This window comes from Sphingomonas phyllosphaerae FA2 (assembly GCF_000427645.1).
Taxonomy (GTDB): domain Bacteria; phylum Pseudomonadota; class Alphaproteobacteria; order Sphingomonadales; family Sphingomonadaceae; genus Sphingomonas; species Sphingomonas phyllosphaerae.
The window spans coordinates 1,951,950-2,064,409 of the sequence record NZ_KE386571.1; the positions used below are offsets into that span (position 1 = coordinate 1,951,950).

Below are 112,460 nucleotides of genomic sequence, written 5' to 3' on the forward strand. Positions count from 1 at the left end.
TGCAGGAGGCGCAGGCGCGCAAGCTGTTCGAGCGTGAGGGGCTGGACTTCGACGCGCTCGCCGCCGCCGCCGCGCGCAAGGGCTTCCGCGCGCGCCCGCTGAACGGCGTCCGCGCCTCGGTGTCGTTCGACGAAAACGTCCGCCGTCACCAGTCGCGCAACGTGATCGGCATCCTGCCCGGCACCACGCGGCCGAACGATTATGTGCTGTATTCCGCGCATTGGGATCACCTCGGCCATTGCGAGGCGGCGCCCGACGGCGACGACATCTGCAACGGCGCGATCGACAATGCGACCGGCACCGCCGCGCTGGTCGCGCTCGCCGAAGCCAACGTGAAGGCCGGCCCGACCCCGCGCAGCCAGGTGTTCGTCGCGGTCACCGGCGAGGAAAGCGGGCTGCTCGGCTCCGAATATTACGCCGCCAACCCGGTCTATCCGCTGAGCCAGACGGTCGGCGGCGTCAACATGGACGCATTGTCGATGGCCGGCCCGGCGAAGAACGTCGTGGTGGTCGGCAAGGGCAAGTCGGAGCTGGACGCCTATCTGACCGCCGCGCTCAAGACGCAGAACCGCGTCGCCAGCGCCGAGCCGACGCCCGAGAAGGGCTTCTATTATCGCTCCGATCACTTCAGCCTCGCCAAGCGCGGCGTGCCGATGATCTATTTCGACGCCGGCGATGATCTGGTCGCGGGCGGCAAGGTCGCGGGCGCGGCGGCGGCGAAGGACTATGAGGAGCATCGCTACCACGGCCCCAAGGACGAGTACGATCCGAACTGGGATTGGGCGGGCACGGTGAAGGACGTGCAGCTGTATTACGGGATCGGCCGCGCGCTGGCGGAAAGCAGCGCCTGGCCCAATTGGGTCGCGGGCGACGAATTCCGCGCGATTCGCGACAAGAGCCGCGCCACGGCTGCCAAGTAAGAGGGACGACGATGACCAAGACTCCGCCGCCCGAATGGGCTCCGCACGCCGCCGTCTGGATCGGTTATCCCAGCCATCCCGAATTGTGGCAGGACGATCTCGACGAGGCACGCGCCGAAGTGACCGCGTTCGCGCGTGCCGTCCATGCCGACGGGCGCGGCGAACAGGTGTTGCTGGTCGCCGCCGATGAGGAAGCCGCCAGCGACGCGCGGGAACGCGCCCCGTTCGCGGAGGTGGTGATCGAGCCGTTCGGCGACATCTGGTTGCGCGATACCGCCCCGATCCTCGGCGGCGACGGCAAGGCGCGCGACTTCGGCTTCAACGGCTGGGGCGGCAAGTACGAGCTGGAGGGCGATGACGACATCGGCGCGCGGCTCGGGCGCGCGCGCGGGCTGACGGTGGTGCCGTGCGACTGGATCCTCGAAGGCGGCGCGATCGACGGCGACGGCACCGGGCTGGTGGTGACGACCGAGCAATGCCTGCTCAACCCGAACCGCAATCCGCGAATGTCGAAGGAGCAGATCGAGGAGCGGCTGGCGGCCGACCTCGGGCTGACGCGCGTGCTGTGGCTGGGCAACGGCCTGCTCAACGACCATACCGACGGGCATGTCGACAATCTCGCGCGGTTCGTCGCGCCCAACCGGCTGGCGCTGCCACGCGCGGAGGAGAACGATCCGAACTGGCAGGTCTTCCAGGATGCCGCGATCCGCGCGCGTGCGATGGGGATCGAGGTCGCCGAGGTGCCATCACCGGGCCGCGTGCTGCGCGACGAACAGGTCGTGCCGGCCAGCTATATGAACTTCTACATCGGCAACGTCGCGGTGATCGTGCCGATCTACGGCAGCGAATATGACGACGCCGGGGTCGACGCAATCCGCGCGCTGTTCCCCGACCGCGAGGTGGTGGGGCTGCGCGCCGATGCGATCCTGACCGGCGGCGGCAGCTTCCACTGCATCAGCCAGCAAATCCCGGCCTAGCCGCGCGAGCGGCGATGCGCGGGCAATAGCCCGCGCAAGGCCGGGATCGGCCGGCGAGCGGCGAAGTCGCTCGTTCGACGTGAGGCGGCGGCTTTGCCGTCGGCCCGGCCGTGAGGTGTGATCCCTTCAAGCTGAAGCGTCACCCCGGCAAAGGCCGGGGCCCAGTTGGGGGACGCTGATGATGGGTGTCGCGCCTTATCTCGTTGGCCTTCCCAACTGGGCCCCGGCTTTCGCCGGGGTGACGACGGAAGACGGGTGGATCGAACTCAAGTGCGGGAAGGTGCCAGAAGGGCTCGTCATTGCGAGCGCAGCGAAGCAATCCAAAGCCGGACCAGGACGCCCTGGATTGCTTCCCCCGGCCTTCGCCGGGGTCGCAATGACGGCGGAAGTAACGTCAACGCGGTGAAAGAAAGCGGGGCCCCGGATCAAGTACGGGGCGACGATCGAGATATAATCCGCTCGGACCATCCCCACCGTTCGTGCCGAGCTTGTCGAAGCACGTACCCCACGCACCGTTCGACCGTCTCGGCCCGAGCCTCACCGATACATCGCCGCCGCATCCGCCTTGAACGAGGCGCCGCTATCCGTGCGGCTGTAGAACATGTGGCCGCCGGGGTAGACGCGCAGCTGCACGCGCTCCTGAACGCCGAACGCCGGCATCTGGTCGACGATCAGCCGCGACGCGAAGAACGGGCAGGACAGGTCGTCCCAGCCGTGCACGATCATCACGCGCATCTTGGGATCGTTGGCGATCGCCTTGCGCAGATCGCTGACCGGCGTGTCGGCGGGCTGGCCGCGATCCCACGCCGCATTCACCGCATAGGACAGCGCGTTGTAGCGCGCGTCGGTCTTCCAGCCGACCTCGCGCGTCACGAAATCGACCATCGCGCTGGTGGTCGGCGCGATCAGTGAATCGAGCAGCGGATCGTTCGATTCCTGCCGCGGCGACCACGGGAAGGGATCGAAGGCGGTGACGTTCGAATCATAGATGCTGCCGATCGTCGCATCGTTGCGATGCACTTCACGCAGGAACGTCCGGCTGTCGACGCGCCCGCCCATCCGCTGCACCAGCGCCGGATCGAGCCCGGTCAGCCGCGTGACGTTGCTGACGACGCGCTGCACCGCCTCGGTGTTCGCACGCCCCAGCAACAGGTCGCGCGCGAAATCGCCGCGCGTATAGGCCTCGACCTCGGCCATTGCGGTGGGGGTCAGCTGCCCCTTGCGCTCCAGATTGGCGGCGGCCATCGACGGCAGGTCGATCATCCACGGCAGCGGCGACAGTGCGGTCGCGCCGTCGCCCGATGCGGGATCGAGATAGGGCGACACCATGATGAGCCCGTTGATCCCGACGCCGATCTGCGACTGCAGCTCATAGGCGATGCGCGGCGCACGATAGCCGCCATAGCTTTCGCCCATCACGTACTTGGGCGAGCGCAGCCGGCCTTCCTTGACCAGCCAGTCGTACACGACCTTCGACAGATATTTGATGTCGGGATCGTTGGCGTAGAACGCCTTCTTGGTCGCATCGGCATCCACCAGGCTGCGGCTGAACCCGGTGCCGATCGGATCGATGAAGACCAGATCGGTCATGTCGAGCCAGCTATTGGGATTGTCGCGCGCGATCGGGGCGTCGGACGGCGCGTCGCCCTGCGCGCCGAATTGCACGCGCTTCGGGCCGACCGCGCCCATGTTAAGATACACTGACGCCGCGCCCGGCCCGCCATTGAAGGCGAAGGTGACGGGGCGCGCGGCATCGCTGCCGGGGACGGTGTAGGCGGTATAAACCACCTGCCCGATCTCCTTGCCCTTCTCGTCGCGCACCGGGATCGTGCCGACCGTCGCCTTGTAGGTGATCGCGCGACCGCCGATCCGCGCGGTTTGCGTGATCGTCTTGTCAGCGGGCAGCGGCGGTTGCTGCTGCTTGTCGTCCTCCTGCTTCTTCTCGACGGTGGTGGTGGTCTTGTCGGTCTGCGCCAGCGCAGGCGCGGTGGTGGAAAGCAGCAGGGCGGCGAGCGACAGCGTGCGAACGATCATCGGCAGGGTGACATCCGATTGGAGACGCCCCGGCGGGGTGCCGGTGGCTGATCGCACCATGCTACACCCTCGACCAGCGCGCGCAATCCGCCCAGTGGCCGGATCGCCGTTGGTGGGTCGCTTCCTCGACCGTCCTCCCGGACTTGATCCGGCGTCCCGCTTCGTTCTTATGTAACGAAGAAGCGAGGCTCCGGATCAAGTCCGGGGCGACGAAGTCAGGATCCTCCCGTCCTGTTCGCCGCGCACCGTCGCACGATAGGTCGTAACCTCATAGGTCGCACGGCGGCACTCGGCGACGACGCGCTCCTCGGCGAGCCGGAAACGCGCACCGTCCCACACGAACTCGCGCCGCACCCCGCAATCGCGCCCCGGCGTGGCGGGCAGCAGTACCGCGTAGCGATGCCGCCCCGGCTCCCACGCGCCGGCCGCCGGCAGATCGACGGCAGGCTGCGCATCCCCCCTGTCCGGCACGACATAGGGCAACGCGCCCGCCCCGCGACAGGGCGACACCACCTCGAGCAGACTGTGCCCCGCATCCAGCCGATAGCCGCGCGCATAGACCGTCGCGCAGCCCTTCGCCGGCTTGCCGACCAGCTTCTCGAGCTGCTTGCGCGACAGCGTGCGCGGCGGTCGGGCGTCGAGCGGCGGGACGCTGATCTCGGTCGCCGCAGGCGGCACCGCAGCGCCTTCGCGGATCGTCGTCAGCGCCGCGGTCAGTCCACGCAACGACGTTCGCACCCGCACGCGCCCATCCGGCTCCACGAGCGTCAGCGCCCGCCCGCGCCGCAACGCGCCGGCGAGGTTGCCGGTCAACGGCAAAGACAATCCGGCTCCACCACCCGGCGCAACCAATTGCGCGACCGTTCGCCCGTCGATCGCCACGGTCATCCGCACCCCCGCCGCGACCGTGGCGGGGATCGGTACGTCGACCGCCGCCACCGCGCCGTCGCGACGCAGCACCGCCAGCGGATAAGCCTCGGGATCGCCACCGTCGGGCACCTGCGACAAGGCGACGCAGCGCTGGCGATAGTCGCAGAACACGCGCCAGTCGCCCGCGTCGACCGGCGCGATCGCGACCGCGGCCTGCCCCGCCACCAACAGCGCGACGCTCACCCGCGCACCACCCGCGCCCGCCACACCGGCAGGTAATCGGGGTTGCCGCGGCATTCGCCCATCGACCGCTGCTCGGTCAGCCGCAATTGCGCGCCATCCCACACGAAGGACTGCATCACCCCGCAATCGCCGAGCCCGCGCCCTTTGGCATAGCTGCGCAACACGCCGCCATCCACGTCGCCGTTGATGACGCTGTGGACCGGGGTCTGCGAGTCGGCACCCGTTTCCTCAAACCCGGACGGCGCATCGACCCTGGCCGGCGTCGCCTTCCCGTCGCGCACGACGAACAGCGCGTCGATCTCGTTATACGCGCCCGCCGAGCAGGGCAGCAGCACCAGCGTCGCGCCGTCCGCTAATCCATGCGCGCGCGGTTCGGGGTCCGCGAAGGACGGATCGCACTCCGCGGTCCGTCGCATCTTGGCCAGCAACGCGGGGGCAAGCGTCGCCGCCTTGCCCTCGAATGCCACCGCGCGGACGCGGGGGGCGGCGCGTGCCGTCGGCACCGTCACCGACGGCTTGTCACCGCGCGCGACCAGCGCGGTCACCGTTTCCGCGCGCCCCTGTTGCGCGTCGATATAGCGCAACGCCGCCGACGCCCCTGCCGCGGAGATCGTGCCAAGCCGCTTGCCAGCCTTGTCGAGCGCCTCGATCGTCGCGGCATTGGCCAGCGCCCGCGCGATCGCCTCTGCGGCCGTACCGCTCAGCCCCTCGCCAACGACTGCGAAGGCGCGGCCGTCGATCTTCAACGTCGCGGGCGCGGCACCGTCACCCTGCGGCATCGCCAGCGCGATCTCGATCGCACCGTCCGGCCCGGCGGCCCGCGCCACCTGCAGCGTCACCGCCGGGAAATCGGCGTCGGTGCCGAGCGACGCCATCGCACAGCGCGCGACATTGTCGCACGCCACCGTCCAGTCGCGGAACGTCTTCTGCTCGCCCGGCTTGGGCACCGCATGGTCGTCGCTATCGGTAGCCGCAACCGGCTCGGCACGCGCCGTGGCGGTCGGAGTCGGAGTCGCCGTCGGTGGCGCTTGCCGGGGCTGCTGCGAACAGGCGGCCAGCCCGAGCACAGCCACAAACGCCACTCTTTTCATCGCCCTGCCCCCTGTCGCTGGCGCATCATCGCCGCGGCAGGTTAAAGGCGCGCCAACATGAATAGGAGATGGCAGATGCAAGTGGTCGGCGTAATCGGCGCGGGGCAGATGGGCGCGGGGGTCGCGCAGGTGTCCGCCGCGGCGGGCTATCGCGTGTTGCTCAGCGACGTGGACGCGGCGCGCGCCGAGGCGGGCAAGGCGGGAATCGCCAAGCGGCTGGCGCGCGCGGTCGACAAGGGCCAGATCGACGCGGCGGCGCGCGACGCGACGCTGGCGCGGATCGAGCCGGTCGCCGGCGCCAGCGACTTCGCCCCCTGCGATCTGGTGATCGAGGCGGCGACCGAGCGCGAGGAGATCAAGCGCCGGATCTTCGCCGATGTCGGTGCGGTGCTGCGCCCCGACGCGCTGCTCGCCTCGAACACCTCGTCGATTCCGATCACCCGGTTGGCGCAGGCCGCGCCCGACCCCGCGCGCTTCATCGGCGTCCACTTCTTCAATCCGGTTCCGGTAATGGGGCTGATCGAGGTGATCCGCGGGCTCGCCACCGCCGATTCGACCGTCGCCGCGATCGAGCAATTCGCCGAACGGCTCGGCAAGGCGGTGGTGCGCGCGAACGATGCACCCGGCTTCATCGTCAACCGCGTGCTGATGCCGATGCTCAACGAGGCGATCTTCGCGCTTGGCGAGGGCGTCGCGACGATCCGCGACATCGATCTCGCCTGCCAGCTCGGGCTCAATCACCCAATGGGGCCGCTGACGCTTGCCGACTTCATCGGGCTCGACACCTGTCTGGAGATCATCCGCGTGCTGTTCGAAGGCACCGGCGATCCCAAGTTCCGCCCCGCCCCGCTGCTGGTAAAATATGTCGAGGCCGGCTGGTACGGCAAGAAGAGCGGGCGCGGCTTTTACGATTACTCGGGCGCGGAGCCGGTCCCGACCCGCTGAGCGCCATTTCTTACCCCCGATGATCCGGCGCGACCATTCTTGCGCCGGATGGTTGGGCTGCGTAACAGCCGAGGAATGAGCGACAACGTGCAGCCGTCCGACCCGAACCAGCACGACGATGTCGATCCCACCGGGCTTGCCGCGGGTCGCCCCGCCAAGGGGACGATGGACGTCGGCGCCAGCGAACCGATCGAACGGCCCGGGCTGCATCATTGGCGCGAGAGCACCATCACCGACCCGAATCTCCAGGATCGCGGCGGGGTGTTCTTCGCCGCGATCGAGATGACGCGGATGCCGATGCTGCTCACCGATCCGAGCAAGGACGACAATCCGATCGTTTTCGCCAACAAGGCGTTCCTCGACCTCACCGGTTACGAGGAAGACGAGGTGCTGGGACGCAATTGCCGCTTCCTGCAAGGCGCGCAGACCGATCGCAACGCAGTGGCCGAAATGCGCGAGGCGGTGCGCACCCGCTCGTCGGTCGCGCTCGAACTGCTCAACTATCGCCGCGACGGCACGCCGTTCTGGAACGCGGTGTTCATCGGCCCGGTCTATGACACGCAGGGCAAGCTGCAATATTTCTTCGCCAGCCAGCTCGACGTCACCCGCCGCCGCAATTCTGAGCAATCCTACCGGCAGGCGCAGAAGATGGAGTCGATCGGCCAGCTCACCGCCGGGCTCGCGCACGATTTCAACAACCTGCTGCAAGTCGTGAACGGCAATCTGGAGCTGGTCACCCACACCAAGGACCCCGAACGCGTAAAGCGCTATGTCGCGGCCGCGCAATCCGCGGCAGAGCGCGGCGCTAAGCTGACGCGGCAATTGCTCGCCTTTGCGCGCAAGACCCGGCTGGAGCCGCGCCCGCTCAACCTCACGCATCTGGTGTCCGAGTTCAGCGAACTGATCGAAAGCTCGGTCAACAAGCAGGTCGACATTCACCTCAGCCTGCGGCGCGGGTTGCAGCACGTCGTGATCGATCCCGACCAGCTCGAAATGGCGCTGCTCAACATTGTCAACAACGCGCGCGACGCGATGCCGAACGGCGGGCTGGTGACGATTTCGACCCTGCCCCGCCACCTGAACGGCGATGCCGCCGCGCACGATCTGCCCTCCGGCGATTACGTCGTGTTGCAGGTCGAGGACACTGGCGAGGGGATGAGCCCCGAGGTGCTGGAACGCGCCACCGAACCGTTTTTCACCACCAGGGGCACCGGCAAGGGTACCGGGCTGGGGCTGGCGATGGCCAGCGGCTTCGTCCGCCAGTCGGGCGGGCGGCTCGAAATCGAGAGCACGCCCGGCAAGGGCACGCTCGTGCGGATGCTGTTCCCGGTCATGCAGGCGGACCGCAAGCCCGACTCCGAGCAGGTCGAAGACCAGGCCGCGACCAGCGCCCCGCGCGAGGGCGCCGAGCATATCCTCGTCGTCGAGGACAATGACGAAGTGCTGGCGATCGCGCGCGAAATCCTCGAAAGCGCCGGCTATCGCGTCTCCACCGCGATCAGCGCCGAGGCGGGGCTGAAGGTGTTCGACGCGGTCCACCCCAAGGATCGCTTCGACCTGCTGTTCACCGATCTCGTGATGCCGGGCGGCATGAACGGGTTGATGCTCGCCGACGCGATCGTCGAGCGCGACGCCGCGGTCTCGGTGCTGATGACCACCGGCTATAACGAGGAGCTGGTCGTCGGCGGCCCGCGTGCGCGCGCCACCGACGTGCTGAGCAAGCCCTATCGCCGCTCCGAACTGCTCGATCGCGTCCGGCTGGCGCTCAACCGCGGCGGCGAAGGCGGTAAACGCCGCACGCGCTCGGATTTCGGCGCGGTACAGGCGTAAGCCTCGCTCGTATCACCGGTTATTGACCGGCACGCCCTCACCTTCGTCATTGCGAGCGTAGCGAAGCAATCCAGAGCGTCGTGATCCGGCCCTGGATTGCTTCGCTACGCTCGCAATGACGAGATGAGATTTGACGAGCGTCACGTCTGCGTCACGGCGTTCACCAGACGGACTACCCGTCGCCCCGGACTTGATCCGGGGTCCCGCTTCTTCTTGACGAGCCGCGCACAATAGCGGGGCCCCGGGTCAAGCCCGGGGCGACGAACGAACCCTCACCCCAATCGCGCCAGCGCCGCCGCGAACCGCTCCGCATCCGCGCTCTTCTCGGCGTGATCCGCGCGCGCCTTCTCGACCGCTTCGGGCTTGGCGCGCTCGACGAAGCTCGCGTTGCCCAGCCGCCCGGCCAGCGCATCGCGCTCCTTCTCCGCCGCCGCCAGCGACTTTTGCAATCGCTGCCGCTCGGCATCCAGGTCGATCACGCCCTCCAACGCCAGCGCGAACGTTTCCGCGCCCCACAGGATCGGCGCGCGCGCCCCCTGCGCCTCGCCCGCAGTCAGCGTCACCCGCGCCAGCCGCTCGACATAGGGCGCGATTTCCGCCGGCACGCTGCCGGTCCCCATGTGCAGCGCAATCTTCGTCCCCGGCGGCACGTTGAGTTCGGCGCGCGCACCGCGCACCGCCTCGACCAGTTCGATCGCGCGCCCGATCTGCGCGGTGGCCGCCGGATCGAGCGCGCGCGCATCCGCCATCGGCCAGTGCGCGACGATCAGCTCATGCTCCCGCGGGGCGAGCGCGTGCCACAGTTCCTCGGTGATGAACGGCATGAACGGGTGGAGCAGGATCAGGATCTGGTCGAGCACCCAGCCCGCGACCGCCTTCGTCTCGTCGTCGATCGCACCTTTAATCAGTTCGAGATACCAGTCGCAGAACCGGCTCCATACGAACTGGTAGATCGCGTTGGCCGCCGCATCGAAGCGATAGTCGGCCAGCGCGAGGTCGACCGCCTGCACCGTCGCGACCGTCTCGGCGACGATCCACTTGTTGACCGCCAACGCCGCCAGCGGCGGCTCGATCGTCGTCGACCCGCCGATGCCGTTCGCCTGTGCGAAGCGGCTGGCGTTCCACAGCTTGGTCGCGAAGTTGCGATAGCCCTCGACGCGCTTCTCATCCATCTTGATGTCGCGGCCCTGGCTCTCCATCGCCGCCATGAAGAAGCGCAGTGCGTCCGCGCCATAGGCATCGATCAGCCCGAGCGGATCGACGGTATTGCCCTTCGACTTCGACATCTTCGCGCCATCCGCCGCGCGGACGAGGCCGTGCAGGTACAGCGTCTTGAACGGCACATCGCCCATGAACTCGATGCCCTGCATCATCATCCGCGCATCCCAGAAGAACAGGATGTCGAAGCCCGAGATCAGCACGTCATTGGGATAGCGGCCGTGGAGTTGGGGAGCGCGACCGGAAGCCCTCTCCCCTCCGGGAAGAGGGTTTGGGTGAGGGGTCGAGGTCTCACCGAGACCGGCCTCTCCATGAGACACCGGCCCCTCACCCCAACCCTCTCCCCGCAGGGGAGAGGGAGTTGTGGCAGCATCCGGCCAACCCAAGGTCGCGAACGGCCACAGCGCGCTCGAGAACCACGTATCAAGAACGTCCTCGTCCTGCCGAAGCGCGACGCCCTCGCCCGCCTGACGCTGCGCCTCATCGGCACTTTCAGCGACAAAGATGCGGCCATCGTCCGCGAACCAAGCCGGAATCCGATGCCCCCACCACAATTGCCGCGACACGCACCACGGCTGGATGTTCTCCATCCAGTTGAAGAACGTCTTCTCCCACGTCTTCGGCACGATCCTGATCTGGCCCGAGCGCACCGCCTCGATCGCGGGCGTCGCCAGCGTCGCGGCATCGACATACCATTGGTCGGTCAGCCACGGCTCGATCACCACGCCCGAGCGGTCGCCATACGGCGTCTGGATCGTCCGCGCCTCTGCGTCATGCTCGACGCCGTCCTTGTCGACATGCGGGATCAGCACGCCCTCGGCCTTCAGCCGCGCGACGACCGCCTTGCGCGCCTCGGCGGTGGTCAGCCCGAGGAACTCCGCCGGGATCAGCCCATCGGCGGTCTGCACCACCCGCGCCTGCGCATCGAGCATGTTGAGCATGTCGCGCGCCTCGATCCCGGCGCGGCGGCCGACCTCGAAGTCGTTGAAATCATGCCCCGGCGTGATCTTCACCGCGCCCGAGCCGAGCGCCGGATCGGCGTGCTCGTCGGCGACGATCGGGATCAGCCGCCCGGTGATCGGCAACCGCACCTGTTGCCCGACCAGCGCGCGATAACGCTCGTCCTCGGGGTGCACCGCGATCGCCATATCGGCGAGCATCGTCTCGGGCCGCGTCGTCGCGACATCGATATGCCCCGATCCGTCCGCGAGCGGATAGCGCAGGTGCCAGAAGCTGCCGCGCACCTCGCGCGTTTCGACCTCCAGATCGCTGATCGCAGTGCCGAGGCCCGGGTCCCAATTGACCAGCCGCTTGTCGCGGTACAGCAGCCCACGCGCGTGCAGATCGACGAACACCTTCAGCACCGCCTTGCTGAAGCCTTCGTCCATCGTGAACCGCTCGTTCGCCCAGTCCATCGAACAACCGAGCCGGCGCAGCTGGCGCGTGATCTGCCCGCCGCTCTCCGCCTTCCACGCCCACACCTTGTCGACGAACGCCTCGCGCGACAGGTCGGTGCGCTTCTCGCCCGCCGCAGCCATCTGCCGCTCGACCACCATCTGCGTCGCGATGCCCGCGTGATCGGTGCCGACCACCCACAAGGCATCCTTGCCCTTCAGCCGCGCGTGGCGCGTCAGGATGTCCTGCAACGTATTGTCGAGCGCATGGCCGATGTGCAGCGAGCCGGTGACGTTGGGCGGCGGATTGACGATCGTCCACGGCTCGGCGTTGGGTCGGTCGGGGCGGAACAAGCCCTTGTCTTCCCAATGGGCATACCATTTCGATTCGATGGCGGCGGGGTCGAAGGTCTTCGGAAGCTCGGTCATGTCCGTGTCTGTAGCCACAGCTTCCCGCGCTGAGAAGGCCACCGGCCAACACTTGCTTAACCCCCGCGCTTTACCCGACATCCGCGTAACGGGCGGGCGAATTATGGGGCGATTCCAGCATGATCACGATGAGATCCGCGCAGCAATGCAGCGATTTTCCGCGCTGCTGACGCGTGGCCACGATGCGGTGGCGGCGGAAATGCTGCGCGAGCGTGTACTCTTCTCGCACCTGCTGCACCGCCACCGTGCCGACGAAGACGATGAAACCGGGCGGACTCTGCCCGGCGCGCCGCTCGCCGCCGCGCTGGCAGCGGACATGCAAGCGCTGCTCGCCGAATATAGCGCGCACGTCCGCCTATGGCCGCCATCGCGTATCCCCGACGAATGGGCCGATTATACCAAAGCGGTCCTCAAGCTGCAGCAGCGGATGCGGACGCGGCTGGCGTGGGAAGAGCGCGAACTCTTCCCACGCCTCTCCGCGGCTTAGAGTTTGCTCCACTTACGAGGAAGCGGCACCGGCACCCCTTCGTCGCCCCGGACTTGCTCCGGGATGACGGAAAGAGGGCGCACGCTCAATAAACGTTGGTCGATCCTATCGCGCGCCCTTCGTCCAGCGATCCATCCAGCCCAGCACCTCGCGATACCATTGCCGCGAGTTGGCGGGCTTCAGCACCCAATGGTTCTCATTCGGGAACACCACCAGCCGCGACGGAATGTCGCGCCGCTGGAGCGCGGTGAACGCCGCCAGTCCCTGCGTATAGGGAATGCGAAAGTCCTTCTCGCCGGTGATCACCAGTTGCGGGGTCTTCCACTTGTCGACGTAATTGACCGGGTTCCACTTCTCGAACGCCTGCGGGTCTTGGAAATAGGCCTTCCCGCCATGTTCCCATTCGTCGAACCAGAGTTCCTCGGTCTCATAGGCCATCGCGCGCGCATCGAAGACGCCGTCGTGCTGGACGATGCACTTGAAGCGATCGGGCCAGCGCCCCTCGATCCAGTTCATCATATAGCCGCCATAGCTCGCACCGAGCGCGCAGGCATTGTCGCCGTCGAGCCACGCGAATTTGGTGGTCGCGGCGGCAAGCCCCTTTTGCAGATCCTCGAGCGGCCAGCCGCCCCAATTGTTGCGGATCGCGTCGGTGAATGCCTGACCGTAGCCGGTCGAGCCGTGGAAATCGACCGCGACCAGCCCGTAACCCGCACCGGCGAACACCGCGGGGTTCCAGCGGTACGACCAACTGTTGTTGCTTGATCCCTGCGGCCCGCCGTGCACCATAAACGCGACCGGAACCTTGCCCCCGACGCCGTATGGATGCACCGCATAGCCCCAGACGGTGTCTCCGTTCGCACCCTTGAAGCTGAACCGCTCGACCGTCGGCATGTCGATCCCGGCCAGCCGCGCCGCGTTCACCTGCGTCAGCCGCACCATGCTGCGCTGCGGCCCGACGCGATAGAAATCGTCGGGCGCGGTCAGGCTGTTCATCGCCACCACCACGCCCTGCGCGCCGACCGCGACGCCCGAGACATGCCCCTCCCCGGTTAGCCGCGTGACCTGCCCATGCGCGACATCCACCTGAAACAGCGGCGTTTCCTGTGTGTCGTCAGCGGTGACGTACAGTGACCGCGAGTCGGGCGCCCATTGCAGCGAGCCCGGCGAGCGATCCCAGCGCTCGGTCAGCGACACGGTCTGCCCCAACGCCAGATCGCGCACCATCACCACGAAGCGATCCGCCTCATAGCCCGCGCGCCGCATCGCCAGCCACGCCAGCTTGCGCCCGTCGGGGGATACTGCCGGCTGCGTATCGGTGGCCTGATTGGCGGCGGTGAGGTTGGTCGGCGCGGCGCTGGCGTCGGCGGGGACCGAAAAGATGTCGAGATTCGTCGACAGCGGCTCGATCCGGCCCGGCTCGCGCAGCGCGAAGTAGACGGTGCGCCCATCCGGGCTCCAGGTCACTTCCTCCGCGCCGCCGAACGGCTTGGACGGCGTATCCCCCAGCAGCGCCGGCGCAAGCGCCTGCCCGTTGCCGCGCGCGCCCGCGGCGGTCAGCGGCAGTACGAACAACTGCGAGCGATTGCCGTCCGCCCATGTATCCCAATGCCGCACGAACAACTGGTCGTAGGTGCGCCCGCTGCCGGCGTTCGCTGCCTTCTTCTCGGCGGGCAGCTCCAGCGACGGCGCGCCGGGGCGACGATCCGCCCAGATCAGGATACGGTCGCCGGCCGGCGCGACCTTGAACCCGTTGAACCCGCCCTTGAAATCGGTCAGCCGTCGCGGCGTTCCGCCGGTCACCGGCACCGACCAGAGCGCATCGTCGGCGGTAAAATAGACGGTGTTGCCGACCAGCTGCGGATCGTTTTCATCCAGCTGCGGGTCCGCGGCGAGCTTGACCGGCGTCGCGCCCTTGCGCGTCAGGTCGAGCTTCCACAGGTCGTAGCGTCCACGATCGGCGGCCACGTCGGTTTCACGCTGCGCCCAGACCAGCCAGCGCCCGTCCTTCGAGACGGTGGGCGCGCCGACGCGGCTGAGCGTGGTCACGTCGTCGATGGTCAGCTGCCGCGCGATGGCGGGCGCGGCGGTGGTGGCGGCAAGCGCGAACAGAGTCGCGGAGGTCAGCATCTTCATGCGCGCGATGATAAAGCAGAAGGTTGCGGGCGAGACAATCGCGCGGGGCGCGGCGGCTTGACGTAGGTCGACCTCCCCTCTGTTCGTCGCCCCGGACTTGATCCGGGGCCCCGCTTCTTTCCCACTGAGAAAAAGCGGGATCCCGGATCAAGTCCGGGATGACGAAAGTAACTCACACTGGGCGAGTGTCACCCCTGCTTGGTGATCTTGGCGATCTCGCGCGCCACCATCTGCTCGACCAGATGCGGCAGATTCTGATCAAGCCAGTCGCTTAGCATCGGGCGCAGCATCTCGCGCACCAATCCCTCCAGCGTCCCGTCGCTGTCGGGCTCGGGCTTGACGATCAGCTTCGACAGCGCGCCCAGCGCCCCGCGTGTCGCCTGCACCGTCGCCGCGGACACGACCGGCGGCTCGTCCAGCGGCGGCGCGGGCGCAGCGACCGGCGCGGGTGTGGGCGTCGGGGCCGGCGTGCTTGCCACTGGCTCAGGTTCGGGAGCGGGAGCCGGCGTGACGCTTGGGGCTGGCGCAGAGGCGACCGGCGGCGCCACCCGTTCCTCGAACGTCTCGGCGGCGCGCGGCGGCGCGAACGAGGCCGGCGGCGGCGCCACCGGCTCGGGCGCGGCAAGCGGCTCGTTCAGTTCGAGAATCTGGTCGGGGGTCGGCTCGTCCTCGTCGCGCAACGCCGGCGGTGGCGTACGACGCGGCGCGGGCGCCTCACCTTCCTTGATGACCCGCTTGATCGAGGCGAGAATGTCTTCCATCGACGGCTCGCCGCTCAAATCCCCCATCGGGTCAACCTCACAACGCTGCGCCGCACATCACGGGCGTGGTGTGTCGACACCTGTCGTCAATGCAGGCGTCCTGTCAACATTGCTTTCGAGCAGCGGATCGAGCGGACGCGTGACGACGGCGGTCTGCGCAGGGCTGTCGGCGGTGCTGCGCGACACCGGCGCGGCGCGCTGCCCGTCGTCGAAGTCGTTCAGCTTGCCGCGCACCTTGGCGTAATGGATCGTCGGATCGTACAGCGGCCCGCCGTCCAGCCCCAGATCCTCCGCCTCGGCATGGCCCATCGCCGCCAGCAGTGCGAAGCCCGCGACATAGGCGTCGCGTCGCGCCGAAACGAGCGTCACCTGGCTGTTGAGCAATTCCTGTTCGGCGTTGAGGATGTCGAGCACGGTACGCGTGCCGACGCTGTTCTCGGCGCGTACGCCCTCAAGGCTCAGCTTGTTGGCGTTGACCGCCGCCTCGCTCGACGCGATCACCTCCAGCGAGGAGCGCCACACCGCATAGGCCGAGCGTGCGGAGGCGATCACCTGTCGCTCGGTCGCGGTCGCCTGTTCGATCGCCTGCCCGCGCAATTCCTGCGCCTGCCGCACCAGCGCCCCCGGACGCCCGCCCTGATATAGCGGCAGGCTGAGCGTCACGCCCGCGCTGGTGGCATTGCCGGTCTGCACGCTGCCCAGCCCGGCCGCGCTGCCCTGCCCCAAAGAACCGAGGAAGTTGAAGTAATTCTGCCCCAGCGTCGCGCTCACCTGAGGGCGACGATTGGCACGCGCGACGCGAATATCGTAATCGGTCGCATCCCGCACCCGCCGCGCCGCGATCAGGTTCGGATTGTCCTGCATCGCGATATCAACCGCGCCGTCAACCGACGCCGGAAAGGACGGCAGCGCCGGCGGCGCCTCCAGCGTCCCCGGCGGCGACCCGACCAGCCGCACGTAATTCTCGCGACTGGAGATCAGCGTCGCCTGCGCCGATTGGAGCTGCGCGCGCGCCAAGCTCAGCCGCGCCTCGGATTGCGCGACGTCGGTGCGCGTCAGGTCGCCGACCTCGAACCGGTCGCGGCTGGCGCGCAGATTGGTCTCCAGCACGCGGACGTTCTGCGTGTTGAGCCCGACGATCGCCTCGTCGCGGATCACGTTGTTGTAGGCGCTGACCACGTCGGTGAAGGTCGTCGCCTCGGTCCCGCGCAGATTGGCCTGCCCGGCCTCGACGCGCGTCTCCGCCGCCAGCACGCCGTTGCGCACGCGCCCGCCCTGATACAGCGGCACCGTGACGCCCAGTTGCGCATCCAGCCGGCGTTCTGGCGTGGTGAAGCTGTTGCCGCCGCGCAGGAAATTGTCGGTCAGCCCGGTCTGCGCCGATGCGCTCGGCCGTCCCTGCGCCCGCGCGATCGGCACGTTCTCGTCGTTCGCACGCTGCGCCGCACGCTGCGCGTTGAGCGTCGGATTGTCGCGATAGGCGCGCACCAGCGCCTCGCGCAGTGTCTCCGCCGAGGCCGGGATCGCCCCGGCCAGCACCAGCGTAACGGCAACCGATGACAGCAGCGACGGCGAGCGAAGGCGCAACGGCGTGATCCTTAGAAGGTGAAGCTGCGCGGACGCGCGAAGCCGGGAAGCCTGACCGAATCGATATCCGCGAACGGCGCCAGCGCGGTCGCCGCGCCGCGATGCGTCCCCGCCGCGAGCCGGAACACTCCGCGATCGACCAGCCCGCTGACGATCCGCCCGCCATCGACGACCTGCGACGCCAGCGTCGACGGCAGTTCCTCGATCGCGCCATCGACGATCAGCACGTCATACGGCGCGCCGGCCGGAGCCCCGTGCTCCAGCGGCCCCTCGACCAACGTGACGTTCGGGGTCTGCGCCAGCGCCTCGCGCGCATGCGCGGCCAGTTCGGGCAAAGATTCCACCGCGACCACCTCGGCGACCAGCGACGCCAGCACCGCGGCGGTATAGCCCGCCGCCGCACCGATCAGCAGCACGCGGTCGGACGGCTGGAGCCGCGCCTGCACCAGCAATCGCGCGGTGGCGAGCGGCGTATTGAGCGCACGCCCCTGCCCCAGATCGACCGCACGATCGACATAGGCGAGCGCGGCGGCATGCGCGGGCACGAATCGTTCGCGCGGCACCTCGGCCATCGCCGCGACGATGCGCGGATCGTTGACCTGCGTGGTGCGCAACTGGCTGGCGACCATCGCCTGGCGCATCGCGGTGAAATCGTCATTCCGGAGAGCGGGGGCGGAGAGGGTCATGAGCCGTCCTGTGGCATAGCTGTTTTATCGATGCAACACACGTTGCGTCATCGGGCTTGTATCGCGCGCGGAACACACTTTGCAATCGGCGGCTTGACATCATGCCGTCACGCCCGCATCTGCGCGCCCTCACCGGCCTCGAGGCGCGATGGCGGAGTGGTGACGCAGAGGACTGCAAATCCTTGCACCCGGGTTCGATTCCCGGTCGCGCCTCCAGCGGCCCGTGTTACGCGGGCCGCCCGATCGGAACGATGTAGCGCTGCCCGGTGGCGGTGACGCCGGTTTCCACCGTCAGCCCATAGGTTTCGCCGACCAGTGCGGCGGTCAGCACATCTTCGGCCGCTCCGGCCGCGACCACACGCCCATTGCGCAGCAGCACGACGTCGTCGGCGAGCCGTGCGGCAAGGTTCAGGTCGTGGACCACCAGCACCACCCCGCTGCTGCCCGCCGCGACCGCGCGCAGCTGCGCGCCGACCTCAAGCTGGTGCGCGGGGTCGAGGCTGGCGAGCGGCTCGTCGGCGAGCAGCCATGCGGGCTGTCCGGCCAGCACCCGCGCCAGCAGCGCGCGCGCGCGCTCGCCACCCGACAGATGCTCGACTCCGCGCCGCGCAAATGGGGTCATGCCGGTCGCCGCGATTGCCGCGTCGACCGCTGCGCGATCCTCGCTGGTTTCACCCCAGCGCCCGCGCCACGGCAGCCGCCCCAGGGCGACCAGCGTCGCGACGTCGATGTTCCAGTGCACGTCCGCCGACTGCGGCAGGAAGCCGATCCGCCGCGCTCGCGCCTGCGCCGACAATGCCCGCACGTCGACCGAGTCCAGCGACGCCCGCCCCGCGGCGGGCGCGTGCAGCCCGGCGAGGCACGCCAGCAGACTGCTCTTACCCGCACCGTTCGGCCCGAGCAGCGCGGTCACACGCCCGCCCGCAAACGCTGCGTCGATCGATTGAAGGACGGTCTTGCCGCCCAGCGTGAGCGAAACGCCCTCTGCTACCAGCACGCTCATGCCAGCCGCCGCCGCATCGCAATCAGCAGGTAGAGGAAGAACGGCCCGCCCAGCATCGACATTGCGATCCCGAGTCGAAGTTCGCTGACCGTCGGCGCCAGCCGCACGAGGCTGTCGGCCAGCGTCAGTAGCAACGCCCCTCCCAGCGCTGCCGGCAGCAAGGTCGCGGACGGCCGATGCCCCGCGAACGGGCGAACGAGGTGCGGCACGATCAACCCGACGAAGCCGATCACCCCCGCCGCCGCCACCGACGCGCCGACCGTCAACGCCACTCCGACGATCACCGCCAGTTGCAGCCGCCGTGGATCGACTCCCATCGATCGCGCCGCTTGTTCGCCGAGCGTCAGCGCGTCTAGCGACCGCGCGGTCCGCGCCAGCACGGCCATCCCGATCGCGATCAGCGGCCCCGACACCATCACCTCGTTCCAGCTCCGGTCGGTCAGCGCGCCCATCAGCCACGTCATGATCTCCGACGCCGCAAATGGCGTCGGCGCGAGGCTGAGCGCCAGCGCGGTCATCGAGCCGGTGATGCTGGTCAAGATCATCCCCGCCAACGTGAACAGGATCAGGCTGCCGGACCGCCCCGCGATCAGCGCCAGCGCCGCCATCGTGACCGCGGCGCCCGCCAGCGCAAAGCCCGGCAACAGCCACGTCTGCGCCGCGTACCCGAAATACAGCGAGCATACCGCGCCGAACGCCGCGCCCGACGATACGCCGAACAGCCCGGGGTCGGCGAGCGGGTTGCGCAGATAGCCCTGCATGGTCGCCCCCGACATCCCCAGCGCCGCGCCGACGGCGAGTGCGAGGATCGTGCGCGGCAGCCGCAGCTCGACGATGATGATCGAGCGCGGGTCGGCGGCGGTCCAGGCGTCCAGCGGCACCCACACCTTCCCCGCCGCGACCGACAGCGCGGCGGCAAGCAGCACGCCCAGCGCCAGCAGCATGGTCACGCGCGTCATCGTGCGGCCACCTGCGCGCGCACCGCCCGCAACCGTGCCATCCCGGCGATGATCGTCGGCCCGCCGCAATTCATCAGCCGCCCCGCAAATGGCGCGATCGTCACGCGCGCGCCGAGCCGGCGCAACGCGCGGTGCCGCTCCATCCGCTCCCCCGCCCCTTGCGCGGCGGCGACCGACAGCACGACTCGCGGGGGATCGGCGAGCAGATATTCCAGCGGCAACACGTCCCAGCGCTTCAGGCCATAGCCGGCGCTGACGTTGCGGAAACCGGCGCGGCGCAGCATCTCGTCGGGCAGCGTCCCCGCCCCCGGCACCAGCCCGCCCGGCCCGAAGATCACCGCCGAGACTGGCGGCACCGTATCGGCGCGCGCCGCGCGGTCGATTCGCCCGGCCAGCACAGCGCCGCGCGCCCGATGGCCAATCGCGTCCGCAAGATCGCGCACCTGCTGCGCGCTCTCCGCGATCGAGTCGGGCAGCGCAAATTGACGCAGCCGGATGTGCATCCGCGTCAGCGCGGCGGCGGTGGCTGGCGCGACGTGCCCACTCGCCACCACCAGATCGGGGCGCAGCGCCACCACTTCCTCGGCGGTGCCCGACGTCGCCGGGAAGCGCCGCGCCCAGGCCAGCGAAACGGACGTGGCGCGCGGATCGTGCGAATAATGGCTGACCGCGGCGATCTGCGCCGGATCGGCGACCTGCATCAGCATCGCGTCCAGACACGGGTTGATCGACACCACGCGCGGCGGACGCGGCGGCGCCGCTCCGATCAACACCGACACGGCAAGCACGGCCGTCGCCACACGGACGCCCCGAGAATATCTGTCGCTCAATCCGTCATCCCCACGCCGACCCGACCCAATCGTCGTCGCGCGGGAAAAATTCCCGATCGCCCGGCACACCCCGTCCGCGCGAAGGACAACCACGATCGGGCAGGTCTCCTGGCTCCCGGGTCGTCGCCGTTCGCCCGGCCTTCCCGGATCGCGGACGATCCAGTGGCACACGCGGGGGCGAGCGGCTCGCCGGTCACAGTTGCGGGGGCAGCTCCGGATCGTCGCCTACCGGATTCCCTCACCTGATCGCATGGTCGGGCCTAGCCGTCCGCCAGGGCGCGGGCAAGCGCCGCCAGCAGCGGCACGTCGACCGGCGGCATCGGCAGCCGCGCCAGCGCCGCCGGTGTGTCCCAGCACAAGGCTTCTGCCGCCAGCGCGCGCGGCGTGCCGCGCCACGCGGCACATCGATAGAGCAGCATCGTCACCGGCATGTCGGTGGCGAAGCCCACCGGCACCAGCGCCTCGCCCGCAACCCGGATCGCCAGTTCCTCGTCCAGCTCACGCACCAGCGCCGCGGCGGGATGCTCGCCGGGCTCGACCTTGCCGCCGGGAAATTCCCACAGCCCGCCATGCCGCTTGTCGTGCGGACGTTGCTGCATCAAACAGCGCCCGGCGTCGTCGATCAGGGCCGCGGCCACCACCAGCATCGCGCTTCGATCCTTCTTTAACCGGTCGCCGCTATCCTGCCCCTCATGCCACGTCCATCCACCCGCTCGCGCTCGGCCCCGCTTTACGCGCTCGTGCGGCAGACGCGCGGCGCGACGGCGGTCGAATACGGGCTGATCGTCGCCATGATCGCGCTCACGGCCATTGGTGGCATGTCGGCGGTCGGCCAACCGGTGACCGGCCTGTTCGGGTCAATCGACGCCTATCTCCAGAACACCCGCTAAGGTGCTGAACGAAAACACACGTTAGCACTTAAGCGTTTATCAACCCTGCCCTTCTAAAACCACTCTTGATGGACCTGAACGGGACGTCGGCGGGTACAGAAATTTGGGTTCCTAGTGGAGATCAACATGCAGAAGATTCGCTCGTTCCTGAAGAACAGCAAGGGCGCGACCGCGATCGAATACGGCCTCATCGCTGCGCTGATCGCAGTGGCCGCGATCGCGGCGATGAAGGGTATCGGCACGCAGCTGAACACCACCTTCACCAACGTTCAGACGAAGATGGCTAACCCGTAACAGGGTCAGACCGGCGTTGACCGGCGAGGCGGCGGAACATTGGTTCCGCCGCCTTTTTCTATTGCTCGTCAAGCGATCAGGCTAACACTTGCATCACGGCGGCCGTGATGAGGTAACCTTGTCCCGCACCGGAACGGCGGGGATGCTTTACTACACCCGCAAGGACGGCAACGACTCGGCCGACGAAGACCGACTAACCGACCCGCCCCATCTTCAGGAACTTCGCACGACGATCCTGTCGCAGCGCGTCAGGCGTCAGCGGCGCCAGATCGCGCAGCATCCGCTCGACGCAATCACCCAGCGCGCGGATTGCGCCATCGCGGTCGCGGTGCGCGCCGCCCAGCGGCTCGGGAACGATCGCGTCGATCACGCCCAGCGCCTTCAGGTCCTGCGCCGTCACCTTCATCGCCTCGGCAGCGTCCGGCGCCTTGTCGGCGGTGCGCCACAGGATTGAGGCGCAGCCCTCGGGCGAAATCACCGAATAGACCGCATGCTCGAACATCAGCACGCGATTGCCGCTCGCCAGCGCGATCGCGCCGCCCGAGCCGCCCTCGCCGACCACCGCCGCCACCATCGGCACGCCAAGCGCGAGGCACGCCTCGGTCGAGCGCGCGATCGCCTCAGCCTGCCCGCGCTCCTCGGCCTGGATGCCCGGGAACGCGCCCGAGGTGTCGACCAGCGTCACCACCGGCAGCCCGAAGCGATCGGCCATCTCCAGCAAGCGGATCGCCTTGCGATAGCCCTCCGGCTTGCCCATCCCGAAATTGTGGCGCAGCCGGCTGGCGGTATCGTCGCCCTTCTCATGGCCCAGCACCATCACGCGTTGCCCGCGGAAGGTCGCGAAGCCACCGAGGATCGCCTGATCGTCACCGAACGCCCGGTCGCCCGCCAGCGGCACGAACTCGTCGAACAATCCGGCGACATAGTGCTTGAAGTGCGGCCGCTCGGGGTGGCGCGCGACCTGCGTCTTCTGCCACGGCGACAGCTTGCCGAACGTGTCCTTCAGCAGCTTGTCCGACTTCGCCTGCAGCTTGGCGATCTCGGCGGAAATGTCGATGGTGCCCTCGGCGCCGGTCTCGCGCAGTTCGTCGATACGCGCCTGCAGCTCGGCGATGGGCTTCTCGAAGTCGAGGAAAATACGCATCGGGCGCAGCTAGGCGCGCTTTCGCAACGCGTCAACGAGCGGGTGACGCTCGTTGACCAGCTCGACCAGCCGGCTGCTGTCGACATGGGTATAGATTTCGGTGGTCGCGATATCGGCATGGCCGAGCATCGTCTGCAGCGCGCGCAGGTCTGCGCCGCCCTCCAGCAGGTGCGTCGCAAAGGCGTGGCGCAGCACGTGCGGGCTGATCCTCTCGGGCGCGATCCCGGCCTCGGCGGCGAGCGTGCGCACCAGCTGGAACAGCCGCACGCGCGAGATATGTGTCGCCCCCGAGGGGAACAGGAACGCGCGGTCGGTCGCGACATGCGCGCGCCACGCCGCCACCGCCGCACGCGCGCGATCCGAGATCGGCACCAGCCGCTCGCGCCCGCCCTTGCCCTTCAGGATCAGGAACGGCCGGTCGGGATGGATCGCGCCGCGCGGCAACGACACCAGCTCGGTCGCACGCAGCCCCGATCCGTAGAGCAATTCGAACAGCGCCGACAGCCGCAGGTCGGTCGGGATCACCGGATCACGCGCCAGCCGCGTGTCGATTGCGGCGAACAGCCGGTCGACGTCGCCGTGATCGAGCGTGCGCGGCAGCCGCCGCTGAGTCCCGGGTCGCGGTAACGAAGGCGAAGGATCGTCGGCGCGATCACCCTCGTCGATCAGGAACCCGAAGAAGCGTCGCAGCGCCGCCGCCTTGCGGGCCACCGTCGCATTGGAAAGCTCCGTCCAGCCATCCGCCAGCCGCTCCAGCGCCGCGCCGTCCGCCACCGCCAGCCCGCCATCGAGCGCCGCAGACGCCAGCATCAGATCGCGGCGATACGCGGCCAGCGTATTCTGCGCCGCCCCCGCCTGCGCCGCCATCATCTCCAGAAAGCGATCGATCGCGCCGGCGTCGCTCACAGCCGCGCGATCGCCTCCGCCGCGATCATCCGCGCCTCGCCGTCCAGTCCGACCGCGCGCAGCGCCCGGACGATGTGGAACAGGGCCGCGGGCGGGACATGCGCCCAGCCGTCGGCCTGCATCCCGACCGCTGCCAGCAGCAACACCGTCCCCGCCTGCCCCTCGCCCGCGGCGCGTTCCAGCGCGCTGGTCCAGGCGTTGCGTTGCGCCACCGGCACCGCCAGCTTGCCCGACAGGTCGTCGACCGCCGCCGCGGGCAGCCGCCCCAGCCCCGCCATGCCCGCAAACAACAACTGGCGCTTCCGCTCGGCCAGCCCGCCCTTCGGCGCATAATCGGTGATCGTCGATGCGGACAATTGCGTGATCGCATCCGGGTCGGCGAGCAGCAGCATCGCCCAGCCGTCGCTGCCGACCGGCACCGCACCCTGCCAGCGCTGCGCGGTGCGATCCAGCCCGGCGGACAGCATCGACGCGATCAGCCGATCGGCCTGCGCCTCGTTGGCGGCGGCGGGCAGCCGCGCGGCGGCACGCGCGGTCAGCACCAGCCGGGCATAGCGGGTTTCGGGTGTCTCCGCCGCGTCCCACAGCTTGACCATCGCCGCGATCCGCGTCGCGCGATCGTTGCCGACATAGGCGTCGCGCAGCGTCGCGGCGGCGTTAGACAGCGCGGCGGGCGCATCACTACCCTCCGCGATCGCCGCATAGAGATCGACCACCGCCGCGCTCGACAGCACGCCCAGCGCAGCCGCGCGATCCGCAGCCGCCGCGCGATCCACCAGCGGAGTCGCCGGGGCCAGCGCCTGCCAGCCGCGCACCTGCGGGCCGACCGTGCCGTACAGCTCGTCGGGCACCGCGACCCCGGTCGCGGTCGCCAGCCCGAACCGCCACGCCGTCAGCTGCACCACCGGCGCCCATTCGATCGTCACCGCCTGTCGGCTGTTGAGCCCCGCGCCCATCACCTTTTGCGCCAGTGCCAGATCGATCCCGCTGGCGACGCGGCGGCGGCGAATATCGGCGATCAGCGGTTGCGTTCGCGCCGCCCCGGTCAGTCCGGCGCACATCGCGCGCGCAACGATCCACGCCCGCTCGCTATCGCCCGCGCTCGCCGCCAGCGGACACAGCCCGGCCGGATCGCCGGTCGCGAGCGCGGCCTGCATCCACACCTCACGCAGCTTCGGCGTGACCCGGTCGCTATCGACCGACTGCGCGACCGCGCGTGCCGACACCGATTCGCCCATCCGCAGCAACAACCACGCGCGTTCGGCGGCAAAGTCGGCACCGTTGACGCGCGACGGCGTGTCGATCTTCGCCACCAGCAGCCGCCGCAGGCCGATCGACAGCCACCGCGACGGCAATGGCGCCGACAGATAGCGCATCAGCCGCTCGACATAGCGGCCATCCGCGCTCCCGAACGCCTCACCCACGAAGCCCTGATCGGCCCCGACCGCCGTCAGCGAGCGCCGCGCGAACGCCGGCAACACATAGCGCGGCGTCGCGACCGGCGTCGGGCTCGCGGTCGGCGACGGGAACGGCAAGGGCGGCAGCGGCGGCAACGAGCCGGCCGGGGTCGTCGCCTGCACGCGCGGCGCATTGGCCGGTGCGGTCGCAGCCGGGCTCGGTTGCGCGGCGGGCGGCTGCGCAGGCGCGGCCTCGCCGAAGCCGGGCGGCAACAGCGATTCGGGGCGGTCCTGCGCGATCGCCGCCGCCGCAAGGCCGAGCGCCGCGACGCCGGCCAGCGCGGCGCGTTTAGCCGGCGAGATTGCCAAGCTCGACCGCCTTCTCGACACGCGTGACCGGCTGCTCGGTCGCACGGCCCGCAAAGAAGAACAGCGCGCCGACCACGATCACCAGCAGCACGACGACGGAGACAATCAACCGGGTCATGTAATTCCCAACCTGCACACGCGACCTGTCACTTGCGCCCCGGCGGGCTGCGTGCCTGCTGTTGCCGGGGACGGAACGCGCTGTATAGCCGCAGGGACGATGTTGCAAAGCCCGCCCGTCCCGTCCCGCCGCCCGTCGCGCCGTCCGCCCCGCTGGACCGGCCGTCCGATCGTGCTTGTCGGGCTGATGGGCGCGGGCAAATCGACGGTCGGACGGCGACTGGCGCTGCGGCTCGCGCTGCCGTTCGTCGATGCTGATACCGAGATCGAGGCGGCGGCAGGCATGTCGATCCCCGATATCTTCGCGCAATATGGTGAAGCCTATTTTCGCGACGGCGAACGCCGCGTGATCCAGCGACTGATAGACGGCCGGCCCAAGGTGATCGCGACCGGCGGCGGGGCATTCGTCAACGACGAGACGCGCGCGCTGATCCTCTCCGATGCGCTCGCGATCTGGCTCGACGCACCGGTCGAGGTGCTTGCCGAGCGGGTCAAGCGACGCGACACCCGCCCGCTGCTGCGCGGCAAGGACCCCGCGACCGTGCTGCGCGAGCTGGCCGCGGTCCGTAACCCGCTCTACGCGCTGGCGCATCTCCGCATCCCCAGCGCCAATACCCCGCACGACATGACGGTGCGCGCGATCATGGAGGCCCTGAGCAAATGACGACCGTGACCGTGGCGCTCGGCGACCGCAGCTATGACGTGCGGATCGAACCAGGGCTGTTGTCGCGCGCGGGCGAGGCGCTCGCGCCAATCGTCGGCACGCGCCCGGTGGTGATCGTCGCCGACGCCAATGTCGTCGCGCATCTCGCCACGCTCACCGCCGCGCTCGACGCCGCGGGCCTTGGTTACGCCGAGATCGTCCTCCCCTCGGGCGAAGGCTCGAAGAGCTGGGCGACGCTCGAACGGCTCACCGACGAGCTGCTCGCGCTCGGCGTCGAGCGCGGCGATCATGTCGTGGCGCTGGGCGGCGGGGTGATCGGCGATCTGGTCGGCTTCGCCACCGCGATCCTCAAGCGCGGCTGCGGCTTCGTGCAGATTCCCACCACGTTGTTGTCGCAGGTCGACTCGTCGGTCGGGGGCAAGACCGGGATCAACGCGCGCGCCGGCAAGAACCTGATCGGCGCCTTCCACCAGCCGAAGATCGTCCTCATCGACCCCGACGTGCTCGATACCCTGCCCGCACGGCAGGTCCGCGCCGGCTATGCCGAGGTCGTCAAATATGGGCTGATAGACGACGCTGGCTTCTTCGCCTGGTGCGAGACGAATGGCGCGAAGCTGCTCGCCGGTGACCCAGACGCGCGTGTCCACGCGATCGCCCACGCGGTGGCCGCGAAGGCGCGGATCGTCGGCGAGGACGAGTTCGAAACGACCGGCCGCCGTGCGCTGCTCAACCTCGGCCACACCTTCGGCCATGCGCTGGAGGCGGAGGCGGGCTTCTCCGACCGACTGCTGCACGGCGAGGCAGTCGCAGCGGGCTGCGGGCTAGCCTTCGCCTTCTCCGCCGCGACCGGGCGATGCTCGGCCGACGATTCCGCGCGCGTCGCCGCGCACTGGCGCGACAGCGGGCTTCCCGATGGCCTCGCCGCCTCCGGCATCACCGCCCCGCCCGCCCGGCTGGTCGAGCATATGCGCCACGACAAGAAGATGGCGGCCGGTACACTGCCGTTCCTGCTCGCGCACGGCATCGGCCAGACCTATCTCGACAAGACGGTGGCGCTGAATGAGGTCGAGGCGTTCCTCGGCGAACCGGAGCGTTAAGTCCTCTCCCGTCATTTCCGCGACACCACCTACCCGTCATTCCCGCGAAGGCGGGAATCCAGACGCGCAGGTTTTCGCAGGAGGCGCAACGTCAGAGGTTCTGGATTCCCGCCTTCGCGGGAATGACGGAGTGAGCGCCCACCACTAACGAGCGGCGGAACGCCCGTCCCAAACGCCCGTTACGACTGCTCTGCCAAGGAGAGCCACATGCCATATGTGAAGACGCGCGACGGGACCGACATCTACGTCAAGGATTGGGGTGAGGGGCGCCCGGTCGTTCTGATCCACGGCTGGCCGCTGTCCTCCGATAGCTGGGACCCGCAGATCAAGGCGCTCGCCGATGCCGGCTTCCGCGCCATCGCCTACGACCGCCGCGGCTTCGGCCGCTCGGGCCAGCCATGGTCGGGCTATAATTACGACACGCTCACCGACGACCTGCACGACGTGCTGGAAGCCGCCGGCGCGACGCAGGACGTCACGCTCGTCGGCTTCTCGATGGGCGGTGGCGAGGTTGCGCGCTACCAGAGCCGCTACGACGGCAAGGGCGTGATCTCCGCGGCGCTGATCAGCTCGGTCGTGCCGTACATGCTAAAGACCGACGACAATCCCGACGGTGTGCCGGAAGAAACGCTGCAACAGATTGCCAACGGCATCCTCAAGGATCGGCCGAACTTCTTCCGCACCTTCTTCAAGGATTTCTTCGGCGTCGGCTATGTCACCAGCCCGGTCAGCGAGGCGACGCTCGACTGGGCGTGGCGGCTGGCGATGCAGGCCGGGCTGCAACCGACGCTGAAATGCGCCGAAAGCTTCGGCCACACCGATTTCCGCCCCGATCTGCCCGCGTTCCGCGTGCCGACGCTGGTGCTGCACGGCACCGCCGACCAGACGGTGCCGATCGACGCCAGCGGCCGCGCCGCGGCGGCGGGGATCGCGAACGCGCAACTGGTCGAATATGACGGCGCGCCGCACGGGCTGTTCGCGACCGAAGGCGAACGGCTGACCGAGGACCTGCTCACCTTCCTCGGGCGCTGACCCATCATCCCGGGCGCGACCCGGTATCCCGCTTCTCCTGCCGGTAGCAAGCGGGGTCCCGGATCAAGTCCGGGACGACACCCTCGCGTCATTGCGAGCGTAGCGAAGCAATCCAGAGCCAGACCAGGACGCCCTGGATTGCTTCGCTACGCTCGCAATGACGCAGGTGCTTGAACCGACTGGAGCGAACGCTCTCCCATCACTTCAACGGAACGATCACCTCGTCCGGGTGTGCAACGTTCAGCTCCTTGCGCACCAGCTCGTCCACCATGTCCGGGTTGGCATGGCGCGGGTCGAGCAGCGTCACGCGGTTCTGCAACATCGCGCGGCGCTGATCGAGCTGCGCATATTGCTTCTCGCGCGCGATCAGCTGCCGCTTGTAATCACCCAGCGCGATCAGCCCGTTCGGCCCCAGCACCGCATAGGCGCCGAAAAACGCCATCACCGCCACCGCAAGGGCGGGGACGGAAGCACGCCGGAGCGTTTGCGAGAGGCGATTGGACGGGCGAGGCATAACGCCAGCGATTCTCGCGAGTCGCCTCGCCCTTTGCAAGTCCTATCAGCGGTTCCGCAACACGTCCCGGCCCGCATAGCGCGACATCGTGCCCAGTTCCTCCTCGATGCGGATCAGCTGATTGTACTTCGCAAGCCGGTCCGAGCGTGCGAGGCTGCCGGTCTTGATCTGACCGCAGTTGGTCGCGACCGCCAGATCGGCGATCGTCGAATCCTCGGTCTCGCCCGAGCGATGCGACATCACCGCGGTGTAGCCGGCGCGCTCGGCGACGCGGATCGCCTCCAGCGTCTCCGACAGCGTGCCGATCTGATTGACCTTCACCAGCAGCGAGTTGGCGAGCCCCTGCCCGATCCCGTCGCGCAGCCGCTTCGGGTTGGTGACGAACAGATCGTCGCCGACCAGCTGCACCTTCTTGCCGATCGCGTCGGTCAGCGCCTTCCAGCCCTCGAAATCATCCTCGGCCATGCCGTCCTCGATCGAGAAGATCGGGTAGCGCGCGGCGAGATCGGCGAGATAATCGGCCATCGCGCCCGGCTCGAGCGTCAGATTCTCGCCCGAGATGACGTACTTGCCGTCCTTGAAGAACTCGGTCGCCGCGCAATCGAGCGCCAGCATCACGTCGTCGCCCGGCGTATAGCCGGCGCGCTCGATCGAGGTCATGATGAAGTCGAGCGCGTCGGTGGTGCTGGCAAGGTTCGGCGCGAACCCGCCCTCGTCGCCGACCGCGGTCGCCAGCCCCTTCTCGCTCAGCCCCTTCTTGAGCGTGTGGAAGATCTCCGAACCACAGCGCACCGCCTCGGCGAGCGATTCCGCGCCGACCGGCACGATCATGAATTCCTGGAAATCGATCGGATTGTCGGCATGTTCGCCGCCGTTGATGATGTTCATCATCGGCACCGGCAGCACATGCGCCGCGACGCCGCCGACATAGCGGTACAGCGGCAGCCCGCGCGCATCCGCCGCCGCCTTCGCCACCGCGAGGCTGACGCCGAGGATCGCGTTCGCGCCAAGACGGCCCTTGTTCTCGGTGCCGTCCAGCTCGATCATCGTCTGGTCGATTTCGAGCTGGTCCTCGGCATCGAGCCCGATGATCGCGTCGGCGATCTCGTCATTGACCGCCTCGACCGCGTCGTCGACGCCCTTCCCGCCCCAGCGCGCCTTGTCGCCGTCGCGCTTCTCGACCGCCTCGTGCGCGCCGGTCGACGCCCCCGACGGCACCGCCGCGCGACCGAAGCTGCCGTCGTCGAGCAGCACGTCGACCTCGACGGTCGGGTTGCCGCGGCTGTCGATGATCTGACGTCCGTGCAGGTCGATGATTGCGGTCACGAAACGATCCTCCTATTTTCTGCCATCGCGGCAGGACATGGCGCCTCCTAGCGGTCGCCCGGCGATGCTGCAACGCGATGGAACCGGCGGCCCCGCCACCGGGTTGTTTGACCTCGACCAGGGAAGGATGAATCATGGCCGACGAGCAGGATCGCGACACGCTCCAGCATTCCACACCGGCGGACGCCACACCGCCGCCCGCCGACGCCGCGTTCACGCCGGCGGAACCGCTCAAGGATGCCGGGGTAGAATTCACGCCGGAAGACACGAGCGCGTCCGGCAGCGGCAGCACGCTGGCCGACGCCAAGCAGTCCGCGCGCGACTATGTCGCAAAGGGTCGTGAGCAGGCCGCCGACAAGGCGCGGGGCTTTGCGGAGGATGGCAAGGCGAAGGCGACCGACGCGCTGACGCAGCTTTCGCAGATGCTGACCGACGCGGCCGGTCAGGTCGACGAAAAGCTCGGCGCGCAATATGGCCAGTATGCACGGACGGCCGCCGATCGCGTGCAGGGCTTCTCCAGCGCGATCGACCAGAAGAGCGTCGAGGACCTGCTCGACGATGCACGCGAACTCGTCCGCAAGAGCCCTGAAGTGGCTGTCGGTCTGGCAGCGGGCGTCGGCTTCGTGCTGGCGCGGCTGATCGGATCCGCCGTCGACCAGCGCGATGCCTGACCCAATGGACGTTCGTGACCGCGTGCTCCCCGACAGCATCCCGCAACTGGTGACGCAACTCGCCACCGATGCGCGTGATGTCGCGAAGGCGGAGATCGCGCTGGCCAAGGCCAAGGCGCTCTTCGCGGTCACCCGTTACAAGGCCGCGGCGATCCGGTTCGTGATCGCGGGCGTGCTCGGGCTGGCGGCGCTGATCGCGCTGCTGGTCGGCGCGATCCTGTCGCTTGCGACACTGATCGGCCCCGGCTGGGCGACCCTTGCGGTCGTTGGCGTCGTCTTGCTGATCGCCGCGCTGCTGGCGCTGTCGGGCAAGTCGGCGTTGCGTGCGGGACCCGGCGCATGACCGCCGCGGACGTGACCTTGGCGGAGGCGCGCGTCGCCGAGGCGCGGCAGCGGCTCGACGGCACGGTCGAGCGCTTGCAAACCGAGTTGGAGCCGCGCCGCCTCGCGCGCGTCGCACTGGCCGAAGTGACCGAAGGCGGCGAACGCGCCGTGCGCGTCGGCACCGAGGTTGCGCGCCGCAACCCCGGCGTGCTGGCCGGGAGCGCGACGCTGCTGTTCGCGATCGTCGCCGGGCGGCAGGTCGCGCGCCTGTTCGGCAAGAAGAAGCGGCAGAAGCGTCTGCCCTCCCCAGAAGATACCGCCACACCCGCCGAAAGGATCGGATCATGACCGAACATACCCACGATCAGGAAGAGCATGCCCGGTTGCGCGACGGCGTCGACCAGGCGCGTGAGGCGGCGTTGAACGCGCTCGACACCGCGCGCCACCGCGCCAGCGATGCCGCGCACGCCACCGCCGAGACGCTCGAGTCCAACCCGCTCGGCGTGCTCGTCGGTGGGCTCGTGCTCGGCGCCGCGATCGCCGCGGTCCTGCCGCGCAGTCAGCGCGAGAAGGATCTGCTGTCCGGTGTCGGGCGCAAGATCAACGCCGCCGCAGTGGCAGCGCTTGCCGCTGCCAAGGATGCCGGCCGCTCGGAGCTGGACCAGCTCGGCCTGACCCCCAATGCCGCGCGCGATCAGGCAAAGTCGCTTTTCCAGGGCGTGCTGAAGGCGGCCGGCACCGCGGGTTCCGCAGCGGCGCAGGCCGGGAAGGAACAGGTCAAGAGCGCGTCCTGACCCCTTCAAACACGGCGCGCGCCGCGCTAGGGAAGGGTCAGGCCGACCGCCCGACCGCGGCGCCGATCCGGTGACGAGGGAGAGCCGCGGGGCAAGCGATCGTGCTGCCCGCGGCTTTTCCGTGTCCCGGCGGCGACGCGGACGGGCGGCGCGGTGATGGTTCAATCCCAAGCGGGAGCGCGTGCATGAGCAAGCTTCATCTGGTGTTCGGCGGGCGCGTCAGCGATCCGCGCACCCTCGAATTCAGTGATCTGTCGTCGATCGACATCGTCGGCGTCTTCCCCGACTATGCCAGCGCCGAAAAGGCATGGCGCGCCGCCGCGCAGCGCACCGTCGACGATGCCGAGATGAAGTATGTGGTGGTCCACCTCCACCGCTTGCTGGAGCCCGACCTGCTCACCAAGCCGGCAGCGTAAGCCTAATTCGTCGTCTCGGGCTCGATCCGTCGGTCGCGAAGAAGCGGGGCCCCGGATCAAGTCCGGGGCGACGAAAGAGGGATTGATCACTCGATCACTCGACCAGCGCGGGCGAGGACCGGGAGTTTGATCCACCCGGCTTGAATCATTTCCTATCGTCAGCCCGGCGAAGGCCGGGGCCCAGTCGGGAAGGCCAATGAGAACAAGGCGCGACGCGCATCATCAGGGTCTCCCATCTGGGCCCCGGCCTTCGCCGGGGTGACGCTTCCGCTTGAATGAATCACACTCCACGCGGCCCGCACTTACGGTCTGACCGACCGATCAGAACAATTCATCGAGCGCGTGACGCAAGGCACGCCGCGGCTCCTCGAACCCATCCATGTCCAGCGCGTCGAGAAACGCGCGCTGCGGTGCCTCACCGAACCCGCCGAGATCGCGCCAGCCGATGAAGATGTCGCGGTACGGATCGCCAACGCCCAGCCGGCCGACATCGATGCATCCCGCAATCGTGCCGTCCGCGCCGACGATCAGATTGCCCAGCGAGAAGTCGCCATGCAACACGACCGCACCGCGGGCATGGCCGGCCAGTTCCTCGACCCGTGCGAGCACCCGCGCCGCACTCCATCCCGCATGTTCGGGATCGAAGTCCTCGACATCGACCAGATCGTCCGCCACGAGCCGACGCACCACCGGCAACCACCCTGCCACGCCCGAATCGAACGGGCAGTCCGCGGTCGGTAGATCATGCAATCGCTGGAGAAACGCCGCCATCTGCCGAGCGATCGGCACACTGCGCCCGGCGCGGTCCGCCTTGATGTAATCACCGGCTGGCACGCCGGGAATCGCGCTGGTCAGCAGCCACGCCGCATCATCGGTGACGACGGCAGCCACGATTACCGGTGCTGGCAAGCGCCCGACCAGCCAGCGCAACCGCGCCGTTTCTGCTTCGACAAGATCGCGCGCCACGCCGCGACCGACCTTGAGAAACCGATCGGTGCCCTCGCCCACGAAGCGATAGACCTCGGCACCGGATTGCCCGTCCGTAACGGGCACCGGACGACGATCGCCGACATGCGCGGCAATCGCGTCCGGCAGGTTCACGTCAGATGAACTCGATCTTCGACACCAGATAATAGCGATCGCCTGCCGGCACCGACACCTCGACTTCGTCGTCGACACTGCGGCCGATCAGCGCACGTCCCATCGGCGAGTTGTAGCTTATCCGCCCGCTTTTCGCATCGGCTTCGGTCTGGCCGACGATCTGATACTTCACCGGCTTCTCGTCCTCGTCGAGCAAGGTGACGGTCGCGCCGAACACGATCTTGTCGCCCGACAGATCGCGCGGATCGATAATCTGCGCGCGGCTCAACTTGTCCTCGATGTCGGCGATCGTCGCCTCGACCTGCCCCTGCCGCTCCTTGGCAGCATGATATTCGGCGTTTTCCGACAGGTCGCCGTGCGCGCGCGCTTCCTCGATCGCGTCGACGATCAACGGGCGCTCGGTCTTCAGCCGCTTCAGGTCGGCAGTCAGCTTTTCATAGCCTTCCTGCAACATCGGCATCTTCTCGACCGTCGCCATCGCCCTTGTCCTTCGTAAAAACGCGTCCCCGGAAGCGGCCTCCTCCCTGCGAAGGCCACTCCCTACATCAGCACATTATGTCCGGGGATCAGTTGTGCGGCTGCGAATAATAGGATTGCAGCGGCCGTACTTCAAGGTTGCGTGAACCATCACCCTTAACCGCGGCATGGATCGCCTGCGCCGCCTGCACCGCCGCCGAGGCGGTGGTGAAGTACGGCACTTTGCCGTTCACCGCCGACGCACGGATCGGCTGCGAGTCCTTCAGGCTCTGCCAGCCCTCGGTGGTGTTGAAGATCAACGCGATCGCGCCGTCCTTGATCCGGTCGACGATATGCGGCCGCCCCTGCGCGACCTTGTTGACCGTCTCGACCGGCAACCCGGCGCGCGACAGGTGATCGGCGGTGCCGGTCGTCGCGACGATCGTGAAGCCGGCATCAACCAAAGCGCGCACCGCAGGGACGATCAGGTCCTTGTCGCCGGACTTGACGCTGACGAACACCGCGCCGCTGGTCGGCAGCACGGTGCCCGCGCCGAGCTGCGACTTGGCGAAGGCGGTGGTGAAATCGGGCGAGATGCCCATCACCTCGCCGGTGCTCTTCATCTCCGGCGACAGCACCGGATCGATCCCGGGGAAGCGCGCGAACGGGAACACCGCTTCCTTGACCGCGAAATAATCGATGTCGCGGTCGATCTTCGGCAGGTCGCGCAATTTCTCGCCCGCCATCACGCGGCTGGCGATCTTGGCGATCGGCGCGCCGATCGCCTTGGCGACGAACGGCACCGTCCGGCTGGCGCGCGGGTTGACCTCGATGAGATAGACCTGCCCGTCTTTGACCGCGAACTGGATGTTCATCAGCCCGACGACACTCAGCCCGCGCGCCAGCGCCTCGGTCTGGCGCTCGATCTCGGCGATGATCTCGGCCGGCAACGAATAGGGCGGGATTGAGCAGGCGCTGTCGCCCGAATGGACCCCGGCTTCCTCGATATGCTGGAGCACGCCCGCGACCACCACGTCCTCGCCGTCGCAGATCGCATCGACGTCGACCTCGATCGCGTCGCGCAGATACTGGTCGATCAGCACCGGCGCGTCGCCCGAAACCTGCACCGCAGTCTGGATGTAATCCTCCAGCTGCTGGTCGCTGTCGACGATCTCCATCGCGCGCCCGCCGAGCACGTAGCTGGGGCGCATCAGCACCGGATAGCCGATGCGATTGGCGACGTTCAGCGCCTCGGCGCGGCTGCGCGCGATGCCGTTCGACGGCTGGAGCAGCTTGAGCCGGTTGACCAACGCCGCGAACCGCTCGCGATCCTCGGCCAGATCGATCGCATCGGGCGAGGTGCCGAGGATCGGGATCCCCGCCTTCTCCAGCGCGCGCGCGAGGTTCAGCGGGGTCTGCCCGCCGAACTGCACGATTACCCCGACCAGCTCGCCCTTCGACTGTTCGACGTGCAGGATCTCCAGCACGTCCTCGGCGGTCAGCGGCTCGAAATAGAGCCGGTCGGACGTGTCATAGTCGGTGCTCACCGTCTCCGGGTTGCAATTGACCATGATCGTCTCATAGCCCGCGTCCGCCAGCGCGAAGCAGGCGTGGCAGCAGCAATAATCGAACTCGATCCCCTGCCCGATCCGGTTCGGCCCGCCGCCCAGGATCACGATCTTGCGGCGATCCGACGGCTGCGCCTCGTTCTCGGGCTCGCCGAACGACGGCGCCTCATAGGTCGAATACATATACGGCGTCTTGGCGTCGAACTCGGCCGCGCAGGTGTCGATCCGCTTGAAGACCGGACGCACGCCCAGCTTCAGGCGATGCTCGCGCACTTCGTCCTCGGTCACGCCGCCGGTCATCGCCTTGACCGCCTCGTGGATCAGCCCCGAACCGCGCGCGATCCCGCGCTCCATGCCGCGCAAATTCGCCGATTGCAGCGCCAGCCACGCCAGCCGCTTGTCGCTGAAGCCCATCGCCTTCAGCCGGCGCATGCCCGCCGCCTCGATCGGCAGCCCGTCCTTCATCACCTCGTTCTCGGCGGCGACGATCTCCGCCATCCGCTCGAGGAACCACGGATCGTATTTGGCGATCGCATTCACCTCGGCGACCGTGAAGCCCTCGCGCAGCGCCTGCGCCGCGACCAGAAGCCGGTCAGGCGTCGGCGAGGCGAGCGCCGCCTCGATCTCGGCGCGCGGCGCGCCGACCAGCCGCTCGACATGGTTGAAGCCCGACAGCCCGGTCTCCAGCCCGCGCAGCGCCTTCTGCATCGATTCGTGGATGTTGCGGCCGATCGCCATCACCTCGCCGACCGACTTCATCGCGGTGCCCAGCACCGCCTCGGCGCCCTTGAACTTCTCGAACGCGAAGCGCGGGATCTTGGTGACGACATAGTCGATCGTCGGCTCGAAGCTCGCCGGGGTTGCGCCGGTGATGTCGTTCTCGATCTCGTCGAGCGTATAGCCGACCGCCAGCTTGGCGGCGACCTTGGCGATCGGGAAGCCGGTCGCCTTCGACGCCAGCGCCGACGAACGCGACACGCGCGGGTTCATCTCGATCACGATCAGGCGGCCGTCCTTCGGATTGACCGCGAACTGCACGTTCGACCCGCCGGTCTCGACGCCGATCTCGCGCAGCACCGCGATGCTGGCGTTGCGCATGATCTGATATTCCTTGTCGGTCAGCGTCAGCGCCGGCGCGACCGTGATCGAGTCGCCCGTATGGACGCCCATCGGATCGACATTCTCGATCGAGCAGATGATGATGCAATTGTCCGCGCGGTCGCGGACCACCTCCATCTCATATTCCTTCCAGCCGAGCAGCGATTCCTCGATCAGCACCTCGGTGGTCGGGGAGGCGTCGAGCCCCTTGCGGACGATCTCGATGAATTCCTCGCGATTGTACGCGATCCCGCCGCCGGTACCGCCCAAAGTGAAGCTCGGGCGGATGATCGCGGGCAGCCCGACCTTGTCCAGCCCGTCCAGCGCTTCCTTCTCGGTATGCGCGATATGGCTGCGCGCGCTTTCCAGCCCGATCTTGTCCATCGCGTCGCGGAACTTCAGCCGGTCCTCGGCCTTGTCGATCGCATCGGCGTCGGCGCCGATCATCGTCACGCCGAACTTCTCCAGCGTGCCGTCGCGGAACAGCGCAAGGGCAGTATTGAGCGCGGTTTGCCCCCCCATGGTGGGAAGAACCGCGTCCGGACGCTCACGTTCGATGATCCTTGCGACGACTTCCGGGGTGATCGGCTCGACATAGGTGGCGTCGGCCAGCTCCGGATCGGTCATGATCGTCGCCGGGTTCGAATTGACCAGGACGATGCGATAGCCCTCTTCCTTGAGCGCCTTGATCGCCTGCGTGCCCGAATAATCGAACTCGCACGCCTGCCCGATGATGATCGGACCCGCGCCGATGACGAGGATGGAGGAGATGTCGGTGCGTTTGGGCATTATTGTGTCATCCGCGTCAAAGTGACGAATTGGGGCTTCACGAAACTGGCGAGGCAATCAAACTGCTTATTCGTCAAACCATCTTGATTGACGATAAGCGATGCTTCCTCCGGCACGTCGGTGTCGGTTGCATTGCTTGTCACTGCCCACCGCTCCATCCGGCACTTGGAAGCAATCCAAGTGACGTACTCGATAGCAGAAGTGTCAAACCGCGTCGGATCATCTTCCTCCCTGCGGTTTGGGTTAGGCCGCATTCCACCAGCCTTGGTGTATTTTAAAACCAAGGCTTGGCTCGAACGCTGACGCTCCATCATCCATCTGCTCACTAAAGCGCTTGATAAAACGAGGCCGGCACCGATTGCGGCACCGACAATCGCCCTCACTTCAATGCACCCACAAACCGCTCGAACAGATAGAAACTATCCTGCGGCCCCGGGCTCGCCTCCGGGTGGTACTGCACCGAGAACGCCGGCCGGTCGGTCAGCTCCAGCCCCGCGTTCGATCCGTCGAACAGCGACACATGCGTCTCGCGCGCATTCGCGGGCAGCGAGTCGCGCTCGACCGCGAAGCCGTGGTTCATGCTGGTGATCTCGACCGCGCCGTCGTCGACGCGCTTGACCGGATGGTTCGCCCCGCGATGCCCCTGGAACATCTTGGTTGTCCGCGCGCCCACCGCCAGCGCCAACAACTGGTGCCCTAGGCAGATGCCGAACAGCGGCTTGCCGGTGTCGAGCAGCTGGCGGATCACCGGCACCGCATATTCGCCCGTCGCCGCGGGATCGCCGGGGCCATTCGACAGGAAGATGCCGTCCGGGTTGAGCGCCATGATCTCGTCGAACGTCGCATTCGCCGGTACGACCGATACCTTGGCACCCGCCTGAACAATGTTGCGAAAGATGTTGAACTTGCTGCCATAGTCGATCGCGACGACATGCGGCCGCGCCGCGTTTTGTGCCCCGTCTGCGGCACCTTCGCCAACATCGAACCCGAAGCCGAGCTTCCAGACGCCGCCCGCCCACGTCCCGTGCGTCTCGCGGGTGACGTCCTTGGCGAGGTCCATGCCCTCCAGCCCCGGCCAGCCGCGCGCCATCCTGAGCAGCGCGTCGAGATCGAACTCCCCGGTCGGCGAATGCGCGACCACGCCATTGGGCGCGCCGCCCGAGCGGATGCGCCGCGTCAGCGCGCGCGTGTCGATCCCGGCCAGTCCGATGCGCGCATGGCGCTTCATCCAGCCGTCGAGATTCTCCATCGCGCGGAAATTGCTGGGCGCGGTCGGGTCTTCGCGGACGATCATGCCCAAAGCGTGCGGATTGTCCGCCTCGACGTCGTCGGGGTTCGCGCCGACATTGCCGATGTGCGGGAAGGTGAAGGTGATGATCTGCCCGGCAAAGGACGGGTCGGTCATGATTTCCTGATAGCCGGTCATCGCGGTGTGGAAGCACACCTCGCCGACCGCGGCGCCCTCCGCCCCGAAGCCGCGCCCCCACGCGACCTCTCCATTGGCCAGAACGAGGACGCCGGTGGCGCCTTCGGGCATGGGGGCGTGCGGAAACTCTGGCTCGGCCATGATGGGCGGGCACTCCTTGAAAGGGTCGGCAATGTCGCTAAGCCCCGCCCGCTAGAGACGCATCGGCGATGCGTCAATCTGTTAAGGACGAGTAGATGATTCGCGACGACATCAAGGCAGCGCAGATCGCGGCGATGAAGGCCGGCGACAAGGAAGCGCGCAGCGCTATCGGCTTGATTCAGGCCGCGATCAAGAATCGCGACATCGAGGCACGCACCGGCACCGCGCCGACCGACGATGACGCGCTGGTGATCGAGGTTCTGCAGAAAATGGTGAAGCAGCGCCGCGAATCGATCGCGATGTACGAACAGGGCGGCCGCGCCGAACTCGCCGCCGCCGAGGCTGCGGAGGTCGCGGTGATCGAGCGCTTCCTGCCTGCGCAGATGAGCGAGGACGAGACCAAGGCAGCGATCGAGTCGATCAAGGCCGATCTCGGCGCGAGCGGCATGAAGGACATGGGCCGCGTGATGGCCGAACTGAAGGCCCGCCATGCCACGACGCTCGATATGAGCAAAGCCAGCGGGCTGGTGAAGGCGGCTTTGGCCTGATTTCGTAAAAGAAGAAGGTTTGGATCGCGCAGAGGCGCGGAGGCCCAGAGAGGTGGCGCCTGCCGCGCCGATCCGAGCTGCCTTCGCGGCTCCTCAAGTCTCATCGTAGCAATGGGAGATGCGCTGGCGCGCAGCGGAACGTCTCTGCGCCTCTGCGCCTCTGCGCGAACACCCCTTCTTCTTAACTTCGTGATGAAACCGAACAGTCGTTGCCGACTCACCACGGATCAGCCATAAGCGTCGGTATAATGCGAAGGTGAGTTTGACCCCCGCCTTCCTCGATGAGCTTCGCGCACGCACCTCGCTGACCGCGCTCGTCGGCAAGACCGTGAAGCTCACCCGCGCCGGCCGCGAGTCGAAGGGTTGCTGCCCGTTCCACAACGAGAAGACGCCCAGCTTCTACGTCAACGACGACAAGGGCTTTTACCACTGCTTCGGCTGCTCGGCGCATGGCGACGCGATTCGCTGGCTGACCGATCATCAGGGCCTGCCGTTCATGGACGCGGTGAAGGAACTCGCCGCCGCCGCCGGAATGGAAGTCCCCGCCCCCGACGCGCGCGCCGCGCAGCGCGCCGAAAAGGCCAAGTCGCTCCACGACGTCATGCAAGCCGCCGCCGACTGGTTCACCCAGCAACTCGCGGGGATCGACGGTGCGGAGGCGCGCGCCTTGCTCGACCGTCGCGGGATCAAGGACGCGACGCGCAAGGCGTTTGGCTTCGGCTATGCCCCCGACGCGCGCGGCCGTTTGCGGACCGCGCTCAAGGACTTCGGCGACGACATGCTCTTCGAGGCCGGGTTGCTGATCCAGGTCGAGGGCAAGGAGCCCTATGACCGGTTCCGCGGCCGGCTGATGATCCCGATCCGCGACCCGCGCGGGCGCGTGATCGCGTTCGGCGGGCGGATCATCGGCGAGGGCGAGCCCAAATATCTCAACTCGCCCGACACCCCGCTCTTCGACAAGGGGCGGACGCTCTACAATCTCGATCGTGCGCTGCCCGCCGCGCGCAAGACCGCGCGGCTGTTCGTGGTCGAGGGCTATATGGACGCGATCGCGCTGGCGCAGGGCGGGATCGGCGAGACCGTTGCCCCGCTCGGCACCGCGCTGACCGAGCAGCAGCTGGAGCGGCTGTGGCGCGTGGTCGACGTGCCGATGCTGTGCTTCGACGGCGACAAACCCGGGCAGAAGGCCGCGATCCGCGCCGCGCACCGCGCGCTGCCGATGCTCGCGCCCGGCCGCAGCCTCGGCTTCGCGACGCTCCCAGAGGGACAGGATCCCGACGACCTGATGCGCGCCAAGGGTGTGCAAGGGTTCGAGGCGCTGGTGCGCGAGGCGGAGCCGCTGGTCGATCGGCTGTGGAAGCACGAACTCGCCGCCGAACCGCTCGACACGCCCGAGCAGCGTGCCGGACTGAAGAAGCGGCTGAACGACCTTGCCGAGACGATCGCCGACCCGTCGGTAAAGTCCGAATACAAGGCCGAATTCCGCAACCGCTTCGACGAGCGCTTCGCGCGGCAGCGGCAACCGTTCCAGCAGCGCCAGCCCTTCTACCCGATGGGGCAGCGCAAGCCCGGCCAGAAATGGTCGCCGCCCCCGCCCCCCGTCACCGAGGACGCCAAGAAGGTCGGCGCCGCCGGCAACATCGATCGCGTGCTCGCCAAGGCGGTGCTGGCCGGGCTGATCCGCCACCCCGCGGAGATCGCGCGGCACATGGAGGTGCTGGGCAGCCTCAAGCTCGCCGATGGCGCGCTGGGCCGGTTGTTCGAGGCGGTCGTCGATGTCGCGCTGGAAGACCGCCGCGCCACGCCGCTTGATAGCGGCGGGCTCGTCACCATATTGGCGCGATCCGGTTTCGAGGCGATCGCCCACGATCTTCTGAGAGCCGATACGATGCCCTATTCGTTCACCAGGGCCGGTGGCGACGAAAAGCAGGCGCGCGAGGACCTCGACGAGGCGATCGCGGTGCTGATCGCGCGGCCGGAGGTGGATGCAGCGCTCGCCGAGGCAACCTCGACGATGCAGACGCATTTCACCGCCGAGGCGTTCGAACGGCAGGTGGCATTGGTGAACGAACAGCGCGCGCTCGACGAGCGGCTTGCAAATCTGGTGCAGGCAAACGAAGACGCCCGCGCGCTTGGACCCGAGGACGATTGATGGCGAAGATGAACGGTGGCGGAGCTGACGAAGGCGCGGAAGTGGCCGATGCCCCGCTGATCGACCTGAACGACGCGAACATCAAGAAGCTGATCGCCCGCGCCAAGAAGCGCGGCTACATCACGTACGACCAGCTCAACGAAGCGCTCCCGCAGGATCAGATGTCGTCCGACCAGCTCGAGGACGTCATGTCGGCGCTCAACGAGATGGGCGTCAACATCGTCGAGAACGAGGAAGCGGGCGAGGACGGCGAGACCGAGGAGCGCGCCGACGACGAGGAGCAGGAAGCCGTCGACGGCGAGGCCGACGGCTCTGCCCCGGCGGTCGAGAAGAAGAAGGAAACGATCGACCGTACCGATGATCCGGTGCGGATGTACCTGCGCGAGATGGGAGCCGTCGAGCTGCTGTCGCGCGAGGGCGAGATCGCGATCGCTAAGCGCATCGAGGCCGGCCGCGACACGATGATCCTGGGGCTGTGCGAAAGCCCGATCACCTTCAATGCGATCATCGACTGGTCGACTGCGCTCAACGAAGGCACGATGCAGTTGCGCGAGATCGTCGATCTCGACGCGATGCTCTCCAAGGGTCCCTCGGCCGAGCAGGTCGAGGGCGCCGAGGACGATACGGGCGAGATTAGCGCGTCGAACGCCGGGCCGCAGTTCAAGGAAGAGGACGAGCCCGAGGAAGCGCCCGCCGACGACGATGACGACATGACTGAGCGTCGTGCGCCGCGTCCGTCCGACGAGGAAGAGGAGGACAACACCCTCAGCCTCGCGCAGATGGAGGAGACGCTCAAGCCGCAGGCGCTGGAGAAGTTCGCCAACATCACCGCGATCTACCGCAAGTTCTCCAAGATGCAGGAGAGCCGGCTCGACGCGATGAGCAATGGCATCGAGCTGTCCGGGGCGGATGAGCGCAAGTACCAGAAGCTGCGCGAGGACCTGACCGCCGAGGTCGAGAGCGTCCAGTTCCACCAGACCAAGATCGAATATCTGGTCGACCAGCTCTACAGCTACAATCGCCGGCTGACGACGCTGGGCGGGCAGATGCTGCGGCTTGCCGAGCGCCACAAGGTCAACCGCAAGGATTTCCTCGAGCGGTACATGGGGCATGAGCTGGACGAGGGCTTCCTTCCCTCCGTTACCGGGCTCGACAAGAAGTGGACGGCGTTCGCGACCAACGAGGCCGCGGCGGTCGATCGCATCCGCACCGAGATCAGCGAAATCTCGCAGCAGACCGGCATGGCGCTCAGCGAGTTCCGCCGGATCGTCAACATGGTCCAGAAGGCGGAGCGCGAGGCGCGCATCGCCAAGAAGGAGATGGTCGAGGCGAACCTGCGGCTCGTGATTTCGATCGCCAAGAAGTACACCAACCGAGGCTTGCAGTTCCTGGATCTGATCCAGGAGGGCAACATCGGGCTGATGAAGGCGGTCGACAAGTTCGAGTATCGCCGCGGCTACAAGTTCAGCACCTATGCGACCTGGTGGATCCGTCAGGCGATCACCCGCTCGATCGCGGACCAGGCGCGCACGATCCGTATCCCGGTCCATATGATCGAGACGATCAACAAGCTGGTGCGCACCAGCCGCCAGTTCCTGCACGAGCAGGGCCGCGAACCGACCCCGGAAGAGATGGCCGAGCGCCTCTCGATGCCGCTGGAGAAGGTCCGCAAGGTGATGAAGATCGCCAAGGAGCCGATCAGCCTCGAAACGCCGATCGGCGACGAGGAGGATTCGCATCTCGGCGACTTCATCGAGGACAAGAATGCGGTGATCCCGGTCGATGCCGCGATCCAGGCGAACCTCAAGGAAACGGTCACCCGCGTTCTCGCGTCGCTCACCCCGCGTGAGGAACGCGTGCTACGGATGCGCTTCGGGATCGGGATGAACACCGATCACACGCTGGAAGAGGTCGGCCAGCAATTCTCGGTCACGCGCGAGCGTATCCGCCAGATCGAGGCCAAGGCGCTGCGCAAGCTCAAGCATCCGTCGCGCAGCCGCAAGATGCGCAGCTTCCTCGACCAGTAAACGCTGACGGAGAGCGGGGACGTCCCCCGCTCTCCGCTCCGGTCCCGATCATCAATCCGGGTCAGCAATCGCGAACGACGGGTCGCCGCCTACGCGCTGTAAACCGCCCCTTTACATCCCCACGCTAACGCTGGCTTTCGACCGCCGTGCCACCGCTGGCACGGAAGGCGTCACCGAGCGGAGGAAAGCGTGACCATCGCCATCGAGAAGCGGCCGCAAGGCTGCGCCGCGACCATCCTGTCCATGGTCGCTAGCGACGGCACCGCCGCCGCGCCGCATGCGCGTGCGCTGGCCGAGCCCACCGCGACGCTGCGCGACATCGCTGACGCGATCCACGCCCTATGCGTCATTCACGGTGCCTTCCCCGGGATCGTCGACCATGCCAGCAACGGCTGCACCGATCCGTTCGCACGCGACTGGCTCGCTCAGGCCGCCGCCGCGGTCAGTGGAGAACGCGCATTGCTGGTGCGCCTGACCGCCGCGGTCGGCCCCCTGCCCTCGACGCCGGGTCAGGCCGCATCGCAGGCGGCGATCCTAGGGCAACGCAACGCGCTGGAAATGCTGGCGCGCTCCGACCGCGCGGGCTGTGCCACCGGCACGGCGCTCGCATTCGTGCTCGACTGGGCGGCGATCCGCACGGTGCTGGATTGCTGCGCCCGACGCATGGCGTTGCCGCTTAGCGACCCCTTCGCCGGTGCCGCGACACAGGCGATCGCGCTGCTTCGCGCGATCGAGGCGACCGCGCCGGTCGAGCGCGCGATGGCGTTTGGCGCGCAGCAGATGCTCGCGCAGCATCGCGGCCTCTGGCAATTGCTGGAGTCGCGCGCCACCGCACGCCACGCAATGTAACGCTTCGGTCCTTGCGCGTGCGCGACTGCCGCCGCTATTCCATACCCGATCTTCGACGAGGAACGGGTTGAGCGATGCAGCGCTTCGAGGGCACGCAGGATTATGTCGCGACCGACGATTTGAAAGTCGCGGTCAACGCCGCGGTCGCGCTGCGCCGGCCATTGCTGGTCAAGGGCGAGCCCGGCACCGGCAAGACCGTGCTGGCGCAGGAGATCGCCCGCGCGGTCGGGGCCGAGCTGATCGAGTGGAACGTCAAATCCACCACCAAGGCGCAACAGGGCCTCTACGAATATGATGCGGTTGCGCGGCTGCGTGACGGGCAATTGGGCGACCCGCGCGTCCACGACATCGCCAATTACATCCGACGCGGCAAATTGTGGGAAGCGTTCACCCGCCCCACCCCGCCGGTGCTGCTGATCGACGAGATCGACAAGGCCGATATCGAATTTCCCAACGATCTGTTGCAGGAACTCGATCGGATGGAGTTCCACGTCTACGAAACCGGCGAGACGGTGCGCGCAGCGCAGCGCCCGATCGTCGTCATCACCTCGAACAACGAAAAGGAACTGCCCGATGCGTTCCTGCGCCGCTGTTTCTTCCACTATATCCGCTTCCCCGATCGCGAGACGATGCAGGCGATCGTCGACGTGCATTTCCCCGGCATCCAGAAGCTGCTGGTCGGCCGCGCGCTCGATCTCTTCTACGAGGTTCGCGACGTTCCCGGGCTGAAGAAGAAGCCCTCGACCAGCGAGTTGCTCGACTGGCTCAAGCTGCTGCTCCACGAGGAGATGCCGCTCGACGTGCTCCAGAACCGCGATCCGACCAAGGCGATCCCGCCGCTCCACGGCGCGTTGCTCAAGAACGAACAGGACGTGATGCTGTTCGAGCGGCTGGCGTTCATGGCGCGCCGCGGCCAGCGCGGCTGATGTTCCTCGGCTTCCTCGACCAGTTGCGCGCCGCCGGCATCCCGGCGGGGATGAAGGAGCACCTGCTGCTGCTCGAGGCGTTGCAGGCCGAGGTGATCGAGCGTAGCCCCGAGCAATTCTACCATCTCTCGCGCCCGATCTACGTCAAGGACGAGGGGCTGTACGATCGCTTCGACCGTGTGTTCGCGCAGGTCTTCAACGGGCTGGAGACGAGCTTCGCCGACGCCGGCGCCGCAATCCCCGACGAATGGCTGAAGGCGATCGCCGAACGCTATCTGACGCCGGAGGAGATGGCGAAGATCGCCGCGCTTGGTTCCTGGGACGAGATCATGGACACGCTCAGCCAGCGGCTGGAGGAGCAGCACGCCCGGCATCAGGGCGGGTCGAAATGGATCGGCACCGGCGGCACCAGCCCGTATGGTAACGGCGGCTACAACTCCGCTGGCGTGCGGATCGGCGGCGAGTCGCGCCACCGCCGCGCGATCAAGGTGTGGGATCAGCGCGAGTTCCGCGACCTCGACAACACGCGCGAACTGGGCACGCGCAACATTAAGGTCGCGCTACGCCGGTTGCGCCGCTTCGCGCGGGAGGGGGCGGCCGACGAACTGGACATCGACGCGACGATCGCCGGCACCGCGCGGCGCGGCTGGCTCGACGTCGCGATGCGGCCCGAACGGCGCAACGCGGTCAAGCTGTTGCTCTTCCTCGACGTCGGCGGGTCGATGGATCCCTACATCCGGCTTTGCGAGGACCTGTTCTCCGCCGCCACTGCCGAGTTCCGCCACCTCGAATTCTTCTACTTCCACAACTGCCCGTATGAGGGCGTGTGGAAGGACAACCGCCGCCGCTTTCAGGAGCGCACGCCGCTGTGGGACGTGCTCCACCGCTTTGGGCATGACCACAAGCTGGTGCTGGTCGGCGATGCGTCGATGAGCCCGTATGAGATCAGCCAGCCGGGCGGGTCGGTCGAGCATATGAACGATGAGCCCGGCGCGGTGTGGATGCAGCGACTGACCGCCACGTACCCGGCCGCCGCGTGGCTCAATCCGCTGCCAATGGCGCAATGGGACTATACCGCCTCGGTCGGGATGATCAGGGAGCTGATGGCCGGGCGCATGTACCCGCTGACACTCGACGGATTGGATGCCGCGATGCGCGAGCTGACCCGCAAACGCTGAACGGTTGCGCGCAACGCACCCATCATCGCGCAGGTTGCAATTGCTGCATCACGCTTCCTTCACCAAATGGCTGCCACACGCTGCACCGCAGCAAAGCAATCTTTTGTGAGGCCGTGATGCTCTACCTCGTCTATCTGATCGCCCAGTACCGCAACCAGGCCCGCGCGCGCACCGAAGTTGCAAACGACGTCGACGTCCGTCGCGCCGCCTGATCTGCGACGGCGCAGCGCTTATTTCGCGGCGCTGCGCACATAAGGGGTGAAGTTGCCGAGCAGCAACGACGCCTTGGGGATGCGCGAGCCGCGGTTGAGCGGCCGCACCTGATCGTTGCGGCACAATTGTCCGCCGAACGGCTCGGTGATCAGGATATCATCGTCGTCGAGCGTCTCGGCCCGCGCTTGTGGGACGTTGACGTAGAGGCGCGAGCCGATCCGCCAGACCAGGGCTCGCTCCGACACGATCTGCACCGAATTGTTGTCGCCCGGGCTTAGCGGAATGCAGCGTACCGGCGCCTCCGCGACCCGCCCCTTCAGCAGCTTCGCCATCTCCTCATCGGGGCTGGACCGCGCGGCCTGCGCGGGGGCGGAAACGGCGACGACCAACGCCGCGGCGACGATCATGTTCTTCATGGACAGTCTCCTGGCCTATCTACGCTGAACCAAGGCTGACCCCATGTCGATCCCCGGCTGATCTGAAGCAAGCCGATGACCCGGAACGGCGGAGCCCTGCGGCCCGTTCGTGTGGTCTATGGACGCTCCCCGCTGATGCCCGCCGCCAACCCGGCCGCCCCGCTTTCCGTTGCCGAACAGGTGGCGATGCTTGCCGAATTGCTGGCGACGCAGGATTTGATCGTCGCGCTCGCCGACGATGTCCGCGCCGCCGCGGTGGCACAGGCGCTGGAGGCGGCAATGCCCGCGGCGACGGTACTGTTCTGCCCCGGAAGCGACGCGCTGCCCGGCGAGGACGCGCCCCCCTCGCCCGCCAATGTCGGCCAGCGCGTTTCGGCGCTGCGTCGTGCGCGCAAACTTAGCGCAGGAAAGCGCCCGTCACGCACCGCGCTGATCACCACCGGCGAGGCGCTGGCGCGCGCATATCCCACGCCCGCCGCGTTCGACTCGGTGCCGCCGACCATCAGGCATGGTGAGGCGCTGGACCTTGCCGCGTTACACGCCGAACTCGAGGAGCTTGGCTACATCAGCGACGAACGCGTTGACGAGCCCGGCGAGGTCGCGCTGCGCGGGCAGGTGCTTGACGTCTTCCCGGCCGACGCCGCCCTGCCGCTGCGCGTCGAGGTCGCCGACGGCAAGGTGGTCGCGCTGCGCTGCTACGATCCCGCGGACCAACGCTCGATCGACGATGTTGCGGAGCGCGAACTCGGCCGCGTCGCCGAACCAGCCCCTGGTGACGACCGGATTACCTTGCTCGACCATCTGCCCGACGCGACGATCATCGTCGACGCTGCCGCCGACGATCGCCGCCGCCGTTTCCTGACGCTCGTCGCCGACGCGACCCGACGCGCCCCCAAACGCGCCGCGCGCGACGTTATCGACGATGCCGCGTGGCAAAAGGCTATCGGCGCGCGCGAGCAGGCGACACTTACGCGCGAAGGCGAGCCGCCGCCGCGGTTCGCCGAGCAGAAGGCGCCGCTGCGTGCCTTTGCCAGGCTGGCGAAGGAGGCGCGTGACGCTGGAGATCGCGTGGTATTGCTCGGCAGTGCGCGCGACCTGCGCTTCCTGCGCGCGCGCGTCGGCAAGGCTCTCGGCGACGACCCCACGGCGGTCGACGGATGGGCGCAGGTGGTCAAGGCGAAGCGTGGCGCGTTGCTGGCGCTCGCATGGGCTGCCGACCGCGGCTTTCGGCGCAAGGGCGTGCTCGCCATCGCCGCTGCTGACCTGCTCGGCAGCCGCGCCGAACGCGAGCAATCGGCTGGCGCACCGACCGACGCAGGGCTGCTCGATGTCGGAGAAATTCGCATCGGCGATGTCGTCGTTCACGAGGATCACGGGATTGGCGTGGTTACGGGTTTGGAGCAACTGCCCGACGACGGCGGCGACGCGATCAAGCTGACCTATGCGCAGGACGGCGTGCGATTGGTGCCGGTTGGCGAGGCCGATCGCATCTGGCGCTACGGCGCAGAGGCGGATGCGGTGACGCTCGACCGGCTGGACGGATCGAGCTGGCAGAAACGCCGCGGCGAGATCGACGCCGCGATCGCGCAGAGCGCGCGCGACCTGACCGCGCTGGCGGAGGAACGCGCCGCCCGCGACGCCCCGGTGCTCGATCCCGATCCCGCCGCCTACGAGCGCTTCGCGGCCGGCTTCGCCTTCACCGAGACCGCCGACCAGGCCAAGGCGATCGCCGCGGTGCGCGCCGACCTCGCCGCCGGGCGGCCGATGGACCGGCTGGTGATCGGTGATGTCGGCTATGGCAAGACCGAGGTTGCGCTGCGCGCCGTCGCGCTCGCCGCGCTCGCGGGCAAGCAGGTGGCGATCGCCGCGCCGACTACCGTGCTCGCGCGCCAGCATCTCGACACCTTTACCGCACGCTTCGAGGGCAGCGGCATCGAGGTCGCCGGACTGTCGCGGCTGTCGAGCGCGGCCGAGAAGAAGCGCGTAAGGGCCGGGTTGGCCGACGGCACGATCCAGATCGTCGTCGGCACCGGCGCGGTTGCGGGTAAGGGCGTGACCTACAAGGATCTTGCTCTGGTCGTCATCGACGAGGAACAGCGGTTCGGCGCGGCTGACAAGGACAAGTTGCGCGGGCTGTCGGCCGGGCACGTCCTGACGCTGTCGGCGACGCCGATCCCGCGGACGCTGCAATCCGCGCTGGTCGGGCTGCAGCAACTGTCGATCATCGCCACGCCACCCGCACGTCGCCAGCCGATCCGTACCGCGGTCGGCAGCTTCAATCCCGAGACGCTGCGCGCCGCGCTGCTGCGCGAGAAGAGCCGTGGCGGGCAAAGCTTTGTCGTGGTGCCGCGAATCGCCGATATGGCGCCACTTGCCGAACAGCTCGGCAAGCTCGTTCCCGATCTCGAGGTGATTGAGGCGCATGGCAAATTGCCCGCCGACGATCTCGACGCGGCGATGGTGCGGTTCGGGCGTGGTGAGGGCGACGTGCTGCTCGCCACCAATATCATCGAGGCCGGGCTCGACGTGCCGCGCGCCAATACGATGGTGATCGCGCACGCCGACCGGTTCGGGCTCTCGCAGCTCCACCAGCTGCGCGGTCGCGTCGGACGCGGCAGCCGGCGCGGACAAGTGTTGCTGTTCACCGATCCCGAGCATGAGATCGCGCCGCGGACGCTCAAGCGGCTGCGGACGCTGGAGGCGTTCGACCGGCTCGGCGCAGGCTTCGCGATCAGCGCGCGGGACCTCGATATGCGTGGTGCCGGCGACCTGCTCGGCGAGACGCAGGCCGGGCATATGAAGCTGATCGGGATCGATCTTTACCAACAGTTGCTCGAAGGCGCGCTGCGCCGCGCACGCGGCGAGGAGGTCGAGCGATGGACCCCCGAGCTGCACCTCGGCATCGAGGGGCGCCTGCCCGAGACGTGGATCCCCGACGAGGAATTGCGCGTGACGATCTATGCGCGGCTGGCGCGGATCACCGAGGCGGCGGCGCTGGACGCGCTGGAGGAGGAACTGGAGGACCGGTTCGGCGCGCTTCCTGACGAGGCGCGCACCCTGCTGGCGACGGCGCGGCTGCGTGTCGATGCGCGTGCGGCTGGGATCGCCAAGGTCAATGCCGGCCCGGCGGCGGTTGCGCTGGAGCCGCACAACGGGACCGCGATCGACGCGGCGGCGTTCGGGCTGGAGCAGAAGGAACGTCGTTTGCTGCTGCGCGAGCGGATCGATGATCCGTTCGCCCGGCTGGAGCGCGCGGGTGAGCTGGTGCGCGAGATGGCCGAGGCGTGAGCGCGCCGATGTTGGCGAAGGTGGCGCAGAACGGGGCGTGAGGCGCGGGTTGTGGTGCCGGCGAGTGCGCGGGCGCTTCTATGATAGCGATTGTTGGAGGGTGTAGGACATCTGTTCCTACATCAATTTCGTCATTCCCGCGCAGGCGGGAATCCAGACGCGCGGGTCGTCGCTTGAGCCGCACCGTCAGCGGTTCTGGATTCCCGCCTTCGCGGGAATGACGGGGTGGGGAGGAGGCGAGCCCCCTCCCCACGCTCTCATCAGAAGCGCACGCGGCCGCCGAGCGACAGGACGATCGCGCGGGCGTCTTCCAGACGGCCGTTGACGAGGATCGGCGTCTGGACCGCGCTGCCGGCATAGGCCGCCGTCGTGCGGTCGATCGTCGCATCCGTGAAGTCTACGTAATTCGCGGCGGCATCCAGCGAGAAGTGCGGCGTGACGTCGAACGAAGCACCGACAGCGTAATTCCAGCGGTTTGCGTCAGGCACGCGCGCGTCACGCTCGCCATCGCGGGTCGGGGTCAGCGTGCGCTGCGCACCGCCGCGCAGCGTCAGCCGCGGCGAGACGGCATAGTCGACGCCCGCCGCGTAGCTCCAGATGCTGCGATAGTTCTCGGGCAGTGCGGCGTTGAGCGGCGCGCCGAGGCGGATCGCGTCGAACTTTTCCCAGGTATAGCGGATCGTTTGCGCGTTGAGCGTCAGCTTGTCGGTGGCGCGGAAGCGGCCGCCGACCATGATCTGCGCGGGCGTGTAGAAGCTCGCCTCGACGTCGTTGATCGTCCGGTTCTGCCCGGCAAGCGGGCCGAGCAGCCCGCTGACGGTCAGGTCGCCCTTGAGCGTGTGCTTGATCGCCGATTTGTAGCTGACGCCGACGGTCGCCCAGTCGTTGTGCATCTGGAAACCCGCCGTCCAGCCCACGTCCCAGCCGCCGCCGGCCAGCTTCTGGCTGCCGTCGGGAAGCGATGCCGACAGGTTGGGCAGCGCGTTCGTCAGGCTGGCATCGGTATGTTCGATGTTGGCGGCACCGCCGACGCGCAACCAGTCGGTGACCGCCACCGCGACCGAGGGCTGGATGTCGAATGTGCGCAGATAGGTGCGGTCAGCGCTGTACCGTGCCCAGCTGTTGTTGTCATAGTCGGTCGTGAAACTGTACGGCGAGGTCACCGCGAGGCCGACCGCGAGCCGGTCACCCAGCGGGATCGCGACCGCGCCGGAGGGCAGCACGCCCTTGTTGATCGGGTCGCTCGACGACGACGCGCCGCCGACCGGCGCGAACGTGCCGCCGGGGCGACGGATCACGGTGCCCTTGTCGACCACGTCACCCTTGGGAAGAATCACCGAGGCGCTGACGGTCGCCTCCGCGCGCTCGATCCCGGCGATCGACGCCGGGTTCCACCACAGGGAAGCTGCGCCGGTATCGGCGGTTTCGCCCGAGAAGGCGCGGCCTGCGCCGCGCGCGGCCTGCTCCTGAAGGTAGAAGGCCTGCGCGTGCGCGGCGCCGGCGAGCGCGGACGAACCGGCGAGCACGGCCAGCGAGGCGATGATGCGGTGACGGGTGTTCATGGCGATCCTCATGTCTTTTTGTGTCTGGGCCCGGTGTTCCTGCGTCCCGTTTCGTTGAACGCAGGATGAATCGCCTTCCCCGCCCGGACCGACGGGGAAGATGTGAGTCAATTGCGCAACGGTTTGCCGGTCATCAACATGCTTTCGACGCGCGCATGGGTGCGTTCGTCATGCGCGCTTTCCATGAAGGCGGCGCGCTCCAGGTCAAGCAATTGCTGCTCGGTGACGGTGTCGACCAGATCGGCCTCGCCGCCGGTCAGCACGTTGGCGAGCCGTCCTGCGACCACCTCGTCATAGGCGGTGGCGACGCCCTTGCGGCGGAAGTCGGCAACCGCGCCGGCCAACCCGGTGCGCCCGCTTGCGCCCGGCAGGCGGAAGGTCGGCGATTCGGGCGGGGTGTAGCCGTCGACCAGCGCCAGCGCCTTCGCCTTGGCGTCCGCCAGCAGGCGGTCGCGGTTCATGGTGATGCCGTCAGTCGGGCGCAGGAATGCCATCTCCTTCGCCTGCGCCGCCGAGCGCGAGACCTGCGCGGTCGAGATCAGCTCGAACGCCTTCATCACCGCCGGCATCGGCCCGCGCGGCATCCCCTTCGATTTGGCCAAGCGATCGAGCAATTCGCCATGCCCGCCCCAGCCCGGCACCAGCCCGACCCCGGCCTCGACGAGGCCGATATAGCTCTCGGCATGCGCCTGCACCGCGTCGGAGTGGAGCAACACCTCGCAGCCGCCGCCCAGCGCCATGCCCGCGGGCGCGCTGACCACCGGGAAGGGTGCGTATTTCAGCGCCTTGAACGCCTGCTGCCCGCCGACGATCAGCTTCTCGATCTCGCCCCATGCCCCGGCCTTCACCGCGAAGAGCGCAAGCCCGAGGTTCGCCCCGGCCGAGAAGTTGCTGCCCTCGTTGTAGATCACCAGCGCCTTGAACCGCTCCTGCACCAGCGGGATCGCCTGCTGGATCAGGCTGGCAACCTCGCCGTCGAGCGCGTTCATCTTGGCGGTGAATTCAAGGCACAGCACGCCGTCGCCGATGTCCCACAGCGCGGCCGACGCGCTTTTCGCGACCGGCTGCGAACGCCGCTTGATGTCTTCGAGCAGCACGACGCCCTCGGCACGCGGCACGTCGTGATAGCTGCCGTCGCTGCCGAGATATTGCCGCACCCCGCCTTCGACGCGGTAGAACGGCCGGTCGCCGGCGGTGTCGAGGATCGCGGGGACGGCGCGGCCCTCGGCGCGCAGCCGCTCGGCCAGCTTGCCCGGCCCCAGCCGGTCCATCAGCTCGAACGGGCCGAACTTCCAGTTATAGCCGAGCTTCATCGCGTCATCGATCGCGACAACGTCGTCGGCGGCCTCGCCGACCAGCATCGCGGCATAGCTGAGCACGTTGCCGAGGATCGTCCACGCATAATCGCCGACCTTGCCGGGGACGGTCACGAGCGCGGCGAGGTCCTTCTCGGCGGCGGCGGGCAGCGCCTCGGGCTTGGCTTCGGGGCGGTAGTCGCCGGTGGTCAGGTCGATCGCCAGCTTGGTGCGCTTGCCGTCAGCGCCCTTCTCCAACCGGTAGAAGCCGCCCTTGCCCTTGCGCCCGGTGAAGCCTTCCGCGATCATCCGGTCGACCAGCGGCAGCGGGCGGACGGTGGCGAAATAGGGATCGCCCTGCGGCAGCGTGTCCGACAGGCTCCTGGCGAGCAGCGGCATCAGGTCGACGCCGACGAGATCGATCAGCGCGAAGATCCCGGTCTTGGGCACGCCCATCGGACGCCCGCCGATCTGGTCGGCCTCCTCGACGGTCAGCCCCTGATCGATCGCGGCATTGACGGCCACCGCCAGCCAATAGGTGCCGATGCGATTGGCGATGAAGCCGGGCGTGTCCTTTGCGCGGACGATCCGCTTGCCCATGAAGCGGTCGACGAAGTCCTCGACCTTGCCGGCAGTGCCGGCATCGGTGTCAGCGCCGCGGACGATCTCGACCAGCCGCATGTAGCGCGGTGGGTTGAAGAAGTGCGTGATGAGGAAGTCGCGGCGAAACTGCTCGCTACGCCCCTCGACCAGCCGTTCGAGCGGAATCGTCGAGGTGTTCGACGACACCGCTGTGCCGGGGCGCTTCAACGCCTCCAGCTTGGCATAAAGCGATTGCTTGATGTCGAGCCGCTCGACGATCGCCTCGACGATCCAGTCGCATTCGGCGACGCGCGCCAGATGGTCGTCGATATTGCCGGTTTCGACCAGTTTGGCCGCCGCCTTCGACATGAAGGGAGCGGGCTCGGTCTTGAGCATCTTCGCGACCGCGCCCTTGGCGACCGCGTCGCGATCGTCACCCTGCTTGGCGGGGATGTCGAGCAGCAGCACCGGCACGCCGGCATTGGCGACCTGCGCGGCGATGCCCGCGCCCATCACGCCTGCGCCGATCACGCAGACTTTTTTGATGCCGTCGCTCATCACACGCGCTCCAGCACGGTGGCGATGCCCTGCCCGCCGCCGATGCATTGCGTGGCGAGCGCGTAGCGCTTGCCCTCGCGCGCGAGCAGTGCGGCGGCCTTGCCGACGATCCGCGCGCCGGTCGCGCCGAGCGGGTGGCCGATCGCGATCGCGCCGCCGTCGAGGTTGATTGTCTCTTCCTTCAGCCCGAGGTCGCGGATGCAGGCGATCGCCTGGCTCGCGAACGCCTCGTTGATCTCGACGATATCGAGGTCGCTGGCGGCAATGCCCGCACGCTCCAGCGCCTTCTTCGACGCGCCGATCGGGCCGAGCCCCATCGTCTCGGGATCGCAGCCCGACACGCTGATCGCCTTGATCTTCGCGAGGATCGGGAGGTTGTGCTGCTTGGCGAACGCCTCGGAGGTGACGAGCACCGCGCTCGCGCCGTCGGTGAGCGGCGAGGAGGTGCCGGCGGTCACCGAGCCTTCTGCCGAGAACGCCGGCTTGAGCCCGGCAAGCGCCTCTGGGGTTGTCTCGGGGCGGAGCGTGCCGTCCTGATCGACCGCGCCGGCCTTGGTCTGGATCGCGACGATCTCGTCGGACAGGCGGCCGTCCTCACGTGCGGCGGCGGCCTTCTGCTGGCTCTTGACCGCGAAGGCTTCCTGCTCAGTGCGAGTGATCTGGTACTTTTGCGCGACGTTCTCGGCGGTCTGGCCCATCCCCATGTACGCGCCCGCGCTCTTGGCGGCGAGTTCGGGGTTGGGCAGCGGGTTGTAGCCGCCCATCGGCACGCGGCTCATCGATTCCAGCCCGGCGCAGATATACGCCTCGCCCGCGCCGACCGCGATCTGCCCCATCGCGATATGGATCGCACTCATCGACGAGCCGCAGAAGCGGTTGACGGTCATCCCGCCCACCGACAGCGGCAAATCGGCGAGCAAGCCGATCATGCGCGCGACGTTCAGCCCCTGCTCGCCCTCCGGGAAGGCGCAGCCGAGCACGATGTCCTCGATCAGCGACGCGTCGACGCCGGTCTTCTCGATCAGCCCGCGGATCGTCTGCGCGGCAAGGTCGTCGGGACGCACCCGCGCCAGCGCGCCCTTGCCCGCCAAATGGAACGGCGACCGGGCATAGCCGGCAATCACGACGTCGGTCATCGGTAACCCTCTCGATGCGATATGTTGGCTACCGTTTACGTCAACGTCAGTGGGGGCTCAAGGGGTTTTGGTGGCCGTCGCCCCTGCGCAGGCAGGGGCCTATGTCTGTCGAATGTCGCGGAGGGTCTGACACAAGGATGTCGTCCGTGTGTCAGGTGCCTCGATCCGACGATGCAGACATGGGCCCCTGCCTTCGCAGGGGCGACGGTGGTCAGATGCCCAGCGAGATTCGCGCGGCCAGCCGGTCGCCGGCATGTTCGCGCACCGCGAAGCGCGACAGGTCCGGTCCGTTGCGGATGTCGGTGCCGGTGTATTCCAGCGCCACCGTCAGCGGCCCGGTGATATGCTGCACCCCCAGCGACCAGTCGTGATAGGTCCCGTCCGGGCGGAGCCGCGCTGCGCGCGTCACGTCGTCGACGCTGCCCGACGAACGTCCGGCGCTGGCGGTCACCGTCCACGGCGTCGCAGGGATGCCGACGCGCCCGCGTACGCCGAGATAGAGATTGTCGCCGCCGATCGCGCTTTGTGACGGGGCGTAGCGCGCCTCGACCCCGGCCTGCGCCGGGCCAAGCGAGTAATTGAGCCCCGCGCCAACCTCGCCGTAATCCATTGCCCCGCGCGCGCCGGTGAAGAAATGCCCGGTCGCGAACGCATCGAGGCGGAAGCTCGCGAGGTCACGCGAATAGCCGAGCGCCGGCTCGATCACGCCGTCCGCGCCGTCGTGGCGCGCGTCGCCGCGCGTCGCGAGCACGCGCGCGCCGAGGTCGAACCCGGCGGGCAGGTCGATGCGCGCATAGGCCGACGGTGCAGCCTTGCCCTCGCTCCAGCTGATCCCGCGGCGGCGCTCGTCGGTGGCGAGTTCGACGCCGGCCTGGACCTGCGCCGCGGCGGGCAGCGCCGCCACGCCCGAGAGCATGGCGGCGATCACATAACGCATCCGCACGTCAGCCGCGGATCCGGTCGTGCGCGGCGTCGAGTTCGGCGACCAGCGCATCCTGATCGCGCGCGGCGACCGCGAGCAGATGATCGCGGACCTTGCCGCTGCGCGCCGCGACATCCTGCGCGATCGCGTCGCGCTGCGTCGCGCACCAGCCCGGCCGCGTGCCGGTCAGGGCTGTGTCGGCGCTGATCGTGCGCGCCATCACATGCCCTGCGGCGTGGCGCGCTTCGCGGTGGACGTCGACCGAGGCGGTCCAGGCGCAGCGCAGCACGCTCGGGCGACCCGGCGCGCCGACCGCGCCGACCTGCTTGTGCGTAACGTCGACCGCGCTGCGATAGGTGACGTCGACCTGCTGCCCGCGATGGTCCATCTGCACGCGGTGCGCCGCGTCGGCGGGGACGGGGGCGGTGGGGGTGCCGAGCAGCAGCCCGGCGACGATCGAGACGATCATGGCGTTTCTCCTTGCGTCGGCCCCGGACCATGCTGCCCGGTGACCGTATCCCGAGATACGTACGCGCCGCGCCGCTTCAACGATCCCGCCGGCAGCGTAACAATTTGTCATCCAGCGTTGTCGATCGCGCCACGACAGGCCACAACATACCGCAATGCCGTATGCTCCTGCCCTGCCCACCATCGCCGAGGCGATCCAGGCCTCGCTCAGCCCGGTCTTCGTGCTGACCGGCATCGGCGCGTTGCTCAACGTGCTGACCGGGCGGCTGTCGCGCGTGATCGACCGCGTGCGGGTGCTGGAGGAGCGGCATCCGCAGATCGGCATCGACGAACGTGCGCGGCTCGTGTGGGAATTGCGCCGCCTTGCCAAGCGGATGAGCGTCATCAACTTCGCGCTGTTCCTCGCGGTGGCCAGCGCGGTGGCGACCTGTATCGTCGTCGCGCTGCTGTTCATGGGCGCGCTGACGCACAGCCATATCGGCCCGTATGTCGCGGTCAGCTTCATCCTCGCGATGTCGCTGCTGATCGCCGCCTTCGTCGCGTTCATGATCGAGGTGCGGCTGTCGAGTCGCGCGATTCGGGTGCGCGACGAACTGCTGCACTGAGCCAGCCGGCCGGGCCGTTACCGCGGCGGCCTCACCGCACCAGCGCGTCGCCGGTGATCCTGTCGATGCTGGTGCAACTGGTCAGTGCCATGGCGACGCGCATCTCGGCCTCGACGAGTTGCAGCATGTGGCTGACCCCCGCCTCACCGCGCGCCGCCAGCGCATAGACCCACGCGCGCCCGAGCAGCACGCCATGCGCCCCCAGCGCCAGCATCCGCACCACGTCGAGCCCCGAGCGCACTCCGCCGTCCGCCAAGACCGTCATCCGATCGCGCACCGCCTCGGCGATCGCGGGCAAGGCGCGCGCGGTGGAAGGGACGCCGTCCAGCTGCCGCCCGCCGTGGTTCGACACCACGATCCCGTCCGCGCCCAGTTCGGCGGCGGCCAGCGCATCCTCACGGTCGAGAATGCCCTTGATGACCAGCGGCCCGTCCCAGCTTTCCCGGATGAACTCCAGATCGCGCCACGAGACGGTCGGGTCGAAATTGTTGCGCATCCAGGCGAAGAAATCCTCCAGCCCGGTGTTGCGCCCCAGCACCGGCGCGACATTGCCGAGCTGGTGCGGACGCCCGCGCACCCCGACGTCCCACGCCCAGTGCGGGCGCAGCACCGACTGCCACGTCCGCCGCATCGCCCCCGCCAGCCCCGGCGCGCCGGCCAGCCCGCTGCGATAGTCGCGGTAACGCGAGCCCGGCACCGGCATGTCGACGGTGAAGATCAACGCGGTGCACCCCGCGGCGCGCGCCTGCGCCAGCAGGTCCTTCATGAACGCGCGGTCGCGGATCATGTAGAGCTGGAACCAGAAGGGCGCGTCGGTCTGCGCCGCGACCTCCCCGATCGGGCAGGCCGAGACGGTCGACAGGCAGAACGGCACCCCGGCCTTGTTCGCGGCGCGTGCAGCCTGCACCTCGCCGCGCCGCGCGTTCATCCCCGCCAGCCCGATCGGCGCGAGCGCGACCGGCAGCGCCTGCCGCCGCCCAAACAATTCGGTGGAAAGGTCGAGCGTCGAGACATCGGTCAACACACGCTGGCGCAAGGCGATCTCGGCAAGATCGTCAACGTTGCGGCGCAGCGTCGCCTCGGCATAGCTGCCGCCATCGATATATTCGAACAGGAACCGCGGCAGCCGCCGTCGCGCCAGTTCGCGATAGTCGAGCGCCGATGCTGCCTTCGCCATGTCCTGCCAGGTCCTCCGCCGTGATCGCGGGCCTGAATAGCCGAGGACCGCGGCGATGCCATCCCCAAGCCGATTTCACCGGCGCCCCGGACCCTTCGACAAGCTCAGGAGAGCCCTGATCCGGGGCCACGCTTTTCTTGGCCGTCGCGAAAAGGAAGCGGGATCCCGGATCAAGTCCGGGATGACGACCAGATCAGCCCGCGCCGCCCTCGCGCTGTGCCATCAGCATCTGCAACCCCGGCGGCTGCGCCTGTTGCAACGACAATTCGCGCAACGGATCAGACGGATCGGCGCGGAACGCCACCAGCCGGATATGCGCCGCGACATAGGAGTGCAGGAAGCAGCTCTGGAAGATGCTGTCGCTCCACAGCCCGTTGAGCACATGCTCCATGTCGAGCGACAATTGCGCCATCAACTGCTGCGCACCGTCGGCGACCACCAGCACGCCGACCCCCGGCCAGCCCTCACCGACGAACGCGGCGGCCTCGCGGTTGAACGGTACGGTCGGCCCGGCATGTTCCTCGCGATAGGCGATCCCGGCCACTATGACGCCGCGCGCACGCGCCGCCGCCATGTCCTCGGCGAACAGATCGAACACCGCCGGGAACAGATCGAACAGCACGATCTCACGCGCTTCGGCGATCATCGCACGGGCGCGTTCGATGACGTGCGGCACCGAACGGAGCTGGAAGAACTCCTCGGCGCGGGTCGGCTGATAGACTGCGCTCAGCGACTTGAAGGCCTCGGTATGGCGGCGGTCGAAGTCACGCTTGAGCGAGGCGAACAGCTCGGCGGGCGGGATCGGGGTATAGGTGACCGGATCGCTGCTGTTGCTGGCGAGCAGGACCCCCTTCTGCTCCATCACCTTCAGCGCCTGATAGACGTTGGCCGGCGCCTTGCCGACGCGCTGCGACAGGCGATAGCCGGTCGCGGGCGCCTGCCGCAGCAACTCGGTATAGAGCGATGATTCGAGATCGGTGAATCCGAAGGCGCTGAGCGCGGTGTTCGGCTGCATGGGGTACTCCGGGAAAACGGGCGGGCGCCATGTCCCGGCCGACCCGCTCCGGCGCTATATAGCAGATTTCGCGTCGATCCAGCGGGTTGCGTCCGCGTATCGCGTGCGTACGCCGCGGCGGCATATGCCGCAAACACGTCGCGCGACCGCCGTTTTGACGGTGATCGCGCGTCAATTTCCTAATAGGAAAGTGGTGCCCAGAAGAGGAGCGTAGCAGGTCGAGGGGTTCGAGTCCTCGTGCCGGGTCTGGTTTTCTCCTGCTTTTTCAATGGCGGGCGGTTCGAGTCCCAGAAGAGGCACCGCACCGTCACCGTCATCTGGACGCTCAACATGTGGTTGGGGGGAGCCTGTGATATCATCTGGGCGGGTCATTGATGGAGGCTCCGGGAACGTGGTTGAGCGTGTTGAACGGTGCGACGATGATGGACATGCGGAGTGTCCCATCTGCCGGGACGAGGTGGCGGAGGGGTTCGTTGAGCGAGTGATGGCCGCAGCAGCCCAGCCGGGTCAGGTTATGACCGCTGAGGAGTTCACGATGTGGCTCGACGGCTTGGACGCTGCACCGACCGGCAGTGACTAAGGTCAGGCGGCGAGCGCCATCTGCTGCTTGAGCCGGTGGACGGTCGCGACACCGACCTTCAGCTTCTTGGCCGTGGCGTTGATGCTGACGCCCTTGGTGAGGGAGCGCTTGATGCGCTCGACCTTTTCGGCGTCGAGGGGCGGTCGGCCCGACCGTTTCGTGGATCGCGCCAACCCGGCCTTGATGCGGGAGATGATCATCTCACGCTCGAAGTCGGCGAACACCGACAGCATGCCGAACATGGCGCGTCCGCTGGGCGTGCTCGTGTCGAGCGCCTGCTGGTGCAGATAGAGGTCCACGCCCTTGGCGTTGATCTCGGTGAGGAAGGTGACGAGGTTCTGGAGAGAGCGCCCGAGCCGGTCCACGGCCCAGCTTGCCACCATGTCGATCTCGCGCCGCGCCACAGCCTTCATCAGCGCATCGTAGCCGGGGCGCTTGTCGCGTCCCTTCGAGCCGCTGATACCGTGGTCGGTGAACTCGGCGACGACTTCCCAGCCAAGCCGTTCGGCGACGGCCATGAGTTCTCGACGCTGGTTCTCGGTGGTCTGGCTGTCTTGTGAGACGCGGGTGTAGAGTGCGATGCGCTTGGTCATTCCAGAAGGACTCGCTCCAGTTCTGGAACGGGTCAAGCAGTTCATTTAGTTCGATAATATTCTGATCTGGAGCTACCTCGTCGTCCTCATCGACGGAGGCAACATGGCACGCACACCGATTTTGAACTCGAACCGGATGGTCATTGGCTATATCGAGGAACAGGGGGGCGGTAAGCAGAAGGCACTCGACCGCAACGCCATGCTGCTGGGCTATTACGACCCGGCGACGAACAGCACGCTCAACGCCAACCGCATCCTCATCGGGAAGGGCAACCAGTTGTCGTCACTGATCGAACGAGCGCGGTGACGTTCAGGCGGCATCGGCCTGCTCGAAGTGATCCCACGCGAGCATGAGCCGGTCGCCCTTGGCCTTGGGCAACGCCTTCCGGTCGATGAGCTTCCCCCTGACCTCGAAGTCGGCGCTGATCTTCACGACCAGCACCTTGCTGAAGTTGCGCTTGAGGTTGAGGGCGACGACATCGTTGCTCTTGAACGGCGTGATGGTCTTCACCTCGACGAAGTGGTTGCCGATCTTCCCGTCCGACCCTTGGGCGTAGTTGCGGTGGAGCTTCAGCCCGTGCGTGATGACGCCGTATAGCTCGCCGAGGTCGCCGTAGACCTGAAGGTGCCGCCCGGTCAGTTCGTAGTAATCCTGCGCCGTGGAAAGCAGGCTCTGGAAGATCGGCACCAGATCGGCTTCGAGGTCCGGGAAGCGGGCTTCGAACTCTAACCGTTCGAGGTGGGAGTTGATCTCGGTCCAAGTGATCCATTCGCCATCGTCGTAGATGGCATTGTCGTCATTCCACATGCTGGCCGGGGCTCCCGCTATCGCTCCCCAGATTACGATCTCGGCGGTTAACGTCCCTTTTCGAATTCAACTGCTTATCGAGCGGCGAAAACCGGCAGGTCGGATCGACGGCAAACCGGGATTTTCGAGGGGCATGCGCGGGGTGGCTTTTGGAATGCACTTCGACGCGTCTGCTCGCGGCTCTCGTCGGGCGGTGCCCGATGGTCTGGGAGCGTGAAAGCGTCGAGGGGAAGCAGCATTTTCGGGTCGAGGTGAACTGCCGAGCTACATGAGGAACAGGGAGACGGCTTGGCATCGCCAGATGTCGAGCCGGTGAACCTGTTCGCGAAGGACGCGCGCGGGACCGCGATAGCGGGGCCGACAAGTCCGACGCCCTGAATGACAGCCCATGATCCACGTCCATCCAGCGGTGCCGCGCAAGGGCGCGTCCCCAGCCCTTGGCATTCCCTCGTGCTCGATGGCGCGGCGTGCCGCCACACCATCGAACACCGATTGAACATCTGCGGGCATGTCGAGTGATGTCGAAGCAGCAAGAACTCCTCCGCGTCGATGTCCGCGCGAAACCCTCTATAGTCTTTAGAGAGTATAATGCGGACACTTCATGAGAGCCGCGACAGGACATTCGAATAATGCGGGAAGGTGTTGGTAAGTGGTATTGTTAATCCTCAACATCAAGAGCCACTCCAATGAAGATATTTATAGACGAGTCTCACGCCGGAGCAGGAAAGACCGGAGAAGCGATCGACAGGATTGTTCGGGCCAAAGGGAAGGTGCTGTTCGTCACCGAGCGGAGGGAAACCTTCTACGAGTTGGAAACCCGAATGCGCGCCGCTGCCGATGCCGCGAAAACCCGTCCGATCATCTGCCACATCCACAGTGAGAACCACTCGGGCCGGGGAGTAGCAAGCCGCATTGCGGCGCTTCCCGGCGACTACCGCCCGGTGGATCACGTCATCGTAATCATCACGCACGAGGCATTGCTCCGCAGCGACTTCAAGGGCTTCGCAGGCTGGCAGATCGTAATCGATGAAGTGCCCCGCTTCCTCGACTTTCAGGAAAAGCGCACCGCGCTTGATGCCGCGTTCTTCCAGCAGCACTACGAACTTACACCGTTCGGCGGCAAATGGCATACGGTCACCCTCACCCCAACGGGCCGTGCTCTCACCGTTCCTGATGTTCGCGCAGACCAGTCTCACACCCATCTCGATCTCTTTCACGCGCGGGTGATCGAGGCCAGCCAGCCCGGTCCGAAGCGGCACGTTTTGTGCAGCCTTCCCGACTGGACCGACATGAGCGACAAGACGGTGGCATGGTGCTGGGCCAGCGTCTTTTCGCTGCGGTCGTTGGACGCATTCGACCGCGTGGAACTGCTGGGGAACCGATTTCGCGATGACATCGGCGCGACGATATCGGCCTTCTTCGACACTGACGAGATCGAGTGGGAGTGTCTGCCCGCGCCTATCAACTCGGCGCAACCACGAGCGCGGTCGGTGAGCATCCACTACTTCAGCGACAGACCGTCAGCGAAAGGCTGGTTCGGCGAGGACGCTGGACAGGCGGTCTTGCGCGAGGTGGGGCTTCATCTCTCGACCGTGCTGCCGAACGCTGCGATCTGGACCACGAACAACGCTGGTCGTCCGGGGAAGCCCTCGCCAAGAGAACTTCTCGCCCTTCCCGACAAAGGTTATCTCACCCCGAAGCAGGCCGGGACTAACGAGTATCGCGGACTGCACCACGCTGCCATCATCTACGCCGCGAAGCCGTGCGCGAACCTGCGGTCGCTACTGGACCTGCTCGACATCGACTCCAATCACTGGACGCGCAGTGTCGAGTTTGAGGCCGTCCTCCAGTTCGTCACGCGCACCAGCATCCGCGACCCCAACAGCACCGCCCCGGTGTCGCTGTGGGTGTTCGACCGAGAACAGGCGTTATATCTGAAAGAGTATTTTGACTCCTTGCCGCACGTCACCGCGTCGCTGGTGCGTATCCCACTGGCGATCGAGATTCCCGAGAAGCAGAAGGGCGGACGGAAACCGATCATTCGCACACCCGAGCAGCGGGAAGTCGCAAAGGCAAAAGAGCGAGAGAAAGATGCCGCGCGCAAACGTGAGAGCCGAAAGAACAAAGCCGTCAGCGTCTCAAGCCCGTCATGCCTAAATAGCTGATGGACGACGACTACATCGACGATAGCGGCACGATCTGGATTTGGCGATTGATGGGCGGGTGTTGCGATCCCGCCCGTCCCTCTAATCCGGCCACACGCGACCTGCGCTGGAAGCTGGTCGAGGAACGCCTTGCGCAAATGGAGCAGGAAGCGGCGAGCAACATCGCGATGCTTCGTTCCCAAGGCCGGGGTTGAGCTACCGCGCCCGATCTACCGAAAGGTAAACGGCGCGGCATAATCGCCTGCGGTCTGGCAAAGCTTCGCGGCAATACCGTGCATCTGATTCATTGCGGGCTTCAGAAGGTCATTCGCATGATAGGGGATCACGACATGCGCCTTCGCGCGAGAGATCGCGACATTGATGAGGCGGTCGCCCTCTGCCCCGTTGAAGAAGGTGCTCGACGCATCCACCGGGTCGAAGATCACCAATGTGCGCTCGCTGCCCTGTGCGCGATGCACAGTGCTGACGCTGACCTTCGCATGATCACGTCGGAGCATGGATCGCAGCAAAGCCACCTGCGCTCGATAAGGCGTGAGGACCACGATGTCCTTGGGGTCCACATAGGAACCCGCCAGTTCGTCCAGCGCAGCGAGCACCAGCTTGGCAGATTCGAACCGGATGAAGCCGCCATATCTCGTCGAGAACGTCGCTCCCTCGCTCACCGGGTCGAAGCAGACCCTCGGCACTTCGCGCCCGTTGACGAAGAAGGGCGAGCGGCTCGCCCGCCATCCCTCATCACGGTTGGCCTTCTTACAGACGAGGAGGTCACCGCCGTAGAATGTCGTGCCAACGATGTGGCAGATGGCCTGCGCCATACGCGATTGCTCATTCAACCGCGCGGTTCTCACATGGGCAAAAACATCGAAGGCGGTGCGGGTGAGAGCCCCGCGAACAGCCGCGCTATCCGATCTGGCGATGGGGGAAAGCTGCTGGGGATCGCCCGCGAAGATGGTTTGCGCACCCAGCGCCGCCATCATCATCGCGGCGGGGCCGAGCACCTGTGAGGCTTCGTCGCAGAGCACGAACGGGAAGCGAGGGTTTTGCAGACAAAGGTGCCAGCGCACCGCCGTCGCGACGGTGACGCCTACGACGCGCGCGGAAGCGGCGGTCGTCTCGATGTCCGCGCTGAGATTCCGGCGGGCGGCATCCATCCGGCCCTTCCATTTCACATAGTCGGCGATCTTCGCCTTGGGCGGCTCGGAGGCTTCAAGCACCAGATATTCGTTGACCTTCTCGGCGATCCCCGGTGCCAACAGATGAGGTCGATCAACATATTTGCGTGGGTCGAAGTGCGCGCCGATTCGCTTCACCTGCGCCGCCAGATCATGTCTGCCGATCCGTTGCAGCCAGTCGTCGATCGAGAGGATCGCGGTGTCCACGGCGACATTCGTCGGCCCGACGACAAGAATGCGGGCCTTGGGGAAGCGGCGCAGCAGATAGGCGGCGATGGCTCCGATCGTATAGCTCTTGCCGGTGCCGGGAGGACCGATCACGATGGAGCATCGATAGGCGGTGTTCTGGACCGCCTCGACCTGCCGTTTGCGCAGGTCGGCGAAGTCAGGTGGGAGGGGCCTCACCTCTTGTATGGGATCGAGGTCGGCCTTTGACTGCTGGAGCGCCTTCGCCGCTCGGCCCGCCATCGGCCCCTGCCACATTTCAATCAGGGGACCGAGGAAGTCGTTGAGGAAAACCCATGCCGTCTCACCTTCCTTCGGTGCGGCTCCTTCCAGCGGCTGCACCACCACCCGGTCGTTATCGACATCGACAAACTTGATGATCCCGCCGAACTCAAGCTCGCGGCCCCAGCGGATGCGCCCGCCTTCCAGCCCTTCGTCCAGCGGCACCTTCTTCCGCGCGGCTCCCGGCTTCATCGACAGGACGATGAACTCGTCCGCCCATTCGGCACCCAGCACCGCGAAGGGCGCGCCCTGAACGGTCAGCGCCCGCTCACTGGTTAACGCCTCAATGATCCTTTCGCGCGTGAGCCCCACGGCGTCCCCCGATGCCTTGGGTGAGAGAGTGGTCGGAAGGTTATGAATTTGCAACGATGAATGCGTTTTGCTGGCGGCATCCTACCCTCGTCATTATGCTGTCGGGATGAATCCTGTTGAGATCGAAGAAGCCGTTTCGCAGCTTGCGCTTGAACCCTTTGACCGGGGGGAGTTTCCCTTTTCGTTCCTGCGCGCGTTCGGCAATCCTGAGACGACCATCAAGCGGCTGCGCACCGGCGCGACCAACCAGTCCGATGTTGGCGGCGTGCTCCAGCGCAGCAACATCCACATCGCGACCTGCGGTGCCGGTGAGGTCGAGGCCACGCTTGGCCTGCTGCGCGACAGCCCGAAAACGGCGACAGCCAAGGCCAAATTCATCGCCGCGACGGACGGCGATTCCTTCCAAGCTGAGGATCGGGCGACCGGTGAGACGGTCGCGTGCGACTATGCCGATTTCCCGGATCACTTCGGCTTTTTCCTGCCGCTGGCGGGCATCACCACGGTCGAGCAAATCCGGGAAAGCTCGTTCGACATCCGGGCGACGGGCCGTCTCAACAAACTCTATGTCGAGCTTCTGAAGGACAACCCGGACTGGGCGAAGGCCGAGCGCCGCCCGGACATGAACCACTTTATGGCGCGGCTGATCTTCTGCTTCTTCGCGGAGGATACCGACATCTTCGTCGGCGAGGGGCTGTTCACCAAGACTGTCGAGCAGATGAGCGCGCGAGACTCGTCGGACACCCACACCGTCATCAGCGAGATTTTCCGCTCGATGGACACGAAGATCGCGGATCGTCAGTCGGCGGGGATCGCGCGCTACGCTAACCAGTTCCCCTATGTGAACGGCCAGCTTTTCAGTGGCAGCACCGAGGTGCCGCGCTTCACCAAGATCGCCCGCTCCTACCTTAACCACATCGGCAACCTGAACTGGAAGAAGATCAACCCGGACATCTTCGGGTCGATGATCCAAGCCGTGGCCGACGACGAAGAGCGCGGCGCGCTCGGCATGCACTACACCAGCGTGCCGAACATACTGAAGGTGCTGAACCCGTTGTTCCTCGACGATCTGCGCGGCAAGCTGGAGGAGGCGGGCGACAATGGACGCAAACTGCTCAACCTGCGCAACCGCATGGCGCGGATCAGAGTGTTCGATCCGGCCTGTGGCTCCGGCAACTTCCTCGTCATCGCCTACAAGCAGATGCGGGAGATTGAGGCCGAGATTAACCGGTTGCGGGGAGAGCGCGAGCGAAGGAGCGATATTCCACTAACGAATTTTCGTGGCATCGAACTTCGCGACTTTCCGGCTGAGATTGCCCGCCTTGCGCTCATCATCGCTGAGTATCAATGCGATGTGCTATACCGGGGACAACAAGAAGCGTTGGCAGAGTTTCTTCCGCTCAACTCCGAAAACTGGATCACGTGTGGCAATTCTCTTCGCTTGGACTGGCTAAGCGTCTGCCCTGCGACCGGCACTGGCGTTAAGATGCGGGGCGATGACCTGTTCGAGACGCCGCTCGATCAGTCGGAGATCGATTTTGAGAACAGCGGCGGCGAAATCTATCTGTGCGGTAACCCACCTTATCAAGGGAGCATGAATCAGACTTCGGGTCAGAAGGAGGATATGCTTCTGACATTTGCAAGTCATTTTGCAAAATACAAGGATTTGGATTATGTCGCGGCCTTTCTATTTAAGGCTGCGCAGTTCAATAGATTGGCGGGAGCAAGCAGCGCGCTGGTGACCACCAATTCTGTTACGCAAGGCGAGCAAGTCGCCATGCTTTGGCCCCTCATATTTTCTCAAAAGAATCACATTCATTTTGCGCATAAGTCTTTTTTATGGGCAAACCTTGCAAGCAACAAAGCTGCGGTTACATGCGTAGTGATTGGCCTTTCGGCATCTTCTAATGGTCAGAGGCTGCTCTTTGAGGGAGATGTCGCAAGGCAAGTGGATTTGATCGGCCCTTATCTCATCGCTGGGTCTGATCAGGTTGTCGTCAAGCGGACCTCTCCATTACATCAACTGTCCCGGATGGATTATGGAAATAAGCCAACCGACGGTGGAAACCTAATTCTGAGCACCGACGAAGCCGCCTTGCTGATAGCACGCGAACCCGACGCCAAGGGCATCGTTAAAAGATATGTAGGTTCGCAGGAATTCATTCGCGGAACCGATAGATGCTGCCTGTGGATCAATGACGAACAACTCCCTCAAATATCAGGCTACCCTGATGTCATAGACAGAATAGAAAAAGTCCGCATCCTTCGAGAGGAGAGCAAGGGGTCTCAGGCAAATAAGGGGGCATCTACCCCTCACAGATTTGTATTCTCCCCTCACACAGAAGGAAGAAGCATAATCATCCCTCGGCATTTTTCTGAAAGAAGAGAATATGTCACGGTAGGAATCGTTGATGGTCGAACGACGGTGATTGCCGATTCGGCTTCTGCTATTTTTGATGCTGATATGGTGAGTTTTTCCGTGCTCAGTTCACGGATGCAGTTGGTTTGGGTTGATGCCGTCGCGGGCCGTATCAAGACGGACTATCGTTATTCCGGGACCATGGTTTGGAACACATTCCCTCTCCCAAAGCTGACAGAACAAAACAAGATGGACCTCACGCGCTGTGCTGAGACCATTCTCCTCGCGCGTGAATCTCATTTCCCTGCGACCATTGCCGAACTTTATGATCCTGACGCCATGCCCGATGACCTTCGCCGTGCTCACGAGGAGAACGACGAAGTGCTCGAACGCATCTATGTCGGTCGCCGTTTCCGTAATGACACCGAGCGCCTTGAGAAGCTGTTTGACCTCTACACGAAGATGACCGTCAAGAAGGCGGCGGCGTGAGCAAGCCGGATCGAGTTTTTCTCCAGATGTGGGGGCCGACACGCGATCACCTGATCGCAAACCACGACTTTTATGTCGCGGAGGCAAAACGTCGTTTGCTCGATCCGTTCAACGACGACACGATGAAAGCCGATGCCGATCGTCACGCGGATGCGTGGCTGGCCGAGCGAGGAAGTTATTTCAATCCCGACCGCGACGATCCGGGTGATTATTATGAACGGGCATACGACGAAAACATAAGCTTCTACCTCAGCCTCGTCGGGTTACGCGACAACACCCGGCTGAGCATCATTGCAGGCATGTTTCACGATTGGGAGAAGCAGCTTCGCGATTGGTTGGGCAAGGAATTCGGACATCACGGCTTTGGCAATCACACGCATGGTGCTGTATGGCGGGTCACTTTCGACGATCTGATTGATTTACTCGAATGCTGCCAATGGCCGGTGAGGGCATGCGGCTATTTTCGTGATCTGCACCTGTGTCACCTCGTGACCAATGTCTACAAGCACGGCAATGGGGCGTCCTTTCAGGCTTTGAAGGCGCTTGCCCCCGATTTGGTCGGCAAAACGGACGACCTTCCTGCGATTTTTGTGTCTGCCCTCGACTTCACATCGCTGAACGTCGGTGATGCCGAACTTGCGCGTTTTGCCGACGCCATCGGCGCTTTCTGGCGCGACGTGCCCGAGAACATCTTCTTCTCACAGGTCGTCGAGCCGCCAAAATGGCTCGAACGCGCCCTGAAAAAGGAACAAGAGGAACGCGCGAAGTGATCGGAGCGTGCGAAGCGCGGGGCGCGTCATGACTGATCAGGATCGCTCACCGGGATGGGACAAACGCGAAGTTAATCGCATCGCCCGCGATCTGTATGGCGGTCTCGGCGCAATGTTTGACGCTCATGGCTGGACGACAGATGGTCGCGTCATCAGCCAGATCGCTCCGACCAAGGTCGTCCAAACCTATGGCAGTGTTGAGGCGTTCGCGCGCGCTCATCAGGACGGTCGAGAGTGGAGTGCCATGTTGGACCCGCTCGCCGCGATAAGGGCTGATCCGCCGCAGGTTTTCCTCAAGAGCTTCCACGGGTTCGATCCCGAGACATGGGGCTTTCTGGGCTACACCAAGGCGTTTGCGCGAGAGAAGTTTGTCCGAGAGAGCAAGCCCGGTGCACTGTTGGTTGTTTGCGCCACCTCTGAGGCTCCAAACCCCAAGGAGCGACTCCGCGTGCTCGGAATGCAGCAGCAGTCCCACATTCACGGGACAAAGTGGAATTTCCTTGCTCCACAGCGCCACGCCGAAGAGCGGAGCGACCCGGATCGAGTGCATGCGTGGGCTAATGCCCTGAAGGCACTTCGCGCATGGCGTATCCCCGAGGAGGACCGCCCATTCGTTCGCGACATTTTCCCCGATACCCATAAGGGCGGCGCTAACGGCACGGCAATCGGATCATATGGCCTACGGCTGACCTGTGAAGAGGCGCTGCGGATTCTCGATCTGCCGCTATACGAGGTTTCCGTTTTTGGTGGCGCGCCGGTCGAGGCGCTCATACCGGGGCCAGCCCAGCAAATCCTTTCGCCGAGCCGACCGGGGCCGGTGTCTCAATCGAGCTATATGGTCCGTGAGGCTGAGGGACCGAAGCACCTTTACATCCTCCGCCTGCACGGGGACGCCGACAAGTTTCTTGGTTATGGGGCTTCCGGTCACTCGATCGTGAAGGTCGGCTTCTCGGTTAGTCCGCAGACCCGCTGCGATGCGCATAACGGCGCACTTCCGGCCTGCGCCTTCGAGTGGAAGATCGAGAAGTCCACTCACTCGGAGAGGCGGTTTCCGTTTCCCTCTTCGCGTCATGCACTGGCCGGAGAGGGCGAGATGAAGAAGCTGCTCGCCACCGAGGGCAAATCGCTCGGCGGGGAATTCTTCCTTGCCGAGACAAAATCAATTGATCGCGCATGGAAGGCTGCGATCGTTGCAGCCGAGAACTGGAAATTATGACCACCGCCAAGCCCATACCCGCCGTCTCCTTTCAGACAGCCCGCACTGGCACCTCCGCCAAGCCCAACGCGATGGGCATGCGCGAGATGCAGGAGCGCGCCTACAACAAGCGGGGCGAGCAGTATCTGCTGATCAAGTCGCCTCCCGCCTCCGGGAAGTCGCGCGCGCTGATGTTCATTGCGCTCGACAAGCTTCACAATCAGGGGCTGAAGCAGGCGATCATCGTCGTGCCTGAGAAGTCGATTGGCGGCAGCTTCTCGGACGAGCCACTTTCCAAATTCGGCTTCTGGGCCGATTGGACGGTCAAGCCGCAGTGGAATCTCTGCAATGCGCCGGGGCCGGATGAGGAGCGCGTCGATGCCTCCAAGGTTCGCGCGGTCGGCCAGTTCCTCGCCAGCGAGGATCGCGTGCTGGTCTGCACCCATGCGACCTTCCGCTTCGCGGTCGAGCAGCTTGGCGTTGAGGCGTTCGATGACAGGCTGATTGCGGTGGACGAGTTTCACCATGTCTCGGCGAGCGCAGAAAATCGCCTCGGAAGCCAGCTTGCCGACTTCATCCGTCGCGACAAGGCGCACATCGTGGCGATGACCGGCAGCTATTTCCGGGGCGACGCGGTGCCGGTTCTCATGCCGGAGGATGAGGCGCGGTTCGAGCCGGTCACTTACACCTATTATGAGCAGTTGAACGGCTATGAGCATCTCAAGGCCCTCAACATCGGCTATTTTTTCTACTCCAACCGCTATCTAAGCGCGATCGAGGCCGTCCTCGATCCGGCGAAGAAAACGATCGTCCACATCCCCTCGGTCAATTCGCGCGAGAGCACGAAGGACAAGATCAAAGAGGTTGAGGAGATCATGGAGTATTTGGGGGAGTGGCAGGGTGCCGACCCCCAGACCGGCTTCCATCATGTGAAGCTGCCAGATGGCCGGATCATCAAAATCGCCGATCTGGTCGATGACAGCGACCCGGCGAAGCGGGCCAAGGTGCTCGCCGCGCTGAAAGACCCCACGCACCGCAACAACCGCGATCATGTCGATATCATCATCGCGCTGGGCATGGCGAAGGAAGGCTTTGACTGGATTTGGTGCGAGCATGCGCTGACGGTCGGCTATCGGTCGAGCCTGACCGAGATCATCCAGATCATCGGTCGCGCCACCCGCGATGCGCCGGGGAAGGAAACCGCCACCTTCACCAATTTGATCGCCGAGCCCGACGCCTCCGAGGCGGCAGTGGTCGGCGCGATCAACGATACCCTCAAGGCCATCGCCGCAAGCCTGCTGATGGAGCAGGTTCTTGCGCCGAGGTTCACTTTCACACCCAAGGATCGCGGTCCGATCGACGACTTCGACTATGGCCCCGGTGGCTATCAGGAGGGGCAGACCAATGTCGGCTTCAACGAGGAGCGCGGCCAATTCCACTTCGAGATCAACGGCCTTGTCGAACCCAAAAGCGATGAGGCAGTCCGCATCTGTCAGGAAGACCTGAACGAGGTCATCACCCAGTTCGTGCAGGACAAGACCGCCCTTGAGCGCGGCATGTTCGATGAGGAAGTGGTGCCCGAGGAACTGACCCAGCTTCGCATGGGCGCGATCGTGCGCGACCGCTATCCCGAGTTGAGTGCCGAGGATCAGGAGGCTGTTCGCCAGCACGCCATCGCCGCGCTGAACCTGACCCAGCGCGCGAAGAAGCTCGCCGGGGGCGGTGATACCGAGGATGGCGAGCCCAAGCTGAACACTGCGCTGATCGACGGCGTGCGCAAGTTCGCGATGGATGTCCGCGATCTGGACATCGACCTGATCGACAGCATCAACCCGTTCGAAGCGGCATACTCGGTGCTGGCCCGGTCCATGGACGCCAACATCCTCAAGCAGGTGCAGGCGGTCATCTCGGCACGGAAAGTCAAAATCTCACCCGAGGAAGCCCGCGACCTCGCCGAGCGCGCGCTGCGGTTCAAGAAGGAGCGCGGACGCCTGCCCGACATCAACGCACAGGACGCATGGGAGAAGCGGCTTGCGGAGGGGGTTGCCGCCTTCGCCCGCTACCGTGCAGAGGCCGCTGCGAATGGCTGACCTATCGGACGACGAACTGCTTGCCGAACTTGGCGTAGCGATCGAGCAACCCAAGGCCCGGACCTACACGCCGCGTGAGGAGCGGATCATCGCAGGATTTGAGGATGTCGTGCGTTTCTACAACGAGCACGGGCGCGCGCCGCAGCACGGCGAGGATCGTGACATCTTCGAGCGGCTCGATGCCGTTCGCCTCGACCGGCTGCGCGAACTCGACGAATGCCGCGAGCTTCTCAGGCCGCTGGACACCAATGGCCTACTGAGCACTGCGGAGGCGGAGGCAGCAATGCCCGTCGAGAGCATCGACGACGACGCCTTACTTGCCGAGCTTGGGATCGCGGTCGATCCCGCTGCTGATGACATTCGCGTGTTGCGCCATGTGCCATCCGCCGACGAACGCCGTGCCGCTGAGGAAATTGCAAACCGCGATAAGTGTGAGAACTTCGCCGCATTCAAGCCCCTGTTCGAACAGGTCGAACGCGACCTTGAGACCGGCGCGCGCGTGACGCGCCCGTTTGTGAAGGACGCCGGGTTCCTCAAGGCCGACATTACCACGGGACAGTTCTTCATCCTTGGGGGGCAGGTCGCCTATGTTGCGGAAGTGGGTGACCCCATCCGCGCACCGAACGGTGAGACGGACGCACGACTGAAGGTGGTTTACTCCAATGCGACGGAGAGCAACCTCCTGCTGCGCTCGTTGCAGCGGGCGTTGTATAAGGATGACGCAGGACGGCGGATCACCGAGCCCGAAGCGGGGCCATTGTTCTCAGGCACGGCGAGAGATGGCGATCTGGAGAGCGGCACCATCTATGTCCTGCGCAGCAAATCCGATCATCCGACCATCGCTGAGCATCGTGACCTGATCCACAAGATCGGGGTGACGGGCGGGTCCATTGAGGCCCGGATCGCCAATGCGGCAAAGGAGGCGACCTACCTGTTCGCCGGTGTCGATGTCGTTGCCAGTTATACCCTGTTCAATATCAACCGAGCCAAGCTGGAAACTCTGATCCACCGCGTATTCGCGGCAGCGCAAGTTGATCTTGCGGTGCAGGTCGGAAGCCCGGTCAAGCCGCGCGAGTGGTTTCTCGTGCCTTTGCAGGTCATTAATGAGGCCGTGGATCGGATACGAGACGGCTCGATCACGGGCTACATCTATGATCCGAAGCAGGCAGCGTTGGTAACGGCGGCTTGATGACCGCTTTTCCAACCGGGCGGCTGTTCCACGGCGATGATCTGGGCTGCAAGGCGTTCCTTGCGAGCCAGCCCGCCCAATATGTCTACATCCTGCGCCGCCCTGACGGGCGTCCTTTCTATGTCGGAAAAGGCTATGGCCCTCGTGTCTTTCAGCACGAGAACGAAGCGCGGCACCCGAACAATCGCCTATCGAACGCCTACAAGTTGAATGTCATTCGCTCGATCTGGAAAGCCGGTCTCAAGCCCACCTACGAGATCGATCTGGTCACCACATCCGCCGAGGAAGCGTATGTCCGGGAAGCCGACCTGATCGGCCTCATAAAGCGACTGCATGAGGGCGGGCCGCTAACCAATCTCGCAGCGGGCGGTGGATCGACGGCGGGAGCGGCCCCGGCGTCGGTTGAGCGCCATTCCGCCACGCTGGGCGGTATCCCCGATGATAACCCCGAGCGTGCGACACTGAACGGGTTTGTTCTCAGCATCGCCCATATGGACTCCGTGGTCGTGAAGCCCGTTGGGCAGTTCATCGCTCGTCCGACCGTGCGGTTTCCCAACAAGTCTCGGAAGCTGTCACTGCGGCAGGCGGTGGCCGTCGTTGCGTCAGCGGCTTCGAATGGCATCAGCATGGCCGGTGAATGTCGTATCCCGCGCAAGCTGATCGTCGATGGGGTAGAAGGGCTCGTGGAGAATGGCGTCGCCTGCGATCTGCTCACAGGCGGGGCTGTTTCGATAGACCCCGCCGCCGACCCGGCTGACGAATGCTTCCTGCTGTCGGCTCAGCAGGCTGCGGCGATTGTCGGAATGATAGGTAAGCGCAAGTGTATCGATCTTGGGATCATACCTGCCCTCACGGTCGATTGATCGCCCGGAAGGGAAGCTCACGCCAACCCGATCCGCATCCCGTCAACCGCTTCGCGGATCGCCCGGTCGAGCGCTTCATCACCCCCATCCTCGGGCATGTCGTCCAGCATGTGCATAGGCTGCTGGTGAGGGCCGAAATATCCCCAGCCCGTGTTCTGGCTGAGGCCGCTCTCACGCCACTGCCCACTCATCCCGGCGCATTGGAGCGGGAGCCCGCGTGCCGACAGGTTCCGAGCCAGACGCCACAGAGCCGCGATCATTGACGAGCCATCTTCGGCGGTGATCTGCTCATCGTCCGCCAGCCTGACGCGAAAGAAATACCCGGCGAAAACGCGACTACGCCCCGTTTCTACGATGCCCATGTCAACAGCTACGATCCGCTCGTGTCCTTGATCGAAAACCGTGCAATCAACCGATTGGCGGGTTTGATAGTGTCTCCAATTCGCCTGTGTGTCCGTCATATTGGTATTTATCGAAGGATCGAGACGCTGCTCAAAGCAAGGAAAGTTGGACCTCTACAGGCTGGTCCTTTTGCTGTGATCGCTTTTTGCGCATGGATGAAACGATCTGCAACCGGGCTGGAATAGCCTGATCGGCGTAAATTCTACCGCGCAGGTGCGCAGACAGCCGGTAGGCGTCGTTGATGTCCCTTGCGCGATCTTCTCGAACTCGTGCTTCCTCGTTTGCAAGTGCCTTTCGGGTTTCAGCGTCCGCGTGCTTCCATTTGAACTGAATGATAGCGATGGCGATGTCGAATTCTTGTTCGGCTTCATCGATCAGGCCGATGTGTATGTCGAACAGCCGTCCAACGCTCTCGGATGTCCAACTGCCTTTGTTGCGCGAAGGAACGCTCCTGCTCGTGTGATTCAGCCAGTTTGCATACGCCTGCCGGGATGGCTCGCCCCGCCCCGCATACTCAGGAAGTTCGAGCCGTGCTTCGGCGAGCAGCGGAATAAACGTCGCTGCCCACGCTGCTGTTTCAATGCGGCGTTTTCTCAGCCCTATGATCCGCCCGCGCTCTCGCTCTTCCTGCATCGGAAGGGTTTGAACTCGCCGACTAAATGTGAAGTAAACGCAGACATCTAAATGTGAGAACTCGCTGAGAATCGGAAAAAAGAAGATATCTGGTCAATCGTCCCAACGACGAGGTGCCCCATGACCCAGCCCATCCACGACATTCTGAACCAGCTTGGTGCAGTCATCTCTACCCGGCTTGAAGCCGCTAATGACCGGGCGGTTCGTGCCGAAGCTGACTATGCTCGTCTCTGTGAGGGTCTTCGCATGCTCGTTGGTATCGGGCCGCAGCCCGCGACGACCCCGGCGAACGATCTGCTCGATGTTGCCGCTTCTGCCATCGTCGCCAAGCCCGATCCGGTGGGCGACGCCGCGCAGAGCCGCATGACCATCCCTGATCAGCCGTTCCTCGACGCTCTCACCTCGACTTGGCAGGGCGCGCATGCGATTCGCAAGGCAATGTCGGCGGCGGGGCTGAAGGTGGCTTACGGCACCGTTTACAAACGGATGGCGAAGCTCACCGCAACCTTCCCCGACATGATTGAAGCGGCGGTCGAACAACCCGCTGGCTGGCGTCTGCGCGTGCCCGCCTACGTCGAGCCCGCTTTGAATGTGGCGAACCCTACGTCCTCCCCCAAAAAGGTGCGCGCGGCCAAGCGCCCGCCGCGTGCAAATGACATGCCGCCTGCCGCAATCACCGGCGTCCGCGAGCGGGTTGCAGCGGAGTTGCCGCCCCGACAGATTTTCGTGCCCACGCTCCAGCGCGGCGACTGCTTTGAAGCTATGAAGTCGATGGCGGATGGGAGCGTCGATCTCATTCTCACCGACCCGCCGTATTCCACGACCGGACTCGACATCGATCCCACGATCGATCTCACCGCATTGTGGGCGGAGTATCGGCGAATCATCAAACCAACCGGCACCATCGTGATGTTCGGGTCGCAGCCGTTCACCTCGCGCCTCGTCTGGGAAGCTCGCGACATCTTCAAGCATGATGTCGTCTGGATCAAGAACCGCGCTACTCAGTCGCTTCATGCGCGCAATCGCCCCTTGAAGCAGCACGAGGACATTCTTGTGTTCAGCGCTGGCACGACGATTCATGAGAGCCGTTCACCGCGCCGCTATACCTACCACGCGCTCGGTCAGACCTCGGCTGGAATGAAAAAGATCGGCAAGGGCAAGCACTCCACTTACCTGCATGATGTGAAGCACTATCCGGGCCGCGAATACGAGGGCACCACCAACAATCCTCGAACCACGCTGTTTTGCCCCAAGGACGAGCAACACTTCCATCCGTTTCAGAAGCCGCTGGACCTGCTTGAATACCTGATTCGCACCTACTCCAATGAAGGTGATCTGGTGCTTGACACGTTCATGGGCAGCGGCGGCACCTGCGTCGCCGCCATGCGCTCCGGTCGTCGCTCGATCGGGGTTGAGATGACTGAGAAGTATCATCGCGTTGCCCAAAGGCGGGTGGAAGCCGCCCTTCCCCTCGCAGAAGCGGCCTGATCGAATGTCCTGTCGCGGCTCTCATGAAGTGTCCGCATTATACTCTCTAAAGACTATAGAGGGTTTCGCGCGGACATCGACGCGGAGGAGTTCTTGCTGCTTCGACATCACTCGACATGCCCGCAGATGTTCAATCGGTGTTCGATGGTGTGGCGGCACGCCGCGCCATCGAGCACGAGGGAATGCCAAGGGCTGGGGACGCGCCCTTGCGCGGCACCGCTGGATGGACGTGGATCATGGGCTGTCATTCAGGGCGTCGGACTTGTCGGCCCCGCTATCGCGGTCCCGCGCGCGTCCTTCGCGAACAGGTTCACCGGCTCGACATCTGGCGATGCCAAGCCGTCTCCCTGTTCCTCATGTAGCTCGGCAGTTCACCTCGACCCGAAAATGCTGCTTCCCCTCGACGCTTTCACGCTCCCAGACCATCGGGCACCGCCCGACGAGAGCCGCGAGCAGACGCGTCGAAGTGCATTCCAAAAGCCACCCCGCGCATGCCCCTCGAAAATCCCGGTTTGCCGTCGATCCGACCTGCCGGTTTTCGCCGCTCGATAAGCAGTTGAATTCGAAAAGGGACGTTAACCGCCGAGATCGTAATCTGGGGAGCGATAGCGGGAGCCCCGGCCAGCATGTGGAATGACGACAATGCCATCTACGACGATGGCGAATGGATCACTTGGACCGAGATCAACTCCCACCTCGAACGGTTAGAGTTCGAAGCCCGCTTCCCGGACCTCGAAGCCGATCTGGTGCCGATCTTCCAGAGCCTGCTTTCCACGGCGCAGGATTACTACGAACTGACCGGGCGGCACCTTCAGGTCTACGGCGACCTCGGCGAGCTATACGGCGTCATCACGCACGGGCTGAAGCTCCACCGCAACTACGCCCAAGGGTCGGACGGGAAGATCGGCAACCACTTCGTCGAGGTGAAGACCATCACGCCGTTCAAGAGCAACGATGTCGTCGCCCTCAACCTCAAGCGCAACTTCAGCAAGGTGCTGGTCGTGAAGATCAGCGCCGACTTCGAGGTCAGGGGGAAGCTCATCGACCGGAAGGCGTTGCCCAAGGCCAAGGGCGACCGGCTCATGCTCGCGTGGGATCACTTCGAGCAGGCCGATGCCGCCTGAACGTCACCGCGCTCGTTCGATCAGTGACGACAACTGGTTGCCCTTCCCGATGAGGATGCGGTTGGCGTTGAGCGTGCTGTTCGTCGCCGGGTCGTAATAGCCCAGCAGCATGGCGTTGCGGTCGAGTGCCTTCTGCTTACCGCCCCCCTGTTCCTCGATATAGCCAATGACCATCCGGTTCGAGTTCAAAATCGGTGTGCGTGCCATGTTGCCTCCGTCGATGAGGACGACGAGGTAGCTCCAGATCAGAATATTATCGAACTAAATGAACTGCTTGACCCGTTCCAGAACTGGAGCGAGTCCTTCTGGAATGACCAAGCGCATCGCACTCTACACCCGCGTCTCACAAGACAGCCAGACCACCGAGAACCAGCGTCGAGAACTCATGGCCGTCGCCGAACGGCTTGGCTGGGAAGTCGTCGCCGAGTTCACCGACCACGGTATCAGCGGCTCGAAGGGACGCGACAAGCGCCCCGGCTACGATGCGCTGATGAAGGCTGTGGCGCGGCGCGAGATCGACATGGTGGCAAGCTGGGCCGTGGACCGGCTCGGGCGCTCTCTCCAGAACCTCGTCACCTTCCTCACCGAGATCAACGCCAAGGGCGTGGACCTCTATCTGCACCAGCAGGCGCTCGACACGAGCACGCCCAGCGGACGCGCCATGTTCGGCATGCTGTCGGTGTTCGCCGACTTCGAGCGTGAGATGATCATCTCCCGCATCAAGGCCGGGTTGGCGCGATCCACGAAACGGTCGGGCCGACCGCCCCTCGACGCCGAAAAGGTCGAGCGCATCAAGCGCTCCCTCACCAAGGGCGTCAGCATCAACGCCACGGCCAAGAAGCTGAAGGTCGGTGTCGCGACCGTCCACCGGCTCAAGCAGCAGATGGCGCTCGCCGCCTGACCTTAGTCACTGCCGGTCGGTGCAGCGTCCAAGCCGTCGAGCCACATCGTGAACTCCTCAGCGGTCATAACCTGACCCGGCTGGGCTGCTGCGGCCATCACTCGCTCAACGAACCCCTCCGCCACCTCGTCCCGGCAGATGGGACACTCCGCATGTCCATCATCGTCGCACCGTTCAACACGCTCAACCACGTTCCCGGAGCCTCCATCAATGACCCGCCCAGATGATATCACAGGCTCCCCCCAACCACATGTTGAGCGTCCAGATGACGGTGACGGTGCGGTGCCTCTTCTGGGACTCGAACCGCCCGCCATTGAAAAAGCAGGAGAAAACCAGACCCGGCACGAGGACTCGAACCCCTCGACCTGCTACGCTCCTCTTCTGGGCACCATTTGTTCTCATCCCGTTGAGAACACTGGGAAATCGTCAGATAGACGGTTTCCAGAGAGCGTTTGCTACGACAAACTGCTACGGGAAAATGGCCCATCATCGGGCGAAAAGTCCCGGAAAACCGTCATAATTGAGGGCCGTGCTTGCTACGGTAAGCTGGAGAGCAAGGTGGCTTCTCACCGCGCGTGTGTGCGGTTATGATCCCGACGTGTTGCCCGCTACGGACCAAGAGATCGCAGAGATCACTACCTACGTCGAGTGGCAAGCGCCTGACCTCAGTGTAACGTTCTGCCAGAAGGTCTATAGCGAAAGCGTCCTCAGCCACCGGCACGATGTCTGGGATGTGCATACCACCAAAGATCGATGGTGGGTCATCACCAATCCTACGAACCTGTATTCGCAAGAACTCTTCCCAAACATGGATTTGGCCGTGACGTTCCACATGGGACTCATGTTGCGGATGCCGCGCTCGGAAAAACCTACGATTAGGTCCGGCCAGATTGAGCCTTTCGCTGCTGCTTTCGAGGCAGTCTCAGCAGTCAATGACGCCCTCGGGCAGGCGCACAAGGTTGCGGACTACCAGACTGTCGGTGTGCGCTGCCGTGAGGCGTTGCTTTCCTTCACCGCTATCGCGCAGGTCGCAATCCCTTGGACCGAGGAAGCCGAGCCACCCAAGAAGAGTGACTTCAAGGGCTGGGTCGATCACGTCTGTTCTGTCGTCCTGTCGGGTGAGTCCAACAAACAGCGCCGCCAGCTTTTCAAAACGCAAGCAGACGCTGCTTGGACCTTTGTAAATTGGCTTACGCACAGCACGTCGTCCAACTGGCACGACGCAGAAGCTGCTATTTCTGCCACGGAAAGTGCGGTCTCACTTTGCACCAACGCGGCCACCCTTTTTATTCGAAACGTTCCGAATGAATGTCCGCGATGCGGCGATCACCGTCTTACCCCGCTTAGGGCTGAGAACCCCGACGATGAGGATGAGGTATGGGAACGAGCATTCTGCACACAATGCGAATGGGCTGGGGAGCCGGTCAGGATTACTGATGAGCCGACGCCGTTCATAACCCGAGAAGGGTCATCTGACGATGACGAATGTGTCGTCCCTACCGTTCCACTGCGTAAGCTGACTCGGCCCGGAGAATGACCACCCTCATTGCCTCGCTCCGGGAGATGACCGTCCACGCGGGCGCTCGACGTAGCAGTCAACCGATCGCGCCGAGCGACCCCGTTCCTGCGCCGACCATCAGGTGATCGACGTTGATGGAGGCGAATCTCAGCCTACAGATTGCCTCATTGAGCGCGTCGGCTCGATAGCCGCTGCCGTAGTTCTCATGAACGGCGGTTCGGGAGTAGCCTGTCGTCCAACCGCCGAGCAGCAGAGCGATATCATGGTCAATCCGCGCCGCGCGTAATTCGTCCCTGAAGTTGTGGCGGAACGAGTGAAAGGAGGTGCGGCTCCGCTGCGCACCGCAGGCACGGAGAAACTGCGTGAACCACTTGCTGAATGCGACCGGACGGGAGCCGGTTGATCCCGTCTCAATGTCATCGAACAGCTTCTTCTCGCCCGCCTTCCGCTTCGCCTCAGCGAAATGGAGTAACCCGCAGTCGATGAGGGTCGGGTGGACGGGAATGAGCCGATCGCTGGCGTTGGTCTTCAACTGCTTGTCAATGCTGCCGACCAACGACCGGAGGCTAACGACGATACAATCGACGCCATCTACCGCGCGGATGTCCGTGGCATCAAGCTGGCAGATTTCGCCCAGCCGCGCGCCGGTGAATAGCGCAATCAGCGGCACCCAGAAGCGCGCGTTGCGCGGACGCTGGTCGCCAATCTTGTTGTAGCCCCGCTCGCCATCGGCGCAGCCACGATATAGCGGCGCGTTGAAGATCGCGTGAAGCTGCTCGCGACCGAACGGCAAGCGCTTGTCCCGCTTGTTAACTGGATCGGGCAGGCGCAACCCACGTGCCGGGTTGCGGGCGAGCAGTTCCTCATTGACCGCCCAGTTCAGGAAGCTGCTCATATTCGACATGAGGGAGTTGGCGTTCGCGGGGCTGATGATCTTGATGTCGCCGCGCAGGCGCGCATGATTAGCCGCCTCGCGCGGCGAGAGTTTCGGGAAGAGCTTGCCCGTATTGGCGGGAAGGAAGCGCAGCACATCGAGCATGTCGCGGCAGTGCGTGCGCGAGATTGATGCAATCGGGACTGCCTCACCGATCACCGCGATGGCGAGCTTACGGCTCGTCTCATATGCTTCTCGCGTGTTGGCGGTCCATGCCCGTGTAGGGTCGTCGATATAGTCGCGATATGCCTCAGCCAGCGTGAGCGGGCTGTCAGGCTGGGCGCGCTCACCGGGCGACAGCGCGATCGGGATAGGGACCGGAAGCTCAGTGGGGTCGTCCTTCCACGGTAGGATGAGCGTCGCATCGATGGGTAAGCCCGCCATTGCGCGAGCATGCTCAATCTCTGTTTCGATCCGAGCCACGACACCCGGCAATCGACGCAGGGCGACAGCCAGACTGTCAGTGCGCAGCGACCGCCAGATTTCGAGCCGATTCAGCAGACGCTGAGCGTCAACCGGGAGGGTGTGGCGATAGTAGAGTTTGTGGCCCCGTCGAAGCAGGCCACCGGGCAAATCCCGTAGCAGCTTACCGTAGCAAGCACGGCCCTCAATTATGACGGTTTTCCGGGACTTTTCGCCCGATGATGGGCCATTTTCCCGTAGCAGTTTGTCGTAGCAAACGCTCTCTGGAAACCGTCTATCTGACGATTTCCCAGTGTTCTCAACGGGATGAGAACAAATGGTGCCCAGAAGAGGACTCGAACCTCCACGACCTTGCGATCGCCAGCACCTGAAGCTGGTGCGTCTACCAATTCCGCCATCTGGGCACGGGGTAGGCCGGTGCCTCTATGGGCGGGTGCCGGGGGTGTCAACACGATTTTGTCGCGGCCCCGTCACTTTTTTGCAGCGCGGCATCGTAAGCGGCTAAACCTTGTCAACGCCGGGTGCGGCGGGCAAGGCACGTGCACGAGCTAAAGGGCTTTCGAGATGAAGGACGGCATGGACAACAAGCTGGTGACGCTGATCGGTGGCGGGGGCTTCCTCGGTCGCTATATCGCGCAGGCGCTGCTGTCGGCGCGCGCGCGGGTGCGCATCGCGCAGCGCGACCCGCGACAGGCATTTTTCCTGAAGCCGCAGGGCGGACTGGGGCAGACGCAGTTCGTCGCTGTCGACGTGACCCGGCCCGAGACGATCGCGAATGCGGTTCACGGTGCAGATGGCGTCGTCAATCTGGTCGGCACCTTTGCGGGCAATCTGGCGCGCGTGCATGTCGACGGCGCGCGGCATGTCGCCGAAGCGGCGGCGAGGAACGGTGCGGCGCTGGTCCATGTCTCGGCGATCGGCGCGAACGCGAATGGTGACTCGCTGTACGCGCAGACCAAGGGCAAGGGCGAGGACGCGGTGCGCGCCGCCTGCCCGTCCGCGACGATCCTGCGCCCTTCGACCGTGTTCGGGCGCGAGGACCAGTTCGTGAACCGCTTCGCGGGGATGATCGCGCGGCTGCCGGTGGTGCCGGTGCTGAAGCCGAATGCGCGCTTCCAGCCGGTGTTCGTCGGCGACGTCGCGCGCGCGACCGTCACCGCGCTGTCCGATCCCGAGACGTTCGGCGGGCGCACCTTCGAGCTGGGCGGCCCGGAAGTGCTGACGATGCTGGAGCTGCAGCAGCGGATCGCGCACCACATCGGCCGCGCGCCGCACTTCGTTCCCCTGCCCGACGCGCTCGGCGGTTTGCTCGCCGCGCTGCCGGGGACGCCGATCACCGCCGACCAGTGGAAGCTGCTCGGCCACGACACCGTCGTCGGCGCGGGGGCCGAGGGGCTGATCGCGCTGGGCATCGGTGCGACCCCGCTCGACGCGGTCGCACCCGACTGGCTGGTGCGGTACCGCAAGGCGGGCCGCTTCGGCATGATCGAACGCGCGGCGGGCTGACGCCTGCCGCGGCCATCCACTAGCGGGGACCGCGCGTGAACGACCTTTTGACCATCATCCTCCTCGGCATCGTCGAGGGGGTTACCGAATTCCTGCCGGTCTCCTCGACGGGCCATCTCGTGCTCGCCGGTGCATTGCTCGGGCTGTCCGAAGGCGATGCTACGTTCGACATCGTGATCCAGCTCGGCGCGATCCTCGCGGTCGTCGTGCTGTTCTGGCAGCGTTTCCTGCGCGTCGGCACCGGGCTGCTGCGGCGCGATCCCTCGGCGATCCAGTTCACGCGCAACGTGCTGCTCGGCTTCTTGCCCTCGGCGGTGGTCGGGGCAGTGGCCTATTCGGCAATCCGCGCGGTACTGGAGGCGCCGGGCACCGGGCCGTTCGTCGTCGCGGTCGCGCTGATCGTCGGCGGCGTCGCGATCCTGTTCATCGAGCGGGTTGCGCCACGTGCGATCGGCGGTTCGGTCGAGACGATGTCATGGAAGACCGCGCTGTCGATCGGCGTGGTGCAATGCCTGTCGATGATCCCGGGCGTCAGCCGCTCGGGTGCGACCATCATGGGCGCGCGTGCGATGGGGGTGGATCAGGAGACGGCCGCCGAATTCAGCTTCTTCCTCGCGATCCCGACGATGATGGGCGCGACGACCCTGGCCTTGTGGAAGAGCCGGCACGAGCTGGGCGACGCGCATCTGTCGGCGATCGCGATCGGCTTCGTGGTGTCGTTCGTCGTCGCGATGGTTGTGATCCGCTGGTTCATGGCGATCGTCACCAAACACGGCTTCGCGCCGTTCGCCTGGTATCGAATCATCGTCGGCGTGGCCGCGCTCGCTGCTTTGGCGATGCGGTAAGCATCAAAGCGGACCTTTATTCTCGACCTTCTTGCAAACTGGTCGCAGCTACTAGCAAGAACTGACGGTTTTTAGGGCAGCATTGCTGCCACAGATGCGGAATCGGGCGTGACAGCGCCCGATCCTTGTGAGAGGTCGGCAATCGGAGGACACCGATGGCCGACATGCTCAAGTTCGTTGAACGCCCGCAATCCTATCCGGCAAAGCGCGCCGCCGATGCGCGTGCCGAGGATTTTCGCGAGATCGCCGAACGCTACGCCACCCCCGCTGCGGAGGATCAGGCCGGGCGCTGCTCGCAATGCGGCGTGCCCTATTGCTCGGTGCACTGCCCGCTCCATAACCACATTCCCGACTGGCTGCGGCTGACCGCCGAGGGCCGGCTGCGCGAAGCCTATGAGCTGAGCAATGCCACCTCGACCATGCCCGAGATCTGCGGCCGCATCTGCCCGCAGGACCGCTTGTGCGAGGGCAATTGCGTCATCGAGTTCAGCGGCCACGGCGCGGTGACGATCGGCTCGGTCGAGAAGTTCATCACCGACACCGCCTGGGAAGAAGGCTGGGTCGAGCCGCTCGTCCCCGGCCCGGCGCGCGGGCAGTCGGTCGGCGTGATCGGCGCAGGGCCGGCGGGGCTGAGCGCTGCCGAATATCTGCGCGGTCATGGCTATGAAGTGCACGTCTACGACCGCCACGATCGCGCCGGCGGGCTGCTGACCTATGGCATCCCCGGCTTCAAGCTGGAGAAGCCGGTGGTGATGCGCCGCGTCGAGCGGCTCAAGGCCGGCGGGATCGTCTTCCACGAAGGCTTCGAGGTCGGCCGCGACACGACGCTCGACGAGCTGCGCGCGCGCCACGACGCGCTGCTGATCGCGACCGGCGTCTACAAGGCGCGCGCGATCGACGTGTCGGGCAACGACCTGAACGGCGTCGTCGCCGCGCTCGACTATCTCACCGCGTCGAACCGCAAGAGCTTCGGCGACGCGGTCCCCGAGTTCGAGGATGGCCGGCTCAACGCCGCGGGCAAGAACGTCGTCGTGATCGGCGGCGGCGACACCGCGATGGACTGCGTCCGCACCGCGATCCGCCAGGGCGCGACGAGCGTGAAGTGCCTCTATCGCCGCGACCGCGCCAACATGCCGGGCTCGCAGCGCGAAGTCGCCAACGCCGAGGAGGAAGGCGTCGAGTTCGTTTGGCTCTCCGCGCCGGCGGGTTTCTCCGGAGAGGACGGCAAGGCGACGACGGTCCGCGCCAACCGGATGCGGCTCGGCGCGCCGGACGCCAGCGGCCGCCGCGCGCCCGAGGTCGATCCCGGCGCGGCGGAGGACATGCCCGCCGACCTGGTCATCAAGGCGCTCGGCTTCGATGCCGAGGAACTGCCGAAGCTGTGGGGCGCGCCCGAACTGGGCGTGACGCGCTGGGGCACGGTGCTGGTCGACAGCAAGACGCTGATGACCAGCCTCGACGGCGTGTTCGCGGCGGGCGACATCGTTCGCGGCGCCTCGCTGGTCGTCTGGGCGATCCGCGACGGCCGCGATGTCGCGGCGACGATGCACAAATATCTTAAGGCGAAGGCCAAGGAAGCGAAGGTGGCGGCATGAAGATTTTTGCTCTCTCCGCAGCATTGATGCTGGCGCCGATCACGGCCGCCGCGCAGACGACCGCTGCCGCTTCGCCAGCGTCCGCCCCTGCGGCTGCCCCCGATCCGGCTCGCCTCTCCGCGGCCACCCGGCTGATGGACACGCTGATGCCGCCCGCATCTCGTGCGCAGATGATGGACCAGATGATGGGTCCGATGCTCGCCAATCTACGGCAGGGCATGACACAGAACCCGCAATTCGCGGCGGAGATGGCCAAGAACCCGAAGGTGAAGGCCGCGTTCGACCGCTTCATGGATTCGCAGTTCCGTCGCAGCATGGACATGGTCCGCACGTCCTTGCCCGGCATGTTCGACGCCATGGCACGCGCCTATGCGCGACGCTTCGACGTCGCGCAGTTGGAAGAACTGCAACGGTTCTTCGCCACCCCGACAGGGCAGGCCTATATGCAGGCGGCGATGACGATCATGTCCGATCCCGACGTCGCCGCCGTACAGCGCAACATGATGGTCGAGGCGATGAGCCGCGTGCAGGCCGACACTGCCGCGTTCGCCAAGGAAGTCGCTGCGATCCAGCAGAGCGAGAAGAAGTGATGACCGACACCCTCGACGCCCGCCGCGCCTATCTCGCCGAACACGGCATGTACCGCCCCGAGTTCGAGGGCGACGCTTGCGGTGTCGGCCTTGTCGCCGCGACCGACGGCAAGCCGTCGCGCCGCGTCGTCCAGTCGGCGATCGACGCGCTCAAGGCGGTGTGGCACCGCGGTGCGGTCGATGCCGATGGCAAGACCGGTGACGGCGCGGGCATCCACGTCGACCTGCCCGTGCGCTTCTTCGACGATTGCGTCGCGGCCAGCGGGCACAAGGCGATGCCGAACCGGCTCGCGGTCGGCATGGTGTTCCTGCCGCGCACCGATCTGTCGGCGCAGGAGACGTGCCGCACGATCGTCGAATCCGAAGTGATCGGCGCGGGCTACACCATCTATGGCTGGCGACAGGTGCCGGTCGACGTCTCGGTGATCGGGATGAAGGCGCAGTCGACGCGTCCCGAGATCGAGCAGATCATGATCGCCGGCCCGCTGCCCGGCGACGTGTCGGCGGAGGAGTTCGAGAAGAACCTCTATCTCGTCCGTCGCCGGATCGAAAAGCGCGTGATCGCCGCGCAGATCCAGGGCTTCTACGTCTGCTCGCTGTCGTGCCGCTCGATCATCTACAAGGGGCTGTTCCTCGCCGAGAGCCTGTCGGTCTTCTACCCGGACCTGACCGATGCGCGCTTCGAAAGCCGCGTCGCGATCTTCCACCAGCGGTATTCGACCAACACCTTCCCGCAATGGTGGCTGGCGCAGCCGTTCCGCTGCCTCGCGCACAATGGCGAGATCAACACGATCCGCGGCAACAAGAACTGGATGCTCAGCCATGAAATCCGCATGGCGTCGATCGCGTTCGGCGAACATTCGGAGGATATCAAGCCGGTGATCCCGGCCGGCGCGTCCGACACCGCCGCGCTCGACGCGACGTTCGAGGCGATCTGCCGATCGGGTCGCGACGCGCCGACCGCCAAGCTGATGCTGGTGCCCGAGGCGTGGCAGAAGAGCACCGACACGCCCGAAAGCCATGCGGCGATGTACAATTATCTCGCCTCGGTCATGGAGCCGTGGGACGGGCCGGCCGCGCTGGCGATGACCGACGGGCGCTGGGCGGTCGGCGGAGTCGACCGCAACGCGCTGCGTCCGCTGCGCTACACGCAGACCGCCGACGGACTGCTGATCGTCGGGTCGGAAGCCGGGATGGTCGTGGTGCCGGAAAGCACCGTGCTCGCCAAGGGCCGGCTCGGGCCGGGGCAGATGATCGCGGTCGACCTTCAGGAAGGGCGCGTGCTGCTCGACCGTGAGGTCAAGGACCGGATCGCCGCCGAACAGGATTATGCCGCGATGATCGGCGAATTCTCGACGATGGCCGATCTGCCCCCGGCCCCCGCCGACAGCGTCACGCGCTTCGATCGCGCCGATCTGGCGCGGCGGCAGGTCGCGGCCGGGCAGACGATCGAGGACATGGAGCTGATCCTGTCGCCGATGGTCGAGACCGGCAAGGAAGCGATCGGCTCGATGGGCGACGATACGCCGCTGGCGGTCATCTCCGATAAGCCGCGCCTCATCAGCCAGTTCTTCCGGCAGAATTTCGCGCAGGTCACCAACCCGCCGATCGATCCCTTGCGCGAGCGCTACGTGATGTCGCTCAAGACGCGCTTCGGCAATCTCGCCAACATCCTCGATACCGAGGACCGGCGCGAGCGCGTGCTGGTGCTCGACAGCCCGGTGCTGACCTCGACCGACTGGGCGCGACTGAAGGCTTATTTCGGCAACGCCGCGGCAGACATCGACTGCACCTTCGAGGCCGGGGGCGGTGCGGAGCGGCTGCGCGCCGCGATCCAGCGCATTCGCAACCAGGCCGAACAGGCGGTGCGCGAGGGCAAGAGCGAGCTGTTCCTCACCGACGAGCGGATCGACGAGGATCGCGTCGCGATCCCCGGCGTGCTCGCGGCCGCGGCGGTGCACACGCATCTCGTTCGCCGAGGCTTGCGTTCCTATGCCTCGATCAACGTCCGGGCGGCGGAATGCCTCGACACGCATTATTATGCGGTGCTGATCGGCGTCGGCGCGACGACGGTGAACGCCTATCTGGCCGAGGCGGCGATCGCCGACCGCCATGCGCGCGGGCTGTTCGGCAACCTCTCGATGGAAGAATGCACCGCGCGCCACAAGAAGGCGATCGAGGAAGGGCTGCTCAAGATCCTGTCGAAGATGGGCATCGCGGTCATCTCCTCGTACCGCGGCGGCTATAATTTCGAGGCGGTGGGCTTGAGCCGCGCCCTGGTCAACGACCTGTTCCCCGGCATGCCCGCCAAGATCAGCGGCGAGGGCTATGCCTCGCTGCACGTCAACGCGACCGACCGGCACGAGGCGGCGTTCGATCAGGCGGTGGCGACGCTGCCGATCGGCGGCTTCTATCGCCAGCGCCATACCGGCGAGGCGCATGCCTATTCCGCGCAGCTGATGCACCTGCTGCAGACCGCGGTGTCGACCGACAGCTATTCCAGCTATCTGCAATTCTCGCGCGGGGTGTCGGACCTGCCGCCGATCTATCTGCGCGACCTGCTCCAGTTCAACTTCCCGAACGAGGGCGTGCCGGTCGATCAGGTCGAGGCGATCACCGAAATCCGCAAGCGCTTCGTGACGCCGGGCATGTCGCTCGGCGCGCTGTCGCCCGAGGCGCATGAGACGCTGGCGATCGCGATGAACCGGATTGGCGCGAAGGCGGTGTCGGGCGAAGGCGGCGAGGACAAGATCCGCTACACGCCCTATGACAATGGCGACAACGCCAATTCGGTCATCAAGCAGGTCGCGTCGGGGCGCTTCGGCGTCACCGCCGAATATCTCAACGCCTGCGAGGAGATCGAGATCAAGGTCGCGCAGGGCGCCAAGCCCGGCGAGGGCGGGCAGTTGCCCGGCTTCAAGGTCACCGAGTTCATCGCCAAGCTGCGCCATGCGACACCGGGCGTGACGCTCATCAGCCCGCCGCCGCACCACGACATCTATTCGATCGAGGATCTCGCGCAGCTCATCTACGACCTGAAGCAGATCAACCCGCGCGCGCGCGTGTGCGTCAAGCTGGTGTCGTCGGCCGGGATCGGCACCGTCGCGGCCGGCGTGGCGAAAGCGCATGCCGACGTGATCCTCGTCTCCGGCCATGTCGGCGGCACCGGCGCGAGCCCGCAGACGTCGATCAAATATGCCGGCACCCCGTGGGAAATGGGGCTGTCCGAGGTCAACCAGGTGCTGACGCTCAACGGCCTGCGCGGGCGGATCAAGCTGCGCGCCGACGGCGGGCTCAAGACCGGGCGCGACATCGTCATCGCCGCGATCCTCGGCGCGGAAGAGTTCGGGATCGGCACGCTCAGCCTCGTGGCGATGGGCTGCATCATGGTGCGGCAGTGCCACAGCAACACCTGCCCGGTCGGCGTCTGCACGCAGGACGAGGCGTTGCGCGGCAAGTTCGTCGGCACGCCCGAGAAGGTCATCAACCTGATGACCTTCATCGCCGAGGAGGTCCGCGACATCCTCGCGCGGCTCGGCGTCCGCAGCCTCGACGAGATCATCGGCCGCACCGAATTGCTGCGTCAGGTCAGCCGCGGCGCCGAGCATCTCGACGACCTCGACCTCAATCCGATCCTTGCCAAGGTCGACGCGACCGATGCCGAGCGCCGCTTCAGCCTGTCGACGTTCCGCAACGACGTCCCCGACAGCCTCGACGCGCAGATCATCAAGGATGCGGCGGCGGTCTTCTCGCGCGGCGAGAAGATGCAGCTCACTTACTCCGTGCGCAATACGCACCGCGCGGTCGGTACGCGGCTGTCGAGCGAGATCACGCGCACCTTCGGCATGTCGAAGCTCGCCGAAAACCATGTCACGATCCGGCTGCGTGGCTCGGCGGGACAATCGCTGGGCGCGTTCCTGTGCAGCGGCGTGACGCTGGAGGTATTCGGCGACGCCAACGATTATGTCGGCAAGGGGCTGTCGGGCGGCAAGATCGTCGTCCGCCCGGCGGTGTCGTCGCCGCTGCGCAGTCAGGAGAACACCATCCTCGGCAACACCGTCCTGTACGGCGCGACCAGCGGCAAATTGTTCGCGGCAGGTCAGGCCGGCGAGCGCTTCGCGGTCCGCAACTCGGGCGCGATTGTGGTGGTCGAGGGCTGCGGCGCGAACGGCTGCGAGTACATGACCGGCGGCACCGCGGTGGTGCTGGGCGAGGTCGGCGCGAACTTCGGCGCGGGGATGACCGGCGGCATGGCGTTCGTCTACGACCCCACCGGCAGCTTCGCACGCCGCGCCAACCCCGAGAACATCGTGTGGCAGCGCGTCGCCGCCGCACATTGGGAGGAAGTGCTCCGCGCGTTGGTCGCCGAACATGCCGACGTGACCGACAGCCGTTGGTCGCGCGGGTTGCTCGACGACTGGGACCGCGCCTTGGGCTCGTTCTGGCAGGTGATCCCGCGCGAGATGCTCACCCGCCTCAGCCACCCGCTCGACGACGCCGAGACGCTGGAGGCGGCGGAATAACTCCCTTTACGTCATTGCGAGCGCAGCGAAGCAATCCAGAGCCGGACCAGGACGCCCTGGATTGCTTCGCTAAGCTCGCAATGACGTGCGACGCGCGCGCCACCGCCACGCCAACCACACCGCCCCCGCGGCGAGCGCCAGCACCGGCCAGCCGCCATCGGTGCGCCACAGATACCCCGCGCCCGCCACGACCACAGCGAGCGTCAGCAACCCCGCCATCACCGGCGCATGCAGCCGCCGCGCCAGCCACGCCGCCAAGGCCAGCGCCGCCAGCGCGTTGAGCGCGAGCCACGCATAGGACGCCCCCGCCGACAGCGCGCCGACCAGCGGCAGCTTGACCGTCGCATAACCGATCATCCGGTTCGGAAACGTATCGGCGGCAAGGTGCAGCCCGGTCCCCGCCCCGACCCCGCACGCCGCCGGATACCACCGCCGCCGCGCAAGCAGCGCGCAGGCCGGCACGATGCTGTGCGTCAGCGCGCTGCGATGCCCGAGCCAAAGCCGCAGGTCGAGGTCGGGCAAAGTCAGCCCGACCAGAAAGGCGACGAAGGTGACGAGCGCGGCGATCAAGGCAGGCGGCATGTCGGCTCAGGTGGCACGCGCGGCGGATCGCGTCCACGGGGACCGGCGAGCGAGTGCCCCGCTCCGCCTCAACCGTCGCCCCGGACTTGATCCGGGGCCCCGCTTTTACCCTGCCCCGCCGAAGAAGAAGCGGGATCCCGGATCAGGTCCGGGATGACGAGCAAATTAGTTCTAGATCATGATGACGCAACGTCGAACATATCGTTCGTCATTGCGAGCGCAGCGAAGCAATCCAGTGCCGGATCAGGACGCCCTGGATTGCTTCGCTGCGCTCGCAATGCCGGTGCGATGCCGGAAGCCCATTCCCCTGCCCCCAGCCGTCGCCCCGGACTTGATCCGGGGCCCCGCTTCTTCTCGCTCCACCAAAGAAGAAGCGGGATCCCGGATCAAGTCCGGGATGACGAGGAAGATTGCTCCAGCATCCGGATAATCCCCGAGAAATCCAGCCCGCCCTGCCCGGCCTCCACGAACGCCCGGTACAGGTCACGCGCGCGCGTCCCCATCGGCACCTGCGCCGCCGCACCGTCCGCCGCCGCCATCGCCAGTTCGAGGTCCTTGAGCATCAAGGCCCCGGCGAACCCACCCCGATAGTCGCGATCCGCCGGCGACTCCGGCCCGACCCCCGGCACCGGACAGTAAGAGGTCATCGACCAGCTCTGCCCGGTCGCCTTGCTCGAAATGTCGTAGAAGGTCTGCGCATCCAGCCCCAGCTTTTCCGCCAGCGCAAACGCCTCGCACGTCGCCGCCATCGTCGCGCCGAGGATCAGGTTGTTGCACATCTTGGCGACCTGCCCTGCGCCGCTGTCGCCGGCATGGATCACCGCCTTGCCCATATCCTCAAGGAACGGCCGCGCGCGCTCGAACGCCGCCGCCGGGCCGCCGACCATGAACGTCAGCGTCCCCGCCTGTGCCGCCGCGATCCCGCCCGACACCGGCGCGTCGACCGCCGCGATCCCGCGCGCCGCCGCCTCCCCGGCGATCCGCCGCGCGGTGGCGAGGTCGATCGTCGAACAGTCGATCAGCACCGTGTCCATCGCGACATCGCCGAGGCTCTCGGCATAGACCTGCGCGACATGGGTGCCGGCGGGCAGCATCGTCACCACCGCCTCCGCGCCGTCCGCGGCGTCGCGGGCTGACCCGACCGGCAGGCACCCCGCCGCGCGCGCCGCGTCGAGCGCTGCGGCCGACAGGTCGAAGGCGCGGACGTCATGCCCCTTCTTCGCGAGGTTGGCGGCCATCCCGCCGCCCATATTGCCCAGCCCGATGAACCCGACGCGCGCCATCATGCCTCTCCTACTTGCCCGTCCATTGGCCGGGGCGCTTCTCGACGAAGGCCGCCATGCCTTCCTTCTGGTCGGCGGTGCCGAACAGCCCGTGGAACAGCCGCCGCTCGAATTGCACGCCTTGCGCCAGCGTCGTCTCGAACGCGGCGTTGACCATTTCCTTGTTCGCCAGCACCGCCAGCGGCGCCATGTCGGCGATCGTCTGCGCGGTCTTCACCGCTTCCTCGACCAGCTCGGCGGCGGGCACGATCCGGCTGACCAGCCCGGCGCGTTCCGCCTCGGCGGCGTCGATCATCCGCCCGGTCAGGCACATCTCCATCGCCTTGGCCTTACCGACCGCGCGCGCCAGCCGCTGCGATCCGCCCATCCCCGGCGTCACCGCCAGCTTGATCTCGGGCTGGCCGAATTTCGCGGTGTCGGCGGCGAGGATGAAGTCGCACATCATCGCCAGTTCGCACCCGCCGCCCAGCGCATAGCCGGCGACTGCGGCGATGATCGGCTTGCGTGTCTGCGTCAGCCGTTCGTAGCCACCGAAGAAATTTCCGCCGTACATCTCGGCGAAGCCCTGCGCCGACATCTCCTTGATGTCCGCGCCGGCCGCGAACGCCTTCTCGCTGCCGGTCAGCACCGCACAGCCCTGCGACGCGTCGGCATCGAACGCGGCAAGCGCGGCGAGCAGGTCGGCAAGCACCTGCGAATTAAGCGCGTTGAGCGCCTTGGGCCGATTGAGCGTGATCAGCGTCACGCCGCCGCGCTGTTCGACCAATAGGGTGTCGTATTCGGCCATATCGCCTCACCTCCGTCGCCCCTGCGCAAGCAGGGGTCTATGTCTCTGTATTCTTCAACCAACGGCCTGACACAAACCCGCCGCGCATGTGTCCGGCGTCTCGCGACACGCCACAGACATGGGCCCCTGCCTCCGCAGGGGCGACGGCGTTAGCGGAGCGCTCCAGTCCCGCCACTCCCGTCGCTCCTGCGCAGGCAGGAGCCTATGGCTGTGTATTCTTCAACCAACGACCTGACACAAACCCGCCGCCCATGCGTCCGGCGTCTCGCGTTACGCTACAGACATGAGCCCCTGCCTCCGCAGGGGCGACGGCGTTAGCGGAGCGCTCCCGTCTCTTCACACCCGTCGCCCCTGCGAAGGCAGGGGCCCATGTCTGCCAAATCTCGAAACCTCGGCTCGACACACACGCATCATCCATGTGTCCACCGCAGCGCGAGCGGCGAGCCGCGCTACCCGCACCCCCATCACCCCGGCGTCCACGCCTCATCCTCCGGCAACGGCGCGAAGATCCGATCGATCATGTGATCACTCACCCCCTCGACCGTCGTCGGCTCCCAGCGCGGCGCATTGTCCTTGTCGACGATCAGCGCGCGCACGCCTTCGAGGAAGTCCGGCCGCTGCACGACCCGGCACGCCACCGCATATTCCTGCCGCATCTCATCGGCGAACGTCGCCATCCCTGCGGCATCCTTGAGCAACTTCAGCGACACCTTCATCGCCTGCGGCGACTTGGTCGCGAGCGTCGCCAGCGTCGCACCCGCGAACTCACCGCCATCGGCCTGCAACGCGGCCAGCACCTCTTCGAGATCATCCGACGCGAACAGCCGGTCGATCACATCGCGCTGCGCAAGCAGCTTCGCCGCGGGCGCTTCCTCCGCCAGCCCGGACAGCGTCGCCTCGATCGCCGCGGGATCGGCGACGATCCGCGCCTTGGCCTCCTCGACGTGCGCGGCGGGCAGGTAATGCGTCGCCAGCCCGAGCGCGAGCGCCTCCGCGCCGTCGAGCCGCGCGCCGGTCAGCGCCAGATAATGGCCGATCCGCCCCGGCAGCCGCGACAGATACCAGCCGCCGCCGACGTCGGGAAACAGCCCGATCCCGGTCTCCGGCATCGCCAGCCGCGTATTCTCGGTCGCGACGCGGTATTTGCAAGGTTGCGACACACCGACCCCGCCGCCCATCGTCACCCCGTCCATGAACGCGACGGTGTCCTTCACATAGGTGAACAGCCGGTGGTTCATCCGATATTCGGTGTGAAAGAAGGCCCGCGCCGCCGCACCATCGCCAGCGCCGCTCCCCGCCAGCATCCGGATGTCGCCGCCCGCGCAAAAGCCCCGTCCCTCCGCATGGTCGATCATGACGCAGCGCACCGCCTCATCCCCGCGCCATTCCTCGAGCGCGTCGAGGATGCCCTGACACATGCCAGTGGTGAGCGCGTGCAGCGCCTTGGGCCGATTGAGCCGAATACGCCCGACCGGGCCGTCGACGGTCGTGATGAGGTCGCTCATTCACCCTCTCCCGTTCGTCATTGCGAGCGCAAGCGAAGCAATCCAGGGCGTCCCGATCCGGCCCTGGATTGCTTCGCTACGCTCGCAACGACGGATAACGATCCTCCTCACTGCCGCACCAGCTCACGGCCGATGATCATCCGCATCACCTGATTGGTCCCCTCGAGGATCGAATGCACGCGCAGGTCGCGCCAGAAGCGCTCGATCGGATAGTCCATCAGATAGCCATAGCCGCCGTGGAGTTGCAGCGCGCGGTCGACCACGCTCGATCCGGTATCGGTCGCCAGTCGTTTCGCCATCGCCGCGAACCGCGTCTTGTCGGGCGCATTCGCGCTTACCTTCGCGGCAGCGACGTACAGCAGGCAGCGCGCCGCCTGAAGGTCGGTCTCCATATCCGCCAGCATGAACTGCGTGTTCTGGAAATCGCTCACCGCGGTCCCGAATTGCTTGCGGTCCTTCGTATAGCGGATCGCCTCGTCCAGACATCGCTGCGCCCCGCCCAGCGAGCACGCCCCGATGTTGAGCCGCCCGCCATCCAGCCCCGCCATTGCGAAGCGGAACCCCTCGCCTTCCTCGCCGACGCGGTTGGCGACCGGCACGCGGACATTGTCGAACGTCACCGCGCGCGTCGGCTGCGCATGCCAGCCCAGCTTGCGCTCGTTCGCGCCGAACGAAACCCCGGGCATGTCCTTCTCGACGACGAGGCAGGAAATGCCCTTCGGACCTTCGACACCGGTGCGCACCATCGTGACGTAAAGCTCGTTTTCTCCGGCACCGGAGATGAACTGTTTCGTCCCGTTGACGATATATTCGTCGCCATCGCGGTACGCGCTGGTCTTTAGCGCCGCCGCATCCGATCCCGAACCCGGCTCGGTCAGGCAATAGCTGGCGATGCGGTCCATCGTCACCAGATCCGGCAGATACCGCGCCTTTAGCTCTGCCGAGCCGTAGCGATCGATGATCCAGCTCGCCATATTGTGGATGGAAATGAATGCGCTAGTGGTGGGACAGCCATAGGCCATCGACTCCATGATCAGCGCCGCCTCCAGCCGCCCGAGGTTGATCCCGCCGCTCTCCTCGCTGACGTAGATCGCGGCGAACCCCAATTCCGCCGCTGCCTTGATCGTATCACGCGGAAAGATATGCTTTTCGTCCCATTCCGCCGCGAACGGTGTGATGCGATCGGCGGTAAAGCGTTGCGCGAGCGCCTGAATTTCGCGCTGCTCGTCGGTCAGGTCGAACTGGTCGGTCATGCTCAATATCCTCAGCAGCGGCGATAGCGCTGCGTGGCGGTCGGGCTGGTGCGCACCAGCATGGTGCCCCCGGCGTCGAGCCGATAGACTTCGCGGGCGTAAACCCCTGGCCCCTCACCCGAAAAACGCAGATCGACCGCCAACTCCTGCGGACTACGGCGATCGATGTGCTGCACGCGCGCACGTGATTCGTAGAAGCGGATCGTGTCTGCATCGATGTTGATGCGCCCGGTCGCGGCGGTGTTGGCCAGCTCGCAATCATTGTCGCCCGCGCCCCAATAACCAAGGAATTCCGTGGGAAAGGCACGGTCGCGCGCGGCGTTGGGCGTGCTCTTGGCGATCGGAACACCGGTGCGCGCGGTGGTGGCGGCGCCATTCTGCGCCACCGCCTGCTCGATCGCCGCCTGCGCCGCGGCTTCCTTTTCGGGCACCTCGACGCGGTTATAGTCCGCATCGTGGCTCGAACAGGCCGCGAGCAACGTCATGAAGACAATCCCGTTCGCCTTGATCCTGGCCAGAAGTCGCATCGCGTCCGTCACCCCATCGTCGGAATCACGAACGCATCCTGCACCGCCGTGGGTCCGCCCCCCGCCCCATCGGGCCAGCGCTGCGTTACCGTCTTGACCTTGGTCCAAAATTTCACGCCTTCCATGCCGTGCTGGTTGGTGTCGCCGAAGGCCGAGCGCTTCCAGCCGCCGAACGTGTGATAGGCGACGGGCACCGGGATCGGCACGTTGATCCCGACCATCCCGACGTTGACGCGCGCCGCGAACTCGCGCGCGGCATGGCCGTTGCGCGTGAAGATCGCGACGCCATTGCCATATTGATGCTCGCTGGGCAGCCGCACCGCCGTTTCGAAATCGGGCGCGCGCACGATCTGGAGCACGGGGCCGAAGATTTCCTCCTTGTACGCCTGCATGTCGGGCGTGACGTGATCGAACAGGCTGGGACCGATGAAGAAGCCCTGCTCATGCCCCTGCAACCGGAAGTCGCGACCATCAACGACCAACTCGGCACCCTCGTCGACACCGGTCTGGATCCAGCTGGCGACGCGTTCGCGGTGCGCCGCGTTTACCACCGGGCCGTAATGCGCCTCGGCATCGGTCGACACGCCGACCCGCAACGCTGCGATCGCGGGGAGCAATTTCTCGCGCAGCGCCTCGGCGGTCCTGTCGCCGACCGGCACGACGACCGGCAACGCCATGCACCGCTCACCCGCCGACCCGAAGGCCGCGCCGGACAGATCGGCGACCACCTGATCCAGATCGGCGTCGGGCATGACGATGCCGTGGTTCTTCGCCCCGCCCATCGCCTGCACGCGCTTCCCCGCCGCGACGCCGCGGCGGTAGACGTGATGCGCGATGTCGCTCGACCCGACGAAGCTGACCGCCACGATCGCGGGATGGTCGAGGATCGCGTCCACCATCTCCTTGTCGCCGTGGACGACCTGCAACACACCCTCGGGCAGCCCCGCCTCGCGCATCAGCTCGGCGAGCCGCACCGGGACGCTGGGATCGCGCTCGCTGGGCTTCAATATGAAGGCGTTGCCGCATGCAATCGCGACGCCGAACATCCACATCGGGATCATCGCCGGAAAATTGAACGGCGTGATACCCGCGCCGATGCCGATCGGCTGGCGCATCGAATAAACGTCGATCCCCGGCCCGGCACCCTGCGTATATTCGCCCTTGAGCACATGCGGGATGCCGCAGGCGAATTCGATCACCTCCAGCCCGCGCTGGATATCGCCCTTCGAGTCGGCGATCACCTTGCCATGCTCGGACGACAGCAGCTGCGCCAGCGCGTCCATGTTCGCCTCGACCAGTTCCTTGAAACGGAACATGACGCGCGCGCGGCGTTGCGGGTTGGTCGCTGCCCACGCCGGTTGCGCAGCCTGCGCCGCCGCCACCGCGCGGTCGAGGTCCGCGGTGGTGCCGAGCACGACCTGCGCCTGCACTTGCCCGGTGTTGGGGTCGAAAATGTCGGCGGTGCGTGCGCGGGCGCTGCCGCCGCCGCTGCCCGCGATATGATGGTCGAGCTGGCGCATCGCATCTCTCTCCTGTGTCGCGCTGGTGTGCGCCCGGGGCGAATTGCCGGCAAGCGACAATTCTGCAACGGTCACCTGCAATGACGCAGCCCTTGCCCTGGAACGACCTGCAGGATTTCCTCGCGGTCGCGCGCGCCGGCCAAATCGCGCGCGCCGCGACGCTGGTCGGGGTCGATGCCACCACGATCGGTCGTCGGCTGCGTCGGCTGGAGGCGCGGCTCGGCCGCACGCTTTTCGAGCAGACTCGCGAAGGACAGGTCCTGACCGAAGCGGGCGAGGCGCTACTCGCACAGGTCGAGGAGATGCAGAATGCCGCCGAGCGGATCGTCGAGGCGCGCGGCCCCGCCGAGTCGCTGTCGGGCGTGCTGCGCGTCAGCGTGTCCGAAGGGTTCGGCACCTGGCTGGTGGCCGAGCATCTTCAGGAATTCGCCGCCCAACATCCGGCGCTGACGATCGATCTCGCCGCGAGTTCGGGATTCCTAAGCCCGTCCCGGCGCGAGGCGGACGTCGCGGTGCTGCTGGCGCGCCCCCGGCAAGGGCCGGTGGTGGCCGGCAAGCTGTCGGACTATGCGTTGCATCTTTATGCTGCACGGTCGTTGATCGCGCGGGCCGGGACGGTGACGCGCGACTCGCTGGGGGACCGGCATGCAATGATCGGCTACGTCCCCGATCTTCTCTATTCCCCCGAGCTGCGCTTCGTCGACGATGTCGGCCCCTTACCCACGCCGACCCTTCGAAGCTCCAGCATCAACGCGCAGGCGCGGCTGATCGCGACCGGCGCAGGAGTCGGGGTCTTGCCGCATTTTATCGGCGGCGCCCTGTCCGACCTGGAGCGCGTATTGCCCGAAGTGACCATCAAACGCACCTTCTGGCTGGTCACGCACCGCGACACGCGACAATTGCGGCGGGTTCGGGCCTTTTCGTCATGGCTGACCGGGCTCGTTGCCAAGCACCGCGCACGGCTTGATCCACCGCGTTAACTTTTCGCCGCGACGTTAACCTTTCGCGTAATTGTTAACGCGTCACCGGCAGACCTTGGCATGTTGCAGTTTATCGGTGGCGCATCGGCCACACCGGTTCGGCTTTGTACCTTGTGTCGCATTTCTGGAACAGATTCTACTGGACTTGCGGAGACAGTGCGGCGCAGAAGCGTTCTACCCCAATCGGACTATTGAACAGGATTCGGTCGACGGGATGAAGAACTGGCGCACCCTTATCACCTCGATCTCCCGCACGACGCTGGTCCGTGCGGCGGTGGTGCTGGGTGTCGGCGGTTCGGTGATCGGCAGCTATGCCGGGCTTGGCGTCCTGGGCGGCACCGTGCCGTTCGCAGAGGCGATGAACCTGCCTGCCGCGCTGGCGGTGCTCCCCGACCCTTTGTCAATCATGACCGCGCGTTCGCCCGGGGAACGCGGGCATGGCGCGATGTTCAACATCAAGCAGACGAAACGTCCGCGTCAGCTGGCCAGCGTTCGGCCGCGCGGGCCGCGTGAGCGGGTGTTGAGCAACGTGCGGGAGCGTAATCCGGTCGCCGGCGTGCCGACAGGCGATCTGCCGATCACTCCCGGCGGCTTCGTCCCCGACCTCGCGCCGGTTTCCCCCGATGCGCTCGGCCCAGGCGGACCGGGCGGCGGTGGTGACTCGTTCGGTCCGCCGCCGGTCTTCCCGACAGGTCCGGGTGGCAACATCCCGGGTGTGCCGGGGCCAACGCCGACTCCCACGCCTACCACCCCGGTTCCGGCCGTGCCGGAACCCGCGACGTGGGCGATGATGACGCTGGGGTTCGCGATCACCGGCCTCGCGGTACGCCGCCGCAAGCGGACCCGCACCACCGTCGCATGATCCGCGAGACGCTCGGCGTCGCTGCGTTCGTGCTGGCGGCTGTTTCGCCTGCCGCCGCGACGACCACCGCCACTACGATCGGCAGCTATGGCGCGCGGTTCCGCTACCCGGCGGGGCGCGAGGGTGTGCTGCCGATGACCGGTGCGCAAGCCCTGCGGGTGCGCAGTCTGCTCGCGATCCGCAAACCGATGCGGTTCGGCGATTACGTCTGGAACGACATCGGTGTGACCGCGAGCGGCAAGGTACGCGTTCGCGTCGACCTGCCGCGGCAGATGATCTCGGTGTTCCGCGACGGACATGAGATCGGCACCGCCGTGATCCTGTACGGCACCGATCACAAGCCGACACCGACCGGCACCTTTCCGATCCTGATGCGCGCGCGCCAGCATCAATCGTCGCTCTACGATGCCGAAATGCCGTACATGCTGCGGCTGACCAACGACGGTGTGGCGATTCACGCCAGTTCGGTGCGTCGTGGCTCGGCCACACACGGCTGCATCGGCGTGCCGCTGTCGTTCGCGCAATTGCTGTTCGATCAGGTCGCGCGCGGAGATCCGGTGACGATCGTCGGCGCGTGATGCGGCAAGATCCGGCGCTTGTCCGGTAAGTTAATGCTCGGAGCGCCGCAGGTATGAAGACGCGCTAACCAGATTCCCTAACTGCCGGTAAGGACCGCGCCCCGTAATTTCTCCTGGTCATCAGGAAGAGGTTACCCGGCCCATGCCGCGTTCCACCCAGCATCATCGCCCGTTGTTCGTCGCACTCGCCGCGTTGCTGTGCGCACCGTTCATGGCCGGCGCCACGAGCTACTCGAACACGTTCGATGCCCGCGTGCTGGCAGCGCAGAATGCCGAACGCGCCGCATTGGGCATCGCGCCGCTGCGCTGGAACCCGGAACTGGTCGAGTCGGCGCACGCCTGGGGCCAGTATCTCGCCGCCACCGGCCGTTTCGAACATGCGCCGGAGCGGCGGATGGATCCGGAGGGCGAAAACCTGTGGGCGGGTACGCGCGGCTATTACTCGCCCGAAGCGATGGTAGGCGGCTGGGTGCGCGAGAAGCGCTACTTCAAGCCCGGCGCGTTCCCGAACAACAGCACCACCGGGCGCGTCGCGGACGTCGGTCATTACACGCAATTGATGTGGCGGGACACGGTCGAGGTCGGCTGCGCGCTGTCGCGGGGGCGCGATGAGGACGTGCTGGTCTGCCGCTACAAGAACGCCGGCAATTACCGCGGCGAGCGTCCGTTCTGACGCGATACGGCGCCGGGCGACGCAGCCCCGGCCCGCTTAGACGAAACGAACCATCGTCCGGCGGCGCAGGATATAACTGATCACGCCGAAGTCGAGGATCATCTTCAGCCACGTCCGCCGCTCCGGTAAGGCGCTGTCGCTCACGGCCGGGAGGAACTTGCCCGACGCCGAGGTCATCGCCATGTCCGTAGGCGAGGTGAAGTGCATCGTGGCGGTGTTCGTCATGTGCGACGCTCCCCTCGCCCGGATCGCCTGCGCGCGGCAGCGACCGGTCATTACGTGGCCGATCTGGTATCTGCGCCCACATCAACCACAATAGATTGCGACCGAACCATCGGTCATGTACCGTTCGCTGACAGCGTGAATCGCGGCCGTAGGGTAGCGAACGCGGTGCGATCGGGATCTTCTATCGGGACCGATCTCGCGATGGCGGCGCGACTCGCGGGCCGCCGCGGAAGGCGGAGCGACAGGATGCGGATGGGCGGCGACATGCCTCGGCGACATACAAAAACCCCGGCGCGCCGTGCGGCCGCCGGGGTCTTCGTGGCCGTCCGCGCATGCGGCGGCGCGGTGAAGGGCTTATTCGGCCTCTTCGAACATATCCTGCGCGTTCTGCGCGGTCGCCGACAGACGCACCGTGTCGCCTTCCACCTCGGCAACCAGCCCCAGCGGGATGTAATGGTGCTTGGCGCCCTGCCCGTCCTGCGTGGATGGCGAGTCGTTCTTGGTCAGCTTGATACGGTCACCATCGACGTGGTCGACGGTGCCGACGTGCACGCCGTCTGCACCGATTACTTCGGCATGTTCCTTGATCTGGCTGGCATCGACCATGGTCGTTCTCCTTGGTTGGGTTCGGGCGGCAAACGCGCCGCTGCGGCTTTGGTCGCATGATCGAGACGCTGCCGCTGCAATCCGCGATCATGTTCGCGGTCGCCGCCGTCTTTGTGCTCGCGGGAGCATGGCTGTTGGTGCAATTGCGTCATCCGCAAGGACCGGCACGCGTCTATGTCTATCGGATGGTCGGGATCATGGCGCTGGCGGGGGGCAGCGTGCTGGCGATGTCGGCCTGGGCAATGTGGCAATGGAGCCTTGAAGCCTGATCGTACCGTTCGTCGATAAGTTTTCTGAATATCTTTCACCGGAGCACATCATGCCGCTTCTTCAGGCGTCCAAACAGTACAAGCCCTTCGAATACCCGTGGGCATTCGAATATTGGAAGCGCCAGCAGCAGCTGCACTGGCTACCGGAGGAAGTGCCGCTCGGCGAGGATTGCCGTGACTGGGCGCAGAAGCTGACCGATCACGAGCGCAACCTGCTGACGCAGATCTTTCGCTTCTTCACGCAGGCCGACGTCGAGGTGCAGGATTGCTATCACGAGAAATATGGTCGCGTCTTCAAGCCGACCGAGGTCAAGATGATGCTGACCGCGTTCAGCAACATGGAAACCGTGCATATCGCGGCTTACTCGCACCTGCTCGACACGATCGGGATGCCGGAAAGCGAATATGGCGCGTTTCTCGAATATGCCGAGCTGAAGGAGAAGCATGATTACATGCAGAACTTCGGCGTCGACAGCGACGAAGACATCGCGCGGACGCTGGCGATGTTCGGCGGCTTCACCGAGGGTGTGCAGCTGTTCGCCAGCTTTGCAATGCTGATGAACTTCCCGCGCTTCAACAAGATGAAGGGCATGGGGCAGATCGTGACCTGGTCGGTGCGCGACGAGAGCCTGCATTGCGAGGGCATCATCAAGATGTTCCACACCTTCTGCGCGGAACGGCAGTGTCTGACCAAGGCGGTAAAGGACGACATCGCCGACGTTTGCCAGACGACCATCCGCCTTGAAGACAACTTCATCGATCTCGCTTTCGAGATGGGCCCCGTGAACGGGATGACCGCCAAGGACATCAAGAAGTATATCCGCTACATCGCCGATTGGCGGATGGGGCAATTGGGACTGAAGCCGATCTACATGATCGACGAGCATCCGATCCCGTGGCTGACGCCGCTGCTCAACGGCGTCGAACATGCGAATTTCTTCGAGACGCGCGCCACGGAATATTCCAAGGCCGCGACGCGCGGGCAATGGAACGACGTGTGGGATAGTTTCGACAAGCGCCAGAAGGCGAAGGTCGCCACTCCCGCGGCGAACGAAGACCCGAGCGAGACCGGCGACATGTTCGCGCGCGCGGGCGTCGCCGCCGAATAGGCGAGTTCGCACCGGTGAACGAGAAGGGCCGCGCGTGGCGACACGTCGCGGCCTTTTGCGTGGCAGCAATTAAAGCGTTGATTGATTTGGCGGGAAGACGAGTTCAGGGCGCGTGCAATCCTCGCCCAGGCAGCAGATCGATCAACAGCCGTAAAGACGCAGGCACCAGAACAATGCGCATGAAAAAAGGGGCAGCTTTCGCTGCCCCTCTATTTCCACTGACTTTCTCCGGTAAGAGAAAGTGGCGCGCCCGGAACGATTCGAACGTCCGACCCTCAGATTCGTAGTCTGATGCTCTATCCAGCTGAGCTACGGGCGCCCTGTGGAGCGGCGCTGTTACGCGGCGAATCAGATACGCGCAAGGGCATTGCGTCACTTTTTTTGCGCCTCTAGGCAAAAAACATGTTTCGCGCCCTTGCCCCGCTCGCTCCGCTCGCGCTCCTCGCCGCCTGTGCGAGCGACCCGACCGTTTACCCGTCGCTCGCGCCGCGCCCGGTCGAGAAGCTAGGCTTCGCGGAGCCGGCTACCCCGCCGCCCGCCCCCACTGTGCAAGACCCTGCGCTGGAACAAGAATTGGCGGCGATCACCGTGAAGGGCAACACCGCCGCACGCGACTTCGACAAGGCCGCGGCGCGGGCCGAGACGCTTGCGCGCGCGGCGCGGGGAGCGAAGGTCGGGAGCGATGCGTGGATCGCGGCCCAGACCGCGATTGCAGATCTGGATGCGCTCCGGTCAAGCTATGGCGATACGGTGGGGGCGCTCGACGACCTTGCCGCCCAACGCGCGGCGGCGCTGCAACCAGCATATCCGGCGCTGGAACAGGCACTTGTCAATGCCCGCGCCACGGCACAAACGCAAACCGAGCGCATCGATGCGCTCGCGGGATCGCTGCCGGGCGCCTAGAAGGTCAGGAGCGGGAGGATGCTGGCGTAATCGTCGGTCCAGGGTGCAAAGCCTGGACGGCGCACCAGATTCCTCCAGTCGCCCTCGCCGCCTGCCACCAGCGCGAGCGTCCAGGAATCTCGGGTCATAACTACCCAGGAAGACGGCGTTTCTTCCTCCTGCAACAGCGAGGGGCGGTGGTCGAGGATCAGCGCCTGCCACCCGCCGGCGCGCGCTGCGGCGGCGACGACGGGGCGCAAGTTGACGAAACGGTTCGAGATATGGACCGCCAGAACGCCATGCGGTGACAGAACGCGCGCATATCCGGCGAACGCTTCGCGGGTCAGGAGGTGCATGGGGACCGCATCCGACGAAAAAGCGTCGAGTGCGAGAACGTCTAGGCTCGCAGGGTGCGCGCGTTCGAGCGATAATCGCGCGTCACCCAGCACCATCGTCGCCCGTGGTGCGCAATCCGCGACGAACGTGAAGCGTCGGGTGCGCGTCAGTGCCACCATCGCCGGATCAATCTCGTAGAAGCTCCAGCGCTGCCCCGGCTGCGTGTAGCAGGCGAGCGTCCCGGTGCCGAGCCCGACAACCCCGATCCGCGCCTCCGGTCCGAACAGCATCGGCGCGGCGCGCATCACGCGACCGACGCCCGAATCGGGCGTGTAATAGGTCGTCGGGGTTCGCTCGCGTGCGCGGGTCCCGGTCAGTTGCACGCCGTGGAGCGTGGTGCCGTGGATCAGCGTGCGGCGGCGCGATTCGTCGGCGACGGTGTAGACGCCGAAATAGCTACGGACGCGCGCGCCGGGCTCGAGCGAGAGCGACAGCGAGCGGACGCCGCCGAACAGCAGCAGCCCACTGGCCAGCACCAGTAGATAGGGAAGGCGCGCGCCCAGCGACACGAGCCCGCCGATGGCCACGAACGTGAAGATCACGCCGGTATGATGCACCTCGCGGAAACCGGCCGGGTCGCGCGACAGCACCAGCAGCGCGAGGCACAAGGCGCCGACGATCAGCGTCGCCCCCGCCACCGTCATCCCGCGGCGATGCCACAAGGCGCGCAGCGCGGGCGTCAGATAGGTCTGCGGAACCAGCGCACCCGCGGCAACGATCAGCAGCGGATATTCCCACGTCCAGTCGAACAGGGTCGGCGCGATCAGCCCCGCAAATACCCCGCCCAGCGCCCCGCCGAACGACATGGCGAGATAGAAGCCGGTCAGCCGCGCCGGCTCCGGGCGCAGGCGATAGAGCTGCGTGTGGAGCGCGACCGAAATCATGAACAGCAGGATCAGCGCGGTGATCGCGCTGAACGTCGCGCGCTCGGCGAAGCCGCCCATCAGCACGCCGCCGAATAGCACGATCGTCACCGGCGCGGTATTGGTCAGGAAATCGGCGATGCCGCGCCGCGCGGCGAAGGCGATCGAGAAGCTGAGCAGATAGAGCGCGAGCGGAATGACCCACAAGAGCGGCATCGCGACCAGATCGGTGCTGACGAAGGTGCTGGTCGCCAGCATCATCCCCGAGGGGACGAAGCCCAGCGCGATCCAGCGCGCCACCCGCGCCCGGCCCGGTGGCGGGTCCTGCGCCTGCGCACGCGCCGGCTCGCGCCCGGCGGGCAGCAGACGCCCGCAGGCGGCGACGAACAGGATCAGCAGCAGATAGCCCGCGCTCCACAACCAGCGCTGCCGCGAAACGCTGAGCAGCGGCTCGACGAGCAGCGGGAAGGCGAGCAGCCCGGCGAAGCTGCCGAAATTGGAGGCGGCATAGAGCGCGTAAGGGTCGATGTCAGGGCGGGCGCTGGCGAACCAGCGCTGCATCAGCGGCGCCTGCGCCGACACCGCGAAGAACAGCGGCCCGATCGAGATGACGAATAGATAGGGCACCCACAAGGCCGGCTCGGCCCCCACGGGGAGCACTTTGTCGCTAAGCCCGATCGGCAGGAACGCGCAGGCGGCGAGCAGCACGAGCAGATGCACGTGCCCCTGCCGCCGCGGCGCAACGCGCCCGAGCAGGTGCGCATAGCCATAACCGCCCAGCAACAGCGCCTGATAGACGAGCATCGCCGAGTTCCACACCGCGGGCGCGCCGCCGAGCCGTGGCAAGGCGATGCGCGCGATCATCGGCTGGACGAGGAACAGCAGGAACGATCCGGTCAGGATCGTCGCGACGAACAGCCCGCGTCCGCGCGCCGTGGCGGGGTCAGCCATTCAGCGGGCGGTCGATGCGGTAGAGGACGTGGCGGCGCAAGGGACTGTCCGGGGCAAGATCGGGATGGTCGAAGTCACCCCCCTCAACGCGCGTCATGCCGAGCCGCTCCATCACGGCGCGGCTGCGGCGGTTGGCGACGGTCGTGACCGCAAAGACGGCGTCGGTGCCGCGCGTCCATTCGGCGGCCAGCACCGCGCGTGCGGCTTCGCTCGCCAGCCCCTGCCCCCATGCCGCGCGCGCCAGCCGCCAGCCGATCTCCGGCAGCCCGGCAATCGGGCTGCCGGCCGGGCCGGGCTCGACGCCGCAAAAGCCGATGAAGGCGCGATCGTGCCGTCGCTCCACCGCCCAGAAACAGCGCCCGAAGCTTTGGGCGATCTCGTTCGACTCGCGCATCATGGCGTGCGCGCCGGCGTCGGTGGTCGGCGGGCCGATGTGGCGCATCACCTCTGCATTCTGCCCCATGGCGTGGAACGGCGCGACATCCTCCTCGCGCCATGCGCGCAGGATCAGGCGTTCGGTGACGATCATGGACGGTCGATCCGGTGGGTCATGGAGTGTGACAGCGCCGGATCGATTAGCGGCGCCGGGTGGGGTTGGTCCATGTCAGGCCCATGCGGCATTCCTGATCGTGCCAGCAATCCCCGCCACCGTCATGCCCATGCTTCGGCCAATCGATGTTCGGCGATTCCCGGTCCTTGCTCGTCATCCCGGACTTGATCGAGACCTCTGCGAAAGTGCGGACCATATCCTTCGTAAGCCGTTCCCCGGCGGAGGCCGGGGTCCAGTTGGGAAGGTGTTTCAGCCAGTTACAAGCCTCCCCCAACTGGGCCCCGGCCTTCGCCGGGGTACAAGAAGGGGATTTTCGCAGAGGCCTCGAACAAGTCCGGGGTGACGAAGTATTCGGGGCCGCCTCCAGACTTTCGCATAGTTTTCGACTTGATCCGGGATCCCGCTTTCGAACAAACCGCTCTTCATTGCGAGCGCAGCGAAGCGATCGAGGGCGTCCTGGTCCGGCTCTGGATTGCTTCGCTTCGCTCGCAATGACGGATCGCATTAACGTCATACCGCGAAGAAGCGGGTCCCCGGATCAAGTCCGGGGCGACGAGCAGGAGGGTAGTCGACTCGTAGAATTGACGACGTCACCGCAACGGGACCAACTGCTCGGTGACGATCACGGACGTTCGATGCGGTAGGTCACGCTGTCGGCGAGCGCCGGATCGTCGGGGTATTTCGGGTGCATGAAGTCCAGCTCGGGCACATGCTGCATTCCGAGACGGTCCATGACACGCTGGCTGGCGACGTTGCGCCGTCCGGTGATCGCATACACCGCCGGTTCGGCGCGGTTCGCCCATGCCCAGTCGAGCCAGCCCGCCGCCGCCTCGGGCGCGTAACCCGCGCCCCACCAGTCGCGGCCGATCATCCAGCCGATCTCCAGCAAACCCTCGATCGGGGTGTCGGGCGCACCCGGCTTCAGACCGACATGTCCGATCACCTGCCCGCCCTCGCGCCGCTCGACCACGCCGAAGCCGAGTGGCGCATAGCCGCGGTGGCGTTCCAGCACCGCCAGGCACGCCGCCTGATCCTTCGGGCCACCGAGGTCGGCGGTGACCAGCGGATCGCTCCACATCGCCAACAGCGCCGCATGATCCGCAGGCGTGGGCGTCCGCAGGATCAGGCGTGCGGTCTCGATCACGCGCCGAGCAGCCGCGCCGCCAACGGCGCATGATAGGTGAGCACGCCCGAACAGCCGGCGCGCTTGAACGCCAGCAGCGTTTCCAGCACCATCGCGTCGCGATCCGCCGCGCCCGCCGCCACCGCGGCTTCGATCATCGCGTATTCGCCCGACACCTGATAGGCGAACACCGGCACCGCAAACGCCTGTTTCACCTTGGCGACGATATCGAGATACGGCAGCCCGGGCTTGACCATCACGCTGTCGGCGCCCTCGGCAAGATCGAGCCCGACCTCGCGCAGCGCTTCCTCGGCATTGGCCGGGTCCATCTGATAGGTGGTCTTGTCGCCCTTCAGCAGCCCGCGGCTGCCGACCGCGTCGCGGAACGGGCCGTAGAAGGCCGAGGCATATTTGGCGGCATAGGCCATGATCTGGACGTTGACGAAGCCCTCACGCTCCAGCGCGGTGCGGATCGTGCCGACGCGGCCGTCCATCATGTCGCTGGGCGCGATCACGTCCGAGCCGTTGCGCGCCTGATTGAGCGCCTGTTGTACCAGCGCGTCGACGGTGCTGTCGTTGGTGACATAGCCGCGCGCGTCGACCAGCCCGTCGTGCCCGTGGGTCGTATAGGGATCGAGCGCGACGTCGGTGAGCAGGCCGATGTCGGGGACCGCATCCCTGATCGCGCGCAACGCCTGGCACATCAGATTGTCGGGGTTGAGCGCCTCCGCGCCATCGTCGCTGCGGCGGCCGGATTGCGTATTGGGGAAGAGCGCGAGGCATGGGATGCCGAGCGCGGCGGCTTCCTTTGCGCGTGCGACGATCCGGTCGACCGACCAGCGCGACACGCCCGGCAAGGCGGCGATCGGCTCCTCGACGTCGTGCCCCTCGGTGATGAACAGCGGCCAGATCAGGTCGGCCGGGGTGAGCACATTCTCGGCGTGGAGCCGGCGGCTCCAGGCGGCGGCACGGGTGCGGCGCAAGCGCAGCGCGGGATAAGCGGCGTGCATGGGTGCGCTTTCCCGCAATCCGACTTTCCATGCAAGCGTTACGGAAGCGAAACACGCCGTGGTGCGTTGTGCGCGGCATGAGAGAGATCCGTTCCGCCGCTCTGATCGTCAACGCCAAGTCGCGTCGTGGCCGCAAGCTGTTCAAGCGCGCGTGCCGGCGGCTGCGCGACCTGCCGTTCGGGGTGACGCCCTATGCGGTCAAGGACCCCAAGCATCTCGACCGGACGGTGCGCAAGGCGCTGGAGAGAAAGCCCGATCTGGTGATCCTCGGTGGCGGCGACGGGACGATCAGCGGGTTGGTCGACCTGCTGGTCGGGCATGACGTGATCCTCGGCGTGCTGCCGCTCGGCACCGCGAACAGCTTCGCGCGGTCGCTGGGGCTGCCGCTCGATATCGACGGCGCGATCGACGTGCTGCGCGACGGGGTGGCGAAACGGATCGATCTGGGGATGATCGACGACGATTATTTCGCCAATTGCGCGGCGATGGGGCTGAGCCCGCAGATCGCCGAGACGGTGCCGCACAATCTGAAGAAGGTTGCCGGGCGGATCGGCTATCTCGGCTGGGCCGGGTATCAGCTGACGCGGTTCAAGCCGTTCACGCTGTATGTCGACGACGGCTCGGGCGAGAAGAAGCTGCGCGTCGTCGAGGTGCGGATCTCGAACGGGCCCTATCATGGCGGAACATGGCTGGTCGACGAAGCCGGGATCGCGTCGGGCGAGATCGTCGTGCAGGCGGTGAAGGGGCATTACAAGCGCCGGCTGGTGCGCAACTGGGCGTACAGCTTCCTAGGGCGCAGCGAGCGGCACCACGATACGGTCAGCTTCTCGGGCAAATCGATCAAGGTGCGGACCGATCCGCCGCTGCCGATTTCGATCGACGGCGAGGTGCTGGCGCATACCCCGGTCACCGCGCATGTCGCGGCGGGGGTGATCGAGGTGATGGTGCCGAAGCCTTAGTCCGATCCAAAGTCGCTGCCCTCCTCCTCCGTCATCCCGGACTTGATCCGGGATCCCGCTTCTTTCCCGATCGCCAAAAGAAGCGGGGCCCCGGATCAAGTCCGGGGCGACGAAGTGAGGGTCGTTCAGGGCATCGGTCCCGCGACCAGCAGCGGGTCGATCCGCGCGCCGTTCCACGTCATCGCCCAGTGCAGGTGCGGCCCGGTGGCGCGGCCGGTGCGGCCGACCAGCCCGAGTGGCTGCCCCTGCCGCACCCGCGCGCCGACGCGCACGTCGATGCGCGACAAATGGAGGAAGGCGCTGGTCACGCCATGCCCGTGATCGAGGATCAGCAGCCGCCCCTCCAGCGTGAACGGCGGGTCGGCCGCGAGCGTCACCACGCCGTCGGCGGGGGCGACCACTTCCGCGCCCTCGGGCTTCGCGACGTCGACGCCGCCGTGATAGCTGCCCGGCTCGCCGGCATAGATGCGCTGCGCGCCGAACAGCCCGGAGATGCGGCCGAGCGCCGGCCAGACCAAGCGCTGTCGCCAGCCGTCCGCGTCGTTGCCGGTCGCGCGCGCGGCGACGATCTGCGCCAGTTCGCCGGCGCGTTTGGCGGCGAATTCGGCGTCGGGCACCGGGATCTTGCGCAGCGTTGGCAAGCGCTCGATCCGCCAGTCGCCGGGCGCGATCGTCAGCGTGGCGGTCTGCGTCGTGCCATCTGAAAGCGTTGCGGCGAGCAGCGCCTGCGGCTTGGCATCGCGGTCGAAGGCGATCACGAAGCGCCCGTCCGGGGCGACCGCAACCGGCGCGCCGTCGAGCGTCAGGCGCGTCGTGCCGGCGGGTGCAGTGCCGAGTACCAGCGCGCCCTGTCGCAGTCCGTCGCTAAGCCCGAAACGCGCGGGCGGGATCGTCTGGGGCGGTGCAGCGGCAGCGACGGCGAGCAGCGGCACCAGATACGCGGTCCGGCGCATCACCGCGGCGCCAACTCCTCCATCGCGATCGCGCCGCTGGCGAACGGGCGCTGGGTCGCGACGTCCCAGTAGCGGAGGTCCTCCAGCGCGATCCGCGCGCCGCTGACCGCGCACACCACATGATCGCCGGGCGCCAGAATGCGGAAGCCATTGGCCATATAGTGCAATTTGGCGGGGCGGTCGGTGTGGGACATCAGCATCGGTGGCGGGCTCTCAGATCAGGCGGGGCTGCTCGGGTTTGTCAGGATAGGCGCGGCGTGCGCTCCGCTCAACCTTTGCCTCCGGTTTGGCGCTCCCGTCGACCTGCACCGCCACCGACCCGTCGCGGAAGCGTAAGGCGAGCGCACCCGCCGCGCGCGCCGCATCGGCGGTGGTGACGGTGCCGCCCGCCGCCGCCTCGACGCGTGCATAGCCGCGTTCGAGGATGCGGTCGGGATTGAGGCTGTCGACCAGCCGGCCGACATCTGCGAGCCGCCGCCGCGCCGCCTCCAGACGCCGTTCGAGCGTCGCGGGGCGGATCGCGCCCGCGGCGTGGGTCAGCTCGCCGCGCGCCCGCGCGACGCGCCGCTCCAGCGCGCGGTCGCCGCGCAT

The 112,460-nt window shown here is 66.2% G+C and carries 103 protein-coding genes, 3 tRNA genes, 1 pseudogene and 1 riboswitch (2 of these 108 cut by a window edge); of the genes and pseudogenes, 50 read left to right on the forward strand and 57 right to left on the reverse strand.

Annotated elements, in window-relative coordinates:
* Positions 1-920 carry the 3' portion of a M28 family peptidase gene (locus tag SPHPH_RS0109375; RefSeq protein ID WP_028966464.1) on the forward strand. 736 nt of this gene lie to the left of the window's left edge, so only the last 920 of its 1,656 coding nucleotides appear in the window; its start codon lies beyond the left edge, outside the window; its stop codon occupies positions 918-920.
* 11 nt (positions 921-931) lie between these two features.
* Complete coding sequence (locus SPHPH_RS0109380) at positions 932-1,897, forward strand: agmatine deiminase family protein (protein WP_028966465.1); 966 nt, start codon at positions 932-934, stop codon at positions 1,895-1,897.
* 537 nt (positions 1,898-2,434) lie between these two features.
* Here the strand turns inward: SPHPH_RS0109380 and SPHPH_RS0109385 are convergent.
* From SPHPH_RS0109385 to SPHPH_RS0109395, 3 genes are all read right to left on the reverse strand, one after another.
* Entirely contained in the window at positions 2,435-3,931 is a 1,497-nt protein-coding gene (locus SPHPH_RS0109385; RefSeq protein ID WP_028966466.1) for a S10 family peptidase, read from the reverse strand.
* Positions 3,932-4,126: 195 nt separating this feature from the next.
* Positions 4,127-5,098: a DUF1176 domain-containing protein gene (locus tag SPHPH_RS0109390; RefSeq protein WP_156025942.1), complete on the reverse strand. Its 972-nt coding sequence runs from the start codon at positions 5,096-5,098 to the stop codon at positions 4,127-4,129.
* Complete coding sequence (locus SPHPH_RS0109395; protein WP_238303021.1) at positions 5,041-6,117, reverse strand: DUF1176 domain-containing protein; 1,077 nt, start codon at positions 6,115-6,117, stop codon at positions 5,041-5,043. The genes SPHPH_RS0109390 and SPHPH_RS0109395 overlap by 58 nt, the downstream gene beginning before the upstream one ends.
* A 93-nt stretch (positions 6,118-6,210) precedes the next feature.
* Between SPHPH_RS0109395 and SPHPH_RS0109400 the strand changes: the two genes are divergently transcribed.
* On the forward strand, positions 6,211-7,080 hold the full coding sequence (locus tag SPHPH_RS0109400; RefSeq protein ID WP_028966469.1) for a 3-hydroxybutyryl-CoA dehydrogenase: 870 nt from the start codon (positions 6,211-6,213) through the stop codon (positions 7,078-7,080).
* Between the two features lie 75 nt (positions 7,081-7,155).
* Positions 7,156-8,910 (forward strand): histidine kinase famiy protein, encoded by a 1,755-nt coding sequence (locus tag SPHPH_RS0109405; protein ID WP_028966470.1) that lies wholly within the window; start codon positions 7,156-7,158, stop codon positions 8,908-8,910.
* A gap of 272 nt (positions 8,911-9,182) precedes the next feature.
* On the opposite strand, the gene SPHPH_RS0109410 is transcribed toward SPHPH_RS0109405, so the two are convergent.
* On the reverse strand, positions 9,183-11,951 hold the full coding sequence (locus SPHPH_RS0109410) for a valine--tRNA ligase (protein ID WP_028966471.1): 2,769 nt from the start codon (positions 11,949-11,951) through the stop codon (positions 9,183-9,185).
* A 145-nt stretch (positions 11,952-12,096) separates the two neighbouring features.
* Here SPHPH_RS0109410 and SPHPH_RS0109415 point away from each other — a divergent pair, with 145 nt between their 5' ends.
* A complete protein-coding gene (locus SPHPH_RS0109415) occupies positions 12,097-12,438 on the forward strand; it encodes a hypothetical protein (RefSeq protein WP_028966472.1) in 342 nt (113 codons plus the stop codon).
* Between the two features lie 105 nt (positions 12,439-12,543).
* Here the strand turns inward: SPHPH_RS0109415 and SPHPH_RS0109420 are convergent, their stop codons facing one another.
* The 4 genes from SPHPH_RS0109420 to SPHPH_RS0109435 form a co-directional block, all read right to left on the reverse strand.
* Positions 12,544-14,574 (reverse strand): S9 family peptidase, encoded by a 2,031-nt coding sequence (locus tag SPHPH_RS0109420; protein ID WP_028966473.1) that lies wholly within the window; start codon positions 14,572-14,574, stop codon positions 12,544-12,546.
* A 188-nt stretch (positions 14,575-14,762) separates the two neighbouring features.
* Positions 14,763-15,335 carry a DUF2497 domain-containing protein gene (locus tag SPHPH_RS0109425; RefSeq protein WP_037489418.1) on the reverse strand — a complete coding sequence of 191 codons (573 nt, stop codon included), beginning with the start codon at positions 15,333-15,335 and terminating at the stop codon, positions 14,763-14,765.
* A 57-nt stretch (positions 15,336-15,392) separates the two neighbouring features.
* Positions 15,393-16,922 carry a TolC family outer membrane protein gene (locus tag SPHPH_RS0109430; protein ID WP_051272943.1) on the reverse strand — a complete coding sequence of 510 codons (1,530 nt, stop codon included), beginning with the start codon at positions 16,920-16,922 and terminating at the stop codon, positions 15,393-15,395.
* Positions 16,923-16,933: 11 nt separating this feature from the next.
* Positions 16,934-17,608 carry a protein-L-isoaspartate O-methyltransferase family protein gene (locus SPHPH_RS0109435; RefSeq protein WP_028966476.1) on the reverse strand — a complete coding sequence of 225 codons (675 nt, stop codon included), beginning with the start codon at positions 17,606-17,608 and terminating at the stop codon, positions 16,934-16,936.
* Between the two features lie 142 nt (positions 17,609-17,750).
* On the opposite strand from SPHPH_RS0109435, the gene SPHPH_RS0109440 reads away from it, so the two are divergent.
* A tRNA-Cys gene (locus SPHPH_RS0109440) sits at positions 17,751-17,824 on the forward strand.
* Positions 17,825-17,834: 10 nt separating this feature from the next.
* Here SPHPH_RS0109440 and SPHPH_RS0109445 read toward each other — a convergent pair.
* From SPHPH_RS0109445 to SPHPH_RS0109460, 4 genes are all read right to left on the reverse strand, one after another.
* Positions 17,835-18,611 (reverse strand): ABC transporter ATP-binding protein, encoded by a 777-nt coding sequence (locus SPHPH_RS0109445; protein WP_028966477.1) that lies wholly within the window; start codon positions 18,609-18,611, stop codon positions 17,835-17,837.
* Complete coding sequence (locus SPHPH_RS0109450; protein WP_028966478.1) at positions 18,608-19,570, reverse strand: FecCD family ABC transporter permease; 963 nt, start codon at positions 19,568-19,570, stop codon at positions 18,608-18,610. Before SPHPH_RS0109450 ends, SPHPH_RS0109445 begins: the two co-directional genes overlap by 4 nt.
* Entirely contained in the window at positions 19,567-20,370 is an 804-nt protein-coding gene (locus SPHPH_RS0109455) for an ABC transporter substrate-binding protein (protein ID WP_028966479.1), read from the reverse strand. The genes SPHPH_RS0109450 and SPHPH_RS0109455 overlap by 4 nt, the downstream gene beginning before the upstream one ends.
* Positions 20,371-20,481: 111 nt before the next feature.
* Positions 20,482-20,663, reverse strand: a riboswitch (cobalamin riboswitch).
* Positions 20,661-21,047 carry a (deoxy)nucleoside triphosphate pyrophosphohydrolase gene (locus SPHPH_RS0109460; protein WP_028966480.1) on the reverse strand — a complete coding sequence of 129 codons (387 nt, stop codon included), beginning with the start codon at positions 21,045-21,047 and terminating at the stop codon, positions 20,661-20,663. Its footprint overlaps the riboswitch before it by 3 nt.
* Positions 21,048-21,092: 45 nt before the next feature.
* Here SPHPH_RS0109460 and SPHPH_RS20790 point away from each other — a divergent pair, with 45 nt between their 5' ends.
* Together SPHPH_RS20790 and SPHPH_RS0109470 are read left to right on the forward strand one after the other, a co-directional pair.
* Positions 21,093-21,290 carry a Flp family type IVb pilin gene (locus tag SPHPH_RS20790; RefSeq protein WP_028966481.1) on the forward strand — a complete coding sequence of 66 codons (198 nt, stop codon included), beginning with the start codon at positions 21,093-21,095 and terminating at the stop codon, positions 21,288-21,290.
* A 126-nt stretch (positions 21,291-21,416) separates the two neighbouring features.
* The gene (locus SPHPH_RS0109470; protein ID WP_028966482.1) at positions 21,417-21,584 is read left to right on the forward strand and encodes a Flp family type IVb pilin; all 168 of its coding nucleotides are present in this window, start codon (positions 21,417-21,419) and stop codon (positions 21,582-21,584) included.
* 193 nt (positions 21,585-21,777) lie between these two features.
* Here SPHPH_RS0109470 and SPHPH_RS0109475 read toward each other — a convergent pair whose 3' ends face one another.
* From SPHPH_RS0109475 to SPHPH_RS21415, 4 genes are read right to left on the reverse strand one after another with little or no spacing between them, the layout of a single operon-like run.
* Entirely contained in the window at positions 21,778-22,728 is a 951-nt protein-coding gene (locus SPHPH_RS0109475; protein ID WP_028966483.1) for an acetyl-CoA carboxylase carboxyltransferase subunit alpha, read from the reverse strand.
* A 9-nt stretch (positions 22,729-22,737) separates the two neighbouring features.
* Positions 22,738-23,634 carry a tyrosine-type recombinase/integrase gene (locus SPHPH_RS0109480; protein WP_028966484.1) on the reverse strand — a complete coding sequence of 299 codons (897 nt, stop codon included), beginning with the start codon at positions 23,632-23,634 and terminating at the stop codon, positions 22,738-22,740.
* Positions 23,631-25,400, reverse strand: a complete 1,770-nt coding sequence (locus tag SPHPH_RS0109485; RefSeq protein ID WP_028966485.1) for a hypothetical protein — start codon at positions 25,398-25,400, stop codon at positions 23,631-23,633. Before SPHPH_RS0109485 ends, SPHPH_RS0109480 begins: the two co-directional genes overlap by 4 nt.
* On the reverse strand, positions 25,381-25,518 hold the full coding sequence (locus SPHPH_RS21415) for a hypothetical protein (RefSeq protein ID WP_184033684.1): 138 nt from the start codon (positions 25,516-25,518) through the stop codon (positions 25,381-25,383). The genes SPHPH_RS0109485 and SPHPH_RS21415 overlap by 20 nt, the downstream gene beginning before the upstream one ends.
* A gap of 99 nt (positions 25,519-25,617) precedes the next feature.
* Between SPHPH_RS21415 and SPHPH_RS0109495 the strand changes: the two genes are divergently transcribed.
* The 3 genes from SPHPH_RS0109495 (at position 25,618) to SPHPH_RS0109505 (ending at position 28,310) form a co-directional block, all read left to right on the forward strand.
* Entirely contained in the window at positions 25,618-26,181 is a 564-nt protein-coding gene (locus tag SPHPH_RS0109495) for a shikimate kinase (RefSeq protein ID WP_081668589.1), read from the forward strand.
* On the forward strand, positions 26,178-27,278 hold the full coding sequence (gene aroB, locus SPHPH_RS0109500) for a 3-dehydroquinate synthase (protein ID WP_028966487.1): 1,101 nt from the start codon (positions 26,178-26,180) through the stop codon (positions 27,276-27,278). Before SPHPH_RS0109495 ends, aroB begins: the two co-directional genes overlap by 4 nt.
* Positions 27,279-27,485: 207 nt before the next feature.
* Positions 27,486-28,310, forward strand: a complete 825-nt coding sequence (locus SPHPH_RS0109505) for an alpha/beta fold hydrolase (protein ID WP_028966488.1) — start codon at positions 27,486-27,488, stop codon at positions 28,308-28,310.
* A 199-nt stretch (positions 28,311-28,509) separates the two neighbouring features.
* Here SPHPH_RS0109505 and SPHPH_RS0109510 read toward each other — a convergent pair whose 3' ends face one another.
* A complete protein-coding gene (locus tag SPHPH_RS0109510; RefSeq protein ID WP_202900656.1) occupies positions 28,510-28,752 on the reverse strand; it encodes a septum formation initiator family protein in 243 nt (80 codons plus the stop codon).
* A 117-nt stretch (positions 28,753-28,869) separates the two neighbouring features.
* Positions 28,870-30,150, reverse strand: a complete 1,281-nt coding sequence (eno, locus tag SPHPH_RS0109515) for a phosphopyruvate hydratase (protein ID WP_028966490.1) — start codon at positions 30,148-30,150, stop codon at positions 28,870-28,872.
* 134 nt (positions 30,151-30,284) lie between these two features.
* Here eno and SPHPH_RS19400 point away from each other — a divergent pair, with 134 nt between their 5' ends.
* The 5 genes from SPHPH_RS19400 (at position 30,285) to SPHPH_RS0109540 (ending at position 32,355) form a co-directional block, all read left to right on the forward strand.
* Positions 30,285-30,821, forward strand: a complete 537-nt coding sequence (locus tag SPHPH_RS19400) for a hypothetical protein (RefSeq protein WP_202900657.1) — start codon at positions 30,285-30,287, stop codon at positions 30,819-30,821.
* Between the two features lie 4 nt (positions 30,822-30,825).
* Positions 30,826-31,164 (forward strand): phage holin family protein, encoded by a 339-nt coding sequence (locus tag SPHPH_RS0109525; RefSeq protein ID WP_028966491.1) that lies wholly within the window; start codon positions 30,826-30,828, stop codon positions 31,162-31,164.
* Positions 31,161-31,493 (forward strand): hypothetical protein, encoded by a 333-nt coding sequence (locus SPHPH_RS0109530; RefSeq protein ID WP_028966492.1) that lies wholly within the window; start codon positions 31,161-31,163, stop codon positions 31,491-31,493. The genes SPHPH_RS0109525 and SPHPH_RS0109530 overlap by 4 nt, the downstream gene beginning before the upstream one ends.
* On the forward strand, positions 31,490-31,939 hold the full coding sequence (locus SPHPH_RS0109535; protein ID WP_028966493.1) for a hypothetical protein: 450 nt from the start codon (positions 31,490-31,492) through the stop codon (positions 31,937-31,939). Before SPHPH_RS0109530 ends, SPHPH_RS0109535 begins: the two co-directional genes overlap by 4 nt.
* Before the next feature lie 185 nt (positions 31,940-32,124).
* Positions 32,125-32,355 carry a DUF4170 domain-containing protein gene (locus tag SPHPH_RS0109540; protein ID WP_028966494.1) on the forward strand — a complete coding sequence of 77 codons (231 nt, stop codon included), beginning with the start codon at positions 32,125-32,127 and terminating at the stop codon, positions 32,353-32,355.
* A gap of 321 nt (positions 32,356-32,676) precedes the next feature.
* Here SPHPH_RS0109540 and SPHPH_RS19405 read toward each other — a convergent pair whose 3' ends face one another.
* The 5 genes from SPHPH_RS19405 to carA all read right to left on the reverse strand — a co-directional run bounded on the left by SPHPH_RS19405 (position 32,677) and on the right by carA (position 38,934).
* Positions 32,677-33,456, reverse strand: a complete 780-nt coding sequence (locus tag SPHPH_RS19405) for an APH(3') family aminoglycoside O-phosphotransferase (RefSeq protein ID WP_051272945.1) — start codon at positions 33,454-33,456, stop codon at positions 32,677-32,679.
* A gap of 1 nt (position 33,457) precedes the next feature.
* On the reverse strand, positions 33,458-33,934 hold the full coding sequence (gene greA / locus SPHPH_RS0109550) for a transcription elongation factor GreA (protein WP_028966495.1): 477 nt from the start codon (positions 33,932-33,934) through the stop codon (positions 33,458-33,460).
* Between the two features lie 88 nt (positions 33,935-34,022).
* On the reverse strand, positions 34,023-37,367 hold the full coding sequence (gene carB, locus SPHPH_RS0109555; RefSeq protein ID WP_028966496.1) for a carbamoyl-phosphate synthase large subunit: 3,345 nt from the start codon (positions 37,365-37,367) through the stop codon (positions 34,023-34,025).
* Positions 37,367-37,681 (reverse strand): hypothetical protein, encoded by a 315-nt coding sequence (locus SPHPH_RS0109560; protein ID WP_028966497.1) that lies wholly within the window; start codon positions 37,679-37,681, stop codon positions 37,367-37,369. Before SPHPH_RS0109560 ends, carB begins: the two co-directional genes overlap by 1 nt.
* A 65-nt stretch (positions 37,682-37,746) precedes the next feature.
* The gene (gene carA / locus SPHPH_RS0109565) at positions 37,747-38,934 is read right to left on the reverse strand and encodes a glutamine-hydrolyzing carbamoyl-phosphate synthase small subunit (RefSeq protein ID WP_028966498.1); all 1,188 of its coding nucleotides are present in this window, start codon (positions 38,932-38,934) and stop codon (positions 37,747-37,749) included.
* A gap of 95 nt (positions 38,935-39,029) precedes the next feature.
* Here carA and SPHPH_RS0109570 point away from each other — a divergent pair, with 95 nt between their 5' ends.
* The 6 genes from SPHPH_RS0109570 (at position 39,030) to SPHPH_RS0109595 (ending at position 46,614) form a co-directional block, all read left to right on the forward strand.
* Entirely contained in the window at positions 39,030-39,482 is a 453-nt protein-coding gene (locus SPHPH_RS0109570; RefSeq protein WP_028966499.1) for a GatB/YqeY domain-containing protein, read from the forward strand.
* Positions 39,483-39,738: 256 nt separating this feature from the next.
* Entirely contained in the window at positions 39,739-41,634 is a 1,896-nt protein-coding gene (gene dnaG, locus SPHPH_RS0109575) for a DNA primase (protein WP_028966500.1), read from the forward strand.
* Positions 41,634-43,661 (forward strand): RNA polymerase sigma factor RpoD, encoded by a 2,028-nt coding sequence (rpoD, locus tag SPHPH_RS0109580; protein ID WP_028966501.1) that lies wholly within the window; start codon positions 41,634-41,636, stop codon positions 43,659-43,661. Before dnaG ends, rpoD begins: the two co-directional genes overlap by 1 nt.
* A 189-nt stretch (positions 43,662-43,850) precedes the next feature.
* Positions 43,851-44,510 carry a DUF6975 family protein gene (locus SPHPH_RS19410; protein WP_238303024.1) on the forward strand — a complete coding sequence of 220 codons (660 nt, stop codon included), beginning with the start codon at positions 43,851-43,853 and terminating at the stop codon, positions 44,508-44,510.
* 74 nt (positions 44,511-44,584) lie between these two features.
* Positions 44,585-45,436 (forward strand): AAA family ATPase, encoded by an 852-nt coding sequence (locus tag SPHPH_RS0109590; protein WP_028966502.1) that lies wholly within the window; start codon positions 44,585-44,587, stop codon positions 45,434-45,436.
* Complete coding sequence (locus tag SPHPH_RS0109595) at positions 45,436-46,614, forward strand: vWA domain-containing protein (RefSeq protein WP_028966503.1); 1,179 nt, start codon at positions 45,436-45,438, stop codon at positions 46,612-46,614. The genes SPHPH_RS0109590 and SPHPH_RS0109595 overlap by 1 nt, the downstream gene beginning before the upstream one ends.
* Positions 46,615-46,844: 230 nt before the next feature.
* Here SPHPH_RS0109595 and SPHPH_RS0109605 read toward each other — a convergent pair whose 3' ends face one another.
* A complete protein-coding gene (locus SPHPH_RS0109605) occupies positions 46,845-47,243 on the reverse strand; it encodes a hypothetical protein (RefSeq protein WP_028966504.1) in 399 nt (132 codons plus the stop codon).
* 135 nt (positions 47,244-47,378) lie between these two features.
* On the opposite strand from SPHPH_RS0109605, the gene SPHPH_RS0109610 reads away from it, so the two are divergent.
* Positions 47,379-50,531 (forward strand): TRCF domain-containing protein, encoded by a 3,153-nt coding sequence (locus SPHPH_RS0109610; protein WP_037488394.1) that lies wholly within the window; start codon positions 47,379-47,381, stop codon positions 50,529-50,531.
* A gap of 260 nt (positions 50,532-50,791) precedes the next feature.
* Here SPHPH_RS0109610 and SPHPH_RS0109615 read toward each other — a convergent pair whose 3' ends face one another.
* The 5 genes from SPHPH_RS0109615 to SPHPH_RS0109635 all read right to left on the reverse strand — a co-directional run bounded on the left by SPHPH_RS0109615 (position 50,792) and on the right by SPHPH_RS0109635 (position 57,055).
* Positions 50,792-52,093, reverse strand: coding sequence for an OmpP1/FadL family transporter (locus tag SPHPH_RS0109615; protein WP_028966506.1), 1,302 nt, complete (start codon positions 52,091-52,093; stop codon positions 50,792-50,794).
* Between the two features lie 107 nt (positions 52,094-52,200).
* Positions 52,201-54,528, reverse strand: coding sequence for a 3-hydroxyacyl-CoA dehydrogenase/enoyl-CoA hydratase family protein (locus SPHPH_RS0109620; RefSeq protein WP_028966507.1), 2,328 nt, complete (start codon positions 54,526-54,528; stop codon positions 52,201-52,203).
* Positions 54,528-55,664 carry a thiolase family protein gene (locus SPHPH_RS0109625; protein WP_028966508.1) on the reverse strand — a complete coding sequence of 379 codons (1,137 nt, stop codon included), beginning with the start codon at positions 55,662-55,664 and terminating at the stop codon, positions 54,528-54,530. Before SPHPH_RS0109625 ends, SPHPH_RS0109620 begins: the two co-directional genes overlap by 1 nt.
* A gap of 211 nt (positions 55,665-55,875) precedes the next feature.
* Complete coding sequence (locus tag SPHPH_RS0109630) at positions 55,876-56,601, reverse strand: TorF family putative porin (RefSeq protein WP_037489429.1); 726 nt, start codon at positions 56,599-56,601, stop codon at positions 55,876-55,878.
* Positions 56,602-56,608: 7 nt separating this feature from the next.
* Positions 56,609-57,055 carry a hypothetical protein gene (locus tag SPHPH_RS0109635; RefSeq protein ID WP_051272947.1) on the reverse strand — a complete coding sequence of 149 codons (447 nt, stop codon included), beginning with the start codon at positions 57,053-57,055 and terminating at the stop codon, positions 56,609-56,611.
* Between the two features lie 154 nt (positions 57,056-57,209).
* Between SPHPH_RS0109635 and SPHPH_RS0109640 the strand changes: the two genes are divergently transcribed.
* Entirely contained in the window at positions 57,210-57,659 is a 450-nt protein-coding gene (locus SPHPH_RS0109640; RefSeq protein ID WP_028966511.1) for a DUF2721 domain-containing protein, read from the forward strand.
* Positions 57,660-57,690: 31 nt separating this feature from the next.
* On the opposite strand, the gene lldD is transcribed toward SPHPH_RS0109640, so the two are convergent.
* The 3 genes from lldD to SPHPH_RS0109660 all read right to left on the reverse strand — a co-directional run bounded on the left by lldD (position 57,691) and on the right by SPHPH_RS0109660 (position 61,024).
* Entirely contained in the window at positions 57,691-58,836 is a 1,146-nt protein-coding gene (lldD, locus tag SPHPH_RS0109645) for an FMN-dependent L-lactate dehydrogenase LldD (RefSeq protein WP_028966512.1), read from the reverse strand.
* Between the two features lie 193 nt (positions 58,837-59,029).
* Positions 59,030-59,851, reverse strand: a complete 822-nt coding sequence (locus SPHPH_RS0109650) for a TrmB family transcriptional regulator (protein WP_028966513.1) — start codon at positions 59,849-59,851, stop codon at positions 59,030-59,032.
* 582 nt (positions 59,852-60,433) lie between these two features.
* Entirely contained in the window at positions 60,434-61,024 is a 591-nt protein-coding gene (locus SPHPH_RS0109660; protein ID WP_028966514.1) for a recombinase family protein, read from the reverse strand.
* Positions 61,025-61,127: 103 nt separating this feature from the next.
* Between SPHPH_RS0109660 and SPHPH_RS21135 the strand changes: the two genes are divergently transcribed.
* Positions 61,128-61,331 carry a hypothetical protein gene (locus tag SPHPH_RS21135; RefSeq protein ID WP_028966515.1) on the forward strand — a complete coding sequence of 68 codons (204 nt, stop codon included), beginning with the start codon at positions 61,128-61,130 and terminating at the stop codon, positions 61,329-61,331.
* A 3-nt stretch (positions 61,332-61,334) separates the two neighbouring features.
* Here the strand turns inward: SPHPH_RS21135 and SPHPH_RS0109670 are convergent, their stop codons facing one another.
* Positions 61,335-61,832 (reverse strand): hypothetical protein, encoded by a 498-nt coding sequence (locus SPHPH_RS0109670; RefSeq protein WP_028966516.1) that lies wholly within the window; start codon positions 61,830-61,832, stop codon positions 61,335-61,337.
* 686 nt (positions 61,833-62,518) lie between these two features.
* On the opposite strand from SPHPH_RS0109670, the gene SPHPH_RS0109675 reads away from it, so the two are divergent.
* Both SPHPH_RS0109675 and SPHPH_RS0109680 read left to right on the forward strand, forming a co-directional pair.
* Complete coding sequence (locus SPHPH_RS0109675) at positions 62,519-63,997, forward strand: hypothetical protein (RefSeq protein ID WP_028966517.1); 1,479 nt, start codon at positions 62,519-62,521, stop codon at positions 63,995-63,997.
* Complete coding sequence (locus tag SPHPH_RS0109680; protein WP_028966518.1) at positions 63,997-64,191, forward strand: hypothetical protein; 195 nt, start codon at positions 63,997-63,999, stop codon at positions 64,189-64,191. Before SPHPH_RS0109675 ends, SPHPH_RS0109680 begins: the two co-directional genes overlap by 1 nt.
* 15 nt (positions 64,192-64,206) lie before the next feature.
* Here the strand turns inward: SPHPH_RS0109680 and SPHPH_RS0109685 are convergent, their stop codons facing one another.
* On the reverse strand, positions 64,207-65,988 hold the full coding sequence (locus SPHPH_RS0109685; protein ID WP_028966519.1) for a DEAD/DEAH box helicase: 1,782 nt from the start codon (positions 65,986-65,988) through the stop codon (positions 64,207-64,209).
* 106 nt (positions 65,989-66,094) lie between these two features.
* Here SPHPH_RS0109685 and SPHPH_RS0109690 point away from each other — a divergent pair, with 106 nt between their 5' ends.
* The 6 genes from SPHPH_RS0109690 to SPHPH_RS0109715 are packed head-to-tail and all read left to right on the forward strand — an operon-like array spanning position 66,095 to position 74,940.
* Complete coding sequence (locus SPHPH_RS0109690; RefSeq protein WP_028966520.1) at positions 66,095-68,833, forward strand: class I SAM-dependent DNA methyltransferase; 2,739 nt, start codon at positions 66,095-66,097, stop codon at positions 68,831-68,833.
* On the forward strand, positions 68,830-69,603 hold the full coding sequence (locus SPHPH_RS0109695) for a hypothetical protein (protein ID WP_028966521.1): 774 nt from the start codon (positions 68,830-68,832) through the stop codon (positions 69,601-69,603). The genes SPHPH_RS0109690 and SPHPH_RS0109695 overlap by 4 nt, the downstream gene beginning before the upstream one ends.
* A gap of 28 nt (positions 69,604-69,631) precedes the next feature.
* Positions 69,632-70,819: a hypothetical protein gene (locus SPHPH_RS0109700; RefSeq protein ID WP_156025947.1), complete on the forward strand. Its 1,188-nt coding sequence runs from the start codon at positions 69,632-69,634 to the stop codon at positions 70,817-70,819.
* Complete coding sequence (locus SPHPH_RS0109705) at positions 70,816-72,888, forward strand: pseudomurein-binding repeat-containing protein (RefSeq protein WP_028966523.1); 2,073 nt, start codon at positions 70,816-70,818, stop codon at positions 72,886-72,888. The genes SPHPH_RS0109700 and SPHPH_RS0109705 overlap by 4 nt, the downstream gene beginning before the upstream one ends.
* Positions 72,881-74,077, forward strand: a complete 1,197-nt coding sequence (locus tag SPHPH_RS0109710) for a GIY-YIG nuclease family protein (RefSeq protein ID WP_028966524.1) — start codon at positions 72,881-72,883, stop codon at positions 74,075-74,077. Before SPHPH_RS0109705 ends, SPHPH_RS0109710 begins: the two co-directional genes overlap by 8 nt.
* Positions 74,077-74,940, forward strand: coding sequence for a GIY-YIG nuclease family protein (locus tag SPHPH_RS0109715; protein WP_051272948.1), 864 nt, complete (start codon positions 74,077-74,079; stop codon positions 74,938-74,940). Before SPHPH_RS0109710 ends, SPHPH_RS0109715 begins: the two co-directional genes overlap by 1 nt.
* A 17-nt stretch (positions 74,941-74,957) precedes the next feature.
* On the opposite strand, the gene SPHPH_RS0109720 is transcribed toward SPHPH_RS0109715, so the two are convergent.
* Positions 74,958-75,401: a hypothetical protein gene (locus SPHPH_RS0109720; protein WP_156025949.1), complete on the reverse strand. Its 444-nt coding sequence runs from the start codon at positions 75,399-75,401 to the stop codon at positions 74,958-74,960.
* A 31-nt stretch (positions 75,402-75,432) separates the two neighbouring features.
* Entirely contained in the window at positions 75,433-75,975 is a 543-nt protein-coding gene (locus SPHPH_RS0109725) for a hypothetical protein (RefSeq protein WP_028966527.1), read from the reverse strand.
* Positions 75,976-76,095: 120 nt separating this feature from the next.
* Between SPHPH_RS0109725 and SPHPH_RS20455 the strand changes: the two genes are divergently transcribed.
* Complete coding sequence (locus SPHPH_RS20455) at positions 76,096-77,463, forward strand: DNA-methyltransferase (protein ID WP_081668591.1); 1,368 nt, start codon at positions 76,096-76,098, stop codon at positions 77,461-77,463.
* 626 nt (positions 77,464-78,089) lie between these two features.
* Entirely contained in the window at positions 78,090-78,587 is a 498-nt protein-coding gene (locus SPHPH_RS0109735) for a hypothetical protein (RefSeq protein WP_028966516.1), read from the forward strand.
* Positions 78,588-78,590: 3 nt separating this feature from the next.
* Here SPHPH_RS0109735 and SPHPH_RS0109740 read toward each other — a convergent pair whose 3' ends face one another.
* Complete coding sequence (locus tag SPHPH_RS0109740; RefSeq protein ID WP_028966515.1) at positions 78,591-78,794, reverse strand: hypothetical protein; 204 nt, start codon at positions 78,792-78,794, stop codon at positions 78,591-78,593.
* A 103-nt stretch (positions 78,795-78,897) separates the two neighbouring features.
* Here SPHPH_RS0109740 and SPHPH_RS0109745 point away from each other — a divergent pair, with 103 nt between their 5' ends.
* Positions 78,898-79,488 carry a recombinase family protein gene (locus SPHPH_RS0109745; RefSeq protein ID WP_028966514.1) on the forward strand — a complete coding sequence of 197 codons (591 nt, stop codon included), beginning with the start codon at positions 78,898-78,900 and terminating at the stop codon, positions 79,486-79,488.
* Between the two features lie 598 nt (positions 79,489-80,086).
* Positions 80,087-81,025 carry a hypothetical protein gene (locus tag SPHPH_RS19420; RefSeq protein WP_037489436.1) on the forward strand — a complete coding sequence of 313 codons (939 nt, stop codon included), beginning with the start codon at positions 80,087-80,089 and terminating at the stop codon, positions 81,023-81,025.
* Between the two features lie 58 nt (positions 81,026-81,083).
* Here the strand turns inward: SPHPH_RS19420 and SPHPH_RS0109760 are convergent, their stop codons facing one another.
* The 3 genes and pseudogenes from SPHPH_RS0109760 to SPHPH_RS0109770 all read right to left on the reverse strand — a co-directional run bounded on the left by SPHPH_RS0109760 (position 81,084) and on the right by SPHPH_RS0109770 (position 82,768).
* Positions 81,084-82,325: a site-specific integrase gene (locus SPHPH_RS0109760; protein WP_028966530.1), complete on the reverse strand. Its 1,242-nt coding sequence runs from the start codon at positions 82,323-82,325 to the stop codon at positions 81,084-81,086.
* A gap of 15 nt (positions 82,326-82,340) precedes the next feature.
* A pseudogene (locus tag SPHPH_RS21775) lies at positions 82,341-82,514 on the reverse strand (DUF6538 domain-containing protein); the annotation flags it as partial.
* Positions 82,515-82,681: 167 nt separating this feature from the next.
* Positions 82,682-82,768 (reverse strand) — tRNA-Leu (locus tag SPHPH_RS0109770).
* A gap of 172 nt (positions 82,769-82,940) precedes the next feature.
* Between SPHPH_RS0109770 and SPHPH_RS0109775 the strand changes: the two genes are divergently transcribed.
* From SPHPH_RS0109775 to gltB, 5 genes are all read left to right on the forward strand, one after another.
* Positions 82,941-83,870: a complex I NDUFA9 subunit family protein gene (locus SPHPH_RS0109775; RefSeq protein ID WP_028966532.1), complete on the forward strand. Its 930-nt coding sequence runs from the start codon at positions 82,941-82,943 to the stop codon at positions 83,868-83,870.
* 35 nt (positions 83,871-83,905) lie between these two features.
* The gene (locus SPHPH_RS0109780; protein WP_028966533.1) at positions 83,906-84,715 is read left to right on the forward strand and encodes an undecaprenyl-diphosphate phosphatase; all 810 of its coding nucleotides are present in this window, start codon (positions 83,906-83,908) and stop codon (positions 84,713-84,715) included.
* Positions 84,716-84,870: 155 nt separating this feature from the next.
* Positions 84,871-86,310, forward strand: coding sequence for an NAD(P)-dependent oxidoreductase (locus tag SPHPH_RS0109785; RefSeq protein ID WP_028966534.1), 1,440 nt, complete (start codon positions 84,871-84,873; stop codon positions 86,308-86,310).
* A complete protein-coding gene (locus tag SPHPH_RS0109790; protein ID WP_081668592.1) occupies positions 86,307-86,900 on the forward strand; it encodes a DUF2059 domain-containing protein in 594 nt (197 codons plus the stop codon). The genes SPHPH_RS0109785 and SPHPH_RS0109790 overlap by 4 nt, the downstream gene beginning before the upstream one ends.
* Positions 86,900-91,423 carry a glutamate synthase large subunit gene (gene gltB, locus SPHPH_RS0109795; RefSeq protein WP_028966536.1) on the forward strand — a complete coding sequence of 1,508 codons (4,524 nt, stop codon included), beginning with the start codon at positions 86,900-86,902 and terminating at the stop codon, positions 91,421-91,423. The genes SPHPH_RS0109790 and gltB overlap by 1 nt, the downstream gene beginning before the upstream one ends.
* Positions 91,424-91,492: 69 nt before the next feature.
* Here the strand turns inward: gltB and SPHPH_RS0109800 are convergent, their stop codons facing one another.
* The 7 genes from SPHPH_RS0109800 to SPHPH_RS0109830 form a co-directional block, all read right to left on the reverse strand.
* Positions 91,493-92,005 (reverse strand): hypothetical protein, encoded by a 513-nt coding sequence (locus tag SPHPH_RS0109800; RefSeq protein WP_028966537.1) that lies wholly within the window; start codon positions 92,003-92,005, stop codon positions 91,493-91,495.
* Between the two features lie 386 nt (positions 92,006-92,391).
* Entirely contained in the window at positions 92,392-93,288 is an 897-nt protein-coding gene (gene mmsB / locus SPHPH_RS0109805) for a 3-hydroxyisobutyrate dehydrogenase (RefSeq protein WP_028966538.1), read from the reverse strand.
* A gap of 10 nt (positions 93,289-93,298) precedes the next feature.
* Positions 93,299-94,075, reverse strand: coding sequence for an enoyl-CoA hydratase (locus SPHPH_RS0109810; RefSeq protein ID WP_028966539.1), 777 nt, complete (start codon positions 94,073-94,075; stop codon positions 93,299-93,301).
* A gap of 464 nt (positions 94,076-94,539) precedes the next feature.
* A complete protein-coding gene (locus SPHPH_RS0109815; protein WP_028966540.1) occupies positions 94,540-95,580 on the reverse strand; it encodes an enoyl-CoA hydratase/isomerase family protein in 1,041 nt (346 codons plus the stop codon).
* 107 nt (positions 95,581-95,687) lie between these two features.
* Positions 95,688-96,833, reverse strand: coding sequence for an acyl-CoA dehydrogenase family protein (locus SPHPH_RS0109820; protein WP_028966541.1), 1,146 nt, complete (start codon positions 96,831-96,833; stop codon positions 95,688-95,690).
* 11 nt (positions 96,834-96,844) lie between these two features.
* Positions 96,845-97,318, reverse strand: coding sequence for a hypothetical protein (locus tag SPHPH_RS0109825; RefSeq protein WP_156025951.1), 474 nt, complete (start codon positions 97,316-97,318; stop codon positions 96,845-96,847).
* A gap of 50 nt (positions 97,319-97,368) precedes the next feature.
* The gene (locus SPHPH_RS0109830) at positions 97,369-98,880 is read right to left on the reverse strand and encodes a CoA-acylating methylmalonate-semialdehyde dehydrogenase (protein ID WP_028966543.1); all 1,512 of its coding nucleotides are present in this window, start codon (positions 98,878-98,880) and stop codon (positions 97,369-97,371) included.
* A gap of 80 nt (positions 98,881-98,960) precedes the next feature.
* Between SPHPH_RS0109830 and SPHPH_RS0109835 the strand changes: the two genes are divergently transcribed.
* The 4 genes from SPHPH_RS0109835 to SPHPH_RS0109850 all read left to right on the forward strand — a co-directional run bounded on the left by SPHPH_RS0109835 (position 98,961) and on the right by SPHPH_RS0109850 (position 101,973).
* Positions 98,961-99,860, forward strand: coding sequence for a LysR family transcriptional regulator (locus tag SPHPH_RS0109835; RefSeq protein ID WP_028966544.1), 900 nt, complete (start codon positions 98,961-98,963; stop codon positions 99,858-99,860).
* Positions 99,861-100,074: 214 nt separating this feature from the next.
* Positions 100,075-100,722 carry a PEPxxWA-CTERM sorting domain-containing protein gene (locus SPHPH_RS0109840; RefSeq protein WP_028966545.1) on the forward strand — a complete coding sequence of 216 codons (648 nt, stop codon included), beginning with the start codon at positions 100,075-100,077 and terminating at the stop codon, positions 100,720-100,722.
* Positions 100,719-101,300: a L,D-transpeptidase family protein gene (locus SPHPH_RS0109845; protein WP_028966546.1), complete on the forward strand. Its 582-nt coding sequence runs from the start codon at positions 100,719-100,721 to the stop codon at positions 101,298-101,300. The genes SPHPH_RS0109840 and SPHPH_RS0109845 overlap by 4 nt, the downstream gene beginning before the upstream one ends.
* Before the next feature lie 142 nt (positions 101,301-101,442).
* Positions 101,443-101,973, forward strand: coding sequence for a CAP domain-containing protein (locus SPHPH_RS0109850; RefSeq protein ID WP_028966547.1), 531 nt, complete (start codon positions 101,443-101,445; stop codon positions 101,971-101,973).
* Between the two features lie 36 nt (positions 101,974-102,009).
* Here SPHPH_RS0109850 and SPHPH_RS0109855 read toward each other — a convergent pair whose 3' ends face one another.
* Together SPHPH_RS0109855 and SPHPH_RS0109860 are read right to left on the reverse strand one after the other, a co-directional pair.
* Positions 102,010-102,198, reverse strand: a complete 189-nt coding sequence (locus tag SPHPH_RS0109855) for a hypothetical protein (protein WP_156025953.1) — start codon at positions 102,196-102,198, stop codon at positions 102,010-102,012.
* 354 nt (positions 102,199-102,552) lie between these two features.
* Entirely contained in the window at positions 102,553-102,804 is a 252-nt protein-coding gene (locus SPHPH_RS0109860) for a DUF2171 domain-containing protein (protein WP_028966549.1), read from the reverse strand.
* A gap of 56 nt (positions 102,805-102,860) precedes the next feature.
* Between SPHPH_RS0109860 and SPHPH_RS0109865 the strand changes: the two genes are divergently transcribed.
* Together SPHPH_RS0109865 and SPHPH_RS0109870 are read left to right on the forward strand one after the other, a co-directional pair.
* Positions 102,861-103,073 (forward strand): hypothetical protein, encoded by a 213-nt coding sequence (locus SPHPH_RS0109865; RefSeq protein ID WP_037488399.1) that lies wholly within the window; start codon positions 102,861-102,863, stop codon positions 103,071-103,073.
* 50 nt (positions 103,074-103,123) lie between these two features.
* Complete coding sequence (locus tag SPHPH_RS0109870; RefSeq protein ID WP_028966551.1) at positions 103,124-104,182, forward strand: ribonucleotide-diphosphate reductase subunit beta; 1,059 nt, start codon at positions 103,124-103,126, stop codon at positions 104,180-104,182.
* A gap of 242 nt (positions 104,183-104,424) precedes the next feature.
* On the opposite strand, the gene SPHPH_RS0109875 is transcribed toward SPHPH_RS0109870, so the two are convergent.
* Positions 104,425-104,501, reverse strand: a tRNA-Arg gene (locus SPHPH_RS0109875).
* Positions 104,502-104,584: 83 nt separating this feature from the next.
* Here SPHPH_RS0109875 and SPHPH_RS19425 point away from each other — a divergent pair.
* A complete protein-coding gene (locus SPHPH_RS19425) occupies positions 104,585-105,085 on the forward strand; it encodes a hypothetical protein (protein WP_051272950.1) in 501 nt (166 codons plus the stop codon).
* Here the strand turns inward: SPHPH_RS19425 and SPHPH_RS0109885 are convergent.
* The 4 genes from SPHPH_RS0109885 to hemB form a co-directional block, all read right to left on the reverse strand.
* Entirely contained in the window at positions 105,082-107,274 is a 2,193-nt protein-coding gene (locus SPHPH_RS0109885) for a spermidine synthase (protein WP_028966552.1), read from the reverse strand. The genes SPHPH_RS19425 and SPHPH_RS0109885 overlap by 4 nt on opposite strands.
* Positions 107,267-107,803 (reverse strand): GNAT family N-acetyltransferase, encoded by a 537-nt coding sequence (locus SPHPH_RS0109890; RefSeq protein ID WP_028966553.1) that lies wholly within the window; start codon positions 107,801-107,803, stop codon positions 107,267-107,269. Before SPHPH_RS0109890 ends, SPHPH_RS0109885 begins: the two co-directional genes overlap by 8 nt.
* A 643-nt stretch (positions 107,804-108,446) precedes the next feature.
* Positions 108,447-108,968: a GNAT family N-acetyltransferase gene (locus tag SPHPH_RS0109900; protein ID WP_028966554.1), complete on the reverse strand. Its 522-nt coding sequence runs from the start codon at positions 108,966-108,968 to the stop codon at positions 108,447-108,449.
* Positions 108,965-109,957 (reverse strand): porphobilinogen synthase, encoded by a 993-nt coding sequence (gene hemB / locus SPHPH_RS0109905; RefSeq protein ID WP_028966555.1) that lies wholly within the window; start codon positions 109,955-109,957, stop codon positions 108,965-108,967. The genes SPHPH_RS0109900 and hemB overlap by 4 nt, the downstream gene beginning before the upstream one ends.
* Before the next feature lie 77 nt (positions 109,958-110,034).
* Between hemB and SPHPH_RS0109910 the strand changes: the two genes are divergently transcribed.
* Positions 110,035-110,916 carry a diacylglycerol/lipid kinase family protein gene (locus SPHPH_RS0109910; protein WP_028966556.1) on the forward strand — a complete coding sequence of 294 codons (882 nt, stop codon included), beginning with the start codon at positions 110,035-110,037 and terminating at the stop codon, positions 110,914-110,916.
* Between the two features lie 125 nt (positions 110,917-111,041).
* Here the strand turns inward: SPHPH_RS0109910 and SPHPH_RS0109915 are convergent, their stop codons facing one another.
* The 3 genes in view from SPHPH_RS0109915 to xseA are tightly spaced (at most 13 nt apart) and all read right to left on the reverse strand, a layout consistent with a single transcriptional unit that may run on beyond the window.
* Complete coding sequence (locus tag SPHPH_RS0109915) at positions 111,042-111,869, reverse strand: M23 family metallopeptidase (protein ID WP_028966557.1); 828 nt, start codon at positions 111,867-111,869, stop codon at positions 111,042-111,044.
* Positions 111,869-112,069, reverse strand: a complete 201-nt coding sequence (locus SPHPH_RS0109920; RefSeq protein ID WP_028966558.1) for a DUF2093 domain-containing protein — start codon at positions 112,067-112,069, stop codon at positions 111,869-111,871. Before SPHPH_RS0109920 ends, SPHPH_RS0109915 begins: the two co-directional genes overlap by 1 nt.
* Positions 112,070-112,082: 13 nt before the next feature.
* Positions 112,083-112,460: the final stretch of an exodeoxyribonuclease VII large subunit gene (xseA, locus tag SPHPH_RS0109925; RefSeq protein ID WP_028966559.1), read on the reverse strand. Its footprint extends 1,026 nt past the window's final position; only the last 378 of its 1,404 coding nucleotides appear in the window; its start codon lies off the right edge, out of view; it ends in the stop codon at positions 112,083-112,085.

Excerpts from the sequence above, each read along its gene's own strand:
- SPHPH_RS0109810 (WP_028966539.1), bottom strand. The coding sequence starts at position 94,075 with ATGGCCGAATACGACACCCTATTGGTCGAACAGCGCGGCGGCGTGACG.
- SPHPH_RS0109870 (WP_028966551.1), top strand. The coding sequence starts at position 103,124 with ATGCCGCTTCTTCAGGCGTCCAAACAGTACAAGCCCTTCGAATACCCG.
- SPHPH_RS19425 (WP_051272950.1), top strand. The coding sequence starts at position 104,585 with ATGTTTCGCGCCCTTGCCCCGCTCGCTCCGCTCGCGCTCCTCGCCGCC.
- SPHPH_RS0109840 (WP_028966545.1), top strand. The coding sequence starts at position 100,075 with ATGAAGAACTGGCGCACCCTTATCACCTCGATCTCCCGCACGACGCTG.
- hemB (WP_028966555.1), bottom strand. The coding sequence starts at position 109,957 with ATGCACGCCGCTTATCCCGCGCTGCGCTTGCGCCGCACCCGTGCCGCC.
- mmsB (WP_028966538.1), bottom strand. The coding sequence starts at position 93,288 with ATGGCGCGCGTCGGGTTCATCGGGCTGGGCAATATGGGCGGCGGGATG.
- SPHPH_RS0109825 (WP_156025951.1), bottom strand. The coding sequence starts at position 97,318 with ATGACGTTGCTCGCGGCCTGTTCGAGCCACGATGCGGACTATAACCGC.
- SPHPH_RS0109890 (WP_028966553.1), bottom strand. The coding sequence starts at position 107,803 with ATGATCGTCACCGAACGCCTGATCCTGCGCGCATGGCGCGAGGAGGAT.
- SPHPH_RS0109535 (WP_028966493.1), top strand. The coding sequence starts at position 31,490 with ATGACCGAACATACCCACGATCAGGAAGAGCATGCCCGGTTGCGCGAC.
- SPHPH_RS0109595 (WP_028966503.1), top strand. The coding sequence starts at position 45,436 with ATGTTCCTCGGCTTCCTCGACCAGTTGCGCGCCGCCGGCATCCCGGCG.
- SPHPH_RS0109660 (WP_028966514.1), bottom strand. The coding sequence starts at position 61,024 with ATGACCAAGCGCATCGCACTCTACACCCGCGTCTCACAAGACAGCCAG.
- SPHPH_RS0109820 (WP_028966541.1), bottom strand. The coding sequence starts at position 96,833 with ATGACCGACCAGTTCGACCTGACCGACGAGCAGCGCGAAATTCAGGCG.
- SPHPH_RS0109620 (WP_028966507.1), bottom strand. The coding sequence starts at position 54,528 with ATGAGCGACGGCATCAAAAAAGTCTGCGTGATCGGCGCAGGCGTGATG.
- SPHPH_RS0109670 (WP_028966516.1), bottom strand. The coding sequence starts at position 61,832 with ATGTGGAATGACGACAATGCCATCTACGACGATGGCGAATGGATCACT.
- SPHPH_RS0109790 (WP_081668592.1), top strand. The coding sequence starts at position 86,307 with ATGAAGATTTTTGCTCTCTCCGCAGCATTGATGCTGGCGCCGATCACG.
- SPHPH_RS0109495 (WP_081668589.1), top strand. The coding sequence starts at position 25,618 with ATGTTGCAAAGCCCGCCCGTCCCGTCCCGCCGCCCGTCGCGCCGTCCG.
- SPHPH_RS0109845 (WP_028966546.1), top strand. The coding sequence starts at position 100,719 with ATGATCCGCGAGACGCTCGGCGTCGCTGCGTTCGTGCTGGCGGCTGTT.
- SPHPH_RS0109640 (WP_028966511.1), top strand. The coding sequence starts at position 57,210 with ATGCCGTATGCTCCTGCCCTGCCCACCATCGCCGAGGCGATCCAGGCC.
- SPHPH_RS0109475 (WP_028966483.1), bottom strand. The coding sequence starts at position 22,728 with ATGCGTATTTTCCTCGACTTCGAGAAGCCCATCGCCGAGCTGCAGGCG.
- SPHPH_RS20790 (WP_028966481.1), top strand. The coding sequence starts at position 21,093 with ATGCCACGTCCATCCACCCGCTCGCGCTCGGCCCCGCTTTACGCGCTC.
- SPHPH_RS0109505 (WP_028966488.1), top strand. The coding sequence starts at position 27,486 with ATGCCATATGTGAAGACGCGCGACGGGACCGACATCTACGTCAAGGAT.
- SPHPH_RS0109405 (WP_028966470.1), top strand. The coding sequence starts at position 7,156 with ATGAGCGACAACGTGCAGCCGTCCGACCCGAACCAGCACGACGATGTC.
- SPHPH_RS0109910 (WP_028966556.1), top strand. The coding sequence starts at position 110,035 with ATGAGAGAGATCCGTTCCGCCGCTCTGATCGTCAACGCCAAGTCGCGT.
- SPHPH_RS0109705 (WP_028966523.1), top strand. The coding sequence starts at position 70,816 with ATGACCACCGCCAAGCCCATACCCGCCGTCTCCTTTCAGACAGCCCGC.
- SPHPH_RS0109420 (WP_028966473.1), bottom strand. The coding sequence starts at position 14,574 with ATGAAGATGCTGACCTCCGCGACTCTGTTCGCGCTTGCCGCCACCACC.
- SPHPH_RS0109410 (WP_028966471.1), bottom strand. The coding sequence starts at position 11,951 with ATGACCGAGCTTCCGAAGACCTTCGACCCCGCCGCCATCGAATCGAAA.
- SPHPH_RS0109850 (WP_028966547.1), top strand. The coding sequence starts at position 101,443 with ATGCCGCGTTCCACCCAGCATCATCGCCCGTTGTTCGTCGCACTCGCC.
- SPHPH_RS0109530 (WP_028966492.1), top strand. The coding sequence starts at position 31,161 with ATGACCGCCGCGGACGTGACCTTGGCGGAGGCGCGCGTCGCCGAGGCG.
- SPHPH_RS0109690 (WP_028966520.1), top strand. The coding sequence starts at position 66,095 with ATGAATCCTGTTGAGATCGAAGAAGCCGTTTCGCAGCTTGCGCTTGAA.
- SPHPH_RS0109885 (WP_028966552.1), bottom strand. The coding sequence starts at position 107,274 with ATGGCTGACCCCGCCACGGCGCGCGGACGCGGGCTGTTCGTCGCGACG.
- SPHPH_RS0109760 (WP_028966530.1), bottom strand. The coding sequence starts at position 82,325 with ATGGCGGGCTTACCCATCGATGCGACGCTCATCCTACCGTGGAAGGAC.
- SPHPH_RS0109590 (WP_028966502.1), top strand. The coding sequence starts at position 44,585 with ATGCAGCGCTTCGAGGGCACGCAGGATTATGTCGCGACCGACGATTTG.
- SPHPH_RS0109615 (WP_028966506.1), bottom strand. The coding sequence starts at position 52,093 with ATGAACACCCGTCACCGCATCATCGCCTCGCTGGCCGTGCTCGCCGGT.
- SPHPH_RS0109650 (WP_028966513.1), bottom strand. The coding sequence starts at position 59,851 with ATGCAGCCGAACACCGCGCTCAGCGCCTTCGGATTCACCGATCTCGAA.
- SPHPH_RS0109715 (WP_051272948.1), top strand. The coding sequence starts at position 74,077 with ATGACCGCTTTTCCAACCGGGCGGCTGTTCCACGGCGATGATCTGGGC.
- SPHPH_RS0109855 (WP_156025953.1), bottom strand. The coding sequence starts at position 102,198 with ATGACGAACACCGCCACGATGCACTTCACCTCGCCTACGGACATGGCG.
- SPHPH_RS0109540 (WP_028966494.1), top strand. The coding sequence starts at position 32,125 with ATGAGCAAGCTTCATCTGGTGTTCGGCGGGCGCGTCAGCGATCCGCGC.
- SPHPH_RS0109915 (WP_028966557.1), bottom strand. The coding sequence starts at position 111,869 with ATGCGCCGGACCGCGTATCTGGTGCCGCTGCTCGCCGTCGCTGCCGCT.
- SPHPH_RS0109610 (WP_037488394.1), top strand. The coding sequence starts at position 47,379 with ATGCCCGCCGCCAACCCGGCCGCCCCGCTTTCCGTTGCCGAACAGGTG.
- greA (WP_028966495.1), bottom strand. The coding sequence starts at position 33,934 with ATGGCGACGGTCGAGAAGATGCCGATGTTGCAGGAAGGCTATGAAAAG.
- SPHPH_RS0109740 (WP_028966515.1), bottom strand. The coding sequence starts at position 78,794 with ATGGCACGCACACCGATTTTGAACTCGAACCGGATGGTCATTGGCTAT.
- SPHPH_RS0109745 (WP_028966514.1), top strand. The coding sequence starts at position 78,898 with ATGACCAAGCGCATCGCACTCTACACCCGCGTCTCACAAGACAGCCAG.
- lldD (WP_028966512.1), bottom strand. The coding sequence starts at position 58,836 with ATGGCGAAGGCAGCATCGGCGCTCGACTATCGCGAACTGGCGCGACGG.
- SPHPH_RS0109400 (WP_028966469.1), top strand. The coding sequence starts at position 6,211 with ATGCAAGTGGTCGGCGTAATCGGCGCGGGGCAGATGGGCGCGGGGGTC.
- SPHPH_RS0109630 (WP_037489429.1), bottom strand. The coding sequence starts at position 56,601 with ATGCGTTATGTGATCGCCGCCATGCTCTCGGGCGTGGCGGCGCTGCCC.
- SPHPH_RS0109725 (WP_028966527.1), bottom strand. The coding sequence starts at position 75,975 with ATGCAGGAAGAGCGAGAGCGCGGGCGGATCATAGGGCTGAGAAAACGC.
- SPHPH_RS21135 (WP_028966515.1), top strand. The coding sequence starts at position 61,128 with ATGGCACGCACACCGATTTTGAACTCGAACCGGATGGTCATTGGCTAT.
- SPHPH_RS0109735 (WP_028966516.1), top strand. The coding sequence starts at position 78,090 with ATGTGGAATGACGACAATGCCATCTACGACGATGGCGAATGGATCACT.
- SPHPH_RS0109680 (WP_028966518.1), top strand. The coding sequence starts at position 63,997 with ATGGACGACGACTACATCGACGATAGCGGCACGATCTGGATTTGGCGA.
- SPHPH_RS20455 (WP_081668591.1), top strand. The coding sequence starts at position 76,096 with ATGACCCAGCCCATCCACGACATTCTGAACCAGCTTGGTGCAGTCATC.
- aroB (WP_028966487.1), top strand. The coding sequence starts at position 26,178 with ATGACGACCGTGACCGTGGCGCTCGGCGACCGCAGCTATGACGTGCGG.
- SPHPH_RS0109815 (WP_028966540.1), bottom strand. The coding sequence starts at position 95,580 with ATGAGCGACCTCATCACGACCGTCGACGGCCCGGTCGGGCGTATTCGG.
- SPHPH_RS0109675 (WP_028966517.1), top strand. The coding sequence starts at position 62,519 with ATGAAGATATTTATAGACGAGTCTCACGCCGGAGCAGGAAAGACCGGA.
- SPHPH_RS19400 (WP_202900657.1), top strand. The coding sequence starts at position 30,285 with ATGGCCGACGAGCAGGATCGCGACACGCTCCAGCATTCCACACCGGCG.
- SPHPH_RS0109605 (WP_028966504.1), bottom strand. The coding sequence starts at position 47,243 with ATGAAGAACATGATCGTCGCCGCGGCGTTGGTCGTCGCCGTTTCCGCC.
- SPHPH_RS0109700 (WP_156025947.1), top strand. The coding sequence starts at position 69,632 with ATGACTGATCAGGATCGCTCACCGGGATGGGACAAACGCGAAGTTAAT.
- SPHPH_RS0109775 (WP_028966532.1), top strand. The coding sequence starts at position 82,941 with ATGGACAACAAGCTGGTGACGCTGATCGGTGGCGGGGGCTTCCTCGGT.
- SPHPH_RS0109425 (WP_037489418.1), bottom strand. The coding sequence starts at position 15,335 with ATGGAAGACATTCTCGCCTCGATCAAGCGGGTCATCAAGGAAGGTGAG.
- SPHPH_RS0109865 (WP_037488399.1), top strand. The coding sequence starts at position 102,861 with ATGATCGAGACGCTGCCGCTGCAATCCGCGATCATGTTCGCGGTCGCC.
- SPHPH_RS0109720 (WP_156025949.1), bottom strand. The coding sequence starts at position 75,401 with ATGACGGACACACAGGCGAATTGGAGACACTATCAAACCCGCCAATCG.
- SPHPH_RS0109470 (WP_028966482.1), top strand. The coding sequence starts at position 21,417 with ATGCAGAAGATTCGCTCGTTCCTGAAGAACAGCAAGGGCGCGACCGCG.
- SPHPH_RS0109460 (WP_028966480.1), bottom strand. The coding sequence starts at position 21,047 with ATGCTGGTGGTGGCCGCGGCCCTGATCGACGACGCCGGGCGCTGTTTG.
- SPHPH_RS0109710 (WP_028966524.1), top strand. The coding sequence starts at position 72,881 with ATGGCTGACCTATCGGACGACGAACTGCTTGCCGAACTTGGCGTAGCG.
- rpoD (WP_028966501.1), top strand. The coding sequence starts at position 41,634 with ATGGCGAAGATGAACGGTGGCGGAGCTGACGAAGGCGCGGAAGTGGCC.
- SPHPH_RS0109835 (WP_028966544.1), top strand. The coding sequence starts at position 98,961 with ATGACGCAGCCCTTGCCCTGGAACGACCTGCAGGATTTCCTCGCGGTC.
- SPHPH_RS21415 (WP_184033684.1), bottom strand. The coding sequence starts at position 25,518 with ATGACCCGGTTGATTGTCTCCGTCGTCGTGCTGCTGGTGATCGTGGTC.
- SPHPH_RS0109450 (WP_028966478.1), bottom strand. The coding sequence starts at position 19,570 with ATGACGCGCGTGACCATGCTGCTGGCGCTGGGCGTGCTGCTTGCCGCC.
- gltB (WP_028966536.1), top strand. The coding sequence starts at position 86,900 with ATGACCGACACCCTCGACGCCCGCCGCGCCTATCTCGCCGAACACGGC.
- carB (WP_028966496.1), bottom strand. The coding sequence starts at position 37,367 with ATGCCCAAACGCACCGACATCTCCTCCATCCTCGTCATCGGCGCGGGT.
- SPHPH_RS0109525 (WP_028966491.1), top strand. The coding sequence starts at position 30,826 with ATGGACGTTCGTGACCGCGTGCTCCCCGACAGCATCCCGCAACTGGTG.
- SPHPH_RS0109830 (WP_028966543.1), bottom strand. The coding sequence starts at position 98,880 with ATGCGCCAGCTCGACCATCATATCGCGGGCAGCGGCGGCGGCAGCGCC.
- SPHPH_RS0109635 (WP_051272947.1), bottom strand. The coding sequence starts at position 57,055 with ATGATCGTCTCGATCGTCGCCGGGCTGCTGCTCGGCACCCCCACCGCC.
- SPHPH_RS0109385 (WP_028966466.1), bottom strand. The coding sequence starts at position 3,931 with ATGATCGTTCGCACGCTGTCGCTCGCCGCCCTGCTGCTTTCCACCACC.
- SPHPH_RS0109390 (WP_156025942.1), bottom strand. The coding sequence starts at position 5,098 with ATGCCGCGGCAACCCCGATTACCTGCCGGTGTGGCGGGCGCGGGTGGT.
- SPHPH_RS0109860 (WP_028966549.1), bottom strand. The coding sequence starts at position 102,804 with ATGGTCGATGCCAGCCAGATCAAGGAACATGCCGAAGTAATCGGTGCA.
- SPHPH_RS0109625 (WP_028966508.1), bottom strand. The coding sequence starts at position 55,664 with ATGACCGACGTCGTGATTGCCGGCTATGCCCGGTCGCCGTTCCATTTG.
- SPHPH_RS0109800 (WP_028966537.1), bottom strand. The coding sequence starts at position 92,005 with ATGCCGCCTGCCTTGATCGCCGCGCTCGTCACCTTCGTCGCCTTTCTG.
- SPHPH_RS0109560 (WP_028966497.1), bottom strand. The coding sequence starts at position 37,681 with ATGATGGAGCGTCAGCGTTCGAGCCAAGCCTTGGTTTTAAAATACACC.
- SPHPH_RS0109570 (WP_028966499.1), top strand. The coding sequence starts at position 39,030 with ATGATTCGCGACGACATCAAGGCAGCGCAGATCGCGGCGATGAAGGCC.
- SPHPH_RS0109920 (WP_028966558.1), bottom strand. The coding sequence starts at position 112,069 with ATGCTGATGTCCCACACCGACCGCCCCGCCAAATTGCACTATATGGCC.
- SPHPH_RS0109510 (WP_202900656.1), bottom strand. The coding sequence starts at position 28,752 with ATGGCGTTTTTCGGCGCCTATGCGGTGCTGGGGCCGAACGGGCTGATC.
- SPHPH_RS0109380 (WP_028966465.1), top strand. The coding sequence starts at position 932 with ATGACCAAGACTCCGCCGCCCGAATGGGCTCCGCACGCCGCCGTCTGG.
- SPHPH_RS0109415 (WP_028966472.1), top strand. The coding sequence starts at position 12,097 with ATGCAGCGATTTTCCGCGCTGCTGACGCGTGGCCACGATGCGGTGGCG.
- SPHPH_RS0109435 (WP_028966476.1), bottom strand. The coding sequence starts at position 17,608 with ATGACCCTCTCCGCCCCCGCTCTCCGGAATGACGATTTCACCGCGATG.
- carA (WP_028966498.1), bottom strand. The coding sequence starts at position 38,934 with ATGGCCGAGCCAGAGTTTCCGCACGCCCCCATGCCCGAAGGCGCCACC.
- SPHPH_RS0109445 (WP_028966477.1), bottom strand. The coding sequence starts at position 18,611 with ATGAGCGTGCTGGTAGCAGAGGGCGTTTCGCTCACGCTGGGCGGCAAG.
- SPHPH_RS0109785 (WP_028966534.1), top strand. The coding sequence starts at position 84,871 with ATGGCCGACATGCTCAAGTTCGTTGAACGCCCGCAATCCTATCCGGCA.